This is a genomic window from Fulvivirga sp. AWR4_260 (assembly GCF_056158185.1).
Genome location: NZ_JBSWSU010000015.1, coordinates 3,517,958 through 3,633,300 on the forward strand (window position 1 = coordinate 3,517,958; position 115,343 = coordinate 3,633,300).

General features: G+C 38.6%; 64 protein-coding genes and 1 tRNA gene (2 of these 65 running past the window's edge). 22 read left to right on the plus strand and 43 right to left on the minus strand.

Features of this window, described 5'->3' with window-relative positions; translation table 11 throughout:
• Positions 1–13: the beginning of a pentapeptide repeat-containing protein gene (locus ACXACQ_RS21080; RefSeq protein ID WP_474977979.1), read on the minus strand. 545 nt of this gene lie to the left of the window's left edge; only the first 13 of its 558 coding nucleotides appear in the window; it begins with the start codon at positions 11–13; its stop codon lies off the left edge, out of view.
• A gap of 3 nt (positions 14–16) precedes the next feature.
• Positions 17–1,252: a M48 family metallopeptidase gene (locus ACXACQ_RS21085; protein ID WP_474977980.1), complete on the minus strand. Its 1,236-nt coding sequence runs from the start codon at positions 1,250–1,252 to the stop codon at positions 17–19.
• Between the two features lie 148 nt (positions 1,253–1,400).
• Between ACXACQ_RS21085 and ACXACQ_RS21090 the strand changes: the two genes are divergently transcribed.
• The 4 genes from ACXACQ_RS21090 to ACXACQ_RS21105 all read left to right on the plus strand — a co-directional run bounded on the left by ACXACQ_RS21090 (position 1,401) and on the right by ACXACQ_RS21105 (position 5,113).
• The gene (locus ACXACQ_RS21090; RefSeq protein WP_474977981.1) at positions 1,401–1,562 is read left to right on the plus strand and encodes a hypothetical protein; all 162 of its coding nucleotides are present in this window, start codon (positions 1,401–1,403) and stop codon (positions 1,560–1,562) included.
• A 117-nt stretch (positions 1,563–1,679) separates the two neighbouring features.
• Complete coding sequence (locus ACXACQ_RS21095; RefSeq protein ID WP_474977982.1) at positions 1,680–2,363, plus strand: succinate dehydrogenase cytochrome b subunit; 684 nt, start codon at positions 1,680–1,682, stop codon at positions 2,361–2,363.
• A gap of 27 nt (positions 2,364–2,390) precedes the next feature.
• The gene (locus ACXACQ_RS21100; protein ID WP_474977983.1) at positions 2,391–4,325 is read left to right on the plus strand and encodes a fumarate reductase/succinate dehydrogenase flavoprotein subunit; all 1,935 of its coding nucleotides are present in this window, start codon (positions 2,391–2,393) and stop codon (positions 4,323–4,325) included.
• Between the two features lie 38 nt (positions 4,326–4,363).
• On the plus strand, positions 4,364–5,113 hold the full coding sequence (locus ACXACQ_RS21105) for a succinate dehydrogenase/fumarate reductase iron-sulfur subunit (protein WP_474977984.1): 750 nt from the start codon (positions 4,364–4,366) through the stop codon (positions 5,111–5,113).
• Between the two features lie 69 nt (positions 5,114–5,182).
• On the opposite strand, the gene fabF is transcribed toward ACXACQ_RS21105, so the two are convergent.
• The 5 genes from fabF to ACXACQ_RS21130 form a co-directional block, all read right to left on the minus strand.
• Positions 5,183–6,415, minus strand: coding sequence for a beta-ketoacyl-ACP synthase II (gene fabF, locus ACXACQ_RS21110; RefSeq protein ID WP_474977985.1), 1,233 nt, complete (start codon positions 6,413–6,415; stop codon positions 5,183–5,185).
• A gap of 12 nt (positions 6,416–6,427) precedes the next feature.
• The gene (locus tag ACXACQ_RS21115; protein WP_474977986.1) at positions 6,428–6,859 is read right to left on the minus strand and encodes a PaaI family thioesterase; all 432 of its coding nucleotides are present in this window, start codon (positions 6,857–6,859) and stop codon (positions 6,428–6,430) included.
• Positions 6,852–7,580, minus strand: a complete 729-nt coding sequence (locus ACXACQ_RS21120) for an SDR family oxidoreductase (protein WP_474977987.1) — start codon at positions 7,578–7,580, stop codon at positions 6,852–6,854. The genes ACXACQ_RS21115 and ACXACQ_RS21120 overlap by 8 nt, the downstream gene beginning before the upstream one ends.
• Positions 7,581–7,641: 61 nt before the next feature.
• A complete protein-coding gene (locus ACXACQ_RS21125; protein WP_474977988.1) occupies positions 7,642–8,235 on the minus strand; it encodes a TetR/AcrR family transcriptional regulator in 594 nt (197 codons plus the stop codon).
• A gap of 78 nt (positions 8,236–8,313) precedes the next feature.
• Positions 8,314–8,967, minus strand: a complete 654-nt coding sequence (locus ACXACQ_RS21130; RefSeq protein WP_474977989.1) for a YqaE/Pmp3 family membrane protein — start codon at positions 8,965–8,967, stop codon at positions 8,314–8,316.
• A 78-nt stretch (positions 8,968–9,045) separates the two neighbouring features.
• Between ACXACQ_RS21130 and ACXACQ_RS21135 the strand changes: the two genes are divergently transcribed.
• Together ACXACQ_RS21135 and ACXACQ_RS21140 are read left to right on the plus strand one after the other, a co-directional pair.
• Positions 9,046–10,197, plus strand: coding sequence for a THUMP domain-containing class I SAM-dependent RNA methyltransferase (locus ACXACQ_RS21135; RefSeq protein WP_474977990.1), 1,152 nt, complete (start codon positions 9,046–9,048; stop codon positions 10,195–10,197).
• 12 nt (positions 10,198–10,209) lie between these two features.
• Positions 10,210–12,495, plus strand: coding sequence for a patatin-like phospholipase family protein (locus tag ACXACQ_RS21140; RefSeq protein ID WP_474977991.1), 2,286 nt, complete (start codon positions 10,210–10,212; stop codon positions 12,493–12,495).
• Here the strand turns inward: ACXACQ_RS21140 and ACXACQ_RS21145 are convergent, their stop codons facing one another.
• On the minus strand, positions 12,496–15,780 hold the full coding sequence (locus tag ACXACQ_RS21145; RefSeq protein ID WP_474977992.1) for a T9SS type A sorting domain-containing protein: 3,285 nt from the start codon (positions 15,778–15,780) through the stop codon (positions 12,496–12,498).
• A gap of 221 nt (positions 15,781–16,001) precedes the next feature.
• Here ACXACQ_RS21145 and ACXACQ_RS21150 point away from each other — a divergent pair, with 221 nt between their 5' ends.
• Positions 16,002–19,382: a methylmalonyl-CoA mutase family protein gene (locus tag ACXACQ_RS21150; RefSeq protein ID WP_474977993.1), complete on the plus strand. Its 3,381-nt coding sequence runs from the start codon at positions 16,002–16,004 to the stop codon at positions 19,380–19,382.
• 29 nt (positions 19,383–19,411) lie between these two features.
• On the opposite strand, the gene ACXACQ_RS21155 is transcribed toward ACXACQ_RS21150, so the two are convergent.
• Together ACXACQ_RS21155 and ACXACQ_RS21160 are read right to left on the minus strand one after the other, a co-directional pair.
• Complete coding sequence (locus ACXACQ_RS21155; RefSeq protein WP_474977994.1) at positions 19,412–20,365, minus strand: FG-GAP repeat domain-containing protein; 954 nt, start codon at positions 20,363–20,365, stop codon at positions 19,412–19,414.
• 291 nt (positions 20,366–20,656) lie between these two features.
• Positions 20,657–21,247 carry an LON peptidase substrate-binding domain-containing protein gene (locus ACXACQ_RS21160; protein ID WP_474977995.1) on the minus strand — a complete coding sequence of 197 codons (591 nt, stop codon included), beginning with the start codon at positions 21,245–21,247 and terminating at the stop codon, positions 20,657–20,659.
• A 218-nt stretch (positions 21,248–21,465) separates the two neighbouring features.
• Between ACXACQ_RS21160 and ACXACQ_RS21165 the strand changes: the two genes are divergently transcribed.
• From ACXACQ_RS21165 to ACXACQ_RS21175, 3 genes are all read left to right on the plus strand, one after another.
• The gene (locus ACXACQ_RS21165) at positions 21,466–24,075 is read left to right on the plus strand and encodes a PAS domain S-box protein (protein ID WP_474977996.1); all 2,610 of its coding nucleotides are present in this window, start codon (positions 21,466–21,468) and stop codon (positions 24,073–24,075) included.
• Complete coding sequence (locus ACXACQ_RS21170) at positions 24,072–24,503, plus strand: response regulator (protein ID WP_474977997.1); 432 nt, start codon at positions 24,072–24,074, stop codon at positions 24,501–24,503. The genes ACXACQ_RS21165 and ACXACQ_RS21170 overlap by 4 nt, the downstream gene beginning before the upstream one ends.
• A 96-nt stretch (positions 24,504–24,599) precedes the next feature.
• Complete coding sequence (locus ACXACQ_RS21175; RefSeq protein ID WP_474977998.1) at positions 24,600–25,001, plus strand: OsmC family protein; 402 nt, start codon at positions 24,600–24,602, stop codon at positions 24,999–25,001.
• Positions 25,002–25,024: 23 nt separating this feature from the next.
• Here ACXACQ_RS21175 and hutI read toward each other — a convergent pair whose 3' ends face one another.
• The 5 genes from hutI to guaA form a co-directional block, all read right to left on the minus strand.
• Entirely contained in the window at positions 25,025–26,260 is a 1,236-nt protein-coding gene (gene hutI / locus ACXACQ_RS21180) for an imidazolonepropionase (protein WP_474977999.1), read from the minus strand.
• A 63-nt stretch (positions 26,261–26,323) separates the two neighbouring features.
• A complete protein-coding gene (locus ACXACQ_RS21185) occupies positions 26,324–27,364 on the minus strand; it encodes a hypothetical protein (RefSeq protein WP_474978000.1) in 1,041 nt (346 codons plus the stop codon).
• A 372-nt stretch (positions 27,365–27,736) separates the two neighbouring features.
• The gene (hemL, locus tag ACXACQ_RS21190; protein ID WP_474978001.1) at positions 27,737–29,026 is read right to left on the minus strand and encodes a glutamate-1-semialdehyde 2,1-aminomutase; all 1,290 of its coding nucleotides are present in this window, start codon (positions 29,024–29,026) and stop codon (positions 27,737–27,739) included.
• Positions 29,007–30,773: a hypothetical protein gene (locus ACXACQ_RS21195; protein ID WP_474978002.1), complete on the minus strand. Its 1,767-nt coding sequence runs from the start codon at positions 30,771–30,773 to the stop codon at positions 29,007–29,009. Before ACXACQ_RS21195 ends, hemL begins: the two co-directional genes overlap by 20 nt.
• 18 nt (positions 30,774–30,791) lie before the next feature.
• A complete protein-coding gene (gene guaA / locus ACXACQ_RS21200; RefSeq protein WP_474978003.1) occupies positions 30,792–32,321 on the minus strand; it encodes a glutamine-hydrolyzing GMP synthase in 1,530 nt (509 codons plus the stop codon).
• Positions 32,322–32,832: 511 nt separating this feature from the next.
• On the opposite strand from guaA, the gene ACXACQ_RS21205 reads away from it, so the two are divergent.
• The gene (locus ACXACQ_RS21205) at positions 32,833–33,645 is read left to right on the plus strand and encodes a M48 family metalloprotease (RefSeq protein WP_474978004.1); all 813 of its coding nucleotides are present in this window, start codon (positions 32,833–32,835) and stop codon (positions 33,643–33,645) included.
• Positions 33,646–33,669: 24 nt separating this feature from the next.
• Here the strand turns inward: ACXACQ_RS21205 and ACXACQ_RS21210 are convergent, their stop codons facing one another.
• From ACXACQ_RS21210 to ACXACQ_RS21220, 3 genes are read right to left on the minus strand one after another with little or no spacing between them, the layout of a single operon-like run.
• On the minus strand, positions 33,670–34,968 hold the full coding sequence (locus ACXACQ_RS21210) for an amidohydrolase family protein (RefSeq protein ID WP_474978005.1): 1,299 nt from the start codon (positions 34,966–34,968) through the stop codon (positions 33,670–33,672).
• Between the two features lie 11 nt (positions 34,969–34,979).
• Entirely contained in the window at positions 34,980–36,329 is a 1,350-nt protein-coding gene (locus tag ACXACQ_RS21215; protein WP_474978006.1) for an amidohydrolase, read from the minus strand.
• 24 nt (positions 36,330–36,353) lie between these two features.
• A complete protein-coding gene (locus ACXACQ_RS21220) occupies positions 36,354–38,039 on the minus strand; it encodes an amidohydrolase family protein (protein WP_474978007.1) in 1,686 nt (561 codons plus the stop codon).
• 275 nt (positions 38,040–38,314) lie between these two features.
• Here ACXACQ_RS21220 and ACXACQ_RS21225 point away from each other — a divergent pair, with 275 nt between their 5' ends.
• Complete coding sequence (locus ACXACQ_RS21225) at positions 38,315–39,118, plus strand: alpha/beta hydrolase (protein ID WP_474978008.1); 804 nt, start codon at positions 38,315–38,317, stop codon at positions 39,116–39,118.
• Between the two features lie 133 nt (positions 39,119–39,251).
• Positions 39,252–39,734: a hypothetical protein gene (locus ACXACQ_RS21230; RefSeq protein WP_474978009.1), complete on the plus strand. Its 483-nt coding sequence runs from the start codon at positions 39,252–39,254 to the stop codon at positions 39,732–39,734.
• A gap of 48 nt (positions 39,735–39,782) precedes the next feature.
• On the opposite strand, the gene ACXACQ_RS21235 is transcribed toward ACXACQ_RS21230, so the two are convergent.
• Together ACXACQ_RS21235 and ACXACQ_RS21240 are read right to left on the minus strand one after the other, a co-directional pair.
• Positions 39,783–40,136: a translation initiation factor gene (locus ACXACQ_RS21235; RefSeq protein ID WP_474978010.1), complete on the minus strand. Its 354-nt coding sequence runs from the start codon at positions 40,134–40,136 to the stop codon at positions 39,783–39,785.
• A gap of 27 nt (positions 40,137–40,163) precedes the next feature.
• Positions 40,164–41,207 carry a PorP/SprF family type IX secretion system membrane protein gene (locus tag ACXACQ_RS21240; protein ID WP_474978011.1) on the minus strand — a complete coding sequence of 348 codons (1,044 nt, stop codon included), beginning with the start codon at positions 41,205–41,207 and terminating at the stop codon, positions 40,164–40,166.
• Positions 41,208–41,417: 210 nt separating this feature from the next.
• Here ACXACQ_RS21240 and ACXACQ_RS21245 point away from each other — a divergent pair, with 210 nt between their 5' ends.
• The 5 genes from ACXACQ_RS21245 (at position 41,418) to ACXACQ_RS21265 (ending at position 49,417) form a co-directional block, all read left to right on the plus strand.
• Positions 41,418–45,746 (plus strand): T9SS type B sorting domain-containing protein, encoded by a 4,329-nt coding sequence (locus ACXACQ_RS21245; protein ID WP_474978012.1) that lies wholly within the window; start codon positions 41,418–41,420, stop codon positions 45,744–45,746.
• Between the two features lie 33 nt (positions 45,747–45,779).
• On the plus strand, positions 45,780–46,136 hold the full coding sequence (locus ACXACQ_RS21250) for a carboxypeptidase regulatory-like domain-containing protein (protein ID WP_474978013.1): 357 nt from the start codon (positions 45,780–45,782) through the stop codon (positions 46,134–46,136).
• Positions 46,136–46,669, plus strand: coding sequence for an NUDIX hydrolase (locus ACXACQ_RS21255; protein ID WP_474978014.1), 534 nt, complete (start codon positions 46,136–46,138; stop codon positions 46,667–46,669). Before ACXACQ_RS21250 ends, ACXACQ_RS21255 begins: the two co-directional genes overlap by 1 nt.
• A gap of 457 nt (positions 46,670–47,126) precedes the next feature.
• Positions 47,127–48,086 carry an L-threonylcarbamoyladenylate synthase gene (locus ACXACQ_RS21260; RefSeq protein ID WP_474978015.1) on the plus strand — a complete coding sequence of 320 codons (960 nt, stop codon included), beginning with the start codon at positions 47,127–47,129 and terminating at the stop codon, positions 48,084–48,086.
• A gap of 143 nt (positions 48,087–48,229) precedes the next feature.
• A complete protein-coding gene (locus tag ACXACQ_RS21265) occupies positions 48,230–49,417 on the plus strand; it encodes a phosphoglycerate kinase (RefSeq protein WP_474978016.1) in 1,188 nt (395 codons plus the stop codon).
• 62 nt (positions 49,418–49,479) lie between these two features.
• Here the strand turns inward: ACXACQ_RS21265 and ACXACQ_RS21270 are convergent, their stop codons facing one another.
• The 6 genes from ACXACQ_RS21270 to ACXACQ_RS21295 form a co-directional block, all read right to left on the minus strand.
• The gene (locus ACXACQ_RS21270) at positions 49,480–51,390 is read right to left on the minus strand and encodes a RecQ family ATP-dependent DNA helicase (RefSeq protein WP_474978017.1); all 1,911 of its coding nucleotides are present in this window, start codon (positions 51,388–51,390) and stop codon (positions 49,480–49,482) included.
• 94 nt (positions 51,391–51,484) lie between these two features.
• A complete protein-coding gene (locus ACXACQ_RS21275) occupies positions 51,485–52,324 on the minus strand; it encodes a substrate-binding periplasmic protein (protein ID WP_474978018.1) in 840 nt (279 codons plus the stop codon).
• Positions 52,325–52,482: 158 nt separating this feature from the next.
• Positions 52,483–53,256, minus strand: coding sequence for an enoyl-CoA hydratase/isomerase family protein (locus tag ACXACQ_RS21280; protein ID WP_474978019.1), 774 nt, complete (start codon positions 53,254–53,256; stop codon positions 52,483–52,485).
• 1 nt (position 53,257) lies between these two features.
• Positions 53,258–55,342 carry a ComEC/Rec2 family competence protein gene (locus ACXACQ_RS21285; RefSeq protein ID WP_474978020.1) on the minus strand — a complete coding sequence of 695 codons (2,085 nt, stop codon included), beginning with the start codon at positions 55,340–55,342 and terminating at the stop codon, positions 53,258–53,260.
• Positions 55,343–55,397: 55 nt separating this feature from the next.
• Entirely contained in the window at positions 55,398–55,826 is a 429-nt protein-coding gene (locus tag ACXACQ_RS21290) for a GNAT family N-acetyltransferase (RefSeq protein WP_474978021.1), read from the minus strand.
• A complete protein-coding gene (locus tag ACXACQ_RS21295; protein WP_474978022.1) occupies positions 55,798–56,781 on the minus strand; it encodes a PhoH family protein in 984 nt (327 codons plus the stop codon). Before ACXACQ_RS21295 ends, ACXACQ_RS21290 begins: the two co-directional genes overlap by 29 nt.
• Before the next feature lie 164 nt (positions 56,782–56,945).
• Between ACXACQ_RS21295 and ACXACQ_RS21300 the strand changes: the two genes are divergently transcribed.
• The 3 genes from ACXACQ_RS21300 to ACXACQ_RS21310 all read left to right on the plus strand — a co-directional run bounded on the left by ACXACQ_RS21300 (position 56,946) and on the right by ACXACQ_RS21310 (position 58,403).
• On the plus strand, positions 56,946–57,722 hold the full coding sequence (locus ACXACQ_RS21300) for an SAM hydrolase/SAM-dependent halogenase family protein (protein ID WP_474978023.1): 777 nt from the start codon (positions 56,946–56,948) through the stop codon (positions 57,720–57,722).
• Positions 57,723–57,725: 3 nt separating this feature from the next.
• Positions 57,726–58,022: a putative quinol monooxygenase gene (locus tag ACXACQ_RS21305; protein WP_474978024.1), complete on the plus strand. Its 297-nt coding sequence runs from the start codon at positions 57,726–57,728 to the stop codon at positions 58,020–58,022.
• Between the two features lie 299 nt (positions 58,023–58,321).
• Positions 58,322–58,403: transfer RNA gene (locus tag ACXACQ_RS21310), tRNA-Leu, on the plus strand.
• A gap of 58 nt (positions 58,404–58,461) precedes the next feature.
• On the opposite strand, the gene ACXACQ_RS21315 is transcribed toward ACXACQ_RS21310, so the two are convergent.
• The 9 genes from ACXACQ_RS21315 to ACXACQ_RS21355 form a co-directional block, all read right to left on the minus strand.
• Positions 58,462–58,854, minus strand: coding sequence for a hypothetical protein (locus ACXACQ_RS21315; protein WP_474978025.1), 393 nt, complete (start codon positions 58,852–58,854; stop codon positions 58,462–58,464).
• A 182-nt stretch (positions 58,855–59,036) separates the two neighbouring features.
• Positions 59,037–62,300, minus strand: a complete 3,264-nt coding sequence (gene fabD / locus ACXACQ_RS21320) for an ACP S-malonyltransferase (protein ID WP_474978026.1) — start codon at positions 62,298–62,300, stop codon at positions 59,037–59,039.
• Between the two features lie 16 nt (positions 62,301–62,316).
• Positions 62,317–64,146, minus strand: a complete 1,830-nt coding sequence (locus tag ACXACQ_RS21325; RefSeq protein WP_474978027.1) for a beta-ketoacyl synthase N-terminal-like domain-containing protein — start codon at positions 64,144–64,146, stop codon at positions 62,317–62,319.
• A 129-nt stretch (positions 64,147–64,275) separates the two neighbouring features.
• Complete coding sequence (locus tag ACXACQ_RS21330; RefSeq protein ID WP_474978028.1) at positions 64,276–76,905, minus strand: SDR family NAD(P)-dependent oxidoreductase; 12,630 nt, start codon at positions 76,903–76,905, stop codon at positions 64,276–64,278.
• 22 nt (positions 76,906–76,927) lie between these two features.
• Positions 76,928–82,432, minus strand: a complete 5,505-nt coding sequence (locus tag ACXACQ_RS21335) for an SDR family NAD(P)-dependent oxidoreductase (protein WP_474978029.1) — start codon at positions 82,430–82,432, stop codon at positions 76,928–76,930.
• Positions 82,433–82,442: 10 nt separating this feature from the next.
• Positions 82,443–94,562, minus strand: a complete 12,120-nt coding sequence (locus tag ACXACQ_RS21340) for an SDR family NAD(P)-dependent oxidoreductase (RefSeq protein ID WP_474978030.1) — start codon at positions 94,560–94,562, stop codon at positions 82,443–82,445.
• Positions 94,563–94,641: 79 nt separating this feature from the next.
• The gene (locus ACXACQ_RS21345) at positions 94,642–104,724 is read right to left on the minus strand and encodes an SDR family NAD(P)-dependent oxidoreductase (RefSeq protein ID WP_474978031.1); all 10,083 of its coding nucleotides are present in this window, start codon (positions 104,722–104,724) and stop codon (positions 94,642–94,644) included.
• Positions 104,705–106,687, minus strand: coding sequence for an asparagine synthase (glutamine-hydrolyzing) (asnB, locus tag ACXACQ_RS21350; RefSeq protein WP_474978032.1), 1,983 nt, complete (start codon positions 106,685–106,687; stop codon positions 104,705–104,707). The genes ACXACQ_RS21345 and asnB overlap by 20 nt, the downstream gene beginning before the upstream one ends.
• Positions 106,687–106,962, minus strand: a complete 276-nt coding sequence (locus ACXACQ_RS21355; RefSeq protein ID WP_474978033.1) for an acyl carrier protein — start codon at positions 106,960–106,962, stop codon at positions 106,687–106,689. Before ACXACQ_RS21355 ends, asnB begins: the two co-directional genes overlap by 1 nt.
• 1,014 nt (positions 106,963–107,976) lie before the next feature.
• On the opposite strand from ACXACQ_RS21355, the gene ACXACQ_RS21360 reads away from it, so the two are divergent.
• Entirely contained in the window at positions 107,977–108,996 is a 1,020-nt protein-coding gene (locus ACXACQ_RS21360) for an LLM class flavin-dependent oxidoreductase (RefSeq protein WP_474978034.1), read from the plus strand.
• Here ACXACQ_RS21360 and ACXACQ_RS21365 read toward each other — a convergent pair.
• From ACXACQ_RS21365 to ACXACQ_RS21400, 8 genes are all read right to left on the minus strand, one after another.
• Positions 108,991–109,497 carry a hypothetical protein gene (locus ACXACQ_RS21365; protein ID WP_474978035.1) on the minus strand — a complete coding sequence of 169 codons (507 nt, stop codon included), beginning with the start codon at positions 109,495–109,497 and terminating at the stop codon, positions 108,991–108,993. The two genes, ACXACQ_RS21360 and ACXACQ_RS21365, sit on opposite strands and share 6 nt — an antisense overlap.
• A 24-nt stretch (positions 109,498–109,521) precedes the next feature.
• Complete coding sequence (locus ACXACQ_RS21370) at positions 109,522–110,298, minus strand: alpha/beta fold hydrolase (RefSeq protein ID WP_474978036.1); 777 nt, start codon at positions 110,296–110,298, stop codon at positions 109,522–109,524.
• A gap of 11 nt (positions 110,299–110,309) precedes the next feature.
• Positions 110,310–111,644: a condensation domain-containing protein gene (locus ACXACQ_RS21375; protein ID WP_474978037.1), complete on the minus strand. Its 1,335-nt coding sequence runs from the start codon at positions 111,642–111,644 to the stop codon at positions 110,310–110,312.
• A complete protein-coding gene (locus ACXACQ_RS21380; protein WP_474978038.1) occupies positions 111,641–112,834 on the minus strand; it encodes a glycosyltransferase in 1,194 nt (397 codons plus the stop codon). Before ACXACQ_RS21380 ends, ACXACQ_RS21375 begins: the two co-directional genes overlap by 4 nt.
• Positions 112,835–112,881: 47 nt before the next feature.
• A complete protein-coding gene (locus tag ACXACQ_RS21385) occupies positions 112,882–114,096 on the minus strand; it encodes a glycosyltransferase (RefSeq protein ID WP_474978039.1) in 1,215 nt (404 codons plus the stop codon).
• 98 nt (positions 114,097–114,194) lie between these two features.
• Positions 114,195–114,980, minus strand: coding sequence for an alpha/beta hydrolase (locus ACXACQ_RS21390; RefSeq protein ID WP_474978040.1), 786 nt, complete (start codon positions 114,978–114,980; stop codon positions 114,195–114,197).
• Positions 114,971–115,270 carry an acyl carrier protein gene (locus tag ACXACQ_RS21395; protein ID WP_474978041.1) on the minus strand — a complete coding sequence of 100 codons (300 nt, stop codon included), beginning with the start codon at positions 115,268–115,270 and terminating at the stop codon, positions 114,971–114,973. Before ACXACQ_RS21395 ends, ACXACQ_RS21390 begins: the two co-directional genes overlap by 10 nt.
• A protein-coding gene (locus ACXACQ_RS21400; protein ID WP_474978042.1) for a type I polyketide synthase crosses the window boundary here: on the minus strand, positions 115,258–115,343 show its 3' end. 4,246 nt of this gene lie beyond the right edge of the window; only the last 86 of its 4,332 coding nucleotides appear in the window; the start codon falls outside the window, past its right edge; the stop codon is at positions 115,258–115,260. Before ACXACQ_RS21400 ends, ACXACQ_RS21395 begins: the two co-directional genes overlap by 13 nt.

Genomic DNA, 115,343 nt, shown 5'->3' on the forward strand with positions numbered 1-115,343 from the left:
TCTGGTCAAACATAATTTACGATTTTTCTATGGCCTCTACCCTTTTTAGTAATGGTGGATGCGAATAATTCATAAAAACATAAGCAGGGTGCGGGTATAAATTACTTAAGCTATCCACTGACAATTTCTTTAATGCCATCACTAACTGAGTACCTTCATAAGTTTCTTTGGCATATGCATCAGCCTCGTATTCATTTTTACGGCTATACATATTCATTAGCACTCCTATAATATCAGAAATAGGAGAATACAATATACCAAATGCTAATAAATTTAAATGTATGGATAATACAGATCCTCCCAGTGCCATGGATAATGATTCGCTATAAATCATAAGCGACATGATAAACAACATCAACCCTGTCTGAAGTATTGAAAATATAAAACTAAATACAATATGTTTCTTTTTAAAATGGCCTACTTCATGTGCTAAAACTGCTACCAATTCTTCAGTAGTATGCTTCTCTATTAGTGTATCATAAAGTACTATCTTCTTCTTTTTACCTATCCCTGAAAAAAAAGCGTTGGCCTTGCTTGATCTTTTTGATCCATCAATAACAAAAATATTATCCAATGGAAAATTAACGCTGTCACTATATTTTTGAATGGCTTGTTTTAATGCTCCATCTTCCAGAGGTGTGAGTTTATTAAATAATGGCAACACTAATGAAGTGTAAAACATATTTACAAATAAGATAAAAAAGGCCGCTACTCCCCAAAAATACAACCAAAAGGCCGGTCCAATCTCCATTATCAAATAGAGAAGTAAACCAATTAAACCACCTCCTACAATTGCGGTAAGCAAATACCCCTTCAGCTTATCAAGAACAAAAGTCTTTGGAGTGGTTTTATTAAAACCGAATTTCTCCTCAATTACGAACGTACTATACCATTGAAATGGCGTATTGATAACATCCGAGACTATGTACAACACTCCGAAAAAAGCCAGAGACAAATACACTTCATTCTCAAAATAGGGCCTCAGAAATGCATCTACATAGCCAAAACCACCGCTAATCAACAGTACTAATGAAGTTACAAAACTGAAAGTGGAGGTAATAAAAGAAAATTTCCCATTTACCTTTTGGTACTCCTGAGCCTTGGCATATTTATCTTCATCATAAAAATCTTTCATTATGTCTGGCACCAACTTTTTATTGGCTTTCATATTAAGAAAATCCATTAGTTGATCAATGATAAAATCTAATGATAGAATAAATAATATAATAATGAGGATTGATTGCGCGCTCATAAAAATTTAAAGGATTATAATTTTCACAAAACTATTAAAAAAAATGAAGCACTAAACATCAGTTTCAATATGAGACTCGATCCCATATTTAGAAAATTATCTGCATTATAAAACAATAAACTTATTGATTATGAGTTGATTATAAACTATGGTACACAAATTGATTTTGTATTGGTCTAACATTTTAGAAGTGAGACAATTACAGGCCATAAAACACTTTATAACAAGAGTATTCGGATATGAATACTTTCTTTCATGGCTATTATTCATTGTAGGCGTAGGAGTTATCGTTTTCGAATACATTTGGTAACGATTGAATAGCCTATTTAGAATCTTTTAAAATAAATCCACAACATTGTTTGATAAGCGTTTGGCGCTTACCTTTGAAAGCGTCAATATATTACAACTTAAATATTCAAATCATACAATGAGTTGGTTCACAAATGCTATATCAAGCACCCTGGGAAAAAAGCTACTCATGGCTTTGACAGGACTTTTTCTAATTATTTTCTTAGTAGTTCATCTGATAGGAAACTTTCAGCTTCTTAAAGATGATGGTGGTCACTCTTTTAATATGTATGCTGAGTTTATGACCAGCAACCCACTTATTAAAACTACCTCGTACCTATTGTACGCTACATTTCTTATTCACATCATATGGGCAATAATGCTTACTTCTCACAATAAAAAAGCGAGACCTGTAAGCTATGCTGTATCAAAAAGCTCGACTAACAGTAAGTGGAGCAGTAGAAACATGGGGATTTTAGGAACTATTGTATTCATTTTCCTCGTAATCCACATGAAGAATTTTTGGTACGAAATGCACTGGGGCGGTATTCCTACTGCTAGTTATGATGGTAATGAATACAAAGACTTATATGCTGTGGTTGCCGCTGCCTTTAGCCAATGGTGGTATGTGGCCTTATACGTAGTGGGTATGCTTGCACTTATGTTCCACCTTGTTCACGGGTTCAGCAGTGCATTCCAAACTTTAGGACTTAATCACCCTAAGTACAACCCTCTTATTAAGAAAGTAGGAATAGCTTTTGCCGTAATAGTACCGGCATTATTTGCTATTATTCCTGTTCTTATGTTCATTCAAAATATGTAATTCAGAACTCATTAAACTGCAGTATAGATGAAGTTAGATGCAAAAATACCAGAAGGCCCAGTAGCCGAAAAATGGTCTAAACATAAATTCAATATAAAATTAGTTAACCCTGCCAACAAACGTAAATACGACATTATTGTAGTAGGTACTGGTTTAGCAGGTGCTTCAGCTGCCGCTTCATTCGGAGAACTAGGATACAACGTAAAAGTATTCTGTTTTCAGGATAGCCCTCGTAGAGCGCATAGTATTGCTGCTCAGGGAGGTATTAACGCAGCCAAAAACTATCAGAATGATGGTGACAGCGTTTACCGTCTATTCTACGATACCGTAAAAGGTGGTGACTATAGATCTAGAGAAGCTAACGTTTACAGACTTTCTGAAGTAAGCGTTGACATTATAGACCAATGTGTGGCGCAAGGTGTTCCTTTTGCCAGAGAGTATGGAGGTCTATTATCTAACAGATCGTTTGGTGGAGCTCAGGTATCGCGTACATTCTACGCTAGGGGCCAAACCGGACAGCAATTACTTTTAGGTGCCTATAGCGCACTTAGTCGCCAAATCGCCAACGGAAAAGTAAAGCTTTACCATAGGTCTGAAATGCTAGACTTAGTTATGGTAGATGGAAAAGCAAGAGGTATTGTAACAAGAGACCTGATTACAGGAAAAGTAGAATCTCACAGTGCACATGCAGTAGTGTTAGCTACTGGAGGTTACGGAAACGTATTCTACCTTTCTACTAATGCTATGGGGTCTAATGCTACAGCGGCTTGGAGAGCTCACAAAAAAGGAGCTTACTTCGCTAACCCTTGTTATACGCAAATTCACCCTACTTGTATTCCTGTTTCTGGAGATCATCAATCTAAACTTACATTGATGTCAGAATCTCTTAGAAATGATGGTCGAGTATGGGTTCCTAAAGAGCAATCAGATGCAGAAAAAATCAGAAAAGGTGAATTAAAACCTACTGACCTGCCTGAAGAGAAAAGAGATTATTATTTAGAAAGAAGATATCCTGCATTTGGTAACCTTGTACCTCGTGACGTGGCATCTCGTAACGCTAAAAACGTATGTGATGAAGGTCGTGGAGTAGCTAAAACGGGCCTTGCAGTATACCTTGACTTTGCCGATGCTATTAAAAGAGATGGTAGAAGCACTATAGAAAGTAAGTATGGTAACTTGTTTGATATGTATCAGCAAATTACCGGAGACAACCCTTACGAAACACCAATGATGATTTACCCAGCCGTACACTACACTATGGGTGGTTTATGGGTAGATTATAACTTAATGACCACTATCGATGGTCTTTATTCACTTGGTGAGTGTAATTTCTCAGACCACGGAGCCAACAGACTAGGTGCTAGTGCACTTATGCAAGGTTTGGCCGATGGTTATTTTGTAATCCCTTACACTATCGGTGATTACTTAGCTAAAATGCCTTATGACAAAGTATCTACAGATCATGAAGCGTTTAAAAAGGCTGAGGCTGATGTAAAAGGTAAAATCAACAAGCTTCTTAACATTAAGGGAGACAAGACAGTAGACGAGTTTCATAAGGCGCTAGGTCATATCATGTGGGAATACTGCGGTATGTCTAGAACTGAAGAAGGTCTTAAAAAAGCCAAAGTTGAAATTCAGAAACTAAGAAAAGAATTCTGGGAAAATGTAAGAGTAGTAGGAGAAAACGATGAGCTTAACCCGAGTTTAGAAAAAGCGAATAGAGTAGCTGACTTCTTAGAACTAGGTGAGCTAATGGTAGATGATGCACTTAATAGAAGTGAATCATGCGGAGGTCACTTCAGAGAAGAATCTCAAACTGAAGAAGGAGAAGCAAAAAGAAAAGATGATGAATTTTCTTATGTAGCAGCATGGGCTTACGAAGGTCCTGAAGCTCCTGAAACTCTTCATAAAGAAGACCTAGTATTCGAAAATGTTAAATTGACCCAAAGAAGCTATAAATAAGTGTTGGGGCTTAGCCCGCTTACTTAAAAAGTATAATTATGAGAATTACACTAAACGTTTGGAGACAAAAAAACGCTCAAGATAAAGGAAAATTAGAGTCATACCCAATTGAAGATGTATCTCCTGATATGTCTTTTCTTGAAATGTTTGACGTGTTGAATGAGCAGTTGGTAAAAAAAGGTGAAGAACCAATAGCTTTTGACCACGATTGTAGAGAGGGTATTTGTGGTACATGTAGTATGTATATTAATGGTAAGCCTCATGGTCCTAAACAAACCACTACTTGCCAGCTTCATATGAGATCTTTCAAAGACGGTGATTCTATTACTGTAGAGCCATGGAGAGCTAACGCTTTCCCTATAGTGAAGGATTTAGTAGTAGACAGATCTGCATTTGACCGCATCATCCAGTCTGGTGGTTACGTTTCTGTAAACACTGGTGGTATTCCTGATGCTAATGAGATTCCTATCCCTAAAAAAATTGCTGATGAAGCTTTTGATGCAGCAACTTGTATAGGATGTGGAGCTTGTGTAGCTGCATGTAAAAATGCCTCTGCTATGCTTTTCGTTAGTGCTAAAATTTCACAATTAGCATTATTACCTCAAGGTAAAGTAGAAGCTAAAACAAGAGCGGAGAAAATGGTGGCACAAATGGATGACGAAGGTTTTGGTGCTTGTACCAACACCGGAGCTTGTTCAGCTGAATGCCCTAAAGGTATCAGCTTAGTAAATATTGCCAAAATGAACAGGGAATATTATGGAGCAAAATTAAAATCTGATAATATGTAATTATCAGCACATCATAAAACGAAAAAGGTCAGCAATTGCTGACCTTTTTCGTTTTATCTCTCCTATTAATTAACCATTATACCTCTTAAATATAATGGTACTATTATGCCCTCCGAAACCAAATGCATTACTCATTACAGCAGTAATAATTACCTCTGATACAGACTGTTGCACCACATTTAAGCCCGTAGGCATTTCTTTATCCAATTCTACAATATTTATAGTAGGCGGGATTATATTATTCTCGATGGACTTAACGCTTAATATTGCCTCAATAGCCCCAGCAGCCCCTAACAAATGACCAGTCATTGACTTGGTAGAGGTTACTGATACAGTATCAAACAAACTGGCAATAGCTCTTGATTCGCTCAAGTCCCCTATTGGCGTAGAGGTAGCATGCATATTAATGTAGCTAATGTCAGCAGCAGGCATTTGTGCCTCTTCTAAAGCCAACTGCATGGCTTTTAAAGCTCCAATACCGTCAGGGTGAGGCGAAGTCATATGATAAGCATCTGCAGTCATAGCAGCGCCTGCTAACTCTGCATATATGTGCGCCCCTCTGGCCAAAGCATGATCTAAGTCTTCTAAAATTAAAGCTCCTGCTCCCTCGCCTATAACGAAACCATCGCGTTGTGCATCAAACGGACGACTAGCAGACTCGGGTGTGTCATTCTGCTTAGTCATAGCTTTCATAGCACTAAAGCCACCTACCGAAGCAGGCGTAATAGGGGCTTCAGAACCACCTACTACAAAAACTTTGGCCTTCCCTAGTCTTATATAGTTAAAAGCATCCATAAGCGCTGTATTAGAAGTAGCACAAGCACTTACGGTGGTATAATTGATGCCCTGTAAGCCAAACTTCATCGAAATCATACCAGAAGCCATATTAGCGATCAGCTTAGGGACGAAAAACGGATTAAACCTTGGGGCTCCTTGATTCACGTAATTGGTAACTTCAGCTTCAAAAGTCTCCATTCCTCCTTGTCCCGAACCCCAGATCACCCCTATATCAAATGGATCTATAGTCTCAAGAGGCAGCCCGGCATCTTCCACAGCCTCGGCAGCACTGTACAGTGCATATTGAGTAAATAAATCACTTCGCTTAATTTCATTTCTGGTTAAACAGCCTGCAGGCTCAAAATGCTTAACCTCACATGCAACCTGAGTCCTAAATTGACTTGCATCAAACCTAGTAATAGATGCAGCCCCACTCTTTCCTAATACGGCATTGCGCCAAAAACTATCGACATCATTACCTAAAGGAGTAACAGCTCCTAATCCAGTTATAACTACTCTTTTCATTGAATCTTATTTTTAAGATACTTTTATAAGATTGGAATAACCTCTGGCCAATATTTTTGAACCATCGTAATTCGATATTTCACACTCAATATTCACTATTCTTTTACCTGTTTTATTAATTTTTGATTTAGCACGAATAATATCACCTTCACGTGCAGAAGAGAAATAATCAACATTAAGGTTAACAGTAATGTGCTGAACCTCATCTCCTAAACTTATTAATGTGGCGCCCATGGCATCATCGATAATAGCTGCTGTAATGCCTCCATGCAATGTGCCAAAAGGGTTGGTCATTTCCTTTCTCACTTGATACTCGAATACTAAATCCCCAGGCTCTGCATAAACCAGCACAGGCTGCAGCCAACGCATAAATGGTGAAGGTGTTTTGGTTACCACACCTCCTACCTGGCTTTTCATCACTTGTATAATTTCCGAATTATGCATCTATAAATTCTATCGGTGTTTGCTTATCGTATAAGTACTTTGTTAATCCTACAGGCACATCAAATTGTCTGCTTTTCATAGCTTCAACAAGCGCATCGGCCACTTCGTAAGGAGGAATTCCATTCTCCTCTCCTCCTATTTCTTTTGAAAATTCGGTATTTACCAAGGGTGGCATAAGATCATAAACCTCTATAGAATCATCATTTTTTAAAGATGACCTTAGCAATAAAGAATAGGTTCTTAGCGCATGTTTTGTTACTGAGTAAGACGGCACAGCAACACTTAAACTCAAGGCTAAAACAGAAGTAACATTAACAATGGCAGCAGTCTCCTGCTGGCAAAGAATAGGCATTAATCGCTCTATCAGATTGATAGGAGCGAAGAAATTAGTCGTCATTTCAGCCTTTACTTTTTCATATACCCCTCCTTCTTTCCCCATATTGTAAACATAAGCTAGCCCTGCATTATTAATGAGTATATTGAGGTCAGCATACTTATTTTTAATCTCCTCGACTAGAGCATTCACATCTTTCTCATTGGCCACATTACCTTGTATTATTTCTACATTTGGGCCAAGTAAGGCTTTTGCATTATCTAATCGATCTTTGTTGCGGCCTGTAATAATTACTTTATTCCCTAGGTTCAAAAATTTACGTGCTAGCTCTAAGCCTATTCCAGCAGAACCACCAGTTATCAATATTGTATTCCCTGTTATTTTCATAAATACTGTTTTACTAAACTATAGATAAATATACCGATCGGTATATTTTTGAATAAATTTTTTAAACTACAACCTTTTCCCTGACATAATTTTTTAAGAAAAGCAGATTATCGACAAGCGGCTTACTACTTCGTGTGGTTTTAGCCAAAAACAGACTCCCTTCTACTATGCCTAAAAACAAATTGGAAAATTTATCAATATCCAAAGAGTTATCAAACTCGCCATTTTCTATTCCTTTCACCATCAGTTTACAGAGCCTACTTTTCCACATATCTAAATCTTCTCTTATTTGCATGTATAGCTCTGAATTCACATCATCCGTGTCCGTGCCTCCATTAATAAAGGGGCATCCACCTCGCTCAATAAGTAAATTATACCCATCTACATAAAAATCTACATAAGACAGCAGCCTATTTTTATAGGTAGTCTCTTTAGCAAGCCTTACCTCCAAAGCTTTCACCAATCTCTCTACGTTGTATTTAAAAGCCGCTGCTGCTACACCTTCCTTGTTTTCGAAGTTGCCATAAATAGCGCCTTTGGTTAGGCCTGTGGCTGCAGTAAGATCCGACAAAGAAGTACCTACATACCCTTTTTTATTAAAGATGTCAGCTGTTTTCTCAATTATAAGCTGCTTGGTTTTTTCTGCCTTTGTCATATGATCTCAAAAATATACCAATCGGTATTAAATTCCAAAAAATAAAAAGGCCTTAGACCTTTTTATTTAAAATGCTTATCATCTATAATACTGGTGCACCACAATTAATGCATATACCAACCCTGGAATATAGAATAATATGGTAAGTAAAAGGCTTATCCAAAACTCAGCTGTAATACCATAAGTAAGTCCCACTCCCAAAAACGGGATTATACAAAGAATCATCATTAATGCATATTCATCATCAGAATTAGTCTTCTTTAACTCTTTCACTTCCTTTTTAAATTCCTTACGAATTTCCTTCTTAGCTTCCTTTTCTTCCTTCTTAATAGCCTTCGAAATCTCCTTTTCACTAAGATCACTGTTGGTAATAGCCTCTACCCTATCTTCGTGTGCTTTTACTAATTCAGGTATTTTACTTTTAGCCCTTGCTGCTTCTATGGCCTTTTCTCTGCTAACTATACCTTCAGGAGTTTTAACTTCTTCACTAATAATATTTTTTAATACCTCATCTTCAGGCTTAATAACTGGCGCTGAGACCAAAGCCACTTCCTCTTTCTCCTCTACAACAGTTGTTTTTTGTTCTTTCGGCTCCTCTTGTGCTATTTTATTTTCTGTATGATAAAAACTATTAGATGGCGAAAAACTAGCCGTATATTTAGGAGTACAGGAGTACATTCCGGAAAGAATGATGATTCCTAAGAATAATTGTAGGTATGTAAACTTTTTCATAATAGATAATTATTAATTTTGTGGTTTTAATTTAACTCCATGCAAGGAACAGCCTTGACGGCAGCTGACCTTAAGCTTATGAAAAACTCAAAAATCATTGTTACCTGCTCTCCTCGACTGAGCTCTATTGTACAACAAGAAATCACCTCACTTGGTTATGAAACCACGGCTACAGGGCATCAGTCTGTAGAATTAATGGGCACTTTCAATGATACCATTAAACTGAATCTGCTTTTAAGAACAGCCAACAGGGTTCTTTTTCAAATAGGATCTTTTAAGGCACAACATCCTGACGAGCTATATAAAAACATAGTTAAAATTGAGTGGGATAAGTATTTTTCTGTTGATGGCTATTTTAGCATTAAAAATTATGCTAGCAACGAATACATTAAAGATGTACGCTTTGCCAGCTTAAGAACTAAAGATGCTATAGTAGACTATTTTAATGATAAGTACGGCAGAAGACCAGACTCAGGAAAAGACCTGTCTCAAACAGTATTATTTCTGCACTGGCAAGATAGCGAAGCTAGTATATATATAGACACTTCTGGAGAAACCATAGCCAAGCACGGTTATAGAAAAATACCAATGAAGGCACCTATGATGGAATCTCTTGCAGCAGCCACCATCATGGCCTCTAAATGGGATAAAAAGAGTCATTTCATCAACCCTATGTGTGGTAGTGGCACTCTGGCCATTGAAGCTGCGCTAATAGCGAAAAGCAGATACCCTAACTTGGAAAGGGAGAACTTCGGTTTTATGCATGTTAAGTTATTTGACAAAACCTATTATGAAGAAATTAAGGAAGACTACGCTGGAGATGAAAGAATGAAAATCAACTGCCGCATAATTGCTTCTGACCTTAACCCTGCCGCAATAGTAGCTGCCAGACAAAATGCTACCGCAGCAGGTGTAGATCATTTAATAGAATTTGTAACTGCTGACTTTAGAAAATCAGAAATTCCTGATGATAAACCCGGAGTTATTTTCATCAATCCTGAATATGGCCAAAGGTTAGGTGAAGAAAAAGCATTAGAAGGCATTTATAAACAAATTGGAGATTTCTTTAAACAAAAAGCTGAAGGATATACAGGTTATATATTTACTGGCAATATGAATTTGGCTAAAAAAATAGGTCTCAGAACGAAACGAAGAATAGAGTTTTTTAACGCAAAAATAGACTGCCGATTATTAGAGTATGAATTATACGCTGGAAGTAAAAAAAATTAGTATTTTAAGTGCATGAAAAAACGCCTACGGCAAATAATAGCACCATTTTATTTTTCCTTCCCTGTGCAGCTACTGCTGAATCATTTTAAAAGGAATTATGTGCTATTATTGTGTTGGCTTATCCTGTTCTCCATAATTACTGGCAGTTTTGGCAACTATCTAGGCATTCCATACCTTTTTCTCGACCCAGTTTATATCAATAAAGTAAGCTTTAGTAGCTTCTTCATTATCGGCATCACGCTGGCTTGTTTTAGCGTGGCCTTTCATATTACCGCTTACATAAATGATGGTCACAGGTTCACATTTGTAGGGGTTATTAGCAAACCATTTACTGTATTTAGCATTAATAACAGCGTTATTCCTGCCTCATTTCTTATTACCTACATTATTTTAATAATAAGGTATCAAAAAGCAAATGACATTACGGATACACATTTGCTATTCAATTACATCGGTGGGTTAATTAGCGGTTTTTTATTAATGATATTGCTACTGTATGGCTATTTTTGGTTCACAAATAAGGATATTTTTAAATACGTAGTATGCAAGCTTGACGAAAAACTAAAGCAAAACATCAAAGCTACCAGAGCAAGTGCTATGAAGAAGCTTAACATAGCCAAGAAAAAACAAGTATCCGTAACTTCTTATCTCAACCTTAGACTAAAGCCGACCACCGCATCTGACCACAGAGATTTTTACGATAAGAATACCATACTTCAAGTTTTTGATCAAAACCACTTTAACTTAGTGGTAATTGAAATTCTAATAGTGACACTCCTCTTTACTATGGGCATATTCAGGGATCATGATATATTCCAATTGCCTGCCGCAGCCACTTTCACGCTGTTCCTTACCATATTTGTGATGTTTGCCGGAGCCTTCTCCTATTGGTTTGGAAGTTGGTCTAGCACCATGGCCATTATAATCTTCTTGGCGCTCAATTTCGGAGTTAAAAATGGATTTTTAAACAGGACATACCATGCTTTTGGTCTAAACTATGGAGCGGAATCTGCCACTTACAACCTACATACATTACAAGAGCAAGCCAGCAAAAAATACATTGAACAAGACAGACAAGCTACAATAGAGATTTTAAACAATTGGCGAGCTAAATTTACAGGTTCTCAAAAGCCCAAGATGGTATTTTTATGTGTTAGTGGCGGAGGTCAAAGAGCTGCATTATGGACACTAAATGCGCTTCAAGTAGCAGATAGCATCACTAATGGGCAGCTTATTAAAAACACCATGTTAATTACAGGGGCTTCAGGAGGCTTCATAGGTGCCAGCTATTATCGTTCTTTAGTGCTAGAAAAGTATAGCACCCCTGAAATAACACTGAGTAACAAACAGTATTATGATAGTCTGGGAAGCGACAATCTCAACTCCCTACTTTTCAGCCTTTTAATGAATGATACCTTTGTTGGCTTTCAAAAATTTGAATACAACGGATACCAGTATGATAAAGGAAGAGGGTATGCCTTCGAACAGCAACTAAACGAAAACACCAATGGCATTTTGGACCATCCCCTTTCCTACTTTAAAGCACCAGAAATCGCATCAAAAATACCTATGATGATCATGGCTCCCACCATCATCAACGATGGCCGTAAACTATATATCTCGCCCCAAAGCGTTTCCTATATGATGGACATGGACTATAGCACTTATGCAAGAGAAAAGGTGAACGGAATAGATTTTATGAGATTTTTTAAAAATCAAGGAAGTGCAGACCTGAGGTTTTTAAGCGGGCTTAGAATGAATGCCACATTTCCATACATCACCCCTAACATTACATTACCTAGCAACCCTGCCCTTGAAATTATGGACGCGGGCATTACTGACAATTTTGGCATTTCTGATGCTATAAGGTTCCTTTACACCTTTAGGCAATGGATAACTGACAATACATCAGGTGTAATTGTGATGTCAATCCGTGACTCACAAAAGAATGAACCTATTAAAAAAGAATCTAAGTTCTCTTTACTAGAAAAATTCTCTTTACCTATAAGTAGCATATATCAAAACTTCGAGAGCCTGCAAGACATATCTAATGACAATAAAATAGACTATGCTCGTCAATGGTTTTCAAAACCTATCGATAGAGTAGACATTGAATATATTCCTTTTGAATTTGCCAAAGAAAATTTACCAAAATCAGATAGCTTAAGAATGGAAAATGTAAAGCGCGCTTCACTTAGCTGGCGACTGACTAACCGCGAGAAAAACGGGCTTTACAACAATATTCACAGCAGCAAAAATCAAAAAGCATTAAGCAGGCTAAAGTCTTTACTGAATTAATTATTTTTTTAGAAATTTAAAAACCTTACTACCATGCCCCGTTTCACAATGCAAGAAATAAACGCCTCTTTTCAGGTCTCTTAAATCAAGCACCACTTCTTCCGAAATTGCGTCTTCAAGGCCTTTATTATATATAGACTTACCTTCTACTGTCTTAATCCCCATATGATTTAACCCTCCCGAATTGATCTTTATAATCATGTAATCATCCACAGGATTGGGCGAAAAGCTTATGTCCATCCTATCATCTCGCACCACCTTCAGCACCTTACTTAGAGACTCTTCATTATCATAATTATATTCTACAATTCTATAATAAGTTATATTAAAAGGATTAGAATCTTTAACTGAGTAATCTTTTTGCACATTTGAAAAACCAGCAGCAGGAAGATCTCCAAAGCTGTACCAATTTACCATGTCTTCGCTCTTTTCTATTGAAAAGTTATTTGAGCTATATTCCGTTAATGTACTCCATTCTATTACATTAAATGAGCCACTGGCATATGCATGGGGATTCATAAACTCTACAGGTAATGGGCTGGGATTGGCTGTCATTGTATATCTACCAAAACGGCTAACATTAGCCACTAAGCTATTATTAGTTGTATTAACAACGCTAGGTTGCGCTTCCCAAACAGCAGCTAATTGATTATACGAAAGTGCCACATCCACACTATTTTCATCCGCTACTGTACCTAGTTGATTCTCACTATAATTATACTGTAAGTCAAAATCATAATTATCAGTAGGCACATCATTCGTACCTAAATCAAAATAAAAATTACTAATACTAAACTCACTTTCATCATCTGGCCATACACCTGAAAAGTATTGCAAGGTCAAATCAGAAGGCAAATCCGAACCTGGATTAAAGGTTATCACAGTCAACTCTTTTTGATTAACAGAAATTGGGTATGGGGTTCCTGGTGTAAAAGGTCCGTTTAAAGCAAATACCTCAGGAGGAGTAATAGCAGGGTCATTATTAAATTCAAAGGCCCCCATATCAACACTACCTTGCTCCACAGAGGCAGGGCGAGTCACTCCATTTTTATCATCAACTAATCCATTTACAGCCATAACACGAGCATTAACACTACCTGAGGCAGATATGGAGATAAAATCTCCCATGCCGTGTATATTCCAGCTCTTCGCATTGCTGGTATTAGGCACTAAATTTATATCGCTAGTATAGCCAGGATCAGCAAAAATACTATTAACCTCTCCACCTATGCCACTTCTCCAAGAGAACAAATCTAAAGTAGCAGACAAAATACTACTCAATAAACCAGACAAACCAACATAATTGTTAGTATAGGCTTCATCTGCATTAACATAGTAAGCGTTAAAATCTATATCACTAAAAGGAGTGACAACACTTTCAGTATATACTGCCAAGGCTGATGCTTTACCTATAAGCGTATTAGTAGCGCCCAGCGTATTTTTTATTACATTATTCTTAAAGTATACATCTGTGGTATTGCTTGCTACTGCCATACCTATAGATACAGAAGTCAGAAATTGCATTTCATCACCAAAAAGATTAATAGAGTTATTGTAAACCTTAATTCCTGATTGGCTGCCTAATAATGTTACACCCACTTCACCGCCCAAGCCTAAAAATATAGCTACAGGATTATAATAGCCAGCATTGGCAAAGCTACCGGCACCATTACCTGCTATGCCCCTAATTACATTGTTTCTGATAGTGATATCAGAGTTAGAAAGACCACTATACACATCTATTCCATGTGAACTAAAACTACTAACTAGATCTCCTGAAAAACCTAGATCATGAATTTCGTTCTTCTCAACTGTCAAATTCCTACTGTTTCTATCTATTACTATTCCCACATCCTGATGAAGGTCAGTAGAGTTAATATAACCGATATCATTTTGTACTATATCACATCCATTTACCCCCAAGATATGTATCCCATTTTCTAAAACTGGCTTAGTGTTATCATTTATATCATTGCCCTTTATCAAAATGTTTGTGGCCAAAGCAGAACTGCCATAAGAAAAGACTGGAGTTAAAATACGATCTACTCCGTCTATGTGTATTGCTTCAAGTCCTCCAGAAAAATTATTGTTTTCAATAACTATATCATTAAGATTACCTTCATCTCTCCAATGGTCTGTGAGATCTAACCTATGGATGCCACCCACTAGTCCATACCCAAAAGATGATAAAATTTCGATATTCGTATTCTTTACATCAATATTATTTACAGCAGTAGATTCATCTATGGAACTTATAAATACTCCCAAAGGGGCGTTTCCTACAGTTCCGATCTCTTCATTAATTATGGTTAAATCCCTTGTGGTTCCTCCTACTGTATTTGAACCATCTACCGTTACATTATTAACACCCCAAATTGTAATAACACCATGGTTAACTCCTATCAGGTTGTCTGCTGTAATAGTTGGTGTAGGCTGAAGCACCACATCGGGCTTTATTAAAATATTATAGGTACCAGCTCCAGGAAATGGAGTAGCCGAACCATCACCTATTTCGAACGGGAATGACTCAAAATCAGAATCATATGCTTCATCTGTTAAATAAAAATTAACATCTCCGCTAAGCCCTGAATTATTTAAACAGTCCACAGCATCAGATAAAGTAGCAAAATTGTTACCTGCTATTTTGCCTACGGTATAATCGCCTGATAAAGCTGAAGCTGGAGTGGCCGTTACTATTACATTATCTATAGCCGCAGAAGGATTAACAGGCACTATGGCAGAGTTTGTCCAGTTAAACACTAACGAAACATCGTTAGTAGCATTTTCTATAAACGTTTTTTCGGCTGGAGATAAAGAGAGAGGTATCCTTCCCCACGTTCCAATACTCAAATAAATTCCCAAACTAACCGAATTCGTAGCATTAAGATTTGCAGCTATGGGCTCAGTAATATTAGGGTCTAGATCAACAAGGAAAACTTCCAAAAAATCTGATAGAGGAACTCCACCAACTCGAGTATCAAATTGAAGGTCTACATCATAAGTAGTAATACTAGCAGGCCAACTAATTTGTGTCCATACTGAATGATCAGAAGTGATGTTATTGTAAGTATTATTAAATCCATCTGATGACACCCCATAACAGTAGCTGCCAGCTGTAAAAACACTATTGGTATTTAACCTATACCACTCATTATCTGGCCCTACCTTAGTACTGTTGGACCAACCAACCGGAACGCTCTCAAAATCTTCAAATACTAAAACTTCCTGACCATGTAAGTTTTTTACAGCAATTAACAAAACAAAAATCAACACCAATTCTCTCATAAATACCAATTATTATAAAATAATTAAAAATAGGTTCGTTTGGTTTCTAGGTAATAAGTAGTTATTCGATTTATATCCTTCAAGACTTCTGTTACGACATGTCCCTTTATAGAAATTAGAAAAGCTTTACTAAACATCCAACCGCCTAACTAATGGTTGTTAGTTATATCACAGATAAATATGTACTTTTGCTCTAGTAAATAGAACTCTAGTAGCCACATATGGAAAAAACAGCTCCTTATACACCCAAACATAAAGTTAGAATTGTAACAGCGGCCAGTCTTTTTGATGGTCATGATGCTGCCATAAACATCATGAGACGCATCATCCAAGCCACTGGTTGCGAGGTGATTCACCTAGGCCATGATAGAAGTGTTGAAGAAGTGGTCAACACAGCCATACAAGAAGATGCTCAAGCCATTGCTATGACTTCTTATCAGGGAGGTCATACGGAGTACTTCAAGTACATGTATGACTTGTTAAAAGAAAAGGGAGCTGAGCAGATCAAAATTTTTGGTGGTGGTGGCGGTGTTATCTTACCCGAAGAAATTGCAGAGCTGCACGAGTATGGGATTTCACGGATTTACTCCCCCGATGATGGAAGAGCCATGGGACTGCAGGGAATGATCAATGACATGATCCAAAAATGCGATTTCCCCACAGGAAACAATCTAAATGGAGAGGTAAATCATTTAAGGGAGCGAAATAATCAGTCTATTGCAAGGCTTATTTCGGCTGCAGAAAACTTTCCTGAAGAAAGTGTAGACACGCTGGACCAAATTCATAAATCAGCAGCTAACCAACATATTCCTGTCTTAGGAATAACAGGCACCGGTGGTGCTGGTAAATCTTCATTAGTAGATGAACTTGTACGAAGATTTTTAATGGATTTTGAAGACAAAACTATAGCAATAGTGTCTGTTGATCCTTCAAAAAGAAAAACAGGCGGTGCACTACTAGGAGACCGCATCAGAATGAATGCGATAAAAAATGACCGCGTCTATATGCGTTCATTGGCCACGCGTCAGTCTAACTTGGCACTTTCTAAACACGTTAAAGAAGCAGTACAAATCTTAAAAGCGGCTCAATTTGACCTTATAATATTAGAAACATCGGGAATAGGGCAATCTGACACCGAAATTACTGACCACAGTGATGTTAGCCTGTATGTTATGACACCGGAATATGGTGCTGCTACTCAGCTAGAAAAAATTGATATGCTCGATTTTGCTGACATCATTGCTATTAACAAATTTGATAAAAGAGGCTCATTAGACGCTTTAAGGGATGTAAAAAAGCAATACAAAAGAAATCATAACCTTTGGGAAACTAAAGATGACGAGCTTCCTGTTTTCGGAACTATTGCCTCTCAGTTCAACGACCCTGGCATGAACAGGCTCTACAAAGAAATAATGGATGTCATAGTTACCAAAACAAATGCTCCATTGAGCTCTCAGTTTGAGATTAGTAACGAAATGTCAGAAAAAATCTTCGTCATTCCTCCTAATCGAACTAGATATTTATCTGAAATTGCTGAAAACAATAGAAATTATGATGCGTGGGTACAAAGCCAAAAAGAAGTAGCCCAACGCTTATATGCTATTGAAAAGTCTATAAATACTTTAAAAAGCTCTGACATTGATGACAAAGACAGGCTTATTAAAGGATTACAAGAAACTTACGAAAAAATAGCACTTGATTTTGATCCTAGAAATAGGAAAATTATTGATGAGTGGACAGAAAAGAAGAAGAAGTACAAAGAGCCTTTATACACCTTTAAGGTTAGAGATAAAGAGATTTCTATCCAAACGCATAGCGAGTCTCTAAGCCACTCTCAAATTCCAAAAGTAGCTTTACCGAAATACGAAGGCTGGGGCGATGTACTTACTTGGGTTCTTCAAGAAAACGTGCCTGGTGAATTTCCGTACACAGCAGGAATCTACCCTTTCAAACGAGAAGGCGAAGACCCTACCCGTATGTTCGCAGGAGAAGGAGGCCCAGAAAGAACCAATAGAAGATTCCATTACGTAAGTCTTGACATGCCAGCGAAGAGGCTTTCCACAGCTTTTGACTCTGTAACTCTTTATGGTAATGACCCTGATTATCGTCCTGATATATATGGAAAAATTGGTAATGCAGGAGTAAGCATATGCTGTCTTGACGATGCTAAAAAGTTATACTCTGGCTTTAATCTGGCGCATCCATTAACATCAGTATCCATGACTATTAATGGACCTGCGCCTATGCTACTAGGGTTCTTTATGAATGCTGCCATAGATCAACAATGTGAGATTTACATTAAAGAAAATGGCCTTGAAGAAGAAGTAGAAGCTAAAATAAACGCTATTTACAAAGGAAAAGAAGATGAAAGACCATCTTACCAAGGAAAATTACCAGAGGGCAATGATGGCCTTGGAACTATGCTATTGGGCGTAACTGGAGATCAGGTGCTGCCCCAGGAAATTTATAATGAAATAAAGCAAAAGACATTAAGCGCAGTAAGAGGAACCGTGCAGGCAGATATACTAAAAGAAGATCAAGCACAAAATACTTGTATTTTCTCTACAGAATTTGCTTTACGTCTTATGGGTGATGTACAAGAGTACTTTATAGAAAGCAATGTCAGGAATTTCTATTCCGTATCTATTTCAGGGTATCATATAGCCGAAGCTGGGGCAAACCCTATAACTCAGCTTGCCTTCACTTTAGCTAATGGCTTTACTTATGTAGAGTACTACCTGAGTAGAGGCATGGACATTAATAAATTTGCTCCTAACTTATCATTCTTCTTTTCTAATGGTATTGATCCAGAATATGCTGTAATAGGAAGAGTCGCTAGAAGAATTTGGGCAAAAGCCATGCGTGATAAATATGGAGCTGATGCACGTTCTCAAATGTTAAAATACCATATCCAGACATCAGGGCGCTCTCTGCATGCGCAAGAGATAGACTTTAATGATATAAGAACAACTTTACAGGCTCTTTACGCCATTTATGATAACTGTAATAGTTTACACACCAATGCTTACGATGAAGCTATTACAACGCCCACAGAAGACTCTGTGAGAAGAGCTATGGCCATACAGTTGATCATCAACAAAGAGCTTGGCTTGGCTAAAAATGAAAACCCTATTCAAGGGTCGTTTATTATTGAAGAATTGACTGACCTTGTAGAAGAGGCCGTTCTCACTGAATTTGAAAGAATAACAGAGAGAGGTGGCGTATTGGGAGCCATGGAAACCATGTATCAAAGAAGCAAAATTCAGGAAGAAAGCCTCCATTATGAGACATTAAAGCATTCTGGCGAATACCCAATCATAGGTGTAAATACTTTCTTAAGCTCTAAAGGATCGCCCACAGTAATACCGCAAGAGGTAATAAGAGCGACCAAAGAAGAAAAGGAATACCAAATAAAAATGTTAAATGATCTTCACAAGCACTATGGAGACAAAGCTGATGTAGCCATTGAAAAAGTTAAAGAAGCAGCAATTAGCAATGAAAATATTTTTGAAGCCTTGATGGATGCTTCCAAGGTTTGTTCCTTAGGGCAAATCACCCAAGCCTTATTTGAGGTAGGAGGACAGTACAGAAGAAATATGTAAAAAAAGGGACCTTGAGTCCCTTTTTTTTACTAATCAACTACAAATAAATCATCCTTTCCATCCCCATTAAAATCATTAACCTTTAAATAAGGTAATCCATACGCTGCCGAATTTACGGCCTGCCAAGCATTAGACGCTCCATATGACACTTGATATTGAGAAGAAAATATTGTTAAAACATCTGTCTTATTATCACCATTAAAATCTCCAAATAAAAGATTACTTAGTGATATGGAGGAAGAACCAACAGACGACCAACTAGACGAAGCTCCATAAGAAACGAGCCAGTTATTACCCGATTTAGTAAACAAATCATCTTTATTATCTCCATTAAAATCACCTATTCGTAAATTACTCAGTGGGTAAATTGCATCCGAAACAGGTGTCCATCCTATGATACCTCCAAAAGAAATTTGATACTTAGAATAAAAGATAGTCAATATATCGGTCCTATTATCCCCATCAAAATCACCTAAAATCAAATTAGAAGGAGAGATTGTAGAGCTTCCTATTTGAGTCCAAGCAGAAGTTGCTCCAAAAGAAACTAACCACTTTCCTCCAGTAGATATAAATAAGTCGTCTTTACCATCTCCATTAAAATCTCCTACTTTCAAAGATGTTAATGAATATATTGCCGGAGCCAAGACTTGCCATGACCCTCCCCCACTTGTAGAACTAAAAGAAACTTGGTAATTATCAGAGAATACAGTAAGTACATCTGTATTTCCATTACCATCAAAATCCCCAAACAAAAAATTACTTGATCCCAATGAGGAAGTCTGCCAACTTTGCCAAGCACCTGTAGCGCCCGATGAAATTTTCCAAGTACTAGTAGCCATTTGTCCAATATGTGCGTCAGCATTTGAAGTAGTCGCTGAGCTTTCATTTAATTCGGGAGTGATTTTCTCTTCTTGACAAGAAATTGCAAACATACTGATAGCTGCAAAAGCTCCCGCAGATAATAATTTAAATTGCTTTAACATTTCTTTATGGTTTAGATATAAACTTATAACCACAAAATTAAAACAATGTCAATTATATTAATATATATGAATATAATTTATGATTAATTTAATTACATTAAAAAATTTATATAATAATACAGATGATTAAACATGAATAAATCACTGGCTTCAAAAACAGAATATCCAACATATAAAATAAAATAAAACAACTATTTAAATGTCATTGCTCATTTAATAAATCACATAAAACAATACACAAGAAAAATGACTATTTTATTACCAAGTAGAACTTACATCGATCATTAAAAATTAATTCAAATAGAAGTTATCCTTATACTTCACTTCTTGTTTGAGAATAAATTTTCTATACTTCACCCGTTCATATAAAAAGGCTTCTCGCTTATCGTTCGTTAATAAGCGGAGGTATTTCATTCTGTCCCCTATATCAAGATTTAGCTCATTGGCCACATCATGAATATCAAAATCATCTTCAATGTCAGTGACCTTTTTCATAGCCATATAATCTTTAAACTCCTCTACAAATGCTTTTGTCATATCTTGTTCATGAGCAGCATTAAGCATATAAACTTGCCCACCGGGATATTGCTTTGGCTTTAACTGATTATAATACTTGGTAAGTAAAAATGTGTCTACACATTTTGTCATTATATCAGACTCTCCTGTCTCATATTTTTTCAAAACCCGCTCCAGCTTCATCACCCCTCCTATCCTATCGGTATTTTGACCATGGCTATAATATATCCCAAAAGGTATATTATTCTTTTCTACATCCTCTAGCATTTCTCTATATCGAGCCTCAAAGATATGTAGTGGCACAAGTTCATGAGGCAATGGAAGTATGGCTAAAGGGAATACGGGTATTTCAATCAGTTTGTGCATTAATTATTTAACATACTTAACTATAAGATGTTCTTGCTAAAGAAATTTATTAGTAACCAGCTAGTGAAGAGAACCGTACGATTACTTAACAATGATTACATATTTTCTATAGATATTATAAATTCAGGTAATATCAAGATTGAAAGTTTAAGAAAATCTGTTATATCACATTTTTTCTAGAATAAAATTTTTATAATAGCTCTTCTGTTAATTGAATAATGACCAGTAAAGAAGCGTATATCCCAATAGTCCCCAAACACCTCAAACTTTTTATTCAGGATGCTCCTGTTGCTATTGCCATGTTCGATAGGCAAATGAATTACCTAGCCTGTAGCCATCAATGGATAAAAGACTGGTGGGTAAAAAATGAGCCCATTACCATGGATCAAATCATAGGCAAAAATCATTATGATTTATTTGGCGATGTATCTAGTTATTGGCAAAGCGTACATCAGCGTGCTATGATGGGGGCTACCGAATACAATGAGAATGATCAATTTGTAAAGGAAAATGGCAAAAAGGAATGGTTGAGATGGGAAACTAGACCGTGGAAAGATGAAAAAGGTGTAATAGGCGGTATAATTCTTTTTACCGAGTTTATAACTACACGCAAAGAGGCAGAAAACCTACTGATAAACAGCCAAGCCAAACTCACTAAACTAGTAGAGAACTTACCTGGAATGGCCTACAGTAGTGATGCCGATAAAAACTGGACTTTAAGATTTATAAGCAGCGGATCTTTAGAGACAACAGGGTACAAACCCAGTGATTTTGTTAGTGAAAAAGGCATGCCATTTTCTGACATCATCCACCCTGACGACAAAGAAAAAGTACTGCAAAACATCCATCAATGCTTAAGAATAAAGCACACTTTTGAAGTAAGCTACCGAATCTATACAAAATCGGGAGAAATAAAACACCTTTTTGAAAGAGGACAAGGAGTATACGACCCCGAAGGGAAGTTAATTTCTATTGAAGGCATTATTCTCGATATCACCAGTCAGAAGCTAATGGAAGAGGCATTAAACAAAAGCCGAACAAGTTTAAGTCTAGCTCAAAAAGTATCTAACATTGGCAGTTGGGAATGGAACATTAAAACCAATGAAGTTTTTTGGTCTGACGAACTTTATCATATCTGTGGCATTACAGCCGATGAGATCAACCCTACTTACGAAACAGCCCGAGATTTTATACACCCTGATGACCTCGCCATGTTTCGTGAGCACTTATTTAATGTAAGTGAAAAAAAGAATACGCAGGTTGAATTTAGAATACTAAGAAAAGACAATACCACGAGATTTCTTGTAGGCCAGTCGCGCCTAGTTAATACCAAAAGCAAAATAGCTGTAGGTACCCTACAAGATGTTACCGAGCAAAAATTAAGAGAGCTAGCTTTAAGGGAGAGTCAAGAAAGAAATAAATCTATGATCAGGGCTTTTCCTGATGCCATTTTTATTCACAAACTAGATGGCACAATAATAGATTATGAAATCCCGAGCAATTTCACGCTTAAGTTTACGCATGATCAACTCATGGGCAAAAAATTATCGTCCATATTTGGTTCTAATACTGTAAACCAACTCAAAGAAGCTTTTGCCCTAGCATCATCAACCAATGAATTACAAACATTAGAATTTAACTATACTAGAAATAACGCTGTTAAGTTTTTTGAAGCACGTATAGTATTGCATAACTATGATAAGATTATGCTAGTACTACGTGATATCACAAAAAATAAGGAAATAGAGTTTAGTGCCAGCGAATCATTAAACAGTTTTTATACTGCTTTTCATATTAGCCCCATTCCTGTGTCTATTACTTTAATGGACGATGGCCAGCTAATAGAGGTAAATGACCGTTTTTGCGACTTAGTAAAAATGAAGCGAAATAATATAATAGGAAAAACATTTATTTCGCTAGGCTTATGGAAAAACGAAGCTACCAGAGCTAGGCTTGTTAAAAAGTTAAATAAAGAAGGAAGGATTAATGGCTTAGAAGCACAGTTACATGTTGGCGACAATACCATAATTGATGTTTTACTATCTGCTGAAGCCATTAATATCACTGGCAACTCATGCATATTATTAATGATATCTGATATTAGCGAGCGCAAAAAGCATGAAAATCAATTAATTAAATTAACAGAAGAATTAACAGCTTCTAATCATGATTTAAGGCAGTTTGCTTATATAACTTCTCACAACTTAAGAGCTCCACTAATCAACATTGATAGCCTTTTAAGCTTTGTAGACAAGAAAAAACTGGGTACTACAGAAAATCTAGACATGGTGGAAAGAATAGAGACCTCTGTAAACCAACTCAAATCCAGTTTAAATGATTTAATACAGCTTGTGGCCATTAGAGACAAGCGATATGAAGCAGACGAAACCGTCTGTTTTAAAGAGATTTTTGAACTAGTATACCGCAGTATTGAAACTCAAATATTAAATAGTAATGCAAGTATCGAAACCAACTTTAAAGTTTCTTGTTTCTCCTTTAAAAAGCCATTATTAGAAAGTATATTGTTAAACCTGATATCAAACGCTATCAAATACAAATCTAGGCAAGCTCCAAGGATTGTAATTAACACAATGGATGAAGGTGATTATATTTGTATGAGCGTGGCAGACAATGGTTTAGGAATAGATTTAAAGAAAAATAAAGACAAAATCTTTGGAATGTATCAAAGATTTCACCCTACACGTGATGGAAAAGGTCTGGGATTATATATAATAAAATCACAGATCGAATCAATGAAGGGAAAAATAGAGGTAGAAAGTGAACCTTACAATGGCACTACATTTAAAGTTTATTTTAAAAAACAGTGATACCCAACGTTATTAGCACATCAGAAAAAATCAATAGCATTATTATCATTGATGATGATGATACCGCTAATTTTATATTTAGCAAAACCATAGCAGCCACTGGTCTGGCTGAAAGCGTTACTACGTTTAATACCGGACAAGAGGCTATCAAATATTTGAAAGACAAGGCAAAAACATGCCCTCAAAATTTCCCTAGCTTGATTTTTATCGACATAAATATGCCGGTAATGAACGGCTGGCAATTCTTAGAGAAATACAACAAAAAAATCCTCAAATATGGGATTGAGTGCATTATTTGTGTATTAAGCTCGTCTGTTTACGAAGAAGATATCGAAAAGGCCTATTCTTACCCTATTGTAAACGAGTACATTTCTAAGCCACTGACTAAAGAGGCTATCACTCGGTTGTACGATAAATTTTTCAAATAATATTGAAAAAATCTGCTATAACCTGACTTTAAAAATTCTCGTTAATATCTTTACAACTCAACACTTGAGTACGTTTATTATTAAATACATAATATAATGAAGTTAACAACACGCTACGTATCAGATTACGAATACGAAGCAACAACAGCAGAAGGCCAAACGGTTAAAATAGATATGAAATCGGAGAACAAAACAGATCAGTCTCCGATGCAATTGATACTATCAGCACTTACAGGTTGTGTGGCAGTAGAAGTAGCTTTAGTAATACAAAAACGTAAAAAAACTCTTACGGATTTTAAAATAGAAGCTGAAGGCACTCGAAGAGAAGAAGCTCCAAAATACTTCACTAACATTCACCTTAAGTTTATACTCACTTCTCCTGATGCCACAGAAGAAGAATTACATAAAATAACTAAGATGAGTCTAGAAAAATACTGTTCCGTAGCCTCATCATTAAAAGCCGATATTGATTTTAGTACAGAAATAGTTAGGCCTTAATGGACCTAACTATTTTTTTGTGTTTATTTTATCATTTGGCCTTTTAAGATCACCTGATCTATTACATCCCCTCCAAATGAATATGGCATAAAGGCATACGAAGGTATTTCCTTAGTTATAAAGACACTTGCCTCTTTCCCCACAGTAATAGAACCATAACTATCCGTTAAGTCCATAGCGTAGGCTGTATTAAGCGTAGCAGCATTAATAGCTTCCTCTGGGGTCATCTTCATTCTAATACATGCTAGAGACAACATAAATGGCATCTTGCCACAAGGAGCACTTCCCGGGTTGTAATCAGTAGCGAGTGCTAATGGCAAACCAGCATTCAACATATCTCTGGCAGGTGGATAAGAAGTACCTAAAAAGAAAGCTGCTCCAGGCAATAAGGTAGGCATTACATCTGAACCTTTTAGCACTTCAATCTCCTCTTGCCCCATGCTTTCCAAATGATCTACACTAAGTGCTCCTGTTTTTACTCCGGCCTGTACTCCGCCACTCACATTCAACTGATTGGCATGAATTTTTGGTTTTAAGCCATATTTAATACCTTCCTCCATAATTTCTACTGTTTCATCATAAGAGAAAAAGCCAGTTTCACAAAAAGCATCAATATATTGAGCCAGTTTCTGCTCGGCCACAGCTGGTATCATTTCATTTTTTATCAGGTTAATGTAGTCCCTCCTATCTGTATACTCTTTAGGAATAGCATGCGCACCCAAAAATGTAGTTTTTACTTCTAAAAGAGTCTCTTCCCCTATTCTTTTGGCTACCCTAAGCATCTTTAGCTCATCTTGTAGTGTAAGGCCATAACCACTTTTAATCTCCACAGCTCCCGTGCCAAAACCAATAATTTCATCGGCACGCTTCATAGCACTGGCAAATAACTCATCTTCTGAAGTCTGCTGTAATCGCTTAGCAGAATTAAGTATACCTCCACCTTTGGCAGCAATTTCCTGGTAAGACATACCCTTAATTTTATAAACAAATTCCTCTTCTCTACTAGCAGCAAACACTAAGTGAGTATGAGAGTCAACAAACGAAGGAAATACAAATTTTCCACTAGCATCTATCTCTTTATCCGCATTTACAGCAGGCTGCTCATCCATTTTACCAAAAGACGCTATAACACCATCTTTTATATGTAAGAATGCATTTTCTATAACTGGTAAATTTTGCATATCAGCACCCGCAACCCACTTCACGTTCTCATTTCTTGCTTGAACAAGACCTTTAATATTTTTAATTAGTATTTCCATTTCACAAAAATAAAAAAGGCTAATACTTTTGGTATTAGCCTTTATGTTATATGTTATAATAATTTACTTTCCAAAAGCTTCCACTGAGTAATCTAAGTTAGTACTATATACCGGGAAACTTATTTTGATAAGGGCATAAAAACCCTGGCCTTTCATACCTGGCCTTATACCTACTTCACCTCCGTAACTCCAACTCAAAGTTCTATTAAACTTGCCATCCAACCCGGCTCTAAACCCAATCATGCTAGTATCAAGACCTTCAGTTGAGAATACCTGACCTCCATAAAGTACATCATCAACAGCAATAGCAGGCGCCACCAAAACGTCAAAATAAGCCGTTAAAATAAGGTCATCTACACCTTCTTGGTACTTATTATCAAAATCTACTGCAACATTCTTTATCCAGCTGATGCTACCTCCTACATAAAGGCCTTTTACATCCATACTGGTAAATATTCCAGTATCTTCTAGCTCACCATCATCATCGGGCAATTGTGAAGGAATGCTTCCATTATCATTAGTAAACTCCTCCTCAATAGTTTTGTCCTGTGCTTCTAATACTCTATTTACATCTATAGCTGTATCGAAAAACATACCACCTAAGCGAGCACCATAAATTTTTCTTACCTTACAAGGTATTTCAGCATTCAACGGCACCCTTGAAGCCCACTTATCGCCTTTATAGCTCTTTTTGTATAAAAACATTTTTGTGGTAGAGCTTTCTTCAAAATCTTTGATATGGTAGGTAGCTCCAAACTCATAATAATTAAGGATATCTACCTCATTTTGAACATCGCTATTGTTAGCAGCAATATCACGAGTAAGGTCAAATTTTTGTGTATAAGCTTTACGAGCATGTGCCCTAAAAGTCATCTTATCTTTCATAAAATAAGTAGCCTCCAAACCAAAACCAGCATTTACATTTGCTTTCCACAACTCACCATAAATAGGCTGAAACTGAACAAACAGCTTATTTATAGCATAAGGCTCATCATATAATTCCTCATAAGTAACAGGCTGTTTATCTTTCCTTCTGCTTTGAGCAAATGTAGAAGAATAGAACACCGTTGCTAATAGGATTGAAAAAAGTATAGGCTTTTTCACTGTAGTCAATATTAAAAAATCAAGTTTATGACCAATATAGAATTTTTTCTAAGGGATAAAAATACTAAAAATTAGTATACATCCGACAATTCCTTTACGAAAGAGGCAATTTTTAATGGCTTTAGCAACCTAAGCAGGCATTATTATTATAATTAATAGGCCAAACACTCTTTTTTTATTCATAAATGATGTGTTTTATCTATTTGTACAAAACCTATTGATTGCTAAAACTACCACAGCATCTTTCATAAAATTTGAAATATGTTTTAACATTAGCACAAAAAAATAGCACTGCTGGGTGGGCAGTGCTATTTTTTTATGTTTAGATAGACATTAATACTTACTTAAAGTTAGTCTATATATTATAATGTCTTAATGAATAGCCTTTAAAACCTTCAAGTTAGCAGAAACGATTTTTTCCACTTCCTCATCTCCTATGCATTCTGATATAAATAGCGTTTCAAATTGAGATGGCGCTAAATAAATACCCTCTTCAAGCATACCTCTGAAGTATTTTCCAAACATTTCAGTATTAGAAGTTTTAGCGGTTTCAAAGTCAATTACCTTTTTATCAGTAAAAAACAAACTCACCATAGACCCTAATTGATTAATGGTATATGGCAACCCTAACTCATCTAAATTTTCCTGAAAACCTTCAGCAATGCGCTTGGTAGTCTCATCTAGTTTAGAATAAAGTGCGGTATTTTCGTTAAGATAGTTTAACATAGTTAACCCGGCAGACATGGCAATAGGATTACCAGAAAGTGTACCAGCTTGATAAACAGGCCCTGCAGGAGACACGAACTCCATAATTTCCTTTTTACCTCCGTATGCACCAACAGGCATTCCACCACCAATGATTTTACCCATAGTTGTAAGGTCAGGAGTAACACCAAATAATTCTTGTGCTCCACCTTTGGCCAATCTGAAACCGGTCATCACCTCATCAAAAATCAGCACAACACCCTCTGCATCACAAACTTCCCTTAACTGCTGTAAATAATTTTTTTCAGGAAGAACACACCCCATATTACCCGCAACAGGCTCTAAAATAATAGCAGCTACATTGCCTTTATTTTCTTCCAGTAATACTTTAACGGCCTCAATATTATTAAAAGGAGCCGTTAAGGTATCTAATGCATTTCCTTTAGTTACGCCAGGACTATCTGGCACTCCCATAGTAGCAGCTCCGCTTCCGGCAGCTATCAAAAATGAATCGCCATGACCATGATAACAACCTTCAAATTTTATGATCTTATCACGGCCAGTATACCCTCTTGCAAGCCTTACTGCGGACATAGTGGCCTCGGTTCCGCTATTCACCATTCTCACCTTCTCTACTGAAGGCACCATACTACAGATAAGCTCAGCTATTTCAATCTCTTTACTGGTGGGAGCTCCGAAAGACAATGAAGTTTTCACTGCCTCTGTTACAGCAGCTTCTATAGCTGGGTGAGCATGTCCTAAAATCATAGGCCCCCAAGAGTTGATGAGGTCTATAAACGAATTATCATCTTCGTCCGTCATGTAAGCCCCCTGAGCCGACTTGATAAACAAAGGGTCTCCTCCTACTGATTTAAAAGCCCTTACAGGAGAATTAACCCCTCCGGGTATAAAATTCTGTGCGTTATTAAAAAGTTGTTTACTTTTCTCTATTTTCATGTTGATTTTCTATTTCATACTCCACTTCAATACCTTCTTCGTTAAAGATAATGATAGGCACCACACCATTATCTTGTGAGTGATCATAGCTATACCCAACAGTAAGTTCACCTTCCATAAAGGGTTCTTTATCCCATCCTAATTGAAAATATTTGCCATGATTTTTAAGGCTTTTACCTAAAAAGGTAGTTAGATCATAGCCTATAGCAGCATAATCTGTAGGAAGTATTTTATGTTTTCTTAAATAAGCATCTCTAAATGTTTTATACTTATCGCCTTCTTTCTGAATAAAAAGGTTAGCATATAAAGAGATATCTAATCGTTGATAAGCATCAAAATTAATTACAGGTAGGTCTAGCCATTCTGCAGCACCTAAAATCATTACCGAATCACTTCTCGTTTCTACTCCACTAATTACTTTTGACGAAATAAGATCATCATCAGAGGCTACAAATATATGACCCAATGAACCTCGTGGAATTTCAAAAGAAGATCTTGCATCTGAACCTGTAGCATCTTTAATTCTGCCTTCCGCAACCAAAACATCCAAAATTTCTCTCGAATTGTTCTTCTTTATTTCTCTAAAAGCAAGGATTTGGTAATTAGCTTTTTCAATTCTTTCTTTAAAAGCATAGGCTAATGTAGAATCATTTTTAGACTCGCCATAAAATATAATGCCTGTTTTTACTGGGGCATTTTTTGCTATTACATAATCAGCTACTTTTCTACCAAGTGTTTCGCTGCTAGGTTTATACAAGAATGAATATGGATTATTACCAATAACTTCAGAGTCTGTAGAAAGAGGGTTGATCATATTGATCTTATGCTTAAAAGAAAAGTTCTGAACTAACTCCCTAGGCTCAGCAAATAATGGCCCGATGATTACATCCATCCCTTCTAACTCCTTCTTCTCTAAAATTTTGGCAGTTGCATCTTTACTTCTTTTGGTGTCGTAAGCATAAATTTCTAATTGTATACCTTCAGCAGCCAATTGCACTTGTGCCATTCGTATACCATCGTACATATCCAGCACCAGCTGATTAATTTTTGGCTTTGGTGTAGGATCTAATCTATTCACCAAAAAAGGGAACATTACAGCCACTTTATAACTGTCTTTGAACTCTGATTTATCAACCTTTACTATATTGAACCCTTTCTCATCTAGATCAAAATTCTTCACTAACTTATCTAGCAATTCTTGATCTTGATTTACCAAAGGCTGTATTGCAATTTTTTTCGCCAATACCTCCCCTAATACTTTATCGTTAGGGTTATTAGCATACAATTGCTTTAGCTGGTCTACATTCTGAATATTAGATAGATAATGAAATTTAAGGTTGGTTACATCTGCCTGAAGAGACTTATTCTTTATCATCTTCAGCACATTCAACGCCTGATTATCTTCTTCGCTTTCGAAATAGATATTACCTAACCAATAGTTTACCTCGTCTAGCTTTGACCATTTAGGATAATACTGTTTTATCTGCAAAAACATATTCTTGGCCATGGGTACATACCCCGCCTTATAGGCAGATATGGCATAATAAAACGAAGCATATTCATCAAAAGGATTACTCTCACTTTTCTCCATAAGAGGTTTAAAAGCTTCCATAGAAAGCTCAAATTTCTCTTCTTTAAATAAGCCTTTTGCGTTTAAATATTGTTGCTGATTACTCTGCTGTGCCCACGAGCTGCTTACACCCATTAGCACAAAAAGAGCTACTGATAAAGTTTTTTTATATCTCATATATCAAAGGTAAACTTATTATTCCCACTCAATAGTTGCAGGTGGTTTTGAACTAATATCGTATACTACTCTATTTACTCCTTTTACTGTGTTGATAATTTTATTAGAAATCTCCGCTAAAAACTCATACGGCAGATGACACCAGTCTGCGGTCATACCATCTACACTGGTTACAGCCCTTAGGCTTACTACTTTCTCATATGTTCGCTCATCTCCCATTACCCCTACAGATTGTATCGGCAATAATATGGCGCCAGCCTGCCACACATCGTCATAAAGTCCTGCATCTTTCAGGCCATTGATAAATATGTAGTCTACCTCCTGCAGTATCTGCACCTTATCAGGCGTAATATCTCCTAAAATTCTAATTCCTAAACCAGGCCCAGGGAATGGGTGTCTCCCTAAAATAGCACCATCTATTTCTAGCGTTTTTCCTACTAACCTCACCTCATCTTTAAACAATGTATTTAAAGGCTCTACTACTTTTAGTTTCATGTAGTCTGGCAATCCGCCTACATTGTGATGTGATTTAATGGTAGCAGAAGGCCCTTTTACAGAAACAGATTCGATCACATCAGGATATATAGTTCCCTGCCCTAACCATTTCACATCTTGTATTTTATGCGCCTCATCATCAAAAACATCGATAAATGTTTTTCCTATGGCCTTTCTTTTATCTTCAGGATCGGTCAACCCTTCTAATGCCTTGTAAAATTTATCTTTAGCATCTACACCTTTTACATTGAGACCCATGTCTTTATAAGAATGAAGTACATCTTCAAACTCATTTTTACGCAGCAGGCCGTTATCTACGAATATACAATGTAAATTTTCTCCTATAGCTTTGTGGATTAATACCGCAGCTACTGATGAATCTACACCACCAGAAAGCCCTAGCACCACTTTGTCGTCACCCAACTTCGCTTTTAAACCTTCAATGGTAGCTTCTACAAAAATATCAGGAGTCCAATCTTGATGACAACCACATATGTGTACCACAAAATTTCTTAATACTGTTTTACCTTCAGTACTGTGTGTCACCTCAGGGTGAAACTGAATACCATAAGTAGCTTCATTTTTCTTTTTATAAGCGGCCACTTTTACTGATGGCGTACTAGCAATAATATCGAAATCATCGCCCAACTCAGATATAGTATCTCCATGTGACATCCATACTTGTGAGTCTATGGAAATCTCCTTCATCAGTTCGTTATGCTGATCCACTTTTGAAAGTTTAGCTCTTCCATACTCGCGAATCTCTGAAGGAAGCACGTTACCTCCGCCATGATGTGCCATTAGTTGTGCACCATAACATACACCTAATACAGGTACCTTACCACAATAATTATTAAGCTCTACGTAAGGAGCGTCTTCTTGTCTTACGGAGCATGGGCTACCTGAAAAAATTACTCCCTTAATATCATCATTTAATTCGGGAGGATTATTGTAAGGGTGAATCTCACAATAAACATTTAATTCTCTAACTCTTCTGGCTATCAGCTGAGTATACTGCGAGCCAAAATCTAGGATCAATATCTGTTCTGCCATGCTGCAAAAATAGTATGCTCAATGGGGAAAAACTATTAATTTAATAAAAGATACATTTTAGTGTATAACAGTAATTATTTAAGCATATTTTGACTTCTATTAATCAAAAATCACATCATTTAATACAGTAAAAAATAAATAAAGTCCATTTACATTAACTCTTTTAACTCACTTTACTTCTCAACACCGGCCGAAACACAAATGACAAGTGATTTCACAGTATTCTGATAAAACAATGAATGAGATTAAAGCGAGGAATTTTACATAAAAATTCAGTCAAACTAATTAATTCAAAAAACTTGACTACACATTCCCATAACAAAAATGCTTTTTTCAAAAACTGGAAGCACAAAGAATAAAAACCAACAAATAAGCTCCTCTATAATGATTCAAACAATGGCACATTTTTTAGTGTTCAATAAATAATTAGCAATAATTTTGTTTAATCAATTTCATAATGATCTTTGATTTTTAGAGGACTTTGCGCTTTATTGAATTAAATATTAAGAACATGAAACAAAAATTACTAAGTACGGCCACTCTGGCCTACCTAACGCTGTTTTCATTATTTTTTGCAGCGTGTGATAAAAATGATAACACGGTATTATTCTCCATCCAAAATGATATTGACCTTGGAAAACAGGTTAGTGATGAGATTTCTAGTGATCCATCCTATAACATCATACCTGAATCGGAAAACCCAGAAGCCTATTCATATTTAAGAAGTATGGTTGACGAAATTCTAAATAGTGGGCAAGTAGCCTATAGAGATGAGTTCGCTTGGCAAATAACAATTTTAGATGATGACAACACTTTAAATGCCTTTGCTACGCCAGGAGGGTACATTTATGTATACACAGGATTAATCAAATATTTAGAGTCTGCTGATGCCTTAGAAGGCGTACTAGGACATGAAATAGCCCATGCCGACCTTCGCCACACCAGTAGAAATATGCAAAAAAGTTATGGAGTATCTGTATTACTGAGCATTCTTCTTGGTCAAAACACTTCTCAGCTAGAGCAGATAGCGGCTGACTTAGCCAATAACGCTGCAAGTTTAAAATTCACTAGAGAATATGAGGCTGAAGCTGATGCAAAATCGGTATTATACCTTGCCAAAACCAGATATGCATGTAATGGTGCTGCTTTATTTTTTGAAAGATTATTAGAGGAAGGCCAGACTAGCAACACTCCTGAATTCTTGAGCACACACCCTACGCCAGAAAGCCGTGTGGAAGACATAAACGCCAAAGCAGATGAAGAAGGATGTGATAAAAGCTTTGCTACAAATACCGACTTTGAAGAGTTTCAAAATAGTTTATAAAAAAAAGGGCTTTCGCCCTTTTTTTTATTTCTTCACTCCTGGTGATCTTTCTAAAAACTCATCGTAGAGTTTTGTCTGTCTACTTTCTAGTGGAATTTGATAGCCCCCAATAAACAAAAACTTCACTTGCGTTTTAGGTTCAAAAATATCGCCATCAGCAATAAACAAGTTAGCCATTTTTCCTTTTTCCAAAGAACCAAGTTTATCGGCAACGCCAAAAATCTCTGCAGGCACTATGGTTACCGCTTTTAAAGCTTCCTCTTTCCCCATGCCATAGGCAGCGGCAAACCCAGCATTGTAAGGCAAATTTCTTACGTTTTCTGCATCATTAGTTCTTATCGCTACTTTTACGCCCGCTTTAAGCATTAGCCCAGGGTTAGTATACATTTGATCATAAGCATCATAATCACGGTTGGGCACATCTAACACCGGCCCTGCAATAACTGGTATTTTAGCTTTAGCTAAGTCTTCGGCCATTCTCCAACCTTCAGAAACTCCAGAGAACACCACTTTTACATCTTTATCACTTAACCATGCTATAGCAGCCTTAATATCCGCAGCTGCATTTACTTCTACTATTAATGTTTGCTCTCCATTCACAACAGGCAATAAGGCTTCCATTTCAGGATAATATTTGAGATCATTGCTTACGCTACTAGCCTTCATCGTAGAATCGATTTTAGCATAAGCAACAGCCTTCTCCCAAGTCTCATTCAAATGCTTCATATTCTCTTCTACCTGCTTCTGTATTTCCTCTTTAGATCGCCTATCCCATGAACTTCGTTTAACAGAAACAGGAAAATTGAGCACTACACCTTCAAAACCTGCATACATTTGGTCTGGTGTATACCCATATAAATTTATCAGCGCAGCAGTACCTGAAAATAACCCTCCGCTGGGTGTGGCTAATGATGAGGTAACTCCGCTTACTCTGGTTACAGGTATAAGCACTGAGTTAGGGTTAACAGCAGTAAGTGCTTTCATTTGAGGAATAACCTCTCCTATTTCATTAAAGTCTCTAGTGCGTGCATCGGACCCCACTTCTGTAAGTCCTAACTTAGCCCCTGATTCTATCATACCAGGATAAACGTACAATCCAGAGCCATCTATTTCTTGAGCATTTGATGGTGCTGACACATCACCTCCAATAGCCTTTATTTCACCATCAGCTATTAATAAGGAAGCGTTTTTCAAAGTATCATTAACTACAGTTATCAAAGTAGCATTCTTAATCAAAAAAGAGCCTTTGGTAGCCTTAGCATTTTGAGCTGCCACCTCTCCTGCTATTAGAAATGCTATTATTGCTATATATATTTTTTTCATGTTAGAGCTCATTATTTAGTAAATAAGAAACCAGCATCCTGCATACATCTATGGTTATCCTCTTCTGCATGCAGCACCACATCTAAGCTTTCTTCAGGATCTGGGTAAATACGCATATCAGCAGGATCATTTTCTCTATCAAACCTTATTACGCCATCTACAATAGTGACCATAGGTATAGCGTAAATAGATAAAGGGTGTTTGCTAAATATGGCTATATCACCATCTTTCCCCTCATCTATTGACCCCACTCTATCTTCAATGCCCAATTGTTTTGCAGGATTGATTGTAATGAGTTTTAATGCTTCCAAATCTGTCAACTGACCATATTTCTGCGTTTTAGCCGCCTCATGATACAAATGCCTGATAAGCTCACCACTATCTGAGTTAATAGAGGTTACTACATTGTTTTTAGTCAAAATAGCTGCATTATAGGCTGTAGAGTAATAAACCTCAAATTTATACGCCCACCAATCAGAAAATACGGAAGCCATAGCACCAAACTCAGCAAGCTCAGGAGCCACTTTAAAACCTTCATTTACATGTTGAAATACTAATTTTTTAATACCAAAATCTTTGAAGACCTGCATCAGCATGTATATTTCATCAGCTCTGTAAGAATGACAATGCACTATAATATTCCCCCTAAGAATATCAGCAACAGCCTCTAAACGTAAATCATATTTAGGTGCAGCTCCTTTGAAACCTTTCTTATTTTTTGACTTATTGTATTCATCCCAAGCCTGCATGTATTGCTTCGCTTCTGAAAATGCACTTCTAAAAACGGCCTCAACTCCCATGCGTGTTCTGGGCACAACACCATTGTTACCATGCACGCGTGTTGGGTTTTCACCAAGTGCAAACTTTATTGTTCTTGGCGCTCCTTCCATCTTAAGCTCATCCATAAGCACTGTGCCATACCTATGTTTAATCGTTTCGCTTTGCCCTCCAATAGCATTAGCAGAACCATGCAATGCGTGAGAAATGGTAACGCCACCTGCTAATGCTCTATAAATAGATATATCCAAAGGATTTAAGGCATCACCCGTGAAAACCTCGGCAGTAACAGGGCTTGTAGCTTCATTAATTGCATCTAAAGCGATATGAGAATGAGCATCAATAATACCTGGCATCACAAACTTATCCTTAGCATCTATTACCGTCATACCTGATGCTGCCTTTAATCCCTGCCCTATCTTGGCTATCTTACCACCTTTTATCAGTACGTCAGTGTTTTTAAAATCACCATGGGTAATTGTAATAACAGTACCGTTTTTAATTAAAATATCTCCTTTTTGCTGACCATTCACTATACCCAGTGACACCAGCATTAAAAAGAATATGTATATGTATCGTGTCATAAATTAATTGTCTTTGATCAATAATTATTCTGGTATTTTATCACCTCTAATGGTATAGCTTCCATATGTCCCTGCTTTAAGTAATCCCTTAAAACTGCTTCCTTCTATTTTAGTCTCTACAGTGAGCATTACACTCTCTCCTTCTATTACTACTTGAAAAGAAAATGAAAGTTCATTGCCGTTGAACTCTACATCATATAGTTCTGCATTAATAGTTTCTCCCGCATCAACAATGGTAATATTACCTGAATAAGCTCCTTTGGAGCCTTTTATTTCTATTACACCAGAGTCCTTCTCAGGAGAATCCACCTCAAAATTCCATTTACCAAGAATATCTGCAGCTCCATTGCCACTAGATACACTTTTCTGTGTCCCCTGATTAATTTCATACATTTCACCATCGACAAACACATATTGGATTTTTGCCTTCTCTGTAAAATAAGCTGTATCAGCTACAAAAAGGTTAGCTATTTTACCCTTATCGATTGAGCCCATAGTTGCGCTTACTCCAAAGAAACCCGCGGGCACACTGGTTAAAGATGCCAATAAGTCATCGGGGCTCATGCCGTTATCTACCAATGCAACTAACCTGTTATGAATATCACTAGGCTTGGCTTCTAATGTTGAAAAACCAAAAGAAATTCCTTTAGACTTCAACACCTGAGGCTGCTTATAATACTTCTCGATCATAGCGTTTTTTCTATCCTTCAAATGCTTTTCTTCCTTTTCAGCTCGAATTTCTGGTAGACTTGCTGTTGAATCAGACTCTTTTTCCAACTCTGGCAAGTCGAGAGACAGAAACAATGATTGAACATTATTCTTTATCATAGGTGTAATGTCCCAAGCTTGCTTTACCTCAGCTAACATTAGCGCATAACCCAAATCCTTTTTCATTTGAACTTCCCTTTCAATCTCCAGTACATCTGAAGCAAGTGCCATTATGGGCTGTTTCCTTTCTATCACTGGATAAAAAGCTTCCAAGCTTCTGTTATTTTCAGGCCTTATTCTACCTACTGCATCCTTATTATAGGTTTGTTTTTCATTATATGCCTGCCCCGCTTGGCGATAAAGCTCTCGCAACTTGGCCATCACTCCTAATATGGTATTCGGGTAAACTCCTGAAGCGCCTTTTAATTGCGTGTATAACGACACATTATTTTGATACACCATTGCATCAGGTGTGTTTCCACTCAAAAGAATGAATGCCGTTTTTCCGGGCAGCATGCCTCCCTCGGGTACAATATGAGCTGCGGTAAAACCTAACTGCCTAAGCTCCTTTATAGATTGAGCTTTAACAGATAATTGATCGATCACCGATCTCTCTGGAGTTACTCCAGCCTTTTCATTAGAAGGGTTACCAGGGTCTTTACTTCTTTCTTTGTCCTTTTCCGGTGCTACTACACCGGCATGTGAAGCTCCATCAATAAAGCCAGGATATATAAAAGTAGAATCCGCATCTATAATATAAGCATCAGCAGGAGTTTTTACATTAGCACCAACATCCTCAATGATACCATCTTTGATTATTATGGTTCCCTTCTTTATAACACGACCAGGCCCTTGAATTATAGTGGCGTTTTTTATAGCATAAGTGTGTGTAACAGGCGATAGTTTAAATTCCTGAGCCTGAAGACTTGCTAATGAAGAAATATAAAAAAACAACAGCATACAAAGGCTCCTAGGCCTAATTACTGATAAAAAGTATTTCATTAATTACTACGTTTAGGTTAATGATGATATGTAAATATATAAATCTCAACTCCTCTTAAATGTAATAATACACGAGCGGTATTATTTCAATCTGCACTTTCAATTAACTAAATACTTGGTGACATAAATGGACCATGAGTATAAAATCTATCTTACGATGCACTACAGAGAACCATCTTCAATAAATATGAACCGACTATGTATTATGAAAAACATATTGTCCTAATTGTCACTTATATGGTTAATTTTAAGCACAAACAAGAATTATAACCCTTATGAAGTCATTAGTAACTGTTTTATCATTTTCATTATTATGGTTTAGCTCTTTTGCACAAACTGTATCTTACAAAACTGAAAACAACATCCCTTACCGTGAGAAATCCAAGGACAGATATATGAACGAACGCTGTGTATTGGACCTTTACTACCCTGAAACCAAAGATTTTGCCACAGTAGTGTGGTTTCATGGTGGCGGCCTGGTAGGAGGAGAGAAATACATTCCTGAAGGCTTAAAAAATCAGGGTTTTGCTGTGGCAGCGGTTAACTATAGGTTAAGCCCTAAAGCAGCACACCCGACCTATATCGATGATGCAGCGGCATCTGCCGCATGGGTATTAAAGCACATCAAAGAATTTGGAGGCGACCCTTCAAAAGTATTTGTAGCTGGACATAGTGCGGGTGGATACTTAGCACTTATGGTGGGGTTAGATGAGCAATATCTTAAAAAAAGCAATGCCGAGGTGAGTGACATCAAAGGCTTCTTCCCTATCAGTGGACAAACTATAACTCATAATGCCATCAGAGGAGAATTAAAACGCCCGGAAAACGTACCCTATGCTGATGAATTCGCTCCATTAAACCATGTGAAATCTAACACTCCTCCTTTTATACTAATTACTGGAGGCAGAGATTTGGATTTTGATGCGAGATATGTAGAAAATCAATACCTATATGAGTCATTAATAAGTGTAGGCAATAAAAACACTGAGATTTATGAAATCAATGGCTTTGATCACAACCAAGTGGTAGCTCCGGCCAGCATACTAATTAGTAGAAAAATAAAGGAAATGCTTAAGTAGGCCCTTCATCATAGAAAACCAGTAACTTACCAGCAACCTAAATGTACAAATCTGGTAAATTGCTATTTTAGTTTAACCATAACTAAACTGTACACCGTAGTTATAGTTAATAGCTTAAATAATAATTTACACTATGAAAGCAGCAGCTTTAACGGACATAAAAAAAGAACTAAAATACCTAGACCAAAAAGAGCTTGCCGAAATAATAGCTCGTTTAGCTCGCTTTAAAAAAGACAATAAAGAATTATTAACATATCTAATTTTTGAAGCGCAGGATGAAGATGGGTACATTCAATTAATTAAAGAATACTTGGACGACAGTTTTGAAGAGGTACATAAAAACTCTTTTTATTATACCAAGAAGAATGTAGCCAAGATACTCCGCCAGTTAAACAAGTACATTCGTTATTCTTCGCAAAAAAGAACAGAAGTGGAAATCTTAATATACTTCTGCAAATCATTTATTAGCCATGATATCAACATCCAAAGCAGCAATGTGGTCAATAATATTTACAGAAGACAAATTAGCAAAATAGAAAAAGCTCTCAGCAAACTACATGAAGACGCACGTATAGACTACGCTAATGATGTAGATGAAATAAAAAGCTATTTATAAAAAAAGCCAGACTTACGCCTGGCTTATATATTTAATTTTACTGATAACTCAACCTCCCGATCTTTTAGCTTTATACCCCTCTTTAGATAATATTTCTACTACCTTATCTCTTACATCTCCTTGAATTAAAATCTCTCCATCTTTAGCCGATCCGCCTACACCACACTTAGATTTAAGCATTTTTCCTAAATCTTTCAGGTCATCTTCACCTCCCACAAAACCAGTAACCAAAGTTACCTGCTTTCCTCCACGCGCCTTCTTATCGAGCTGCACTTTTAGATTCTGCTGATTAGCGGGCAACGTTTCTTCTTCATAATCTCCCTCGTACTCAAACTCAAAATCATCATTAGTGCTATATACTACACCATCTCTGTTCTTCCAGTTATTTTTCTTCTTAGCCATTATAATGAATGTTAAAATCTTAATCTATTAAAAATCAGGACACGGTATCTGCATCACGTTTTTCGGAGGCTTACGTGGGTCTCTATTAGACCAAGAGTAAGTTATTGATAGCTCATGGGCTCCGCCACTTCCAGATCCCAATTTAGAAATGGTATAATCGTAGCTATACCCAATGTTGAATAATTCTCCCTTTCCTCCCTTTTTTGTAAAGCCAAGTAACAATACCGCTGATTCGTTATTATTAAAACCTTCAAGAGTTTTCATGGGCAAGCCTCTGTACCAAGCACCGATTATTATTGGCTCCAAAGTTAAATATAGACCTAAATCTAACTGATCAAACTCTCCCTGAGATTTATATTGAAATGTGGGTGTAATACTACGCTCTTGAGGTCTGGCATATAAGCCTTGCCCCATGGTACCCGACTTAAAAGGAATCTTAACTCCACCATGGAAAGAGTATTTTATAGGTAACTCCTTTGGGTTGGCATCTTCTTGAAATGCCTGATCCGGTTTATTTAAGTGATGAGCCGCCAAGCCTAACCATGCGTTTTTTGTGTATAAAACACCTCCAAATGATAAATCAAGAAAACTTTTTCTTAAGTCACCAAAAGATTCTCCTGTCGGATTATTTAATTGCCCAGTGTTCGGGTCATATTGATCACCAAAGGTGAGGTCACTGAAGTCAACATTTCTATTGTAGAAAGCTACTTGCGCACCCGGCCTAAATGTTAGCCAATCAGTTAAATATAATTGATACGCGTACTGAAGGCCCACAGAATTAGACGTAAGCCCTGCCTGTCCTTCTTTATCATGCATCATCAAAAGCCCCAAGCCGCTATTCTTACTTTCGATAAAACCATCTACATAAGCAGAGAAGCTCACAAAATTGGCTTCCAGCGAAGGCCATTGGTTTCTATAATTTACCCCTACCCGCATCTGCTGAGTAGAACCTGCAAAAGCAGGGTTTAAATATAAAGGGGCCGCATAAAACTGCGAAAATTGAGGATCCTGAGCTTTGACCACATTGGCCGCCAGCATCAACACACCCATAAAAAGTAAAACTCTACGCATGAAATCTTTTACTAAGTTCGCTTGATCGTAAGTACAAAATTATCCCTAAAATAAGATAAGAATCAAAAATAAAGAAAGTTAAGCTGATAGCATAACGCCATTTTATCGTTATTTGTATAAATTAGTATTTGATACCGTAATATTTTTACAATATACTACACAATCACAAGGTATTAGGTACAGTTATAATACAAACTAAATCTTTATAGGATGTCGCATTTGGATATTCGTCACGCGTGTCTACTTTTTATTTTTTGTGTGGGTAGCATTTTTCAGGCTTTTTCTCAAAACTACTCACAAACCAATTGGTATTTTGGTAATACATCTAATAGCTTGGTATTTAACAGGCCAGATTATGAGGTTGAAAACATTAATTTACCTATACCACTAGGCTCGCAGATGACTGCAGTAGCCACTGACCCCATTACTGGAACATTATTATTTTATACCGAAGGAGTAAATGTAAATGATGCTACTGATGACATTATGCCCAATGGATCGGGACTAAATGGAAATTCAGGCAGCCAAGGAATTGCCATTTGCCAAAACCCTGGTAACCAAGATCAATATTACATCTTCACCATCACTCCTACCGAAATTCTAACCAGAACCACGGTAGATATGTCAGAAAACGGCAATAGTATCGGTTTCCCTGCTCCTCCATTAGGTAGCGTAGTTGAAGCCAATGCTGCTGCGCCAGCTATAGATATCCCATCTACACCTCGTGCTCAGGGTCTAATCATTGTACCTAATGCAACTGGAGATGGATTTTGGCTAATTTCTTACGATAAGAACAATAGCAGTTACGATGTAAATGCTATCGATAATACTGGCACCATCTTACCTGCCAACTCATTTCCATCTGGTTTAGGTGATGTTTCTCAAATAACTTATGACAGATTTAGTAATAGACTAGCAGTAAGTAGCCCTTTAACTGAAGATGTGCAAGTCTTAGATTTTGATCCGGCTTCGGGTACGATTACTATTAATAATGCCTTAAGCTTAGCGCAGGCCACTTTAGGAAACAACTCTATTTATGACCTTGAATGGTCCAATAATGGACAATACCTTTATTTATCAGGTAATTTTGGCAACACTGATGATGAACTAATTCAGATAGATATCACTACCAAAACAAGACAAAACATAAATACGAATGGCGTAGCGAAAAGCTTTGGTTTGCAAATGGCTCCTGACAGTGCTATTTATCATTTATACCAAACTAACGCTGGCAACTTCTTTATGGGAAGAATAAACGAGCCTGACACCATTGCCAGCCAAGCACTATATACCAGTGTTTTTTCTGGCACTAATTTCGATGCACTGCAATTCCCAACCTTCCTCCCCTACAGCAGCCCCAACTTAACCGTTGACTTCACCTACTCAGGAACATGTCAAAATGAACTTACTGTTTTCTATCCTGAAATAGATCCTAGAGCTGATAGCGTATTATGGAATTTTGGCGATACCACTTCTACCGAATTAGCACCGGCTTATGCCTTTGGCGAAGATGGCACTTTTGACGTTACACTCACTGCCTACATAAATGGAGAAGGAGTACCTGTAACAAAACAGGTAACTATTAACCCTTTTGATATTCAGATCAACTTAAGGTCTGACACCACCTTTTGTTTGGAAGAATACCCTCAAAGTACTTATTCACCCAACGGACAAGGCACTGCTTCTGTAGTAGCTGAGATAAGTGGCAATGCTAGTAGCATAGTTTGGTCTAATGGAGATGTAGGTAATACCCTCACTCCAGACTCTTCTGGGTATTATTATGTAATTGCGAGTGACGGGTCGGGATGTTCTACGCATGCAGGTATCACAGTTAATACTTATAGAGAGCAAAAGCAGCTTTCGAACGTTTGGTATTTTGGCGAGCATGCAGGAATAGATTTTAACAGCGGTGCTGCGGTAGCTATCCCTTTCGGAATGGCCAGCATTTACAATGGAGGAAATCAGCTGATAGCTCCTGAAGGATGCGCTATTTATTGCGACAGAAATGGGCAACCAGTTTTCTATACTGATGGTGTAGATGTTTACGACAGCGAAGGCAATTTACTAACGCCCACTCAAAAGCTAAACGGCAACCAATTATCAACACAGTCGGCATTAATAGTACCTTTCCCTGATGATGAAACTTTATTTTACATCTTCACTACGGAAGAAGTATATGGTACAGGTTCATACAATTTAAACTATGCCATATTTGATTTAAAAGACGAATCTAGTAATACAAAAGGTGCATTAGTAACGAATGATGGAGGTGGCATTAGCACCACTTTGTGTACTGGAGTAACCGAAAGACTAACAGGCACAGAAGATTGGGTAGTAGTACATGAATATGGCAACAGAAACTACAAAGTATTCCCGATTACAGGGCAGGGCATCGGAAGCCCTGTAGTTTCAACTGTTGGTACGGCACATAACTCAGATTTAAAATCACAAGGCTATATGGTACTCAACCCATCAGGGCTTTTAGCAGTCGCATTATCTGCCGGAACTAATAACAATACCGTTAACTTACTACAACTAAATGACAGTACAGGAGCTTTAACCAGCGTTACAGACTTACCAATTGATAATAGCGTTTCTGGTCAAGTGTATGGCTTAGGTTATTCTCCTGATGGCACCAACCTATTTGCTACGGTAAAAGGCTCGCCTAGTCATTTATATAGGTGGAAGGTAGATAGCACAACCTCTACAGCCTTTACCACCGACCCTCAGTTTATCAGAGACTCCGTAAGACATGACATAGATAATAGCACATTAGAATTGGGGGCTATACAAGCAGGACCTGATGGAACACTTTATATTGCACAAAATGGCACTGATAATTTACTCACCATCACCAACCCTAATCTTGAAACGGATCAAACATTGAACACAAGCAATTTTGGGTTATCAGCAGGTACAGCTAGTCTTTTAGGATTACCTAACTTCATTCAAAACATTAGCACCCCTACTGATGGCGCAGGTTTCACGGTAAATAGTGGCTGTTTTAATGATGAAGTAACCATCACTATTACCAATCCATTGTATTTAGAAGATTACGTCTTAAACATTTACGATGCCAATAATACAATAGTAAGAGGTCCTATTCAATTGACTCAGGACAACCCTGATTTCGACTTTTTGGCAACTACTCCAGGTACATATGAAGCAAGGGTTACAGTAATTCCTGAATGTGGTGGCTTTGCCCAAGAAAACCTTGAGCCGCAAATGTTTATCATTAACCCACTACCAACATTTAGCTTAGCAGTAAATACACAACCGAGTGGATGTGGAGCCGCTGATGGCATTATTGACATTAACTTCCCTTCTACATCAGGATTGTCATTCACTGTAAATGGACCGGTTTCATTACCAGAAACTGCAGTAGTTAGTTCTCCTACATCCATTAATAATTTACCAGCAGGTTTTTATACGGTTACCACTACCAGTTTACTAACCGGTTGTTCTGACACTCGTAGCATCGCACTAAACTCTCCTGCAGGATACACTGTAGAAGATGTAAATGTCAACACTACTTGTAGCAATGATTTAGGCGAAGTGAGTTTCACATTTAGCGGTGCCGCTCCTACAAATTACAATTGGGAAATATTTACGCAAGGCACCAACTTATCAGTAGCTTCAGGAACAGAAACTAATTTACCATACCAGTACATCAGTACAGGAAACTATTATGTAGAAATTACTTCAGGTGGGTGTAATGTATTCGGAGAGATTATTGCTACGCCACCACCAGCAATATCATTAGAATTGCCAGCAGAGTTTGTAGCATGCGGAGGAGGCCCAGCCAGAGTACCATACAGCAGTGCTAGCATACAACTAGTAAGTGTAAGCCCTCAAATGGAAGTAGAAGGTGATAGCATTATCATTATCACTAGCCCAGGAACTTATGAAGTTACTGCTTTTGGAGATGGTATCAATACTTGTGACACTACTGCTACAGTAACTGTTACTATCCCTGAGGCCACACCAGTGCCTTTCGATTCTAGATATGCCATCTGCCCTAAAGACTTGGTAGTGTCTAACCAAAGCGTTACAGTACCAGTTACAGGATTTCAAAATGTAGAGTTCTATGATGAATTTGGCGATCTTATCGAAACAGATGGAAATTACACTGTATATAAAGACAGCATAGAAGTGTTTACACCTGGTACTGTTACTGCTATAATGACAAATGCATATGGATGTGAGCTAGAAGCTGACTTTGAGGTAGTAGTTGACTGTGAAGCCCGCATAATTGTGCCTAACGCATTTACCCCAGATGGAGACGGACTAAACGATGTATTCAGCATCTTCCCTATCCTAGTGTCACCTGAAGACTTCCAAGTATTCATATTTAACCGATGGGGAGAGATGATATTCCAATCAAGCGATTTGAATTTCAGCTGGAATGGCGGATATGACAATGATGAAAATAGACGCGTTACAGGTGGAACATATGTCTATAAAATCAACTATAGAAGTGTTATAGAAGGTGATGATGATTTACAAGAACTAAGAGGAGGAATAACATTAATTCGATAATTTTGTTGACCAACAATAAACGAAAACACAAACATGAAAAATATTAAAATAGCTATTTTAGCAACTCTAGCCATTGGACTTTGGTCTTTTACTTACCCTCAGCTTTTTCAAACATCTTTGAAAATAAAAGTACTTAACGAATTAGGTAACATTGAAGAGGGAGTAAGCGTACAGCTATATGCTACAGAAGAAGATTATAGAGCGGAGACAAATCCTGTAAGCGATGTACAAGTTACGAACAAAAAAGGCGAAGTAAGATTTAAAGAATTAGAACCAAAAGTTTACTTCGTAAATGCCGTAAAAGGAGACAAAAACAATGTAGGAGCCGGAGTACAAACGGACACCTTAGAAGACGGCAAAATGAATAAGATTACACTTATAATTGAATAATGCATAGAGAAAGTATCTTAAAAAAACTTAACAACTACAGCCCTGAATTCAAAGCCGAAAAAGAATTCAGGGCTTTGTTTTTAGACTTTATTAACAACAACACAGACTGCTTCGAAAGAACATTAGCCATTGGCCATATCACAGGTTCTGCATGGATTATAAATGCTGAAGGCAACAAAGCGCTAATGATGCATCACGCTAAGCTAGATAAATGGCTTCAGCCCGGAGGGCATGCCGATGGTGATCCAGATATTGTAGCTGTTGCTCTAAAAGAGGCGCAGGAAGAATCAGGATTGAAGAGTATCAAACTTAAAAATGAAGACATTTTTGACATTGATATTCATACCATACCTGCCAGAAAAAATGAGGCTGAACACCTCCATTACGATGTGCGGTTTTTATTTGAAGCTGATGAAAAAGAACCGTTACTTATTAATAGTGAATCTAAGGCCTTGAAATGGGTACCTATTGAAGAGGTGAAAAACTATTCTGATTCTGAAAGTGTACTTAGGCTAGTAGAAAAGACACTTTAACAGTAGATATATAAAAGAAAAGATCCTGAAATAATATCAGGATCCTTTCTCAACCTTAAAATTAACTGTATAACACTAAAAAACCATGATAGAAATCTAGGTTCTATCAAGACAATGTGAATTCGTTCTTGTGCTTGGACTATTTTAAGAACGAAAACGATTTCTTAATGTTGCGATATTTTCAAAAAAACCTTCCTACTTACTAGCCACAAAAAGCAGAATAAAGCTTACAATTACCATGTAAAACATATAAGGGACCAGCATTGGCACTATAATGATACTCTTGGCCATTAGTACCCATAATACTATTAGCAATACTGAAATTATCTTTAAGGTTGATCTGGTTTTAGTACTCATGAATATATGTTGATTTTAAATTTTCATAAATATATAAATTACCGCGCTAGTTCACATCAATGCAAAAATGATACTTTTGCATTTATTTAATCTTCTTAAGATGGCTGAAATAGGTAAAGACATACAAAAAGCAAAAGCAATATTAGAGGCAGGAGAACTAGTGGGCATGCCTACAGAAACCGTTTATGGCTTAGCAGCCAATGCATTTGACACGCTTGCTGCTACCAAAGTTTTTGAAACCAAAAACAGGCCTGCTTTTGACCCACTTATAGTCCATACCTATGCTATCGATAAAGTTAAAGAGCTAGTAATTAGCATTCCTGAAAAAGCCTTAGTATTGGCTGAAGCCATTTGGCCAGGCCCCTTAACACTTCTACTGCCGAGGAAATCAGTCATTCCGGATATAGTTACATCTGGCCTTGATACAGTGGCTATTCGCATTCCTCAGCAGCCATTAACCCAGCAGTTATTACAAGCATTAGATTTTCCTTTGGTAGCACCTAGCGCCAACCCTTTTGGCTATGTAAGTCCTACTACTGCACAGCATGTAGACGCACAACTAGGTAGCAAAATATCATACATACTAGACGGAGGCCCATGCCAAGTGGGGCTAGAATCCACCATTGTTGGTTTTGATGGTGAAACACCTATTATTCACAGACTGGGAGGTATACCAAAAGAAACTATTGAAAAGCTGATTGGCCCTGTAGAAATACAAGCACATAGCAGTTCCAACCCTAAGGCTCCGGGCATGCTAGAGGCTCATTACTCCCCTGGAAAGAAGGTCATTCTAGGCTCTTATGACGAACTAAAAGCATACAACAAGAAAACTGGTGATGCGGCTATTACCTTCTCCTCTCCTATGCCCGACATTGATGCAAGCAGAAATTTCATTTTATCGAAAGACGGCAGCATAAATTCTGCTGCCCAGCATTTATTTAGCGCATTAAGGGCTATGGACCAGCCAGAGGTACAAACCATTTATGCAGAATTGGCTCCACCACAAGGACTAGGATTAGCCATAAACGACCGATTAAAGCGAGCTGCAGCCGAAAAATAGCTATTTTATGTAGAATGTATATAAATTAGCCCAATAAACCGTACCGCAACGCGTTAACTACTAGAAACAATAAAAAAACATATACCTAATATGCACTTTAGCCGATAATTAGTGATATTTAGGCCTGCAAATAAACCAGCGATATGAAAACAATTGACGATATTAATTTTAGCGGAAAAAAAGCCCTAGTAAGGGTTGATTTTAACGTTCCTTTAAATGATAAGTTTGAGATAACAGACCTTACAAGAATTAAGGCTGCTGTACCTACTATTGAAAAAATTCTTAAAGACGGTGGTAGTGCTATTCTTATGTCTCACTTGGGTAGACCTAAAGGAGCTCCTGAAGAAAAATACTCTTTAAAACACATCGTAAATGAGCTTTCTGAAAGATTTGGCAAGGAAGTAAAGTTTGCAAATGACTGCATTGGTGCTGAAGCCGAAGAAAAAGCTGCAGCTCTACAGCCAGGAGAGATTTTATTGTTAGAAAACTTACGTTTCCACAACGAAGAAACTAAAGGTGACGAAGGTTTTGCTAAAGAGCTTTCTAAGCTTGGTGACATCTATGTAAACGATGCATTTGGTACTGCTCACAGAGCTCATGCATCTACAAGTATTGTAGCTCAATTCTTCGATGAGAAAGTTAGTGGTTATGTAATGTCAGCTGAGTTAAACAACGCTGAGAAAATATTAAATGCCCCTGAGAGACCATTCACGGCTATCATGGGTGGTGCTAAAATCTCAGATAAGATTTTAATCATAGAGAAGTTATTAGACAAAGTTGACAACCTAATTATTGGTGGTGGTATGTCATATACTTTTTCTAAAGCACAAGGTGGTGAAATTGGTAAGTCATTATTAGAAGCTGATAAAATGGAATTAGCTTTAGAATTAATGGAAAAAGCTAAAGCCAAAGGTGTTAATTTAATTCTTCCTGTTGACACTGTAGAGGCTGACGATTTCAGTAATGATGCTAACAAAAAAGTGGTGAAATCAGGAGAAATTGATAGCGACTGGGAAGGTCTTGACATTGGTCCTGATACTATCAAAATATTCGCTGAAACAGTAGCTAAGTCAAAAACTGTACTTTGGAATGGCCCTATGGGTGTATTCGAATTCCCTAGCTTTGCTGTGGGTACTGAAGGTATAGCTGAAGCTGTGGTTACTGCAACAGAAAATGGTGGGTTCTCTTTAATTGGAGGTGGAGACTCTGCATCAGCCATCAACAACCTTGGATATGGAGACAAAGTATCTTATGTATCTACAGGTGGTGGCGCTTTACTTGAATATATGGAAGGAAAAGAGCTTCCTGGAGTAAAGGCTTTAAACGACTAAAAGCAATTTATTTATAATTGAATAGAAAAGTGGTTGACAGCATTGTTTGTCAATCACTTTTTTTATGGCATCATTAATCGCCATTTATCATCATAAACCAACTCACCTGCATCTACCATTATCCTTACTATTTCTAAAAACTCCTCCTTATCTGCAGGGGTTAACCTATCTAGCAACTTCTCTACGGTTTCGGGCGCCAGCTTTACTTCATGCAAAATAAGCGTCCTGTACTCATTAGAATGATCTTCTTTATGCTGCTTTTTATTAACACACACATCGCAAATGCCACACTCTCCATAAGTCTCTCCAAAATAATCCAACAACTGCTGTGTTCTGCATAAATACGAGTTGGTAGTATAGGCAATCATGGCTTCAGCTTTAGCTACTGCCGTTTCTTTTCTTGCTTCCAACCTCACCTTATCTATCTTAAGGCGCGAGGCATCTTGTCTGGGAGCCACAAATACTATCTGAGGCTTCTCTTTCTTCTTATCGTAGGTGATCAGCTCAAAGCTAGCCAAACGCTCTAAAATAGCCTGAACTTCTGATTCTGTTATAGCCATTAGTTGAGCTACCTGAACCTCAGATATTTTGACATAGTTACTAAATAGCTCACCTCCATAGATTCTCAATAGAGCCTTTATGAATAAATCAAATTTAGCATTAGCGATTTGAAACTCATATAACGCTCGGTTATCGACCCTGATATGCACTCGTGAGGGATTAAAAAAGCTTTCGTTAAAACTAATCAATTCAGCATCCTCTAATTGCTTTAAAGAGTAATACACATCCATATGATTGAGCTGGTAGTTATCTGCAAAAGTTTGAATATCAAAATCAAAACTCTGCCCATTGCCACTACCAACAGCCATTTTATAGTAATTGGCTAAGCATTGATATACCCTTTTAATAAGCTCAATGGATGGGTATTGCCTAGCCACCTTTTCTCTTAGATCGGTAAGGTCTGCATTTTCATAAATCACTACCGCAAAGGCCTTTTTCTCATCTCGTCCTCCTCTACCCGCCTCTTGATAATAAGACTCCAGATCTGGTGGCATCTCCATATGAATAACTACACGCACATCGGGCTTATCGATACCCATACCAAAAGCATTAGTAGACACTATTACTCTTGTCTTATTATTAATCCAAGCATCTTGTTTGGCTGTTCGCTGTTCATGCGTTAGCCCTGCATGGTAGAAATCAGCAGAAATACCCTGCCTCATCAGCAGCTGAGCAAGCTCTTTTGTACCCTTTCGTGTACGTGTATAAACAATGGCCGTACCGGGCACCCTATTCAGCACTTCAAGCATTTTGCGCTCTTTATCCTCTACATGCCTTACCGAATATGATAAATTATCTCTGGCAAAGCTCTTTTGATATATAAGCGGAGCTTTAAACTCAAGCTTCTCCTGAATGTCTTCTTGTACTTCTGGTGTAGCTGTAGCCGTAAGAGCAATGACAGCTACCTCTGGTATTAAAGCCCTTACTTCGGCTATATGTAAATATGAAGGCCTAAAATCATAGCCCCACTGCGAAATACAATGTGCTTCATCTACAGCCAAAAGACCCACCGTCATTTTCTTCAGCCTTTCTTGAAAAATATCCGTTTGGAGCCTTTCAGGTGATACGTACAAAAACTTTATATCACCATATACACAATTATCGAGTTTTAAATCAATCTCTCGCGAAGACATGCCCGAATAGATGGCCTGCGCCTTCACTCCTCTTTTATTTAACTGCTCTACCTGATCTTTCATCAAGGCAATTAATGGAGTCACTACAATACAAACACCCTCCAAAAGAATAGCTGGCACCTGAAAACAAACCGATTTCCCTCCACCTGTAGGCAATAAGGCCAATGTATCTTTGCCTTCTAATACTGAAATAATAATATCTTCTTGTACAGGCCTAAAACTATCATATCCCCAATATTGCTTAAGAACATCATGCGCTAGTTTTGAGTAATCCGACATAAATTATTATCCCTATTTTTTTCTGTAGCTTGAAAGTTATTCAAAAAAAAAGCACCCTAAAAGGGTGCTTAAGATTCTTTTTCACAAATTTCTACTATTGTACAGTTTGTAAAAGTTTAACACCGGTATCTCCCAAGTGCTTAGTCAAAATCTTTTTATACGCTACACTGTTGGTATATCCTCCATCAGCAGCAAAAAACTCTTCCATCAATGGCTGCCAGTCACTACTCAAAGGCATTATAAAGCCAAATTTCTCAGAAGTTTGATCTCCAATAGGATGTCTTTTTAATGGTTTCCCTTTCTGTACAGCGTCTAAGTAAAAAGCCAAATCTAGATAAGAGAATGATTTAGGATCTTCCAATACCTTCTCTTCAGTCTCTGCACTAGAAGTAACATAAGCCACATTCATTTCAGGATAATATTTTGATTTCAAATCTAATAAGCGCTTAGCGTTAGTAGTACCCTTAGCTGTGTATGCTGTTAAACCTGCAAAGGTTGTAGAGATATTAGAAAACGAAGACAAAGTAGCCACACTAGGCTGCGTCACCAAAATAGCAAAGTTAGTAATAAACGAAGGGCTAAATTTCAACTCCTTCTTTCGTGCCTCTGTGATAGTAATATTACCTAAGCCAAAAACACCTCCATTACTTGCTTTAACAGAATTGTACATTCCTCGAAAACTTTCACCTGTTCCTACAAATTTGGCCGATACCTGAACTCCCTTTTTAGCGTTTACATAGGCGATGAAATCACCCATAATATCGACACATATACCTGTAAGATTTCCTGAATTATCTTTATAAACGAAGCCAGGGGTTTCGACATATGCCAACGCCACCGTTCCGCTACCTGCTGCCTGCACTTGACTCCAAGTGTCTCCTGTGTACTGCGCCTTCACCTCTAATGTGCCAGAAACAAAGAAAAAAATACACATTGTGATTGTGTTAATAAGTAAGCTTGTTCTCATTTACGTTTGATTAGGTTATATAGAACTTATACAACAATATAATTTACTGCTTTTCGATAGTTTAATTCATAAAATAACTAAATGTAAGTTTCATATGAAAATTTTACATAAAGTAATATGACCATTCACCAAATAATTTTCTCCTCATTTAAGAATGCGGCTATACCCTTTTTGCAATCTTCTTGCTCTCTTGCCTTGGCATTCATTTCAGCCGCATAATTTAATCCATCAACAATATTCATACCTTGTATTTCGGCAATCATAGTTTTAGTTATCCCCATGGAGGTAGCGCTATTCTGCTTAATAAGCGTATTAGCGAAATCTAACACAGAAGCAGAAAGGTCTTCTTCAGACACCACTCTATTGATTAACCCATATTTTTCAGCCCTTTCTGCTGTAATCAGCTCGCCAGTAAGCAACAATTCTTTGGCTTTACCTTCGCCTATTTTTCTCAATAAAAAAAGCTTTACTATAGCAGGCACAAAGCCTATCCTAACCTCAGTATACCCAAATTTGGCATGAGGCACTGAAAAGGCAAAATCACAAACAGTAGCCAAGCCACAACCACCAGCAATGGCATGACCTTGCACTTGAGCTATCACCACCTTTTTAAGTGTATATATTTGATAAAAAAGAGCTTTCAAACTCATAGAATCCTGCAAATTCTCTTCATAAGAATTGTTTTGCAGCTCTTGTAAGTAGGCCAAATCAGCTCCCGCGCAAAACGCCTTCCCTTCCCCTTTTAGTATAATGATCTTCACCTCATCAGAAGCTTCAAGCTGCGTAAATGCATCTTTTAAAGCACTAACCAGCTCGCCATTTAATGCATTTCTCTTTTCAGGCCTATTTAAAGTAATCGTGCCTATTTGTTTATTAATTTCTATACGTACGAGTTCCATGTTATTCTGGTTTTATAATTAAAGCTCCCTTTTCTGCCAATGCATAATAAGGCAAATGCAATTCATCTGCTTCCTGCTTTAACAATTGTAATCTCCATTTAGGTATCGAGGCATCAAATATGAGCTGATCAAAATGAAGAAAATCATTCATTTTACTGAGATGAAATTTATTATCCCCAGCTAACACAAGATAATTCACCTTGACGCGGGCATTTAATTCGTATACAAAGGTTGTATCCAACAACCATATTGTCTTTCCTTCAAACGTAAATAAGTGTCCTGCATTAACTTTCCTATATGCATTATCATTGGACTTTACATTATAAACATCAGAGACAAATTTTCTTAGGTGCTTAGGTTGAATATGAAAATGTATCTTATCTCTATCTTTAGACAAGCTTTGGTCTGTATAAATTAAAGACTTTCCTTCAGAAATAAAATCTATAGCCGTATGATTGGGCACATTATAGAAAATAATTTCATTACTTACTGATATATAAACATTTACAATTCTATAAAATGCAAAAATTAACGCTAGCGAAACACCTAAATAAATTAACCGCAGTTTTAACAATTGAAAGTATAGAAGCCAACTTATAATTATACCTATAATCAACCATACCTCCAATAGGTTAATATAAACGTCTGATATCTGAGCAAAAGGCAATTTTTCAAAGGCGAAAACTGCATAATTCATCAGGTTAATAATCCCATCCATAGCTATAGCTACAGCTTGCGCTAACACATCAACCCAACTCACCGCTAGCAAGAGCAAACCAGAACATAGAGTTAATAAAGCCCCTGGAATAACCACCAGATTGGACAGAAAGAAATATGAAGGAAACTGATGAAAATAAAGCAAGCTCAATGGAAAAGTGGCCAACTGAGCAGCTAACGCTACCGAGGTAATACCCCACACACGATCAACAATTACACTGCTCGGTACAAACCAATTATATATTTTTGGCTGAACATATACGATACCCATCACAGCCAAAAATGACAATTGAAAACCAACTGACATTATAAGATAAGGATCGAATATAAGTAAGATCAATGCCGAAGCAGCCAAGGTATTGTAAATATTAGTTTGCCGATTAGATGCTTTGGCCAGAACTATAAAACTAAACATAGTAACCGCTCGCAAAACAGAAGGAGAAAAACCAGTGATCATAGCATAACACCAGAGCACCACTAAACTTATAACTGCTTGGATCCACCGGCCATACCTCACCTTATTCAGCACTTTCAACAAGAAGAGTAATATAGCATAAATTACACCTACATGCAGCCCTGAAACTGCCAGTACGTGCATAGCGCCTGAAGCGGCATAGGCTTGTTGCATCTCATCTGCTAGCCTGTCTTTAACGCCCAAAATGAGTGCCATAGCTATTGCCTTCGTCTCATCATTTTCCAAATATTTATCAAATACATTTACCGCACCTGCCCTGAAAGCATAGGCCTGCTCAAGCATCAACCAACCATGATGCCTACTAATGAGCTTATAGTCATTTGGTTTAATAAATACCTGATGAGTAATATTTTTAAAAGACAAGAAGCGCTTATAGTCAAATTCTCCCGGATTTCTCGGGGACTCTATGGCGTAAGGCTGCCCTTTAATTAAAAGCAAATCTCCATAAGTAATCTTTTCCTCTTTGCCTATGTATAAAAACAGCTTCGCATCACCTTGGTACCAACGATTGCTCGCCTGAAAAGCTTTTAACCTCAATAAATACTGATTGGTTTTGTCCTTTTCTTCAGCAGGCCTAACTACCTCGGCAGTAAAATAGGTGATGGTATCTTCTACATTAACAATATGATTTTCCTTTAATGTATCGGTATGTATAACCACATTACCAACCCCAAGAAAGAAGATAGCAGTAAAGCCCGCAATTGAAATGAATAGATTTTTAGAATAGATAGATTTTCTAAATATGGCAAAAATCACCAAATAAAGAAAAGTAGTAACAATAGCAGCACTGATAGCCAGAAAATAAGAAAATGGCCTGACATACACCCCTAGAAGTATTCCTGCTATAAAGAAGAAGGTAATCCTTACACAAGCATATGGTAACCAGCGCAGCACATTATAATTTAACCAATGCTGCTATTATTTTATAATGAAAGATGGCTTTTAATTTTTAGGTTAACACCATCTTTTGATGTTCGATATCACATTCAAAAAAGTGATCTCCCTCTGGTTTAAAGTTAAACTTTGCATAAAGTGGTATGGCATTTAACTGTGAATTGAGGTAAACCTTTTTACCTCTTAATTCAGCATTAGCTTTAATATCAGCCAACACTGCTTTTACCATTTCACTAGCCACACCTTTGCCTCTATAAGCTTTAAGCACAGCAAACCGCTCTAGCTTCACTCCTTCTTCAGTGGTGCGCCACCTTGCGGCAGCGCATGGAGTATTATCACATAAGACCAAATAATGATGAGCAACATCTTCATGCTGATCATACTCAGCTTCTTTTGGCACTTTTTGCTCTTCTACAAAAACCGTTTGCCTGATTTGATAAACTTCCTTAAGATCTTCAGGACTTATCGCCTTCTTTACTATCACCTTCACCCTCTTTAGATTTGTTCTCAAAATGATCATAAGCAGCAATAATTGACTTCACAATTTTATGCCTTACCACATCTTTTCCATCTAGCGTAACGAACCCTATACCTTTGATGCCTTTCAACACTCTCGCAGCCTCTATAAGCCCCGACTTCTGCTTTTTAGGTAAATCAATTTGGGATGTATCACCAGTAATGATCACTTTAGAGTTAGGCCCCATTCTGGTTAAGAACATTTTAATCTGCATGGCAGTGGTATTCTGCGCTTCATCTAAAAGGATGAAAGCATTATTTAATGTTCTACCACGCATATATGCCAAAGGAGCTATTTCTATAATGTTGTTCTCCATATAATACTTCAGTTTTTCTGAAGGTACCATATCGAAAAGCGCATCATAAATAGGCCTTAAATACGGATCTAACTTCTCCTTAAGGTCACCAGGTAAAAAACCCAAAGTTTCACCAGCTTCTACAGCAGGTCTTGTAATAATGATCTTCTTTACCTGCTTGTTTTTAAGTGCCTTTACTGCCAAGGCTACAGAAATATAAGTTTTACCAGTACCCGCAGGCCCCAGGGCAAAAACTAAATCATTATTTCTTACCGCATAAACAAGCTTTTGCTGGTTTAGAGTTTTAGGTTTAATGGTAAAGCCCCTAGTACCATATACAAGCACTTCTTCTTCATCAGGAAGTTTTTCTTCTGCCTCACGAGCAAGGTAAGTCTGCACATTATCTTCAGTTACCTTTCCGTATTTATGATAGTGAGCTATAAGAGAATTCAGGATATCATTAATTTTCAAAATTTCGGTAGTGCTACCTTTAATCCTGATTTCATTTCCTCTAGATACAATTTTACTTTTTGGGAATGCCGAAGCTACTTCAGTGATGTTTTTGTTCTGTACTCCCAAAAAATCTATCAGGGAAATGTTTTCTAGCGTAATGACTTTTTCTACCAAATGCTAATTAATTTTAAATCGAATTTTTAATGGTCAAATTTTAGTTAATTTTGCCCAAAACAAAAATACATAATAACAATGGCCGTTCAAAACAGGTGGTTTACATTTAATTATATATTCATTTTTAAAACTACTGTTTTACGACTAAAATACAATTTGCTTATATGCCGATAATCACATTTTTATCTGACCTTGGAGAAAGTGATCACTATGTAGCGGCCGTTAAAGCAAAAATTCTTACTACTAACGCTGACGCCACTATCATAGACATCAGTCATCAAATAGCGGCATGTGACATAGCTCATGCAGCTTATGTTTTAAAGGCGGTTTACAACGAATTTCCTAAAGGCACTATCCATATCGTTTCTGTAAACTCTATAGGACAGGCCGGAGATAAATATATAGCTATTGAATTAGAAGGGCATTACTTCATAGGCACTGATAATGGCTTGCTAGGCCTCATCAGTGAACAAGAAGCTACCGCGCAGGTAGATATAAATGCCGGTGAAAATGCTGTGGAAACTACTTTCCCTGCCAAGCAGGTTTTTGCCCCCGCAGCCGCAAAGCTGGCCGCTGGTCATTCTATAGAATCTTTGGGTGAACCTTTGATTCATTTCAAAAAAATGCTCGGAAGGCACCTAAAAGCGAATAAGAGACAAATTACTGGTCATGTTATTCGCGTGGATCACTTTGGTAATCTTATTACCAACATTGACCTTACTACTTTTAATATACTCAGTAAAAACAAAACTTATAAGATTCACTTTGGCCGTGAATCTTCTCCACGAGTACACACAAGTATTAACAGTGTGGAGGCGGGTGACGTGTTTATTATTTTTAATGATCAAGGGTATTTAGAGATAGGTATTAATCAAGGTATTGCCAGCGAATTGCTTGGTCTTGATTATGACAGTCCCGTGTTAGTGAATTTTGAAGAATAGCATATGTTGATAAGAATAGTAAGAATGAGCTTTACGCCAGGTACAGAACAGCAGTTTAGAGAACTGTTTAATTCGCATTGCGAAAAAATACGGCACTTTGACGGCTGCCTACATTTGGAACTTCATCAGGATTATGATAAGGAAAATATATTTTCTACATACAGTCACTGGGTAGATGATGAAGCACTGGAAAATTACAGAAAGTCAGCGCTTTTTAAGGAGGTATGGAAAGCCACCAAATTATTATTTAACGATAAACCATTGGCTTTCTCGCATCGATTAATGAAAACAATAGACTAGCTTTCCTTTTTTTTAGAACGGCTAGGGTTAAGAAACAAGTAGCCAATAATACCTAATGTTGAGATTATAATACCAATTAACAAAAATTCAAGATATGAAAAGTGTAATATGCCACTGACAACTATTCCTCCTGTCAATATATATGCAGAAAGAATAATTAAGAGTATACTTAAGAAGTCTTTCATATTACACCAACAGGCACTAAATAAAAATGTTTAAGGAAAAGGTCGATAACTATTGTTTTATAATAAATCTTTAAACATCTTTGCATCCCATTTAGAAAACGATCTAGATGAAAAGCCCAGATGGCGGAATTGGTAGACGCGTTGGTCTCAAACACCAATGGCTTCGGCCGTGCCGGTTCGACTCCGGCTCTGGGTACAACAAAAAGCCTCTCATTTTTAAAATGAGTGGCTTTTTTTATGCACATAAAAATCTCTTATACTCCTTTAGTCCAAGCTTCGGCCTCCTCAAAACTTTGAAACATGCGCCAGTCTAACTTACCTCCTACAGTTTTTTGTAATGAACTGGCAGCAAATTTTGTAAACACATCAGGAGAAACCACCATAGCATAGGTTTTCAATCCGTTGTTGATCATAGTTGGATAAAACTGATTTTCAAAAAAATCCATCACTCCCGTAAATGTACCTTTCATGCTAGATAGATTGGCAATCATGTGATGAATAGGGTGCGACTCAGAGTAAGGGAGTGCCTTCTCCAGTAGATCAATAATGGTATTGGTGTGTGCCAACCCTACGTATTGGGTATATAAAATTTTTGTATCCGCATCATATTGTACTTGCCCTTTATTATTTTCATACACTAAAACCATATCATCTCTATTTTATATCAAATAAGTTTTTAGCAAAATATAGTGATTTTATATCTTAATATACAACTATAATTTATATCAAAACAAAAAAGCTGCTTAGCGATTTCACCAAGCAGCTCTCTCATAACTAGTACAGTCATTTATCTATTTCAACGCTTAAATGCTGCATAGAAAATAGTATTTTAATTATTACTTACGGCTTCTCCCATGGCAAGGGACTTCAATCTTTCATTGAGCAAAATGGCTGTTTCACTCATTAAATGAAGGCCAATTTCATTTACATGCCGGTTTTGCCAATGCTCAAACTTGGTGCCTGCCACCCATTGGTTAAATGCGCCCAACGCGGGACCACAATGTATTTGGTAATTAACCGAATTATTTTCATCACCAAGTAATGCTGCCCTGCTAGTGAACCCAAAATACCACTTAAAAATCATGGCCATTTTTACTTTTGGATTTTGCTCAGCACGAGCGATCTCTGCGGCAGGATAAAACAATTTACAGTCTTCATAAACCTGATCTGCAGACTTCTTAAAGTAGTTGTGCTCTATTTTAGTGCGCGTTTTTTCATCTATTTCATCATACGCATTATACCTATTATATAGGTCATAAAGAGCATTAGCTCTGGCAGGGAAAAACACTCCCTTTTTCACCACTTGCACCCTTGCTCCTATTTCAAACATGTCTCCAGCAGGCGCATACTCTGTATCTTGCACGTTCACCTTTTCTAACAAATCCTTTACGGCATTACTAGTATTGGCCTCTACAGTACATTGATTGATAGACCCAGTTACAATAAAATCAGCTCCTAATAAAAAAGCAGTAGCAGCCGCTTCAGGAGTTCCTATACCCCCCGCAGCTCCAACACTAATATAATCTTTATAGCCATATTTGGCCTGCAATGATTCTTTGAGCTTTTTAATAGCAGGTAGCAATACAGTAAAAATACCCCTATCAGTATGTCCCCCAGAGTCCGCCTCCACGCAAATTTCTGTAGCTACTGGCACCTGCCGTGCCCACTCGGCCTGTTGCTGGGTAATTTCACCCGAGCTGAGCAGTGCATTAACCATGCGCTCAGGTGCAGGTGATAAAAAATATTCTGCCACCTCCGGACGCGACACTTTAGCTTGAATTCTATGTTCTGAAATCAGCTCACCCGTTGCACTAATCTTCAACCCCAAAAGCCTATATTTAACCAAAGACTTACTCACCTGCATAAAGGCAGAAGCTTCTACATGTTTTACTCCATGTTTTAAAAATAACCCAATAGTAGCCTCCTCTTTTTGAGGCTCGGTCATATGATGAATAAGGTTAAACCCATAAGATTGACCCTGATTAAGTGCTGATTTTATTTTTAATATTTCTTGCTCTAGCTGCTCAATACCTATTCCCCCTGAACCAAAATAGCCCATCATGCCTGACTTAGCCATGGCCACAACCATATCTGCTGAAGCGATACCTTTATACATAGACCCTGTAGCATAAGCATACTTTAAATTATATGCCTTTTTATAATAATCAGAACCCAGATGCTGCGCCTCTATGTTATTTAATGAAATTTTCGAGCTCTGAGAGTCATCCTCCGCACTTGATAGGTGCTCTACCTCTTCTTTTTCAATAATTGGCGTTGCCTTTTGCTTAATGGTAGCAATAAGTTTGGTTAATATTATGCTGTCTCCAATTTCTGTAAACTCCACATCTCCTTTTCCCATCAAATACCTGATACTATCTGTCCACCTTACAGAGCTCACTATCTGATCAGACAAATTGCGCTTAAGTGCGCCAGGCAGGTATGGCCGTGCAGTAACATTAGATATTACAGGTATAGATAGGACATTGAAATTAAAGCCATCTAAGAAACTAGAAAATTCTTTAGCGCTGGGCTCCATGTAACGCGAGTGAAATGCGCCACTTACCGCTAAAGGAATGTACATTTTAGCTCCTGCATTTTCGAAAAAAGGCTGAGCTTTAATAATGTCCTGCTTAGGCCCGGAGAGTACAATTTGTTCAGGTGTATTAAAGTTAGCCACATCAATAGTATTGAGATTATTATCTTTCAACACCTTAATAATTTGCTCCTCATTAAAACCGCCTACAGCTGCCATTCCACCCCCGGTGGCAGTGGCCATGAGCAAACCTCTCTTTTGTACAAGTTTTAATCCGGTTTCAAAATCATAAGCTCCCGCTGCCAACAAAGCATTAAACTCACCCAAACTATGGCCTGCCACATAATCGGGCTGTCCATTCTGCTCTAAATGCTTATAATAATTGAGTGCATTAACAGTATAAATAGCTACCTGAGCAAACTGAGTTTGCACCAACTCTCCATTAGGATCATTAAGACAAAGCTCTTTGATAGAATAGCCTAAAATTGAATCTGCCTTCTGTGTTAAATCTGTAAATTGGTCGAACAGGTCTCCTCCCATTCCCTTCTTTTGCGATCCTTGCCCAGGAAATACATAAGCTTTCATATTTTTTATTTCTTTTTCAGCGGATAAATGTTGTTTGTTATTAGTATAAGGTAAAAGGGTAGCTACCTTATCTAGTTTTGCCTGAACTCCTCCGTAAGGTGATAAAATCGAAAAAGTTTGCTTGTTATTTTCTAAAATGAAATTTGAAAATGTGGCCAGCGTACCGCTAGCCCCCATATCTATAAAAAAACAGTCGTTTTTATCATGCATGTCACTAAGTGTATCTCGAAAAGAGATAGGCAGCTTTACTACATCCCACAAATAATCTACTGTTAGGGCTGACATTACCTTCTTATAAGCACATGAAATTATAGGAACCGAAGGTGGATTTAGTTTTACCCCTTGCAATGACTCCTGAAAATCAGCCCTAATAGGCTCTATATAAGAAGAATGAAATGCATACTCAATGGGCAAATGCTGATAGGTGATGTCTTGAGTTTCTAAAAACTCACCTGCCTGCGTAAGATCATGAGCACTCCCTGCAATCACAAAATGCCTGTTGAAATTATCTGCTGCCAGCTGGCTGTTACCAAACGCAGCTTTATTATTAATGAACACCTGCTTATCTGCTAATATAGCTAGCATACCTGCTCTTGGCATTTCTTTACTTTTTAGCAGCTGAGCTTCTTTGATCAATACCTCTAAAACACCTTCATAACTACACGCCTCAGATACTGCTAACGCTATATACTCTCCCAAGCTAGTACCCAGCAAATAATGAGGACGAATACCTAAACCTGTCACCACCTTAGTAAGAGCATAGCCCACCATAAAAATGGCAGGATGAGTATGCATTAGATTAGAAAAAGAATCCCCTATTTTTTTATTGGTATCATAAAGTATATCTATTATGGAGTAGCCTAGATGTGCTTTAGCCACTTCATCTTGCTTATCCATCCAGTGCTTAAAAGTGGCATTAGTAGCATATAACTCCTGCCCCATATGATAGTACTGAGACCCTTGGCCCGGGTACATAAAAACTATTTTTTTACTATTCGGCAGGTTCATATTTATGCTCATCTAAAATTTGAGGAGACGGCAAAGGAAAATGCTTAGCATCAAACACGATAGTAGGTAATGCCACACGCTTTGCTCCTTTATTTTGAAAATAGCTACGCCACTCTATTACCTTTCCGGATATCCATTCGTGCGCAAGCTGTGGCCATAGGCTTTCTGATATATTTACACTTGTAGGCATTGCAGCCTCTACTGCCTGCTCAGTGCTAACTCCGGTTATTATACACTCATCTTCACCGCCATTTAAATACACTTCCATTAATGCTAGCAACTCTTGCCAGCTACCGGCCAAAAACACCAGTTTATGATTGAAGTCAACACGCCCCAAACACTGCGTAAACATTACATCCAACAAATGAGAACTGGTGTGATAATCTTTATAGACTTTAAAAAAGTGTAAATATTCAGACAATAAAGCCTTCAACTGACCTTCTGTTTTAGCAGAAAAAGGTATAAAATATTGATTTAAATGTTCGGCATCTGGCCTTTTATCCTGATACTCTTCTAAGATGAGATGCCCCATGTTTCCTCCCATACAAAAAGAAGAAACTGCTGCCCTTCTGGGGATCACATATTTTTTATCTTTCACCTGCAATATTGATCGCTCCCACTTTTTCTTCTCCCTTAATAGATAAAAGGGTGATTTATCCATTCTAAGGTTAGAGTTTTGGTCCTCTATGGGAATAAGAGGTAGCAACACACCCTTTTTAAACTGCAATATAACCTTAGTAAGCTGCTCTAGTGTGCTAACACCTTCACTATGCCCTATATTAGACTTTACAGTACCGATTGGACAAAACTGTTTTCTTGCAGTGTACTTTTTAAAAGCAGCTGTTAAGCCTTCCATTTCAATGGTATCTCCTAACAAAGAGCCATTAGAAGCCGCTTCTATATAACTTATAGTTTCTGGGTGAATTCCAGATTTCTGAAAATTTTCTTCGATTAACTTAGCTTGCTTTTTAGGGTCAAAAGCCATAAACCAAGCTGTTTTACCACTTTGAATAACATGAGTGGATTTTATAACAGTATAAATGTGGTCTCCATCAGCCACGGCTTGCGCCAAAGGCTTCAGAAGCATAGACACCACGCCTTCAGCAGGCACCCAGCCATCATCCTTACCAAACGGCCTTGCTTTAGGCTCCTTTGTAGGACTCATCATGGGAGATGCTCCTACAAAATGATCTGGGTGTTGTAGCAGGTTAGCACCTACCACTACCGCAGTTTTACACCTCCCGTCATTTAAGCTTTGAGCAGCCATTTCAATCGCTCCTAACGATGAGGCGCAGCCAGCATCTGTAGTTACTGTAGGCCCTTGAAAATTAAAGAAATAAGCAATACGTGCATTTAACGAAAATAAATACGTGGGCACGGGCACTAATTTCTGATATTCATTATTAGTTACTCCTGTGAAAACCCCTGTATGCTCTGCCAGCTGTTTGGGAGTGTAACCCGCATCTTCCAAGCAAGACCAGGTGGTTTGCATGGCCAAACGCTCTTGGGCACTCATAAACATCACATCCTCTTCTCGGATATCAAAAAAACTAGCATCAAAATAATCGTAACTATTAATAAATGAGCCGTATTTACAACGGGTTTTGTTAGGCAAAAAGCCTTTTAAGTCTTCTTTATAATACTTACTATGTGCCCACCTATCAGCAGGCACTTCAGTCACAAAATTTTCTCCTTTTTCTAACTTATCCCAAAATTGATAATGATTATCAGATTTGGGATAGCGGCCACTAAGGCCTATTATAGCTATGTCTTCCCCTTTTCTTTTTGCTGAGGTTGCTTGTGTTTCTTTCATTTTACCGATTGAACTTCTAAATATTTTGGTAGCAGCTTACTTTGAGTATTTTCTTAATATGACAGAGGAGTAGCTCAGTCATATTCCATAACCTCACTACTCCTCTTCATTTGGGTGAAATGAAGACTATTAAATAGTTTTTTCTTTAAAGAATTTGGTAAGCTTTTTAAGTATTCTTTCTTCATCTTTAGCGGTAAGTCCTAATGGCACCGCTAACCTTACACATTTATTAAGTATTGTGTTTCTCTGCTGTCCCACTTGATGCAAACCGCCTCTAATCCCCGTCTCCACAAATAGTTCGTCTAAGAATTCTTGTTTTTTATCGTTATCACTCTCCGCAGAGGTTAATTCATCAACATTAACCAAAACAGCATGTCCATATGCTTTTGGTATTATTGGAGCTTCTATTGCAGCCAAAGCATCGTTGAGTTGCTTAGTAAAGGCCATTTGACTATTTATCATATCCAAAATGGTATCTCGCTCATTGAAGCCTTGTAAAATGATATGCTCCATTTCATCGGTGATGCCTAGCTCCTCTTCCGCTTGTAGTTTTTTAATAGCACTTGCGAGCTCATCGTCATTAGTAGCAATTAAACCACCGTATGGAATGGCAAAATCTTTAGTGAGACTAGTTACTATATGATCAGCATGCTTTACGGTTTGCTGCACTATATACCATAAGTCCTTAGTTTTATATGAATTAGCATGATGTTTATTAACATAGGCATTTCTAACCAGCCTGGCAGCATCCATTACCAAAGGAACATTGTGCTTTTTAAGCAACCTTTTTAACTGACGTATATAACCGGGTCTTATAGCATGCCCTCCACTAGCGTTGCACAATACCTCTAAAGCTACCATAGCTACATTTTCAGTATCTTCCTCTAAATGGGCCTTAAGTAAGTCCATGTTAATTTCCCCTCTACACACATCTATAGACTCTAGGTCAAATACAGCGGGCTCTGGCATCTCTACTACTTCAAACTTATTGTGCAGCTGTGCCATGAGCGTACTTGTCCATGGAATACCTGATAATATTTTCTTCTTATCGTTGTTAAATGTTCTATAGAATAGCTCTTCGGCATATCGCCCTTGCTTAGTAAGTATTATGTGTTTGAAAGGAAAAACTTCTTTCACCACATCCATATTTACCGCATCTTGTTTTTCTTTTAAATAGTTGGTCCTCTTAGTTACCGTATCTGTTTTTACCGAAAACCAAGTATCGGTGATCATATCTAAAGGGCTTTTACCATAATCTAGGTTAATAAGACCTTCGGGCTTCTTCACCACAGCTTCCCGTTGTTTTCGAGTAAGAGCCTCCCATGTATTCTCTTGCTTTTGCTCTACTTCTGCGGGTTCGGCTACACTTTCTTCTTGTACATCAACCGGCTGCTCCAATACTTCTTCAGATACAGGCAATGTTGGTGATTCATCATGCAATGGAGCCTCTACACCTTTCAACTTATCCGCTAGCTGAGTAGCAGTTAATGAATTGGTGTAAAAAACAGGCCAATAATTCAGGATTAAAGAAAAAGGAGCGTCTTTAGGCAAGTAAGCATATACCGGATGGCCTGCTTCTCCAAATTTTTTCTTAAACTGATAGTTGCTTTTGCCCTGTTCTATTATTTTACTTAGAAGTGTTTTCTGCTCGTTTTGAGCCACCATCCACTGCCAACCTTCAGGGTCCTTTTTATCATCATTTTCAAAACAGAAAGGATACCATGTTATGCCCAAAGAGAAGAATTTTGCCCCTTCATCGCGCAGTTTTGATATGATTTCTGCTATGGCGTATTCCATATGCCCTAGTGGTGCAGTGTTAGGATCATAAAACTCTTGATCCATAACATAAAAATGTCCTTCCGCATCTACTTCAGTAACGATTATACAACAAAGGTTGTCATTATGAAAAGTGAGAAATGCTCTGTGTCCGTGTGGCAATTCGCCCTTAAGCAAGTTTTCCATGCATAAGAATGAGTGCTCTATAACATTGTTTTTATCATTACTCCACTTTTGCATAATAGCCTTCATCTCAGCAAAAAGCTTCTTTCCTGGCTTGCCGGCATACTCTTCCACCCTTACATCTCCTGATTTTTCGAATTTCTGAATCAAATACCGGAGCTTACGCATTTTATTTCCTCGTGTAGTAAAAGACTGAATATCAATATTCTGCCCTACACCCATAGGAATCAATTTGGTATCAGAGGTATCAATAAAATCACGATAAGCATCAATGATTAATACATTTAACCCCTTGCTACTGCTATAATCTAGTAATTGAGCATGCACTTGAGCATTAGTATTAATGTATGGTATTATTAATTTACTCTTCTCATTAATAATAAAGCGGATATACTTTCCTTCTGAGTACGAAATGAGGTAATAAGGGAAAAGGACTCTTTCATAACCAATAGGCGGGTCCTTCTCGTCCATCTCATCTATTAGAGCTTTTATTTCAGGCTTTTGCTCCAAATCGTTATGATGCCATACCTCATAATTACTTCCTTCTTTCTCCAATTCCTCTTCTTCTACAATTACAGCTTCAGGTGTACCTAAAAGGGCATCAATATCTATATCATCAGCATCTAACTCCGGCTCTTCAAACAACTCCATTTCTGCTGTATCTTCATGCCACAGCACAGGCTGGCTTACAGCACTTTCATGATATGACATAGAAACAGCCTCTTCCTCCTCAACCACCATTTCTACCTTATTATCACCTTTAGAAGATAATAACTGCTCTACTTCACTCCTATGCTCTTTCACAAAATAAGCAGCCAGAGTAGCCACGGTACTGTATTCAAAAAACAAGGTTTTAGACAGATCTTCGAAATGCTCTTCTAAGGCATTATTTATATTGAGAACCAAAATGGAGTCTAAACCATAATTTTCAAGGCTCTTGTTGAGCTCTATGGTACTAGGCTCTACCTTCAACGCCTCTCCTATAACCTCTTTCAGGTAATATTGAGTATTGGCTATGAGAGTTTCATCGGATGTTACAGACTTTTGAGGCGCATTAGCCGCCACATTGTGCTGAGGCAGGGTATCTTCTAAAAAACTTCGTACTTCCGCATTATGCTCTATAACAAAATAATCGGCCAAAGCAGCTACTGTACTATACTCAAAAAATAGAGTTTTAGACAGGTCTTCAAAGTGCTCTTCTAGGGCATTATTAATATTTAACACCAATATTGAATCTAAGCCATAAGCATCGAGACTTTTGTTATCATCTATACTATTTGCATTTACCTTGAGTGCCTCTCCAATGATTTCTTTTAAATAAACCGCAACTTTCTCCTTTAAATCACTGCCATTAGTAGCCTGTGTCATTTCAGGCTGTGGTGCTTCTTGCACTTCCTCAACTTCACCCAACAGCAGCTTCACCTCATTAATATGATGCTCTATAAAGTAATCAGCCAAGCCTTTTACTGTACTATATTCAAAAAATAATGTTTTAGAAAGATCTTCAAAATGTTCCTCTAGTCTATTATTGATATTCAAAACCAATATAGAATCAAGCCCGTAGTGTTCTAATGACTTATTAATATCAATAGCTTCAGCAGAAACCTTAAGCGCCTCTCCTACCACCTCTTTCAACCAAGCCTCTAGTTGCTGCTGGATATTCTTAGGCTTAGCAGTCTGAATTTTCTGGGTCGGAACTATGGTATTATTAACATATAATTCACCAAGCGAATTCAGGTTATCCATTTTCAGAAAAGCTAGTTGATTATATTCACTCGAGAGCAAAAATTCAACTGCTTGCATTCCTTCGCTAGGTTCTATTGATCCCAAGCCGGCCTGAGCCATTCTATCTTGGTACACCTTAGAAGCGACTATACCCACACTACCCCAGTAGCCCCAGTTCATCACTTTAACCTTGCAAGACCAGTTATTCGCTAGCTGATATGCAAAAGCATCTTTAAAGGTGCAGCCAGCGGCATAGTTACTTTGTCCTCTAGCCTTACCAAATGATTGGGCTGAAGAAAAGAACATCACAAAATCTAAGGGTTCATTCTCAAATACATGAGCCAGTTGAACACTAATATCTATTTTAGATGCCAAAGCTGATCGGAAACGTTCTTCCTCCATTTGGGCCAAGCTTCTATCTTGTAACACGATGGCCGAATGCACTATCCCATTAAGCTGGCCATAAGCAGCATAAACCTCAGCTTTAACCTTTTCTAAATCAGTACGATTACCCGCATCAGCAGCCATATATACAGGCGCTTTACCTAGTTTAGCAAGACGCTGTACTTTGTCTTCTATCTCATCGTTTAAAGCTCTTCGACCTACCCATATTATTTGTGCATCGTAATTTTTTATCATGTACTCAGTCCATACTTCTCCTATTCCTCCTGCACCACCTATAATTAAGTAAACACCGCCTTTTTTATAAGCTGTAGCAATGGCTCCACCAGTATTTGCCTTGGTAAGACCTTGTCTGTACCATTTATTATTACGGTAGGCTAATGCATCGCCATTAGCATTAGCAGGTAAGGTTTCAATAAGCTGAAATAACTTAGAAGACCTCAACAACTCGCTTACCGAAGAAGACAAATCAATGGTTCTTACGTTCCATTGGTTATATTCTTTGGCCATAGAGCCTATTAGGCCGAACAATCCTGCATGGGTGGCATTTATTTCACTCTTTCCATCTACTGGCTGTGCATTTTCTGTAATAATAGTCCAGCCTAATTCCTTCCCTGATGCACCTATACCTAACAAGGCCTTTATGGTTCTGAAACATGCTATAAGTCCATTTTCTTGGGCTTCTATTATTTTCTCATCTCCTAAAGTGTGGTACGCTACATCTGACGCCACCCAGTAGATATGATCTATATCAGCAACACTTGATAGAAAGTCCGATACCTTATCTACACTATTTAGTATTTCCGTTTTTAGGTGTACTGCCTTGGGATATTTCTCCTTAAAGAAATTAAAGTCAGTATCACTTACACCTATCACCACCACACTATTGTTAGTAGCTGGCCATGCGGTGGCCTTTTCAGGTTGTGCCTCCACCCATGACAATTGTAGCGTATGAGTCGCCATTCCTTCTTTTACAGGTGCTACTGGTTGCTGTGAGGTGTTTGTCTTATTTTTAGTAGTACCCGTATTTACTTTACGAGTAGAAAAACCTTTAAAGAGCGTACAAACCTCTCCTTGATCATTACATAGGCTAATGTTAACTTTTTGCACTTCACTACCTTCAATGTTTCCATCAGCATACTCTACATACGCCCACATATTTTTACTAGAGCCTTTGTAAACCACTACCTGATCTACTGCATATGGCATTACTGGTGAAAAACTTCCGTTTTCAGCAGCAAATAGAGCATATGTAGCTTGAAGAGCCGCATCTGCCAAAGCAGGATGAAGCACATAATCATTCATCTCCATTTGCAAGCCAGCAGAAAGTTGCAGCTCCGCTAATACACCTTTATCGCCCACGCAAATCCGTTTCACTGCCTGGTGACTACTTCCATAAGAAATACCCATACTTTCGAAGACAGCATAACACTCTGGCGCCAAAATTTCTCTGACATTACATGCCTGTTTTAGCTCTTTGAGGTTTAAGTACTGCCCTGGTAATTCTACCAGTTCAGCTACTCCTTCGCTGTGCAATAAAGAAGTGGAAGCATTGCTTATTATCTTATAGTTCAACTTGCCTTTATGGCTGTTGTTGATTTCTAGGGTAACATCTACAGGCTTGCCATTTACGGCCAAAGGCTGTGCCCATACCACATTCTTCAGCTGCACTGATTTGTCTTTTAATAAATCAGTATCATGAATCTGCTCCATGGCAGCACGTGCCATTTCTAGGTATGCCACACCTGGCAAAACCTTTTTTCCTTGTACTTGATGATCTTCTAAGAAAAACTCATTACCCGAAAAAGTACTCTCAAATTTGAGTCCTGATACTCCTGACTTATTTTGTTGCAGAAGTGGGTGTATATAATCAAATCCTAAAGCTTTATTTTCTACCTGGGAAGTATTATCTCCTTTTAGGTAAAATTTGGACAGCCAATATTTCTCCTTAGCAAATGGATAGCCAGGTAGGCTCATTTTCAATGGTAGCTCTACATGTTTATACAGCTTTTTCCAGTCAAAATTAAGCCCAAGCACCCATAAGTCTAACAGTTTAGAAAACTTGCCTTTCTCGGCCCATGCTTCTAATGCTTTTTGTAAATCTTCATCGGCAGCAAAAACAGAAACAGTTTCATTATTTTCTGCTACTCTTCCAATATACACATCTACATCATTAACATTACCTGCCACCACAGCCTCTAGCTTTTCAACAAGTTGAGCCATGGTATACACTTTAATAGCCAACCTGTCATCCATAAGTTCGCGCCCCATCTGCAGGGTATATGCCATGGATGCTAGTTGCTCATCAGCCAGTTGCTCTTCCTTAATGTAACTTAAGAGCGCATTAGCTTTTTCTATAAGCCTATTACTGTCTTTGGCTGAAAGTAATATTAATGCGGGATCGTTTCCTTTAAATCTATTTTGCTGACTTTCGTTCTTATACTCTTGAATAATAATATGAGCATTAGCTCCTCCTGCTCCGAAAGAAGAAATACCTGCTATACGAGGCACCTCTTTACCATTGAGCACTGGTCGTTTCCATGGCGTTAATGCTTGCTGTAACACAAAAGGCGTTTGGGTGAAGTCTATCTCAGGGTTAACTTCCTTAGCATGAAGCGTTGGCACTAATTCTTCGTGCTTCAGCTGTAATAATACTTTTGTTAGGCCAGCCATACCCGCTACACTTTCACCATGACCAATATTGGACTTTACTGATCCTAGCGCACAAAACTCCTTATCACCGGTTTTAAAACCAAAGGCTTTACTCAAGCCCGCCACTTCAATAGGATCTCCGAGAGATGTACCCGTTCCATGCGCCTCTATATAGCTCACCGTTCGTGGGTCGACTCCAGCTCTTTCGTAGGCATCTTTTATCACCTGAGCCTGTGCTATAGGGTTAGGTACTGTGTAACCATTAGTTTTACCTCCTGCGTTAATAGCACTACCTTTTATCACCCCATAAATATGGTCACCATCCTCTATGGCTTTTGATAATGCTTTCAGCACTACTACGCCCACACCTTCTCCATCAATAAATCCATCTGCATTGGCTCCAAAAGCACGGCACTCATTACCAGTAGACAACATAGCTGCAGAACTTAGCCCTACATAATGTGATGGATTCACAATGAGATTGACACCTCCGGCAATGGCACAATCACTACTACCTGCATAAAGGCTCTCCATAGCCAAATGAATAGCTGTAAGAGATGATGAGCACGCTGAATCTACAGCCATACTCGGGCCTCTAAAGTTAAATAAGTAAGACACACGGTTGGCCATGGACCAATATTTGGCACCGGTGGCATAGTTACCGTTCATTGCCCCTGCAAATACACCTACTCTTCGAGTACCGGATATGCTTTCGGGAGTATACCCTGCATCTTCAATGGCGTGATATGCGGTTTGTAAGAAAAGGCGTTCTTGAGGGTCCATCAACTCAGCTTCGGCAGGTGCTATTTTGAAGAATAAAGGGTCAAAATTCTCTATTCCATCAATAAACCCGCCCCACTTAGTATACATGGTTCCTTTGTTGCCTTTTTTAGCATCAAAATATCTTTTCCAATCCCAACGAGAGGCAGGTATCTCTGATATACTATTTTTACCATGCTTGAGGTTATTCCAAAAATCAGATAGATTTTGTGCTTCTGGGTATTGCCCTGCTAAACCTACAATAGCAACATCTTGTACTTGTATGGGTTGTCTATCTTCCTTTTGCGTATTTTTTCTGTTCCACACAGCCTTTCCTCTGCCTTTTGAGCTAGCCAAATGGCTATTATCATCGGTATGAGCAGGCGATACAGCATCAGGAGTAATACCCAACACTTTTATAAGTTCATCCCTTCTATTCTCTATAAAATTATTTACTAAAGCCTCTATAGTCTGTACTTCAAAAAATAAAGTACTGGTCACATTTTTAAAGTGACGGCCCACTTCTTTAGTAAGCTCTGTTACCAAAATAGAATCTACTCCATAAGCTTCAAAAGGTGCAGTTTCATCAATTTTGGCCACAGGAATTTTAAGTGTATCTCCTATAAGCTGTTTTAGGTATAAAGTAGCCTTCTCTTTTAATGTTCCATCTTGCACCTCGCCTGCCGTAGTACTAGCTTCATGCCTACGCGTGAAATTCACGTGATTTTTCTTAATGATACCGTTACTTTCCGCTGCTATTATGGCTTGTCCCATAGAATGCGCTTCTTCGCAAGGGAAATACACGGATTTAAAGCCTTCTGCTTCTAATGCTCTCTGCCACGCTGAAGGGTATAGACCAGGGAAACCAGGTATACGTAACTCAGCATCTTCATATAACCACCAGCCTTCTAACAAACCAAACGTTAGGTGACTGAATACACTACTTTTACTCAACTCGTTAAGTAAAACCAATCCATTTTTATGGAGCGCTGCCTTAGCATTATGTAATGTATTATTTATGTGCTTGGTAGCATGCAGTACATTAGTAGCTATTACCACATCAAAAGAATCGGGCTTAATTGCTTGTCCATCTAATGGGCTTTCCACATCAAACCTCTCATAGGTTAAATATGGGTTTTCAGGGCCATATTGCTTTTCTGCATGAAAAAGGAAAGCTTTTGATAAGTCTGTGTAGCAATACTCTTCAATATGATCAGCATAAGGACGTATGCGCTTAAATACCATAGCACTTGTACCTCCAGTACCCGCTCCGATCTCTAAAATTCTAATCTTCGCCTCTGGATTTTCCTCTAATCGTTGCTGAATATAAAGCACAAGCGTATCGGCCAGCACTTGATTAAAATAATCAGATACAGGATTATTTTTATATAGCCCTTCTACCAGCTTCATTGAAGAACCTGGGAACATAATTTCAGTAGCCCTAATTTTTCCTTGTAATATTCCAGGTAAGGCTTTTAAGGTCTCTTCCACTAACTGTGCCTGCACACACTGAGTGATATCATCTTTCCATAAAATCTTCTTTTCTTGCCATTCTTTCCATAGCGCGTCAATATCTTCTACAGGTTTTTCTGTTAACGCATAAACATCCAAATCCTGCTGCAAATATTTATGCCTTTTAAGAATTTCTACTGTCTCTTCGAGCCAACGGTTATAAAAATCTGTAACCTGACCTTTTTCTTTTAACCGAGATAAATCGGCTCCATTATCATCAAAAAGGTTTAAGCTTTTTAACTGTCCTATCAGCAGTTTCACCAGCATAGCTTCCATTTCTTTGGCTGGTGGCGCTACTTTTTCTTCTATTTCTCTGTGCTGACTTTCTTTTGGGGTGAGCGATTGAACCTGTTCTATGAGCGATGGCACCTTATCAGGATACCCAGCTACTATTTCTTGGTCATCATCCTGCTCTTCTATCAGGTTGAGGTCATTATAACTGCTATTAAGTGCCGGTGCCGTAACTGAGGCTGTATTTTTCGAGTTTTTAATTGAAAGCCCCTTAATTACTACACATGCGTGCCCTGCTTCGTCTAGCAAAGTAATATTTAACTTTTCTATAGCTCCACCAGAGTAGCCACCTTCAGTACGTGAAATATATGCCCACGATGGTGTACAGTTAAAATTAATGATTTGAAGATCTTCTAATGCAAATGGTAGTGCTGCATCTGCTTCTGTAGTTTCTGCATTAGCCTGCAAGGTAAAACCTAAAGCACCCTGAAATGCCGAGTCCATAATAGCAGGATGCAAAACATAATCCTCTGCATTTGAAATGACACTTTCAGGCAAATGAATTTTTGTCAATAACTCATTTTCACCCACCATAATTTCATCTATCCCTTGGTGCGCTTGCCCGTATTGAATACCTAACTTATCAAAGGTGCTATAACATAACGGTGCATCATAACTAGCATGACTACAACGCCCCTTCACCTCTTCTAAATCATAAGCAGGTGTATCAAGATTACTACTCCAATAGATAGTACCATGGGCATGTAATAATTCTGTGTCTTCAGCAGCACTATATATTTCGAATATTACGTCATTGTCTTGAGGTATAAAAACGGTGTATAGAGATTTTCCAGCGTTCTCATTTACCTCAAGAGGCCTCACCCAAGTCACATGTTTTATACATAAGCTTCCCTGATAATCTCTTTGGCCACGTGTGGCCTCTACTATGGCGGCCCTTGCCATTTCTAAATAGGCTACCCCTGGCAATATTGACTTTCCACTCACTTGATGGTCTGTTAAAAACCATTCTTTTCCAGTGAAGTGTGTATCAAAACGAAGTTCATTAATGTTAGATGCATTCTTGTGCACTAAAGGATGCAGTTTATCGAGCTCCGGTGACATGGCGGCAGGCTTAACCCAGTATTTTTCTTTAGCGAAAGGATACGTTGGTAACGGCATTCTACTCACTTCTTCTCCTTTATAGGCATCTGCCCAAGCTACCTTTACCCCCTTCACCCATAGTGAAATTAAAGCCTTATAATCAGAGGATTCTAAGGCTTTTTGTTCTTCAGCTTTGCCCGCCTCATCCTTTTCGTACCCAAGTAAAAATTCTTTATTTTCTTTGAGTCTACCAGTAAATATGTCATCAGTTGCTTGGCTTAAATATTCAGCCAATTTTTTCTGAACATTATCAATATTATGAGCTACAAAGCCCATACGATATTCCATTGCATCACGCCCAACTTGCAGTGTATAGGCCAGGTGATGTAACTGTGTATTGTCTAAATTATTACGATCTAAAAATGTAGCCAGCTGCTGAGCCTTTTCAACAAGTCTCTCTGGCTCTTTTGCTGAAAGTATTATAGCGGCAGGCCCTTGTTTAACCTTTTCTCTGGCTGGAGCTACATACTCTTCTATCACTACATGAGCATTTACCCCGCCAAATCCAAAGCTGCTAACCCCTGCCCTACGAGGAATCTCATGGCCCGCACTATCTTTAATAGATGCCCATTCTTGCGCTTGTTGCACCACATAAAAAGGGCTATCTTCTAATTTAATATAAGGGTTAAGCTCATCGCAATGTAAACTTTTTGCTAAAGTCTTATGCTTCATTTGCAACAACACCTTTATCACCCCTGCTACCCCAGCTGCTAACTCTAAATGACCTACGTTAGTCTTTACTGAGCCTATACCACATGTACTTTTGATATCACTCTGGTATTGGCTATACAAATCTTTAAAGGCCGCTTTCAGTCCATTAATTTCAATAGGGTCTCCTAATGAAGTACCCGTACCATGTGCCTCTATATAAGTAACCGTTCTCGGATCTATCCCTTCTTTCTCGTAGGCTGTTTTTATCAACTCAGCCTGTGCCTTAGGATTAGGTGCTGTAAGCGAATTAGCTCTTCCTCCATGATTTTCAGCACTGCTACGAATTACTCCATAAATATGATCTCTATCCTTTTCGGCATCAGACAGCTTTTTTAGTACCAGCATACCTACGCCTTCTCCTCTTACATAACCATCAGCATCTTTAGAGAAAGTTTTACAGTGACCATCTTCACTGAGCATACCAGCTTTGCTAAAGCTAATATGTGCATCTGGTGTTAACATTAAGTTTAAACCACCAGCCACGGCCATGTTGCTGTCACCATTTCTAATAGCTTCCACCGCACGGTGCAATGCCACCAAAGAACTAGAACATGCCGTTTCTATAGGTTCACTAGCTCCGTGCCAGTCTAAGAAAAAGCTCATTCTATTAGGCCCCACAGAAGCAGCCATGCCTGTAGAACTATTTCCTTCAAGGCCAATAGCGGCTTGCTTCACCAAATTATTATATCCGCTAATAGCTGTCCCCACTAAAAGCGCGGTATTGCTACCTGCCAAGCTATCGGCAGAGTAACCAGCATCTTCTAAGGCTTTCCATACATAAAGCATCAATAGCCTTTGTTGCGGATCCATTAACTCCGCTTCTCTAGGAGAAATACCAAAAAACAAAGGATCAAATTCTTCTACACCTTCTATAAAACCACCATATTTAATATTGGTCTTATCACCATCAGCCACAGGGTCTCCATAGTACTTTTTCCAATCCCATCTATTTTCAGGAATTTCACTAATACAGTCTTTTCCCTGCCTTAGGTTTTCCCAAAACTCATCCACATCATCAGCCTGAGGAAAGCGCGCACTCATACCAATGATAGCAACAGGCTCATTTACTGCATCACGGCTCTCTGTTGCTTTTGCCTCTTTAGGCGCTGATTGATAGGTAGCGGTCACCTGTTCATCTTCAGGTGGCGTTACTGCCCCATTACTAGGCCTTGAAGATGATTCTGTTACTAAGGTCTCTCTGGCTTCTTCTGATATTACGGCTGAAGTTTTGCCCCCGAACTTAGCAACAATATTTTGTTCATACTCTTCTAATAAATGCTCGGCAATGCTCTTAAGCGTATTGTATTCAAAAAATAATGTAGGCATTAAATCCAGATCATACGCCTCATTAATATTATTAGCAAACTGAGTAAGACTGATAGACTCATAGCCATATTCATTCAGCTCTACATCAGTTTCTATCTCATTTCTATCGTTTATTTTAAGCTGATCGCAGACCATACCTACCAATGCCTCTGTCAATAAACTCAAAACATCTTTTTCAGGTACTGCTGTAGCTTTATTTTCTTGTTCTTTAGAAGCAGGAAGCTCCTGCTTCATTTGCTTTAAAAAATTAACCGCCTCTTGTTGGCTTATTTTCTTGTCTTTCACTTGCTGGTACAAGTGATTTATATCCATGCGCTTCATAAATGCAATCTTTTCTTTCTAATTACTGTGTAATAGCCTTTTCAAACTCCTCTTCAGACAATTCTCCATTCGCTATCTGTTTCAAAATTTTAGCATAATGCTCATCCTCCTGCGACTGATAGGTATCATGTACCACCTCACCTGACTCTGATTTCATAAATGCCTTCAATTTCTTGGCATCACCGGCCAGAATCATTACTTGACTTTCATTTGAATTAAAAGCCCTCTTCATAGCTTCGATACCCTGCGTTGAAGGCATAGGTATCATGCCCATGTTTTGCCATAGCATAGTCTCAGTATGCTCATCTACATGCATGCCACCGTCTTTCCATAGTGGCCAGTTAACTGAAAGTGTATGTCCTATTCTTTCCCCTGCTTTTACCTTATCATTTCGATTAGCAGCAAACACATCCATAAAAGCATTACCTGCGGCATAGTCTGCCTGTCCTGCACTGCCGGTTGCTCCTGCTACAGAAGAAAATAAGATCATAAAATCGAGGTTAAATCGCTGAGAAGCATTATCTAAATTGGTAAGGCCCGTTACCTTGGGAGCCAAAACCTGCTTCAGTTCTGCACTATTTTTTCTAATGATATAATTGTCATCAATTACTCCTGCACTGTGAAGAATGCCATCTAATTGATGATAAGATCTTTCAATATGGCCCATTAAATTGTCCACTGCGGCTTCATCAGTAATATCTACTTGCTGGTATTCTACAGTGACACCGTAGGCCTTTAAAGCATCTAATCTTTCTGATTTCTCTACTGACAGTGCTGTGCGGCCTGTTAAAATGAGCTTAGCTCCTTTAGTGTTTTGGGCTATAGACTTTGAAAATAATACCCCTAAACCACCAAGGCCTCCTGTAATCAAATAAACACCATGGTCTTTCCAAGTATGAATAGGTTCTGCTACAACCTCCTTCCAAGATTCTGTATAACGTTCATTTTGTTGGTACTTGATAGCAATGGCGTCAGGGTAGTACTTCTCTCTGTTGGCCTTATTTTTTATGACCTGAGCACTTAAATTTTCTACCTGCACAAGCTGAGTGAGCACTTTAGGATGCTCCAACCTTATGGTTTTAAGTATACCTAGTAGCCCATTAAACCACTGCTTATCAGCAGGCACAAATACCTGTATCAGTTGGTGTTTTTTGGGCTTAGATTTAATGATGGCTTTTGCCTTTTCGAAAATAGCCGTAGCATAATCAGTAAACCTAGTAGCCGTATCACTATCAGATGAATAATGTTCACAATTAACCTCAGCACCTGTTAAATCCTGCAACTCATCTACTAATTCTGCTCCCGTTTCTATGCAAATAATATGATGATTTTCATAAATGATTTCTGAAGGTAATTCGTGCTCCATATTCTTGTAATAAGGGCTGAGCATTACCGTTTCTTGTTTTTTTATAGGCTTTTCATTCTTCTCAACATGCTGCACTGCCTGAATAACCCTTGCTGAAAAGCCGGCAATCTTAGCAACCAACTCGCCATTCTGATTATAAAGATTTACATCTAATTTCTGAACTTTATCGCTTGGCGAACACCCCGGTGAATACTGGATATGTGTTGTCATCTGCTCAGAACAATTACCGAATATAGCTACATGCTCCACTGCAAATGGTAAGGCTCCTTGAAGCTCATTTTTGAAAAGCATCATACCTATAGATGCTTGCAGTGCCCCATCCAATAATGCAGGATGTAAGTCATACTGATTAAGAGTAGCAACAAACTGTTGAGGTAATCTTAAATCTGCTATCACTTCTCTATCTGAAGCATACACCTTGTCCAACACGCGGTGTCCCGCTCCATAATATAGTCCCATGCTATTGAAAACCTCATAACATTGGTTAGCAGAAAGTTGCTGCCCATTAAAATTGTCCTTTATCGATTTTATATCATTCTGCAACACTTCCGCTGACTGTATAATAGCAGCTTTACCCTGACAGTGCACTATTTCTGTATCTTGCTCATGGCTGTATATCTCATAGCTTAAAGTGCCCTGCTGCTGTAATTCTACTCTGATGTTTAAAGTAGAATGAGCTTCTACGATGAATGGCTGCTTCCAAACTACATTATTGAGTTCTACTTGCATTACCTCCGATGCCTCTCCTAATGCCTTCTTAATAGCAGTTTGTGCCATTTCTAAATACGCTACGCCTGGTAATATCTTCTGCCCATTAACCTGATGGTCGGCCAAGAAAAATTCATTACCAGAAAAAGTACTAGAGTAGCTATACTGGGTGAAATCTGAGGTATTTTCCTGTACTAATGGATGCAACTGTTTCACTCCTGCTGTTGCTGTTAATGAAGCATTATTATATTTAAGCGGAGCCCAGTATTTATCTTTAGCAAATGGATAAGTGGGTAAACTCACTCTCTTTGGCTTGTATGAAGTATATAAGTTTTTCCATTCTACTTCAAGCCCCATCACCCATAACTCTAATAGTTTATAGTATTTGCCCTTTTTTACCCAGTTATTTACTGCCTGCTGTAAGTCATCATCTCCTAAAAAGATGGCTAAAGTGTCTTTATTCTTTTTAATATGACCAATAAAGATATCATCAAAGCTGTCATTCAAGTATGCTTCAAGTTTGGTCTTTAGCTCCTCGGCTGAAGTCACTACCAAACCAAGTCGCTCTGGCATGGCTTCTCTACCCACTTGCAAAGTATAAGCCATATTGCGAAGCATAGCATCATCTATACTCTCACCATCAATAAAACCCAGTATATCCGTTACGCGATCTTTTAACCTAGCTTTATTTTTTGCTGACAATACAACTATTAATGGATTCTCGCTAGTAATTGGAGCTTGGTACACCTCCTCTTCTTGCACATATTCCTGAAGAATAATATGAGCGTTAGCGCCTCCGGCACCAAATGAAGATATCCCCGCAGTTAAAGGGTGCTGCTGGCCATTAATGACATTACGCTTCCATGTGTTGAGCGATTGCTGAACCGTAAACGGAGTATTATCGAAATCTATATTTTTATTTAATACCGTAGAATGCAATGACGGCACCAGTTGTTGATGCTTCATTTGAAGCAAGACCTTAGTAATACCTGCTATGCCCGCAGCACCTTCACAGTGCCCGATATTAGACTTTACAGAACCGATAGCACATGAATTTGCCTCTTTTCCAAAAGCCTGTTTTAAGCCTGTAATCTCAATAGGATCACCCAGCGCTGTACCTGTTCCATGTGCCTCCACATATGAAACTACATCAGATGAAATACCCGCATTTTTCATGGCATCGGCCACCACTTCGGCCTGAGCCTTAGGGTTAGGTACGGTGTAGCCGTTAGTTTTACCGCCATGGTTTACTGCCGATCCTTTAACAACGCCATAAATATTATCACCATCAGCTATGGCCTTGCTTAGTGGTTTCAGCAATACAGAACCCACTCCTTCTCCTGGCACATAACCATCGCCTCCCTCACCAAAAGTTTCACATAAGCCCTTGCTAGAAGCAAACTTACCGTTACTTAAAATCAGGTATTTATTAGGATGGATGCTTACATTCACCCCACCGGCTATAGCCACTTCACACTCACCATTTCTAATACTCTGACATGCCATATGCACGGTAGTGATTGAAGAGCTACACATGGTATCTACTGCTATACTTGGGCCTCGGAAGTTAAAGAAATAAGAAGCTCTATTAGCTATAGAAGACGGACTGCCAGATAGCACCATTGGGTTACCTTTTAAAGTCTCCTCCACTCCGAATAACGGATACTCCACATACATCACCCCTGCATAAACGCCCACCTTGCTACCTAATTGCTCAGCAGTATACCCTGCATCTTCCAAGGTAGAATGCACATTTTGTAAAAACAGCCTTTCCTGCGGGTCTAATGCTTCCGCTTCTGTAGGTGATATTTTAAAGAATAATGGATCAAACTCATCCACACCATCGATAAAACCTCCCCATTTAGTATAGCTCTTTCCCGGCTGGTTTTTATCTTCATCAAAATAAAGTGAATGATCCCATCTTTCAGATGGCACTTCCGTGATGCTATTTTTACCTTGGGTTAAGTTATCCCAAAACTCATTAAGATTTTTAGCTTGTGGGTATCTGCCCGCTACACCTATAATAGCTATATCTTCTTGTGCCGAAATAGATTTTGAAGATACTCTTGGAGTCTTACCCTGAGTACTAAACCTTTTAAGTGCAGGAGCTTCAAAAACCTCCTCTTGCGGTACAGCTACAGGTTGAGCTTCTTTTACTTTTATTGCATTTACCCCCAACAACTGTTTTAATGCAGCTTCATGCTCCTCTATAAAATAAGTAGCAAGCTCATTAATGGTCTGATATTCGTAAAACAATGTTTTTGATAATGCTCCGAAGCTTTCTTCCAGCTTTTTATTGAGTTTCATTACCATTACAGAGTCTATACCGTAATCTTCAAGAGGAGCATTTTCACTGATGCGCTCTACTGCGAGTTTATTAACAGCAGATAGCTGTTGTTTTAAGTACAATATAGTTTTAGCATGCAGTAAAGATTGACTTTCATGGCCATTTACCTGCTTCACTTCCGGCTCCATCACTTTGGCTGTTTGTGAAGTAGGCTTCACTGTATTTCTGGTTGAAAAACCGTCAACACGCACAACTAAAACTCCTTCTGCATCATAAATTTCAAAGTCTAACTTCTGCACCACTTTGCTTGAAGTCTGGTCTGCTCTTTTAATTTTCACCCAACACACATCAGGAATTGTATTAAAAACCTGCACCTGATCAATAGCAAATGGCAATGCTGAAGTTTGCTCTTCCCAGAAAAGACCAATAGAAGCCTGAAAGCAAGCATCTAACAAAGCGGGATTTAGTACATAGGATTCATTTGCGCCAGCTTCTGTAGGGAGCTCAACCTGAGCTAAAACTTCTCCATCTCCTATAAACAACTGAGCAATACCACGGTGAGATGCTCCATACTGAATATTCAGTTTGTCAAAAACCGTATATACAGCGTCCTTATTCACCTCCTTTGAGTATTTCTGTTTCTCAAACTCCAGATCAATCTTCTTAGGGTTTGAATCCTGCTGAGCTATCTCCACATTTCCCTGGCTATGTACTACAGCCTCACCATCCTTACCGGTATACACCTCGTAGTTAACTGAAGTCTCTGTATCATTAATTAAAGATATGCTGACAGGTTCATCTGCCCCATCTTCAACTACTAAAGGACTTGCCCAAATGACATTTTTAATTTTGAAAACAGCTTCGCTACCAGCGGAGATAGTTTGCGCTACGGCTTCTCTGGCCATCTCTAAATACGCAGCCCCAGGGAGCACTTTCTTTTCGCCTACCTGATGATCTTTCAAAAAACTTTCGTCACCAGAAAACCTAGAAGTAAATCGCTGTTCGTTAAAATTTGAAGTATTGTGGTGCACCAACGGATGCAGTTTTACTTCACGACCAACTTTCGTAGAAGTGTTATGCAAATGCTTCATCAGCTCCATTGCGGTAGCCTTAGGCATTCTACGATTTTTCACTTCATCCAACACATATTTGAGTAATGCTCTCATAATGCCCTACTTAATTGTTGTATAAATTTTGAATTTTTTTGATAGCAGCTTCTATGCTAAGGGTATCGTCTATTACATCATCGAACAGATTATCATAAAAATGTTGATCAAAATGTGACTCCGAAACATTAGCAACTGTTTGCTTGCTTGCATTACTGGGTCTGCTCTCCATCCAATAGCGTTCTTTAGCGAAAGGATAGGTAGGTAAACTCAGCCTTGCAGGCTTACCTTGTGTGTAAAGTACCTGCCAATTGAAATTGAGACCTTTACTCCACATGTCTATAATTTTATCGTATTGCTGCTGTTGTGCCCAGGTCTTCACCACCTCATCTTCCTCACCTTCTTCTACCTGTGCTACTTCAGTATAGTGCTCTCTTATATGAGCATAATTATCATTGCTCTCGTCTCCATTTAAGAATTGCTGAAGCTTTTGAGTTACAGCTAGCATAGTATCAGCCATGAAGCTTAGTCTATAATCCATAGCTACTCTTCCTACCTGAAGTGTATAGGCTAGAGATGTCAGCTGACCATCGCTTAAATTATTGGACCTAATAAATGCAATCAAATTAGAGGCTTGCTCTTTTAGCTGCTTTTCACTTTTGGCCGAAAGGACTAACATATGTGGGTGTTCTGCTAAAGTGCTCGCAGTCACAGGCACATCATACTCCTCCACTATAATATGAGCATTAGCTCCACCCGCACCAAAAGACGATAACCCCGCTCTTCTTGGTATTTCATACTGCCCTCCATTTTCTTGTATCACGGGCTTATTCCATGCAGCAAGCGTGTGCTGTAAGCTAAATGGTGTAGCGCTGAAGTCAATTTCTGGATTAACAGTGTTAGCATGCAATGAAGGAGCTAACTGCTTATACTTCATCTGCAATAATATTTTGGTTAACCCTGCTATACCAGCTGCACTTTCAGCATGTCCAATATTAGATTTTACAGAACCAATGGCGCAGAATCCTTTGTCTTGTGTAAAAGTTGTAAATGCTTTAGACAAACCTGCCACTTCAATAGGATCGCCTAATGCTGTACCTGTACCATGCGCCTCTATGTAGCTAATGGTACGGGCATCTAACTTAGCCTGCTCTAACGCATCGGCTATTACCTCAGCCTGTGCCTTAGGGCTTGGAACTGTATATCCACTGGTTTTACCCCCAGCATTAATGGCTGTAGATTTGATAACACCATATACATGATCACCATCTTGAATGGCTTTACTCAACGGCTTCAGCACTATAGCTCCTACTCCTTCGCCATCCACAAAACCATCGGCATTAGCGCCAAATGATTTACATGTATCATCAGCGGACAACATAGTTAGTTCCGATAACTTTTGATAATGATATGGATCCACTATCAGGTTAACACCTCCTGCAATAGCCACTTCACAACTACCGTTTTGCAAGCTCTCTACAGCCAAATGAATAGCAGTAAGTGAAGATGAACAAGCGGTATCTACTGCCATACTTGGCCCACTGAAATTGAGCAAATAAGAAATTCTATTGGCAATAGAGAAATATGCAGCGCCAATAGGGTAATTATTATTCATAACCCCGGCAAACACACCTACTTTTCTGCTTTCACATAAATTTTCAGGCACATATCCTGCATCTTCAATACTGGCATAGGTAGTCTGTAAAAACAAGCGTTCTTGCGGATCCATCTTTTCAGCCTCCATAGGAGATATTTTAAAGAAAAGCGGATCAAACTTGTCAATGTCTTTCATAAAGCCACCCCACTTGCTGTATATCTTCCCTTCTTTTCCTTTTTCGGCATCAAAATAAGCTTCCCAATTCCACCTGTCTTCAGGCACCTCACTAATACAGTTTTTACCTGCTTTTAAATTTTGCCAAAATTCCTCTACATTTTCTGCATCAGGATACTGACCTGCCAACCCCACAATAGCAATCTCCTCCTTTTTATTATTGAGCTGTGGCTCCACCTGTAAAGGAGTAGATAAAGTCACAGCTTCAGACTTTCCCGGCATAGCAGGTTCTAAGTCTGCCACCAATGTTGATGCTGGCTTGCTGTCTATTTTCAGCAATGCCATAAGAGCATCTTTTTGCGTTTCCATAAAATGATCTACCAGACCATTGATAGTTTGTATTTCGAAAAATAACGTACTACTGATATCTGACAACACCTTCCTTAAGGCCGTGGTAATTTGAACCACCAAAATAGAATCTATACCATAGCTCTCTAATGGCTCTTTAGCCTGAATTTGCTCAGGAGAAATTTGAAGCACATCGGCCACCAAATTTTTCATATAAGCAACTGCCTCTTTTCTAATTTGCTGATCAGACACGGCATTACCAACAGGCTGTATCTGCGGAGTGGCCTCAGCTACACTTACTGGTTTTGGTGGCTGCACAGCTGCAGGTGCCGGTGCAGGTACCGGAGGTTGAATAGTAGCTTTAGGCGTTTCGGCCTGCTTCACTCCTATGCTCACCTCTTCGGTTACCTTAATATCATAAGCTGTTTTTTGTCTTGCAATACCATCACTCTCTGCCACTATAATGGCTTGCCCCATATCATGAGCAATTTTTGTTGGCAGGTAAATAGACTGATAGCCTACATTTTCTAATACTTTTTTCCATGATTCAGGATACAAACCTGGTGAGCCAGAAATTCTGATATCAGGATCATCGTACAACCACCATCCTTTCAGCAACCCAAACGTAAGTGTGCTGAATAGTACATTATCGCTGAGCTCATTGAGCAATGCTATACCATGCTTCTTAAGTGCCGCTTTTGCATTTTGCATGGTGTTGCTAATGTTTTTTGTAGCATGAAGCACATTGGTAGCGATGATAACATCGTACTTATTGGCTTCTATGTTTTGTCCTTCTAAAGGTTTTTCAACATTAAAAATTTGATAATCTAAGTACGGATTTTGTGGACCGTACTCCCTCTTAGCGTGTAGCAAGAAGGCCTTTGAAAGATCGGTATAACAATATTCTTCAATATGCGATTGGTAAGGTCTCAGCTTAGGAAATACCATAGCACTAGTACCACCTGTGCCGGCTCCAATCTCCAATATTTTTATTTTAGCGTTGGGGTCATCTTCCAAGCGAGCATTAACATAATTCACCAAAGTGTCTGACAATACATCGTTGAAATAATCTGCCACCGCATTATTTTTATAAACCCCTTCTACCATTTTCATGGAAGAGTTAGGGAATATAATATCTGTAGCCTGCTTTTTGCCTGTAAGAATTTCAGGTAAAGCCATTACACAAGCTTCAACAAGCATGGTTTGTGCCTTACGGTTAGGATCTTTTATCCATTCTTGTTTATCTGCTTCCCAAGCACGCCAAGCCGCATCCATGTCTACTGGTGCAGTGTCCGCAACAGTTACATTGGTTTCATCAAAAGTTAGAAGTCCACTTCTTTGCATTACCGTGAGGCTTTCCTCAAACCAACGGTCATATAACTCTGGCAACCCTGCGGTGGCCTTTAACGAAGCTATGCTGGTTGTTTTTTGTCTAAACATCCCAATAGCCTGAAGCTGTCCGTAAAGCAACTGCACCAAGTGGCCATCCATCTCTTTCACTTGCTGGCCTACTTTCGCTTTTATGGCACTTACTTTCTGAGTCTGGTCAGGAGTTAACTGCTCTAATCGCTGTATGTAAGATTTGAGCTGCTGCGGATAACCATTCAGTTGTTCATTGAGGTTAATACCTTCTACTTGCATAGCTGAAGTACCTTTGCTTAATGCAAGCTGATCAGCACCGCTGGCGAGTAAAGTTTCTAAGGCTGCCATAGCTTCTGGCGCTTCAATAGAGGCCAAGCCTGCCTGCGCCATGCGCTGATTATATGCCTGCGAAGCCACAATACCTACACTGCCCCAATAGCCCCAGTTCATTACTTTTACCGGACACGACCATTCTTTTCTCAAGTAATCAGCAAAGGCATCTTTAAATGTACAGCCCGCTGCGTAGTTGCTTTGTCCTGGTGCTTTGGCAAAAGACTGTATAGATGAGAAGAACATGACGAAATCAAGGTTTTCTCGTCCAAACACCTGAGCCATAGCTATTGATGTATTAACTTTTGCGTCTAAACTGGCCCTGAAGCGAGACTCATCCATTTTGGCCAGACTCTGGTCTAATAGCACTATAGCTGAGTGAACCACTCCGTTGATTTGACCAAATTGCTGCTTAATTTGATTGTAAGCCTGAGTTAATGATGCCTCATTGCCTGCATCAGCTGTAATGTAAACCGGAGCAGGACCGCCTAAACTAGCTAGCGCGTCAAGTTTAGCCTGTACTGCTTGGTCTTTTATACTTCTTCCTAGCCATATTACTTGTGCATTGTAATTTCTTATCATGTAATCTGTCCAAACCTGTCCTATTCCTCCAGCTCCACCTATGATTACATAAACTCCGTTTTGTTTATAATTGGCCTTAGAAACTACCTCTTCTTCTATAGGCAATAACAACTGCTTGTGCCAAGCTCCATTTCTACGAGCCAGTACATTGCCTCTTTCATCAAATGGAGTAGTCATAATATCTTTGACTTTGATTGGCTCTTCTGCAGCCACATCTACCATTCTGATTTTCCAGTTAGGATATTCTTTGGCCAATGCCCCCACAAGGCCGTGTACACTTGCCTGAGCTGGATTAACATCATCAGCGGCATTGATTGCCACACTTTGTTTGGTAATGATAGTCCACGTAAGCTCATGTGCATCATAACCTAGCTGCAACAATGCTTTTATCAACTTAAAGCCTAATAATACGCCTGACTCTTGTTGAGAAATCATTTGTGCTTCATGGCCTCTGCTAACCGGAGCTTCATCTACCTTCCAGAAAATATTTTTAATACTTCCATGAGCTTGAAGTTGCTGTGCCAAACCTGCCACATCCATTACAGGAGCCAAATGCATTACTTTGGTTTGAGGGTAGAGTGTACTTACTTGTTGTTGAGTTGCAGCGTCTCCTCCTATCAACAACATCGGCTCATCTGCCTTTGGTAGTACCTCCGTATTGTCATACGTAACACCATCAAAAACTGGCCTTAGCAGCACTGAACCCACTTTTATTTTCTCTCCACCATATGATGGTGTAGTCATATGCACAGGCTGCACCTTCTCTTCTAACACCCTTGAAGTGTATCCCTCCATCTTCACGCAAAGTCTACCCTGATCATCGAAAAGGTCAATGTCTAACTTCTGCATTTTGCTGCCAGCCACATGTTGCTTATTAAAGCCTATCAATGCCCACATTTGTGAAGTACATGGTCTCACTACGGTGGTATTGTCTATACCAAAAGGCACTGAAGTGGCTTGGTTGCTCTCGTGAGCAAATAAGCCCATAGAAGCCTGTATGGCAGCATCTAAAAGACTAGGGTGTAATACAAAACCAGACAACTCTCCTGCCTGCTGTGGCAACTGGAGTTTGGCTAAAGCGTAATTATTCCCTACCGAAATAGATTGTACACTTTGTAATGATGGGCCATGTTGTATGCCCATATTTCTAATAAAATCATAGCATTGTGCTGCAGCTATCTGCTCTGCATTGCAATAGTTTTGCCATGCTTGGAGATCTAGAACCTGCGCAGCATTACTCACTGAGTTGATTACTGCTGTCCCCTGACTATTCAACACCCACTCTTCGCTTCCTTTTATGGCACTATGAATTTCGAATTTAACATTACCCTGCTCTTGAGTAAGGTTAACCTTTACTTCTGTAGGCTGCTGTACTTCTACAGGCCTCATCCACACTACATCTTTTAATAAAAGCTCTTTTCCTTCTAGCTCATTTCCTAATGCCTCAGATACTGCTGCTCTGGCCATTTCCATGTAAGCCACACCAGGAAGAATTGTTATATTTTTAACCTGATGATCTTTTAAGAAAAATTCCTGCCCACTGAATGTTGAACGATATTCTTGTTTATTAAAACCTGAAGTATTGATATGTAAAAACGGGTGAATTTTATCACCTGCAGATATAGTGATGACTTTATTAGCAGCCTTCTCTTTTACCCAGTATCTATCTCTTGCAAAAGGATATGTTGGCAATGCCACTTTCTCATATCCATCGCTATACAATTTACTCCATTCAAAATCAGCCCCTTGAACAAAAAGTGTACTCAAGGCCTTAAGGTTTTCTCTATAAACCTGTGCTCCATTAGCCTCATTACATCTGCTTAAAAGCTGATTTACCTGCTCCATAGTGCTGGCATATCCCATTAGGTTTTTAGAGACTTTGGCTGATTCTAATACTTCAGCGTGGCTTCCAAATTGGCTCCATTGCTGTAGCTGATGGGTTAATTCATTAATATTAGACGCTACAGCTACCCATCTATGGCTTAAATGCTTTCTTCCTGATGTTAAAGTATTACTTATATTACCCAAGTCAGCCTGAGGATTGGCTGTACAATACTGTAATAATTGCTGAACTGCTACCTTTAACTGCTCTTCACTTTTAGCAGACAACGGCACTGTATATGAAGGTTTTACCTCATGTTTACGATAACGCTGCGGAGCCTCAGAGATTACAATATGTGCATTGGTTCCGCTGGCTCCAAAAGAACTTACCACTGCATTACGCTCTGCATATTCGCCTTGCTTCCATGATCTTAGTTGAGTATTTACAAAAAATGGACTATCAGCAAAGTTGATGGCTTTGTTACCTTCTTTGTAATGTAGCGATGGAGGAATTTGCCCATATTTTAATGAAAGCAAAATCTTTAAAACACCGGCAACCCCAGCTGCATATTGCGAGTGCCCTATATTGGTTTTAATGGAACCTAAAGCACTAAACTGTTTCTTATTAGTGAATTTTTTAAACGTTCGATCCAATGCACTGAACTCAATAGGATCACCTAACTTGGTGCCTGTGCCATGAGCCTCCACCATTTGTATGTGCTCAGGATTAATCTCAAAATCATTATAGATTTCGGTCAATAAGCGCTCTTGAGAATTAGCACTTGGAGCGGTAATACCATTAGTAGTACCGTCCTGATTAAGACCAGAACCTTGAATAACACCATAAATATGGTCTCCAGCCTCAACCGCTTCAGAAAGACGTTTCATCACTATCACTCCAGCACCTTCTCCGGGCACAAAACCATTCGCCTCATTGTCGAAGGTTTTACATCTGGCATCTGGAGATAACATGCCTGCTCCTTCAGCAAAAGTATATAGCCTAGGTGTAGTTTGAATAAACACACCACCAGCTAAGGCCATTTCTGTTTCTCCTGCCCACAAATCTTTACAAGCCAAGTGAATAGCCACCAAAGAACTACTGCACGATGTATCTACAGAAATAGCAGGACCTTTAAAGTCTAAATAATAGGCAATGCGTGACGGTATTACAGAACCCATGGTTCCCCATAATGCTTGCGCGGGAGTATCATCAGAAAAATGATTCTGATAGTCCCCAACATAAGAGCCTACATATACGCCTGTTTTGGTTCCTTTCATGGTATTGCCAGCGTACCCTGCATCTTCTAATGCCTTCCAGGTTTCTTCAAGGAAAATACGCTGCTGAGGATCCATGTGGTTGGCCTCTACACCAGAAATATTAAAGAACAATGGATCAAACTTATCAATATCTTTTACGAAGCTACCTCCATTACAATACCTCTCTTTGCGCTTTTCCTCTCCGTTGTAAATGCCTTCTAAGTCCCAGCGTGTTACTGGCTCTACTAAATCATGACCGTTAGAAATATGCTGCCATAGTTCTTCAAGGTTTTCTGTACCCGCAAAACGACCACTCATACCTACTATCGCAATGGGCTCTTTACCATTAGGATTCACCTTACCACTCGTCTTAGGCTGTGAAGTCTGGGCTACTTCAGGAGCATTAATAATAGCTGTATTGGTATTGGCTATAACCGTATCTTCCTTTACAGGTTGTTTCTGAGCAGACAACACTGCTTTAATGGTATCGCCATATTCATTAAGAATATATTTTGATAACATATTAACAGAGCTGTAATCAAATAATTTGATGGTTTCTAAACTAAGCGTTAAAGTTTCATTAATAGAATGAATAAGGTCAACGCCCAAAATAGAGTCAAGACCATAGTCAGCAAAAGACCTTTCATGGTCAATCTCCTGTATTTCCAGGTCAAGTGACTGCGAAAGGTTTTCTATTATGGTTTGTTTTATAAAATTCTCTGCTTGTTCATCAGTAACATTTGCAGCACTTGGAGAAGGTGTTTCCATAGGTACATGGGGTTGATGAGCCGCAACATTTTCTGCTGCCACTGGCTCAGGTAATGCAGCTTCCACAACAGGAGCTGCTTGTTTCTTAATATTTAAAAGGTGATCGGGCACCCAATATTTTTTTCTATTGAAAGGGTAAGTTGGTAAACTGATCTTTTGAGGGAGTTGGTCATACATTAAACTCCAATCCAGCTCAATACCGTTGATCCAAAAACCGGCTAATTGATGTAATTTATTGGCTTTCAAGCATTCTGCGATAGCTTTTTGCCATGTCTCATTCTTAGCTATTTTCTGTAGTTCTTCTTTGCTTCGCTTAACTTTGCTATGGCTGATTTTTGAGGTATTTCCATTTAAAAAGTCTTGCAAATGAGATGATAGTTCTTCTAAAGAATTGGCCTCAAAAGCAGCTCTGTAAGCCATAGCCTCGCGACCTACTTGCAACGTATAAGCAAGATTGGCCAAAGCTCCAGTTTGGTGTGCCTTATTATTAGCGGGTAATGATATTGAATCATGCCCTACAATAAAGTCCGCTACCTCATGCGCACTATCCAGTAACACAAACTCTTTTTCATCGATTTCTATTCCATAGGCATTTTCCAAAGCCTCTTGCAATTGCACTACATGAATTTGCTCAATACCGTACTCTTCAAAGGATTCATCAGCGTCAATATCCGAAGCATCCACATCTCTGATACCAGCTATTAATGCTATTATTTTATGTACAATCTCAGTTTTATCTACTTCAACTGCCGTATTTCCTTGTTCAGCCTCAGGTTTTATGAACTTCAATAAATTGGCTACTTGCCTGTGCAGTTCCTCTTCTGTATGTGCTGATAATGGAATTAAACACGGCTGACTTGACACTACCTCTGTAGGCTTTTCATAGGCTTCTATAACGATATGAGCATTGGCACCTCCTGCTCCAAACGATGAAATGCCCGCAATTTTCTTATCTGCCTCCCATGAACTCAAAGACTTTTGTATCACAAATGGAGTCTTTGCAAAATTGATGTTAGGGTTGAGCTCCTCCACATGTAGTGTAGGCACCAACTGCTTATGCTTCATTTGAAGCAATATTTTAGTAACGCCAGCAATTCCTGCCGCAGCCTCAAGGTGTCCTATATTAGATTTGGCGGATCCTAATGCACAAAATGAAGTATCTGCAGTGTCATTAGCAAAGGCCTGTGTAAGCCCTGTTACTTCAATGGGATCCCCTAACTCAGTGCCAGTGCCATGCGCCTCTATATAACTCACTTCTCTGGCATTGACTCCCGCCTTATCGAGGGCGTCACTTATCAATGCTGACTGCGCAACTGGGTTAGGCACGGTATATCCACTGGTTTTACCCCCATGATTGATACTAGTACCTCTTATTACACCATAAATATTATCATTATCAGCAATGGCCTTTGACAAAGGTTTTAACAACACACAGCCCACTCCTTCACCAGGAACGAAGCCATTACCGCCTTTTCCAAAACTTTTACAACGTCCATCTTCTGACAACATCTTATGTCTACTCAACTCTGTATAATTAGATGGATGTAGGTATAGGTTTACCCCTCCTGCAATGGCAATGTCACAGGTATTTTGATAAATATGCTCACAAGCCTCATGTATAGCAGTTAGTGAAGACGAACACATAGTATCAATAGGTATACTTGGCCCATTGAGGTTAAGAAAATAACTTACCCTATTAGCAATAGAACTAAATGAAGTCAGTGGGTGAAAATGTGATGCTTGGTCTGATGCAAGCTGACCGTATAAGTTATAACCACTTTTGGTTACGCCAGCAAAAACACCTACCCTATTATCATGTTGCTGTTCTAAAGTCTTTCTGGTATATCCGCCATCTTCCAATACTTGCCAAGAAGCTTCTAAGAACAAGCGTTCTTGAGGATCCATATTGGCAGCTTCACGTGGAGAAATAGAGAAAAACAAAGGATCGAACATGGCCACATCATCCATAAAGCCACCCCATTTGCTGTAACTCATTCCTTTATTTCCGGCCTGGGTTTTATCTGCTTCATAAAAACCCTCTAATGCCCATCTGTCACCAGGAACTTCCGTTACACTATCTTTGCCCGCTTTCAAATTCTCCCAGAATTCCTCTAAATTCTTAGCCTGAGGGTATCGACCGCTCAGCCCAATTATAGCAATGGGCTCTCTGCCAGCCTGCCCTGAATATTCTTGAACTTGCTTTTTAGGCACGTCAGCTATAGGCTTAGCCTTGTTTATAGCAGCCTTAACGGGGCGTGGATTTTTGTTAATTCCAGCCCAACGATTACACGTTTCTGCATAATTATCAATCAGATAATCTGCCAAAGCAGCTATAGAATTATATTCATAAAACAATGTTTTTGAAAGTTCACCAAAAACAGTTTCAAGCTGCTTGTTTAACCGGGTAATCATAAATGATTCTACCCCGTAATGCTCTAATGCTTCATAAGCATCAATCTTAGCTATTGGCTGTCGTGTGACTTCGGCCAATAGTTTTTTCAAAAGCTCAACTACACTATCCTGTAGAGATTGAACGCTATTCATTCTATTCACCGGTTTATCACCAGTATTCATATGATTCGTATTTTCTAAAAAGAATTTTTTTATTGTTGGAATATGGCCTTCCACTACCATCACCTGATCTTCACCAGAAGCCAAAGCTTGATAAAGTGCCATAAAGCCTGAAGTGGGCTTCATAGGATCCATGCCGCGGATATTTCGTAGGTATTTTATAGTTTCTTCATCTACCTGCATGCCACCGCTTGCCCATAGGGGCCAATCTATCGCTAGGGTTTTGCCTTTAGCCTTGCCCTGATTCACCAATGTATTACGATAACTGGCGTATTCATCTATAAATGTATTAGCCGTAGCATAATCTGCCTGTCCTGCATTACCTGTACAGCCAGAACCAGATGAAAAAAGCACTACAAAATCAAGATCAAATGCCCTACTTTCCTCATCTAAATACACTGTTCCATCTACCTTTGGAGACAAAACAGTGTCAAAATCACTTGCATCTTTCCTGATGATAAAATTATCTCTAATGACTCCTGCACTATGCAAAATGCCATTTAGCTGACCATATTGCTGCTTTATGGATTCAAAAAGTTGCTTTACAGCTTTGCGGCTAGTAATATCCACCTGCCAATATTCAACTTTAGCGCCAGTAGTATTTAACTGTTCTAGTTGCGAGCGCTTTTCTTGATTCAAAGTAGAACGCCCCGTTATAATAACAGTAGTATTGGCTGCCTTGCTGGCAATTTCTTGAGTAAAAAGCTGCCCTATGCCGCCCATACCTCCAGTGATGAGATAAACGCCCCCACTTTTCCAAGGCATGCTGGGTGCCGATTCAGTTATTTGCATCCATTGGTTAACAGCCCTATCTCCTTGTTCATATTTAATATAAATGTCTTCAATGGCACTCTTGCTCTCATTAATTTGTTGCCCAAGGTGTGCTCCATCGGTAAGTATCAGCTGCGTATTGATAGCTGGGTTTTCCAACCTCACTGTCCTAAGAAGGCCTATAAGACCTGCATAGGAGTCCCTTTCTTTCGTATCAACAATCACCTGAATAACGTGCTTTCCCTGCGGTTTACTTTTAAAAAGCTCTTGAATCACCCCAAATAGTGACTTAGCCACTGTTTTAAAAACCTCTTGTTTAGCACCCGAAAAAACAGGTAATTCTTTAATCACTGCTGCTTTACAGGCCTCACTTACTTGTGATATCCAACGAGCAGCCTCCCCTACTAAAACAATCATTTGCTTCATTTGAGGCTGGCTTTGATTTTCTATTGCAGGTTTTGATTGCCACATTGGGCTCATCAATACCAAGCCTTCATCAGCTGATACGGCAGGCTGCTTTTTCACACTTTTTAAAAGTGCTAACGCTTGCTGTTTATTCAGCTTTTCGTCTTTTATCTTCTTTAAAACTTCTTTCAATGCATCTCCCATAAAGCTTCTGTTTAAATATTTTAGCTTTTGATTGGTATGAAAGAAAGGTCAAGCGAAAACCGCTGACCTTTCTACTGCCTTAATGGCTACCGTTCATTTTAGAATGACCATTTTCAGCATATTGAGCAAGCTCCAAGGCGTCATCAATACTTAATGAATCATCTGAAAGGCCATGAATTAATTGGTTATAAAAACTTTCATCAAAAGCTTCAGAAGCTATTTCTTCTTCTGTATGCACCGTATTCACTTGTGGTGACTCTAGTTGCCCTACAGGTAGCCAATACCTGTCTTTGGAGAATGGATAAGTAGGCAGGCTCATTTTTTGAAGCGCCCTATTTCCATACAATAATTTCCAATTAACCGGAGCTCCTTTTGCCCATTCTTCAGCCACATAAGACCAGTCTTTTTGTCTAAAGGCTGTTTCTATTTCCGTAGAATTTTGCAAGTGAGATGATACGGTACTTTTTCTTACAGTACCTTTAAAAAGCTGTGCTCCATAGTCAGAGCCGCTTATATAAGCTTGCAACTTATAGCGTAGATCATCTAAAGAGCTGGCCACAAATGCTAAGCGCTCTTCCATAGCTTCTCTTCCCACCTGTAAAGTGTAAGCCAAGCTATCTAAGGCTGCTGTTGGGCGCTCAGAAAGATGATTCAATAAGTTTTCAGCTATTGATTTTAAAGCCTCTGCTCTTTTGGCTGACAGTACAATGAGCTGTGGACCTGAAAGAGTTGCACTTTTCTGCTTATCGTACTCTTCTATTACCAAATGAGCATTAGCACCACCAAAACCGAAGCTGCTAATACCGGCTCTTCTTGGTACTGGTTGCCCTACAGCATTTACTGCCTTTTTCCAAGGCATTAAATGCTGTGCTATGTAAAAAGGACTACCCTTTAAATCTATATAAGGATTGATTTCAGCACTGTGCAAACTGGCAGGAATTACACCATGCTCCATTGCTTTCAGCACTTTAATGACACCGGCAATACCTGCTGCGGCTTCCAAATGACCAATATTGGTTTTAACTGAACCCAAGGCACACTGTTGCCCATTATTTGGGTTGTGTGGATATGCCGCTGATAGCTTTTCAAAAGCCAGTTTGAGACCGTTAATTTCTACAGGGTCGCCAAGGCTAGTGCCCGTTCCATGAGCTTCTATGTAGCTTATGGTAGAAGGATCAATACCTTTCATGGCCTTTTCTATAAGGCTGGCCTGTGATTTAGCATTTGGTGCAGTAAGAGAACTAGCTCTACCGCCATGGTTAATAGCGCTACCTATGATAACGCCCAGTATGTTGTCTCCATCTGCCTCTGCTTTTGCTAATGGCTTCAATATCATAGTACCTACACCTTCTCCTCTCACATATCCATTTGCTGAACTGGAGAAAGTCTTGCACCTGCCATCAGGACTTAACATCCCTCCTAAATTAGGCCCTACAAAGTCCTCAGTACTCAATACCAGATTGACACCTCCCGCAATAGCCATCTCGCACGTACCATTATTGATATTCTCCACAGCACGGTGTATAGCCACTAATGAACTAGAACAAGCAGTATCGATTGGCTCACTTGGCCCATGTACATCTAGTGTAAAAGAAAGCCTGTTAGCCAACATGCTATGTGCGTTACCTGTAGCAGTAAAAGCATCCACAGGCACTTGGTAGGCATTTAGTAAATGATTATAATCTTTACCCGTTACCCCAAAAAACACCCCAGTATTTTCAGGCAATGTGGCTGCAGTGTAACCAGCATCTTCAATAGCTTTCCATGCAGTTTCTAAAGTCAACCGCTGCTGAGGATCCATTAATTCGGCCTCCACAGGTGATATGCTGAAGAAATCAGCATCAAATTTATCTACATCGTTTATTACTCCGGCTCTTTTAGGGAACTCTGCTTCGTTTACCTTTTGCTGGTAAAAGGCATCATAACGATGCAATGGAAAATCAGAAATGAGGTCATCACCTGCCTGCAAATGTTGCCAAAAAGCATCTAGGTTATCAGACTGAGGAAACTTACCTGCCACACCAACGATAGCCACACGCTTGTCGCTATCTTGAGCAGGCTGCTGTTGAATTACAGGCTGCGTAATTGACTGATGTTCTACTTTATGGATAGTTTGATCAGCTGTATTTTCCGTTGCCTGAGGTGCTGCTGCTTGATATTCTGGCGTTCCTGTTAATTTATTTTCTAACTGACGTTTGAAGTTAAGCAGCATGTAATCTGCCAGTTCTTTTATGTTTTCACACTGGAAGAATATGGCTGGCGTAAGTGCTGTATCCAAGTCTTTATTGATCTGCTGTGCCAGCTTACCTAGCGCTATGGACTCAAAGCCATAAGCATAAAAATGAGTATGAATGTCTATTTCATTCATCTCAAATTTTACAATTTGAGATACATATTTTCTCAATGCATATTCGAGACGCTGCTCTAGCGATCCACTGCCTGTTGTATGCTGTTGGCTTACTGGCGCTGCAACCTCTTGAGTGGCCTGTGCGACCACCGTATTTGAATTAGCAAAATAAGCTTCGCATTGAGATTTGTTATTGGCTAACAGATAATCTGCTAACTCTTTTATATTCTCACACTGAAAGAATAACGCAGGTGTAATAGCTGTTCCAATCTCCTTATTGATATTCTCTGATAATTTGGCCAGCGCAATAGATTCGAAACCATAAGAGTAAAAGTGTGTATGCTCGTCAATTTCTGATACACTGAATTTCAGAATACCTGAAACTTTCACTTTTAAAGTCTGCACTAATTGTTCTCTCAAACCAGTAACAGAAGAAGTTGCAACTGGTTGTGTAACCTTCACTTCCTCCGGACGATAGTTGGTAGTAATTTCAGGCCTTGATTTTGGAGCTATACTACCTGATAAGGCAAATGTTAGCCCCGTTATGCTAGCCACTACATTACCATCCTTATCTGCCAAAGTCACATTACCATATACCTGCCCTCCAGCTTGCTGAAGTGTAAAGTGCATGTAGGCTATTTCAATTTGCTTGTTTGCGACTTTTACTTCATTGATGGCTTGGGGAACTAATTGATTCCATCCAATCACTTGATTTTGCTTAGCCCAATATTGAACTCCCTGCAACAATGCCCCCAGTACCTCTGAAGAAAGAGTAATCTGCTTTTTAAAATGGTCTTGCGTGTAAACAGGCTTACCCACCTCGATCAATATTGATTGATTAGGAAGTACATCTAGCGCTTTTACACCTTCTAAGTAAGGCATATAACTCATTCCTCCTTCTTCCAGAACCTTATAAAAATTCTCCTGAGAAAGCTTTTGTATGGCTGTAGACTTCAATTGAGCCAGTTGAATGCTTTCTACACTTGTAAAAGGCTCTCTTTCAATAGTGGCTTCCGCCCAGTTAATGAATTCGGCACCTACCAAAGCCTGCATATAGCATTTTAAACCCTGCCCTTGAGGCTGCATAAATATCTTTAACTCACTTACCTCACTCCAATTAAGTGGCTGTCCCCAGCTAACTTCCTTGACCGCGAAACTCTCTTTAATACCAGAAAGATGACCGGCAGCAAAGGCTGTATCTATAAATACAGTTGGTAGAAGCTGCTGTTGATTATTGGCAGTATAGACATAATCTAACACCTCATCGAGCTTCAGCTCAGTGGTATATTTTATGCCATCAATGTCTGAAATATTTTGTCCAATAAATGGATGAGCTTTGGTACGTGCTGCCAATGGATTTTGAACCCTTGGAGCATCTTCATAAAGCTCATACCAGCATCGTATTCTTTCAAAAGGATAAGCGGGTAATGAGGCTCTTTGAGGCTGAAGATTGCCATAAAGCTCCTCCCAGTCTATTTTTACCCCATTAGCCCAATACTTACCAAGTTGGAAATAATTCTTTTGTTGTATAAATGCACCTACATCATCTGCATCAAAGCCGCTGGTTCTTTCTAATAAAGAAGCAACAAAAACTATACTTTGATCATTGGTCAAAACCTCAGGATTTTGAATGGCTTTTAACACAACATCAATCTGAGATTTTAACTGCTGAATGCTAGTGACCTGAATGGCCAGCCTACATGGCAACTCATTTTTACCCAGCTGCAAAGTATAGGCTACTGAGGTTAGATCTGCATCTGTAAGTGTATCAGCGTACGTTCTAAAACTATGCAGATAACTCTCCAGCGCCTTGCTATTCATAGCACTGAATACCATTAAATGAGGCTCTCCTGCAGGCGCTTGATATGTATTTTGTAATGAGGGATCAAACTCCTCCACTATGATGTGAGAGTTCATTCCTCCTGCACCAATTGAGGTTATACCTGCCCTTCTAGGGAAGGTTTTAAGCTCACCGTCAATATTGAGCGTTGGCTGCTGCCAGTCGGTAAGCTGCTTGTGCACATAAAATGGCGTTTTTGAGAAATTAATATTTGGATTAATCTCATCGGCATGCAATGAAGGCACTAGCTTTTTGTGCTTAAACTGAAGTAATACTTTAGTTAAACCTGCAATACCTGCTGCACCAAGTAAGTGTGCTATATTCGATTTTACTGACCCTATTGGGCAGAACTGTAAATCTTCTGTATGTTTTTTAAAGGCTGTAGAAATACCTTTTATCTCTATAGGATCACCTAATGCCGTACCTGAACCGTGTCCTTCTACATAACTGATGGTTCGTGGGTCTATCTGTGCATCTGCTATGGCCTTTTCTACTGCCAAAGCCTGATTATGAGGATTTGGAACGGTAAAACCATTTCTGATACCCGCATTAGAAAGTGCTGTCCCTTTGATTACACCATAAATATGGTCACCGTCTTTCTTAGCATCGGCAAGTGTTTTTAAAACCACTGCTCCTACTCCTTCTCCTAATATAGTTCCATCAGCTCCCAATCCGTAACTTCTGATAATATCAGCAGTTTTAGAAGTGTAATGCTCTTGAGATGAAGAAATAAAGTGATATGGATGCAGTAAAAGGCTTATACCTCCGGCCACCACCATTTTACATTCTTTGGTTCTCAACATCTGCACCGCCTGATGAATACATGTAGAAGAACCTGAACACATAGTATCTACAAATATTGATGGCCCTGTAAAACCATAATAATAAGATAGCATATTCGGGATGGTACCCGTATAACTACCGTTAGATAAACTACCTCTGGTGAGCATATTTTGCACACCATATAAATAATAATGATTACTCATGGTGCCTACTAGTACACCTACATCACCATTGTATTTTTTCTGCAAAAACTCTTTAGAATAACCTGCATCTTCTAATGCCTTCACCCCTACTTCCAGAAATAAACGTACCTCTGGAGACATTAACTCTGCTTGTAATTGTGATATACTAAAATAGCGAGGGTCAAACTTATCAATGTCATCAATAAAAGCACCGGTACGGATGGTAGACTTCCCTAATACATCTCTTTCATTGAAATATATTTCATCGTGCTCCCACCTTTCGCTAGGCACTTTTCTAAAGCAATCTTTACCTAAAGACAATAAATCCCAAAAATCCTCTAAAGTATCTGCTTCAGGGTATTTACCTCCCACACCTACTATAGCTATGTCATGTTCATCCCCAGGCTGACTCATAGGCGCAGGCCTCATGTCCTCTTTTGGGGCTTCTGATTGAGCCTTTACCGATATGCGAGAAGCCTGATTGATAACGTTATTGGCCTGAGCCGTTGCTTGTTTTACAGGCTCGACCTTCGGCACTTCAGCCTTAACAGGCTCTGGCACAGGCTTAGGTTTTAAGTCCAGTACTTCAATGAGCTTATCATGATGCTCATCCATAAAATACTCTACTAACCCCTGTACATCTACATACTCAAAAAAGAGCGTTTTGGACAGTGAACCAAAAACATCTTCTAACTGACCGGTTACATCAATAATTACGATTGAGTCTAATCCGTATTCAGATAATTTTTGATCTTCTTGTATTTTTTCTGGCGCTACCCTAATGGATTTGCCTAATATTTCTTTTAAAAATTGAGTGGTTTTGCTTTTAATCACTTTAGCAGAAACCTCTTGTGTATTGGCTTGTGGTGTTTCCACGGCTGGTAAATCTTGCGTTACTTCCTCTTCTTCCGAAGTTCCAATCACTTCTTCAATCTTTGAACGATCGCCAAAGATGACTCCAATATTTCCATAGCTATAACCAGCTATCATATGTTCAAATGCCACGAGGCCTTCCTCATTAGGTAAAGGCAACATGCCTTTTTCCTTCTTCATTTGCTGAAGCGTGGCTGCATCTACCTGCATACCTCCACTTTGCCATAAAGGCCAATTGGCCGCTATAGCCACTCCCTTTCTCTGTCCTGTAGCTGTTAATTGATTTCTGTGGGCAGCAAACGCATCTAAAGCTGCATTGGCACCGGCATAGTCTGCTTGTCCTATGTTGCCATGAGCGGCTATAGATGAAAATAAAGTGATAAAATCTAATTCAAGGTCTTTAGTAGCCTCATCTATAAAAAATGCTCCATCTACCTTTGGTGCAAATACACTTTCTATCTCGTCTAGTGATTTCGTGAGGATGTACGCATCTTTCACTACACCTGCACAGTGAAATACTCCATTTAAGGCTTTGTAGTCATTCACTATTTGGCTTACCACATTCTGTACACTAGCCTCATTACTAAGGTCAGCTTGTACATAAATCACTTTGGTATTTTCAGTAGACAACTGCTCTAACACAGCTTGTTTTTCTGCAGACAATGTTGACCTACCACTTAAAACTACAGCACTAGCTTTCTGCCTGATCAAGTATTGGGTAAACAACTGACCTAAGCCTCCAAACCCACCTGTAAGCCAATAAACACCACCGGCTTTAATCGCTGATGATGTATGAGCTAATGAACTTTCATCGATAATAGTAAGCTCTCTTACTTCTCTGTTGAGACGCTCGTCATATTTAACTTGAACTTCCTGAGCAGCCGTGTTGGCTTCTGCAGCAATAATTTCAGTGATTTGGGCACTGTTTTTAATTATAGGCTCAGCTATTTGAATGATCTTTCCCTCTATTTTAGGGTTTTCCAAAATAGCTGTTTCCAATAAAGCCGCTAGTGTAGCATATGCGTAATTCCCTTCTATTTCAGGCACCAAAAGCAGCAGCTGCTGCTTAGTTTTTGGTCTGCTTTTAATAAGCTCCTGAACCTGCGCAAAGCACTGTGTAAACGTTTTTACCAAATGCGACTTTTCTAATGCTGACCTGCCAACCGACACGCTTACAACAGGAATAGATAGCTGTTGCTGCAACTGATCTTGCTGAGCCTGCTCCAATCCAAATAACCAAACCTGACTCGATATACCCTGAGATGGCTGATCTATGGCTGGTTTAGCTTGCCATAAATTGGCAGTATATACTAAATCGCCATCAACCTTCTCTTCAGCTAATGGCTCTATTTTTACATTCGTATTGCTTGCTGCAACACCTTTATCATTACCTTCAAAAACCCTGGCAGAATAACCTTTAATTCGCACTATCAAACGGCCTTCGTCATCACAAAGGTCCATGTTCAATTTCTTGACTGCGTCTGTTGGCTGGCTTCCATCGGCATACCTTACGTATGCCCACATGTCTTTCTTGTATCTGCCATAAACCTCTACAGACTCCATTGCAAACGGCAATGCAGCATCCATTTTCTCTTTCCCCTCATTGATCTGATCTTCACCAAGCAGTAAAATGATAGAAGTCTGCATGATGGAATCCATAGCCGTAGGGTGTAGCACATAACCATTGTCCGCTTGACTTACCGAAGCCGGCAATTGTATTTTTGAAAGAGCCGCTAATTCACTCAAGTACAATGATTGAACCCCTTGCATGCTATTGCCATGCATCTGTTCTGTTTTACGGATGAGCTCATAGCACTCACTCGCAACAAATGTATTTTTATTACAATCAGCTTTAATTGCTGTTATATCCAATTCTTCTTTAGGAGAAAAACTAGCTACTTCTGCCTTTCCTTTGCAATAAATAACCGTTTCGTCACCTGCACCGCTGTATATTTCAAAAAGAAGTGTTTCATCCTTATGCGGATAGATAGCCACATGCACTTCCGTATGGTCTGTTTCTGCCACTACCGGACGAATCCAGACGACATCTTTAAGCTTTATATCAGTGCTATCAACTTCAAGCTCTGAAGCCGCTGCTACGGCTACTCTGGCCATTTCAAGATAAGCCACACCTGGCAAAATAGCTTTACCTTTTATGATGTGATCAGCCAGAAAAAACTCTTTACCTGTAAAATTGGAGGTAAACCTTTCTGCTTTTAGCGTGGAAGTATTTGCATGCACTAACGGATGAAGCTGTTTCATGCCACCAGTTGTAGCAGACTGTTTGGTAGTTTTATACCAATGCTTTTCTTTAGCAAAAGGGTAAGTCGGGAGTCTTAATTTGTCAATTTTTTCGCCTTCATATAGTCCTTCCCAATTGATGCTGGCTCCTTGAGACCATAACTCTGCGATCTTCTCCAGCCTTCCTTTTTGAAGCCATTTATCTATTAGCTCATCAAAATCATCATCATCACCAAGAAGGCTAATTCTCTCTTTCCCACTAGATACATTACCTTTAAAAGTAATTTTTGTATCCGTTTCATCATCAAGGTAAGCTTTCAGCTTAATAATTAAGGTATCAATATCTTTAACTAAAAAAATGACCCTCTCTTCTAAGTCTTCACGGCCAATCTGCTGTGTATAGGCTAATGATTTTATTGAAAGCTCCTCTTCATTAAGTCCTACAAGGTAGTTATATAAGTTTTGAACACCTTCACGCAGGCGTTCAGCATTTTTGGCGCTTAATGGAATAGCGTAAGTATTTTCTTCCTCATCATTTGTCTCTTTTGCTTCAGGGACAAACTCCTCTAAAAGAATGTGAGAATTAGAACCACCAAAACCGAAAGAACTTACTCCAGCTCTTCTCACTTTTGAGTCTCCATTGGCATCTTTCAAATCCCACGGCTGAGTTTTATCCACCACATAGAACGGACTGTCTTTCAGGCTAATAATAGAATTTAGCTCCTTAAAATTGACTGTTCCCGGCAACACTTTATTTTTTAAAGAAGCCACCACTTTTATTACACCGGCTACACCAGCCGCTCCTTCCAAATGACCAATATTGGTTTTTACTGATCCGAGACCACAACTTGCTACTGAAGCATCTTTACCTGCTTTTTGAAATAGGCCTTTAAAAGCAGTTTTTAAGCCATGTACCTCTATAGGGTCACCCACGGGCGTTCCTGGTCCGTGCGCTTCTATATAACTTACCGTTTCAGGACTCACTCCTGCTCTGGAATAAATGTCTGATATTAATTCAGCCTGAGCTGCAGGGTTAGTCACTGTTAATGAGCTAGTTTTACCTCCATGGTTAGTTCCTATGCCTTTAATTACTGCGTAAATTGGATCGTTATCGGCAACAGCCTTACTCAAAGGTTTGAGTAATAACATTCCTCCACCTTCTCCTCTAACGTATCCATTGGCATCATCATCAAAAGCTTTACATCTTCCATCTTTTGACAACATGCCACTTTTACTAAAAGCAATAAAATGTTTGGGAGACCAAATAAGGTTTACACCTCCAGCCAAAGCATAATCGCACTCACCATTGTGTATTGCATTTACTGCCTCATAGATTGAAACTAACGAGCTAGCACAAGCCGTATCGTTAGTAATGCTAGGCCCCAACAAATCATAAAAGTAGGAAACCCTGTTAGCAATAATAGAATATGCAATACCCGTAGGCATATAAGCATCTACCTCCTCTACATCACGCTCAAGAAGTTCGGCATAGTCCCAATGACATACCCCCATGAACACCCCAGTTTTGGTACCTGCCAATTTGCTTGGCTTATACCCAGCATCTTCCATGGCCTTCCAGGTAAGTTCCAGCGCCATGCGTTGCTGCGGATCCATAGACTCTGCTTCTCTTGGAGAGATGTTAAAGAAAGAAGCATCAAAAGCATCTGCATTTTCCACAAAGCCACCCCATATACTATTGGTCTTATTGCCATCTCTTCTGGGGTTACCAAAGTATTCTTCTTTACTCCACCTCTCTGCAGGCACTTCGGTTATTAATGATTTTTCAGCTTTTAGATTATCCCAAAACTCATTAAGCGACTCTGATTGGGGAAATTTTAAGCTTACGCCAATTATAGCTATATCTTCATGAGAAGAATTATCTTGCTTCTGTTTCATAATTTGCCTCCCTTCTGTCTATTTTTCGTACCAATATCTTATCAATGTCATCCACATTATGAGCTGGTAAACCTTCCCTTTTGGTATAAAATCGGTTAAGCTGAGCCAGCGATAATAAGAATATGAATGTTTGATTTTCTTTAGTGCTTATTTCAGCAGCATCGCGACTAAAGATTTTTTTAGTTAGTGCTTGCGCAAACTTGGTATTCAGAAAATCAATTCCTGACAATTCCTGCTCAGAGAGCAGTGATTCCATATAATCGGGAGTATTTTTGACAAAAGCAGTACTGTCTGGTGCTCTATATGGGTTTTTAGGCCTATCAACGATACGCGCTGGCAGGTCATTTTTAAAGGCACGCTTCAGCAAGTACTTTTCATTAAAACCATCATTGAATTTCAAATTGATGGATGAAGCAAACTTCACAACATTAGGATCGAGAAAAGGACACCTGTTCTCTACACTATTAGCCAAGCCCATGCGCTCGCCTTGTGTAGATAGCAAATACCCCGATAGCAAAGTTTTAAATTCGAGCCATTGTGCCTTTTTTATAGCATCAAGCCCTTCAAACTCTGTTTCTTGTTTGATATAGCTGTATATTTCAGAAAATGGATCTCCCGCATTATTAATCAGCCTATTGGAGAATTTTCCATTTTGATATCTCATCTCATGTGAAAAAAGACCAGGCATTTGCTCTTCAGCAAATTGCTGGTAAAGCCCTACTAACTGGCTTTTAGACTCAAAGTGATTGAGGTATGGATACATTTTTTCCAATCTTGCTATTCTTTCATCATTGGTTAATGATGACCATGCTTTACGCAAGAGTGTATCTTTAAAAATACCATATCCTAAAAAAGCCTCATCGGCACCTTCACCACTCAAAACCACTTTTATACCCTCACGCCTTACGAGTCCAGACAGCATGTACATAGGTACAAATGCAGTGCGGAAAGCAGGTACTTCTGCATGATAAATGGCCTTAGGGAAGTTTTCTGCAATATCTTTATACGAAATAGGCACTGCAGCATGGTTGATGCCCAAATGGCTAGCCAACTCTCGCTGCTCACTACTTTCATCAAACTGCTTATCTTCAAACTCAACTGAAAAGGTGCGTACTTCTTTAGATGCCAATTGAGTAGTGAGGTAGGTAACTATTGAAGAATCGAGCCCCCCGCTAAGGTAAACGCCCACCTCCACATCACTTCTTAGCCTTAACTTTACGCTTTCTGTAAGCTCATGTCTTACCGCCTCTATGGCCTCCTCTTCTGTACCAGTAAAAGGATCTACATCAAAATCGAGCGCTTCATATTTTTTTCTAATGATATTGTCACCATTCAAAATCATGTATTCACCCATGGGTAGCTGCTGTATGCCCTTAAATCCACTTTGGTTGGGAAGCGGTGTCCACAATGCCAAAATTGAAGAAACTTGCGTTGCATCTAATTCAAAGTTGAAATCTTCAAAGGCTAAGAAAGCCTTCATTTCAGAAGCAAAAAGCAATGCACCCTTATGTTTTACGTAAAACAAAGGTCTTTTACCAAACCTATCACGGGCTATAAACACCGATTTAGAATGAGTGTCGTAAATAGAAAAAGCGAAGGCACCATTAAACCTAGGTAAGCAGGCCTCGCCCCACTCCATCCACGATTTTAACACCACCTCGGTATCAGAAGTAGTATCAAAAGTGTGCCCTTTTTGCTTCAGCTCTTCTCTTAATTCTTTGTAATTATACAATTCACCATTGTAACAAATCCAATATCTTTCTGAGCTGTCGCTTAAAGGCTGTGAACCTGAGGTAAGATCTATTATACTTAACCGGGCAGTACCCATGGCCAGTTTATCATCTACAAAATATCCAGCTTCATCAGGTCCGCGGTGCCTGATGAAGGATATCATCTTTTTTATGCGGCCTGCAAATTCATCACTGGATGCTGATGAATTGTAAAAACCGACAATTCCACACATTACGCAGGAGTATTTTTAGTTTCACCTGCTTCAATCTTTTGCTCCACACGGTCCAAAATAGCATTGAGACTTACGGGAACATTGCCCAGCATGTCTTCTTCAGAAAACTTCACTCCAAATTCCTTTTCTAAAAATTTGATCAGTTGAATGTATCCAAAAGAATCTATTACCCCTTCTTTAAACAGGTTGGTTTCTGAGGTAAGTTGTTCATCAAACTCTACTAAAAAAGTATCCTCAATAAATTCTATTACTCTTTTCGCTTCTTCTCTTTGCATGGTTATATAAATAATGGTTATGCGAATGAGCAATTACGCTCAGTGTCTTGTACACGCAGCGTCACTGTTCAATCGCATGTAATGATTAAAAGGCCTTAACTAATTGGAACTACTAAAGCTTAGCTCACGACTGTATGAGTCGGTTATGAAAATTTGATTTGTAAAAGGTTATACCGGGAATAGAAAAATACTCGATATACGTGGAATACTTATATCTTTTCATAGGAGAAAGGTTTAGGGTTAGATAGGTATTGCAATAGTAAGATTACTAATGCTATTCAGTAAACCGATTTACAAGTGTAAATTGTACATGTAAGTTATTTTCGTGCGTTCAAGCATTCAAAAAATACTAATCCCTAGATTAACAACAATTTAAAAATTTTGAAACCGTACAATTAGCGCCAAAAAGAGTGTATTAATTGAGGTAAACAAACAAGAGTTGTGTAGAAAATTAACTGAAATGAAAAAAAAATCACGTTGAGCAACTTTTTAATAGGTGCTTCGTTCCAAGGGACTTACAGAAACTGTGCTATCACTGATTAAGGAGAAATGTTATATTTCAAAATGACCATTTAATAAAAATAATCATACATAAAACTCAATTAATGATATTTAAATAATTATAATTTTAAACACTATAAATCTATTTAAACTCATTTAACGGAAAAAATTCAATTTAATAACAATCAATTATTAAAAATTCGATAATTCCTAAAGCTTATTTCTTCAATATCCCCCATCCTAAATCCACCAATTTATCACAACCTAAATATTGGAATAACCATAAAAAATGCGTGCTATATGGTTGGAAAATAGAATTTTAAGTCCAAAACGTTAATTGGAACTCCAATATAATATAATTTTATTAATGCCATAAACTTTACTTATATATAATATATCTATCGATTATTAAAAGTTATAAGCGCTATAAAAAACAAGCATAAAATAAGCTCTATTTCGTAATCCCATCAGACTATTCTCCGTATAACGATTAAGTCAACCCTTGAAAAACTAATGTTGAGATTAAGTATTTTAGACCAATCCCCCATACCTAAAGGTGGTAATGCCGAGCAATCATTAAAGGAATCAACCGCTTTAGCTAAGCTTGCTGATAAGCTTGGTTATTATCGCTATTGGGTCTCAGAACACCATAATACTTTGGGACTTGCGGGCTCAGCACCAGAAGTACTGATAGCTCACCTGGCGAGCCAAACCTCGAGGATAAGATTAGGGTCTGGAGGGGTAATGCTCCCAAACCATAGCGCCTTAAAAGTAGCTGAAAACTTCAGGGTTTTAGAAGCTCTTTTCCCTGGCAGAATAGACTTAGGTCTCGGAAGAGCTCCCGGAGGCGACATGAGAACAGCCGGACTACTTAATCCTTCTAATACATTCAGCGAAAAAGATTACACAAGACAACTGTTCGATCTTCAGGGCTTTTTATACAACTCAGATGCCCCTGACTCCATACATGAAAGCACTATTGCAACGCCCTATATTGATCATTCTCCCGAGCTATGGATGCTGACATCGAGCGGACAGAGTGCTCTATTTGCAGCTTATTTTGGCATGGGAGTCAGCTTTGCTCATTTCATAAACCCTGTAGGTGGCCCGGATGCCATTGAGGCATACCATGCTAACTTTCATGCTTCAAAAAGCTTGAACAACCCTACTCATAAGGTCAGCATTTTCGCTTTCTGCTCAGAATCAGAAGAAAAAATAAAGCAGACACGTGCCATTTTCGATTACCGCTTTCTCTACCTAGGGAGAGGTGGTGCGAGAGAAGGTATGCCTTCTTATGATGAAGTAAAAAATAAGAAGTACACTACTGCAGAGCAAGAAAGAATTGATTTTAACAGCAAACGGTTTATAACCGGAACGCCAGATGAACTGGAAGAAAAAATAAGATTACTTGCCAAGGAATACGATACTAATGAAGTGATGATAGCTACTATTACTTTTGATCCTGATGATAGACTAGAGTCTTATCAACTTATAGCAGATCGGTTTTTAAAACACCGACAATTAGAATTATGACAACATCATAATGCCTTTTCTCTTTAATTTCAAAATGGGAAGCACAGTAAAAAGGCAGGCTAATATTCCTGCCATTAAGGTCAATAATAACATTACAGGTATACTTTTGAAGGTGTAACCTTCGGGCAGCAATAAAAACAATGAGATAATAACCGTAGAAAAAGAACTAAATGAGTACAATGCATTACGCAAGCCGCTAAAACAGGCATATTTACTCCATTTAAAATGATCATCAAAAACGTATGGAAGCTCGCCCGATATGGCACTATCGTAGGTTCTTTTGATAGAATCTAATGTAACAAAAAAGGGCAGAAAAAATGAAAAGGGCAGAAACACTTTAGCAATAGACTGCTCACCAGTAAAAAAGGTTAGGCTTTCAAACTTATGTAAGGCATAAAGCTGTATTAAAAAGTTTAAAACCACATTGATACTCAAATTTATCAAGACCCTTTTTACTAGAAAACTCCTTAACGAATCACTTCTATTTTCAACCTTACTCATAAGGCTTAAAACTTTGACCATGCTTTAACTGACGATTTCTGTTTCTCTGAAAAATTCTTTTAACTCCGCTGAAACTTCGTTAGTAGCCTCCATTAAGAAAAAATGACCTCCATCTTTCATTTTTAAGACCGCTTTAGGTGCATTAGCCATAATACGCTGCGCCATATCATTACAATCAGAGGTTTTACCATATAGCAATATCACTTCCTGAGAAATAGCGGCTAAGTCATGGTCTGAGAGATCTTTGTCCTTATCTATATCAACGGCAATAGTTGTAGTATTAAATAATTTCAATGATGCTTTCCTTGATTTCTCAAGTGTTCTTTCATTACCAAAAAAGTTCTTTTGAACACTTTCTGGCAGCATATCTTTCATACCAGTAACACCTACATCTTTAAACCGCGCTACTGTTTCTGTAGTAGGTGCAATAGGGTTTGGGCATTCAATTATGGCCAGTTTCTTCACCTTGTCAGGATATTTTAAGGCAAATTTTATAGATATAATACCACCGAAGCTAAAACCAAGCAGGTAGCAATCTTCTACGTTCAGCTTATGCATTAATTCAAGCAGATCATCCGCCAGCGTATCTACTTCATACCCTGAAGGCGCCACTTCTGTTTTACCATGCCCTTTAAAATCATACATAATTACCCTGTACTTTTCAGCCAATACCGGTGCTATAGTAAAATAAAACTGCGCCAAATTCCCTACCAGCCCGTGCACCATTACTATGGTTTCATGCGCTTTTGGGTTTAACTCCTGATAATGTGTTTTTATACCTCTAATATTAATAGTTGCCATATGTTAGTCTTTTATAAAACTGCGGTTAGTGAGTTTTCGCTCATCACAAACTCTCCTTTTAAATCTATTTTATCTTGCCAGCCACTTGCCTTTTGGAGCTCATCCATACTTACATCTCTTATCATCTCCATTTGTGCCTTTGTAAGCATTTGTTCATTACTTATAAGCACGAAGCTCATGACCCCCGATAGTGTATTTACCAAAAGCGTATTGGCATTAAACCATGGAAAACCGGCCAAAACGCCAAGCATACTCTCTAATTTAAAATTATCATAATCTACAGGAATGGGCAGGTTACCCAAGTTACTTAAGGTCAAAGAATGCCCTCCTTTGGTGCGTTTCAGAAACTTGACTAGTTGTGGCACTAAGCCTTGAGCGGCATCGTCCTTAGCCAAAAATTTAAAGATTTTATCTTCCTCCATTTCAGCTACCATATCGTGTTTCACCTCTTTAGCCACCTCCCAGAAGTCAACGTCACGATTACTCTTCACCCAAAAGTTTATGGCAGGAGCAAAAGAATAAAGCATGTCCTGCTTTATTTGTGGTAAATAGCGCCTGATATCCACAGGATTTAGCACCTTATGCTTGTCCTTTTTATTACCATCAATTTCGTTGAAGCCACGCATCAAAGCCACACAAAGTGCTGTATGCACGGTAGTACCATGCTTTTTGCATGCATTGAGTACTGCTTTGGTCTGATGTGGCTGCAAACTCCACTTAATAGCTTGTAGCTTATTAGCCTTTTCTTTTTTTATAAGATTGATAGTACCAAAAACACCCGAAACGGCTTTAATCATAACCTTAGTGTACAGCGCTTTAAATAATGAAAGCTTGTATTTTCCGGGAAGAAGCTCCATGGTGGCTCCGGGCATATCATATGGAATCATGGTAGCATCAGGGTTATCTATCAGGCGCAGTAATTCTGACAACAATGTAATATAAGAGCCTCCATCACACACACAATGATGACTAACCACTATAAGGTCAGAAACCCCCTCTCCTCTTAGCCATACGATGCGCAGCACTGGTCCGTTTTGCAAATCAAAAGGAGTGATTAATTCATGCTCTACCTCATTCCACCAGCTATTTTCATCTTCCCATCTTACCACTCTTACCGGAATGGAGTGATACCTATCTTTTACTTCAAAATAGGGCAAACCGTCTTTACCTTCTTTTATGGCGGCTCTTAGTACAGGATGCTTTTCTTGTATTTTCTTTAGCGCATACTCTATTTGTCCTAATGAAATTCGCCCCTTTATTCTGTATCCAAAATACAGGTTAAATGGCTCTTCTCCATTAACATACATGATACGCTCCCCAACGGATAATTTTCTTAAGTTTTTCATACTGCAGCAGAGGTTAAAGGCACTAAATCTTCTAATAATTCCACAGCCTTGGCTGTGCCTCCAGAGGTTTCAAAAGATGTTTTTATCTTCTCTGCCGCCTGTTTATATGAAGGATTGTTTAAAACCTCCATTACAGCATCTTGCAATTGCTGAGCTTTAAACCTTTTAAATTTCAACCTTAAACCACAACCAGCTTCTACTACCTGAGATGATACATGAGATTGATCATAAGCTATAGGTGTAGTAATCAATGGCAAGCCATGAGTCAATGATTCGCAAACAGTGTTATGCCCTCCATGACAAACCACTGCATCCATATAAGACAATAACTCTAGTTGTGGCACTCGTGGCTGAACAATAAAATTATGAGGCCATTCGTCAAATAACTTATCATCTGCCACTACTACTACAGTCATAGGTAACCCTCCTAGCCCATCCACCACTCGTTTGAAAAAATCCTTTTTATGCTCTAGGTCAAATGTGGTACCAATAGAAACCAACACCCTAGGGCCTGGTGTATTTTGAAATTGAGCCCAATTAAATGAAAACGCCACCGGACGACCAGTTATTACCGGCCCCACAAAGCTATAATACTCAGGAAACTCCATATCCCCTAAAAACTCTTTAGAAGTAAAAACAAGGGTCAGTTGCTCTGAGCATGCTATCGATTGATCGAGTTCAAGCCCTAATTCTTGCTGCAAACCCACAATTTGTTCTGTTTCCCATTCAAGTATTTTAGGCATATCAGTCATGGCCTTTAGGGCTGTAGGTGCTGTTACCGAAGTGACATAAGGAATTCTCCTTTTATAAGCAGCCACAGCTCCGGCATATACCTGATGATCGGTAATAACAACATCGGGCCTCCAGGCATCTATATATTTACATATACCCGGATACATAAATTTGGACATGGGCACTAGTACATCTTCATATAGAAATTTCACACTTTCTATCCCAAATGTATTCTGCCCTTTTTCTGAAATTTGCTTAAAATAATCTTCACCTCCTGTGCCGTCTTCGCCTTCTTTAATAAGGAGTAATTCGGCACCATCGGGTAACTGCCCTCCAAAAGCATCTGTAATACTTACCCAAGCCACCTTATGCCCAGCTTGTATTAACTGACGCCCCAAACTTAATGTAGGGTTGATATGACCTGTAAATGGTGGCACTATAAATAAGAATTTAGCCATGGTTAGTAATGTTAAGGTTGGTTGATTAGGTAATATTTATAACGAGGTTAAACCCCTTCCACTACGCCTACTTGGCGTACAGCAAAGCTTTCAACATAATCTGCGGCTTTTTCTGTGCCGCCACATGCTCTAAGAGACTCCTGTATTTTTAAAGCAGCTTGCTTATAAGTATCTTCTTCTAGTATTTTATACAATGCCTCTTTCATGGCACTGGCTTTTAGTCGCTTATATCTGATAGGAATTCCACATCCTGCCTTCTCCACCAATGATGAAATGTAAAACTGGTCATAAGCAATAGGAATAATGAGCATAGGTAGGCCATGATAAAAGGTTTCATTCACACTATTGAAACCACCATGGCAAATAACTGCATCCATCTTAGGAATGATCTCAGACTGTGGCACATATGATTGTACTATAAAGTTATCTGGCCATTTTTCCATAATATCAGGATTGGTAGCGCAAACAAAAGTGATATCAGCATCAGCAAAAGTCTCAACCAATTGAGTAAAGAATTTCTTTCTGATATCCACTAGTAGTGTACCTAAAGTAACATATACTTTGGGCTTTGTAGAGGCATCTAGACGCTCCCAGTCAAAGGATACAGCGCTCGGTCTACCCTTTATTAGTGGCCCAACAAATTTGAAATGAGAAGCCAATCCTTCTGCATCAGTAAACTGAGCTGAAGTAGAAACCAAACAAAGCTGTTCAGACCTTAATTTCACCTCTTCACCCATAACACCAAAATCGCGCTGCAGCTGCAGTGTTTGAGTCATAGCCCATTCTTCTATTTTAGGCATTCTCATAGCTTCGCTACTATGATTAAACACCTTTGGCGGCACAGCAATAGTGGTAATAAATGGTATATTTTTGATGTGCGCTGTTAGCGGAGCACAAAACATAAGCTCATCATGAATAATAATATCGGGCTGCCACTCCTCCACCAACCTGAGCATTCCCGGCATCATCAATCGACAAAATGGAATATAGGTTTCTTGTAACGCCAACTTCATTACTTCAAAAGCAGATAATGTAGGACCTAAATCCTGCTTCTTCAATATCTCATCTATTTCTTGCTGATGGTCTGCCAGCTCCTCTTCGGGCACCAAAAATTGCCCTCCCTCAGGTATATGCTTTTCTGCCAACGGCCTAATGCCTACCCATACCACCTCATGCCCGCGGGAAATAAGCTCTGCACCTAAGCTTAGGTTCGGGCTTATATGCCCGAAAAACGGAGGTACAACTAACATAAATCTTGACATAATTTCTTCGTTTTATAAATTTTAGTTCTGTTATTACTGTGAACTAAAATTCAGTGTTGGTTTAAATCATTAAGTAGTTACAAGCCTAAAATTGGCTGTTATATACCCGCAGGTATCAATTCATGGTTCATGAATTTCATTAACACACTGCCTACTTCACTTGGCGAGGTCATTGGAAAACTATGGTCTCCGTCAGCACTGATGAAAGAGGTAAACGGCATGGTGTTATTCAAATACTGGCCTGCACTGTAGAAACTAGACTGCAATCCATACAACAAGAGTGTTTCCTTTACTATACCTGAAAGATTAGACTGATAAAAAAAGTCTTTATCACATGCCACATCAACAGAAAGAGTAGAATGATTAGCCAAGAAATTGAACATAGAAGAAAACTTCTTCATAGGCCTTTTCTCTAAAAGCACTTCAATATTCTCTGTGCTATACTTTTCAAAATAAGGTTTCAGAAACTCCTTCTGATATATCTCTGCAAAGGATCCTTTATTTAAAGTAGATAAATCGGGAGAATCAATAACCCCTAGCTTCTCTACTTTATAGCTATATTTTTGAGTATACTTTAACGCCACTAGCCCACCAAAGCTATAGCCGATCAAATGAAACTTAGCAAGCTTCATTTGATCGGTTAAGGCTTGTAATTCATCTGCCAGCAAATCCAGTCGATATCCATCGTAGCTTTTGGTACTTTTGCCATGTCCTTTAAGGTCATACAAAACCACATGGTACTTTTCAGCCAACAAGGGAGCTATTTCAAAATAATACAAAGAGAGATTTCCAAACATGCCATGTATTAGCACAATGGTCTCCTCCGCAGTTTTATTAAACTCCTGAACATGCACATCACCGGTATTTAAGGTTACTATTGGCATTTTTGGATAAAGTCTATTACATCTTTCAATTTCAGGTTAATGATCTCATCGAGATTCATATTGGTAAGCCACCCCGTAAAGTCAATATTGTCTCCAAAACGCTCCTTTACTTGATCAGAAAAGGAGACGATTTCAATACTATCCATTTCAAGATCTGTAGTAAATGAACTCTGCTCTGTTATTTCGAGATCTTCCACGAACTCTTCGCCAATTACATCTGAAATAATAGTTTTCATTACTCCAAGAATTTCTTCTCTACTTCCTAATGCTGTGGTGTTTATTGTGTCCATCCGATTATATAATTATTGTTTAAGGTTGATTTGATCCATTTATCTTTTATTCGTAATTCTTCGCCTCTTACCT

Coding starts and splice junctions, on each gene's coding strand:
- ACXACQ_RS21390 (WP_474978040.1), bottom strand. CDS start 114,980: ATGCCAATAGTAACCTTAAATACCGGTGATGTGCATGTTCAGGAGTTT.
- ACXACQ_RS21240 (WP_474978011.1), bottom strand. CDS start 41,207: ATGCGTAGAGTTTTACTTTTTATGGGTGTGTTGATGCTGGCGGCCAAT.
- ACXACQ_RS21380 (WP_474978038.1), bottom strand. CDS start 112,834: ATGGCTAAATTCTTATTTATAGTGCCACCATTTACAGGTCATATCAAC.
- hemL (WP_474978001.1), bottom strand. CDS start 29,026: ATGAAAATAGAGAAAAGTAAACAACTTTTTAATAACGCACAGAATTTT.
- ACXACQ_RS21340 (WP_474978030.1), bottom strand. CDS start 94,562: ATGGGAGATGCATTGAAAGAAGTTTTAAAGAAGATAAAAGACGAAAAG.
- ACXACQ_RS21105 (WP_474977984.1), top strand. CDS start 4,364: ATGAGAATTACACTAAACGTTTGGAGACAAAAAAACGCTCAAGATAAA.
- ACXACQ_RS21305 (WP_474978024.1), top strand. CDS start 57,726: ATGTTGATAAGAATAGTAAGAATGAGCTTTACGCCAGGTACAGAACAG.
- ACXACQ_RS21085 (WP_474977980.1), bottom strand. CDS start 1,252: ATGAGCGCGCAATCAATCCTCATTATTATATTATTTATTCTATCATTA.
- ACXACQ_RS21235 (WP_474978010.1), bottom strand. CDS start 40,136: ATGGCTAAGAAGAAAAATAACTGGAAGAACAGAGATGGTGTAGTATAT.
- ACXACQ_RS21115 (WP_474977986.1), bottom strand. CDS start 6,859: ATGCATAATTCGGAAATTATACAAGTGATGAAAAGCCAGGTAGGAGGT.
- ACXACQ_RS21360 (WP_474978034.1), top strand. CDS start 107,977: ATGTTGAGATTAAGTATTTTAGACCAATCCCCCATACCTAAAGGTGGT.
- ACXACQ_RS21370 (WP_474978036.1), bottom strand. CDS start 110,298: ATGGCAACTATTAATATTAGAGGTATAAAAACACATTATCAGGAGTTA.
- ACXACQ_RS21300 (WP_474978023.1), top strand. CDS start 56,946: ATGCCGATAATCACATTTTTATCTGACCTTGGAGAAAGTGATCACTAT.
- ACXACQ_RS21245 (WP_474978012.1), top strand. CDS start 41,418: ATGTCGCATTTGGATATTCGTCACGCGTGTCTACTTTTTATTTTTTGT.
- hutI (WP_474977999.1), bottom strand. CDS start 26,260: ATGGAAATACTAATTAAAAATATTAAAGGTCTTGTTCAAGCAAGAAAT.
- guaA (WP_474978003.1), bottom strand. CDS start 32,321: ATGGCAGAACAGATATTGATCCTAGATTTTGGCTCGCAGTATACTCAG.
- ACXACQ_RS21205 (WP_474978004.1), top strand. CDS start 32,833: ATGAAACAAAAATTACTAAGTACGGCCACTCTGGCCTACCTAACGCTG.
- ACXACQ_RS21175 (WP_474977998.1), top strand. CDS start 24,600: ATGAAGTTAACAACACGCTACGTATCAGATTACGAATACGAAGCAACA.
- fabF (WP_474977985.1), bottom strand. CDS start 6,415: ATGAAAAGAGTAGTTATAACTGGATTAGGAGCTGTTACTCCTTTAGGT.
- ACXACQ_RS21155 (WP_474977994.1), bottom strand. CDS start 20,365: ATGTTAAAGCAATTTAAATTATTATCTGCGGGAGCTTTTGCAGCTATC.
- ACXACQ_RS21255 (WP_474978014.1), top strand. CDS start 46,136: ATGCATAGAGAAAGTATCTTAAAAAAACTTAACAACTACAGCCCTGAA.
- ACXACQ_RS21345 (WP_474978031.1), bottom strand. CDS start 104,724: ATGAAACAGAAGCAAGATAATTCTTCTCATGAAGATATAGCTATAATT.
- ACXACQ_RS21250 (WP_474978013.1), top strand. CDS start 45,780: ATGAAAAATATTAAAATAGCTATTTTAGCAACTCTAGCCATTGGACTT.
- ACXACQ_RS21125 (WP_474977988.1), bottom strand. CDS start 8,235: ATGACAAAGGCAGAAAAAACCAAGCAGCTTATAATTGAGAAAACAGCT.
- ACXACQ_RS21385 (WP_474978039.1), bottom strand. CDS start 114,096: ATGTCAAGATTTATGTTAGTTGTACCTCCGTTTTTCGGGCATATAAGC.
- ACXACQ_RS21150 (WP_474977993.1), top strand. CDS start 16,002: ATGGAAAAAACAGCTCCTTATACACCCAAACATAAAGTTAGAATTGTA.
- ACXACQ_RS21160 (WP_474977995.1), bottom strand. CDS start 21,247: ATGCACAAACTGATTGAAATACCCGTATTCCCTTTAGCCATACTTCCA.
- fabD (WP_474978026.1), bottom strand. CDS start 62,300: ATGTACCCGGGCCAAGGGTCTCAGTACTATCATATGGGGCAGGAGTTA.
- ACXACQ_RS21260 (WP_474978015.1), top strand. CDS start 47,127: ATGGCTGAAATAGGTAAAGACATACAAAAAGCAAAAGCAATATTAGAG.
- ACXACQ_RS21280 (WP_474978019.1), bottom strand. CDS start 53,256: ATGGAACTCGTACGTATAGAAATTAATAAACAAATAGGCACGATTACT.
- ACXACQ_RS21230 (WP_474978009.1), top strand. CDS start 39,252: ATGAAAGCAGCAGCTTTAACGGACATAAAAAAAGAACTAAAATACCTA.
- ACXACQ_RS21270 (WP_474978017.1), bottom strand. CDS start 51,390: ATGTCGGATTACTCAAAACTAGCGCATGATGTTCTTAAGCAATATTGG.
- ACXACQ_RS21265 (WP_474978016.1), top strand. CDS start 48,230: ATGAAAACAATTGACGATATTAATTTTAGCGGAAAAAAAGCCCTAGTA.
- ACXACQ_RS21215 (WP_474978006.1), bottom strand. CDS start 36,329: ATGACACGATACATATACATATTCTTTTTAATGCTGGTGTCACTGGGT.
- ACXACQ_RS21090 (WP_474977981.1), top strand. CDS start 1,401: ATGGTACACAAATTGATTTTGTATTGGTCTAACATTTTAGAAGTGAGA.
- ACXACQ_RS21135 (WP_474977990.1), top strand. CDS start 9,046: ATGAAAAACTCAAAAATCATTGTTACCTGCTCTCCTCGACTGAGCTCT.
- ACXACQ_RS21325 (WP_474978027.1), bottom strand. CDS start 64,146: ATGAAAGAAACACAAGCAACCTCAGCAAAAAGAAAAGGGGAAGACATA.
- ACXACQ_RS21210 (WP_474978005.1), bottom strand. CDS start 34,968: ATGAAAAAAATATATATAGCAATAATAGCATTTCTAATAGCAGGAGAG.
- ACXACQ_RS21355 (WP_474978033.1), bottom strand. CDS start 106,962: ATGCAAAGAGAAGAAGCGAAAAGAGTAATAGAATTTATTGAGGATACT.
- ACXACQ_RS21130 (WP_474977989.1), bottom strand. CDS start 8,967: ATGAAAAAGTTTACATACCTACAATTATTCTTAGGAATCATCATTCTT.
- ACXACQ_RS21275 (WP_474978018.1), bottom strand. CDS start 52,324: ATGTGTATTTTTTTCTTTGTTTCTGGCACATTAGAGGTGAAGGCGCAG.
- ACXACQ_RS21395 (WP_474978041.1), bottom strand. CDS start 115,270: ATGGACACAATAAACACCACAGCATTAGGAAGTAGAGAAGAAATTCTT.
- ACXACQ_RS21120 (WP_474977987.1), bottom strand. CDS start 7,580: ATGAAAATAACAGGGAATACAATATTGATAACTGGTGGTTCTGCTGGA.
- ACXACQ_RS21315 (WP_474978025.1), bottom strand. CDS start 58,854: ATGGTTTTAGTGTATGAAAATAATAAAGGGCAAGTACAATATGATGCG.
- ACXACQ_RS21225 (WP_474978008.1), top strand. CDS start 38,315: ATGAAGTCATTAGTAACTGTTTTATCATTTTCATTATTATGGTTTAGC.
- ACXACQ_RS21095 (WP_474977982.1), top strand. CDS start 1,680: ATGAGTTGGTTCACAAATGCTATATCAAGCACCCTGGGAAAAAAGCTA.
- ACXACQ_RS21365 (WP_474978035.1), bottom strand. CDS start 109,497: ATGAGTAAGGTTGAAAATAGAAGTGATTCGTTAAGGAGTTTTCTAGTA.
- ACXACQ_RS21335 (WP_474978029.1), bottom strand. CDS start 82,432: ATGAGAGCATTACTCAAATATGTGTTGGATGAAGTGAAAAATCGTAGA.
- ACXACQ_RS21165 (WP_474977996.1), top strand. CDS start 21,466: ATGACCAGTAAAGAAGCGTATATCCCAATAGTCCCCAAACACCTCAAA.
- ACXACQ_RS21195 (WP_474978002.1), bottom strand. CDS start 30,773: ATGAGATATAAAAAAACTTTATCAGTAGCTCTTTTTGTGCTAATGGGT.
- ACXACQ_RS21375 (WP_474978037.1), bottom strand. CDS start 111,644: ATGAAAAACTTAAGAAAATTATCCGTTGGGGAGCGTATCATGTATGTT.
- asnB (WP_474978032.1), bottom strand. CDS start 106,687: ATGTGTGGAATTGTCGGTTTTTACAATTCATCAGCATCCAGTGATGAA.
- ACXACQ_RS21220 (WP_474978007.1), bottom strand. CDS start 38,039: ATGAAATACTTTTTATCAGTAATTAGGCCTAGGAGCCTTTGTATGCTG.
- ACXACQ_RS21100 (WP_474977983.1), top strand. CDS start 2,391: ATGAAGTTAGATGCAAAAATACCAGAAGGCCCAGTAGCCGAAAAATGG.
- ACXACQ_RS21145 (WP_474977992.1), bottom strand. CDS start 15,780: ATGAGAGAATTGGTGTTGATTTTTGTTTTGTTAATTGCTGTAAAAAAC.
- ACXACQ_RS21140 (WP_474977991.1), top strand. CDS start 10,210: ATGAAAAAACGCCTACGGCAAATAATAGCACCATTTTATTTTTCCTTC.
- ACXACQ_RS21330 (WP_474978028.1), bottom strand. CDS start 76,905: ATGAAGCGCATGGATATAAATCACTTGTACCAGCAAGTGAAAGACAAG.